Below are 115,343 nucleotides of genomic sequence, written 5' to 3'. Positions count from 1 at the left end.
GCGAGCTGGTGGCCGACGGCATGACGATCTTCCTCACCACCCAGTACCTGGAGGAGGCCGACCAGCTCGCCGACCGGATCGCCGTGCTCGACCAGGGCCGCCTGGTCGCCGAGGGCACCGCCGCCGAGCTCAAGCGCAAGGTCCCCGGCAGCCACGTCCGGCTCCGGTTCGCCGACGTCGTCGCGCTGGGCGCGGCGGCCCGGGTCGTCACCGGGTCCACGCCGGACGACGAGGCCCTGGCCCTGCGCGTCCCCGGCGACGGTGGCGTGCGGTCGTTGCGGGCACTGCTCAACCGCCTTGACGAGCACTCGATCGAGGTCGAGGAGTTCTCCGTGCACACGCCGGACCTCGACGACGTCTTCCTCGCCCTCACCGGACACGCCGGCACGGAGGTCACCGCACCATGAGCACCGCGTTCACCGACTCGGCGATCATGCTCCGCCGCAACTTCAAGCACTCTGTCCGCAACCCCGTCACGGTGTTCAACGCGATCCTGCTGCCGATCGTGCTGATGCTGATGTTCGTGTACGTGTTCGGCGACTCGTTCAACGTCGACGGCGAGTACATCGACTACGCGACGCCGGGCATGCTGCTGATGGCCGTCAGCTACGGGTTGAGCGCCACCGCGTTGGGCGTGAACGCCGACATGACCAAGGGGATCATCAACCGGTTCCGCGCCATGGACGTCTCCCGGGGCGCGGTGCTGACCGGGCACGTCGTGTCCACCGTGGTGCGCACGGTGGTGGCGCTGGCGGCGGTCGTCGGGGTCGCCTTCCTCATGGGGTTCGGCCCGTCCGCGACCTTCGGGCACTGGCTCGCCGCGATCGGCGTCCTGGTGCTGACGGCCTTCGCGCTGGCGTGGCTGACCGTCGCGATGGGCCTGGCCGCGAAGACGCCGGAGTCGGCGGGGTTCGTGACCGTGCCGCTGATCATGCTTCCGTTCTTCAGCAGCGCGATCGTGCCCGCCGGGCAGATGGGTCCGGGTGTTCGGGAGTTCGCCGAGCACCAGCCGTTCACGCCGATCATCGAGAGCCTGCGCGGGTTCTTCACCGGGGTCCCGTCGGCCGGCGACACCTACGCCGCGATCGCCTGGTGCGTCGGCATCTCCCTGGTCGGGTACGTGTGGGCGCGGTCGACGTTCACCAAGCGAGCGTGAGCTCGGCGAGTTCCCGCCAGTCCGCCCGCTCCCCCTCCCCGGTCGCCTCGGTGAACCGCGCGTCACCGAGGCGACCACGCGCTTCCCGCTCGATGCGGGTGAAGTCCGGCTGGGAGCGGTCCGGCAGGCCGATCACGCCGGCGCTGGCCCCCAGCAGCCGCGCGGCCTGCTCGGGCCGGTCGCGGCGCAGCGCCAGGTCCGCGATCCCGATCAGCACGTGGGCGACGGCGAGCGGGAGCCCCGACTCGGCCGCCGCGCGGAACGCCGCGACGCGCTGCTCGCGCGACCCGGCGAGGTCTTCGGCGAGGTAGCCGAGGGCGTCGTGGGTCGCGGCGCGGATGCCCGCCTGCTCGGCCTGCTCGCCCATCAGGGTGGTGGCGCGGTCGAGCTGCCGGCGGGCCTGCTCGACGTCGCCGCGCCAGCGGGCCAGCGAGGCCTTCGCCAGGGCCAGGTCGGTCAGCGCCTCCGGCCAGGCGACCCGTTCCGCGAGCCGCTCCGCCTCGGTCAGCGTGGCGGCGCTCGCCCGTTCGTCGCCGGCCAGCCAGTGCAGCTCCACCTGCCGCGACCGGATCCGCAGGACGTCCTCGGCGGCCCCGACGTCGCTGATCACCGCGACCGCGTCGTCCAGGTGGGCGCACGCGCGGGCGAACTCGCCGCGCATCGCGATCCGGTTCGCCAGCTCGGTCAGCGCGAACGACGTCCCCCACCGCTCGCCGATCGCGCGGAACTCGGCGAGGGCCGCCTCCAGGCAGGCGTCCGCGTCCCGCCCGCCGTGGCCGTGCATGATCCGCATCTTGCCCAGCTGCAACCGGGCCAACGCGCGGACGAAGGGTTCCGGGTCGTCCAGCAGCGGTTCGTAGGCGGCCGGGTAGGCGCTCGGGTCCTCCAGGATGCGTTCGAGGGCGACGATCAGCCGCACCACCGGGTGCAGGCCGGGCACGCGCCGGCTGATGTCGGCCGCCTTGTGGATCCACTCGCGGGCCTGGTACTCGTCGCTGCCCCGCCCGGCGGTCAGGAACGTCGTGACGAACGTGTAGACCACGGCCCGGGCCTCGTCGGTCACCTCGCCGGGCATGCGGGCCGCCGCCATGATCAGCTCGCCGCCCTCGACCTTGTGCCCGCCCAGCCACCAGAACCAGCCGGCCGCCGCGGCGAGCCGCATCGCGGGCTGCGCCTCGCCCGCCGCGAGGGCGCCGCGCATCGCGGCGACGATGTTGTCGTGCTCGACCTCCAGCGCGGCCAGCCACTCCAGCTGCCCGGAGCGCAGGAGGTGCGGCTGCGCGGCCTCGACCAGGTCGGTGAAGTGGGCGAGGTGCGCGTGCCGCGCCTGCTCGGACTCGCCCGCCTCCGCCAGCCGCTGCGCGGCGTACTCCTTGATCGTGCTCAGCGTGCGGTAGCGCGGGGCCGCGTCCCCCTCGGTGACCACCAGGGACTTCTCGGTCAGCGCGGTGAGCAGTTCGAGCACCTGCCACGACTCGACGCCGTCGGCCGCGCAGACCCGTTCGGCCGCCTCCAGGCTCGCGCCGCCGGAGAACACCGCGAGCCGGCGCAGCACGACCCGTTCGGCGGGGTTGAGCAGCTCCCAGCTCCAGTCGATCACGGCGCGCAGCGTCCGGTGCCGGGGCAGCGCGGTGCGGCTGCCGCCGGTGAGCAGGCGGAACCGGTCGTCCAGCCGGTGGGCCAACTGCTCCAGCGACATCGTGCGCAGCCGGGCGGCGGCCAGTTCGATGGCCAGCGGCATCCCGTCCAGCGCCTGGCAGACCCGGGCCATGGTGGCCAGCGCCGCGGCGTCGACCACGAGGTCGCTGCGCACGGCGGCGGCCCGGTCGCGCAGCAGCCGGACCGCCGGGGACGCCTCGACCGCACGCGGGTCGGCGTCCGGCGCGGGCAGCGCCAGCGGTTCGACCGGCCACAACGCCTCGCCGGTGATGCCGAGGGGTTCCCGGCTGGTCGCGAGGACGCGCAGCCGCCGGCACTCGCCGAGCAGCCGGTGGGCGAACTTCGCCGCCTCGTCGATCACGTGCTCGCAGTTGTCCAGGACCAGCAGCGCCTCCCGGTCGCGCAGCGCGGCGACGACCCGTTCGGCGGGTTCGGCGTCCGCCGCGCCGCCCAGCAGCGATTCGCGCAGCCCGAGCACGGCGAACGTCGCCTGCGCCACGTCGCCGCCCGCGCCGACCGGGGCCAGCTCGACCAGCCAGACCCCGTCGGGCAGGTCGTCCAGCAGGGTGCGCGCGGTCTCGGTGGCCAGGCGGGTCTTGCCCGAGCCGCCCGGCCCGATCAGGGTGGTGAGCCGGTGCCCGGTGACCAGGTCGCGGACCGCGGCGACGTCGTGCTCCTTGCCGACGAACGTGGTCAGCTCGGCGCGCAGGTTGCTCTTCCGGGTCTCCTCCTTGCGCCCCAGCTCGCCGCGCAGCAGGGCGACGTGCAGCGCGGACAGCTCCGGCGACGGGTCGACGCCCAGCGCGTCGGCGAGGGCTTCCCGCGCCCGCTGGTAGACCATCAGCGCCTCGGTGCTGCGCCCGGCCGCGCCGAGGGCGCGCATCAGCGCGGCGACGAGCCGTTCCCGCACCGGGTGGGCCGCCACGAGTTCGGTCAGCTCCGCGACCAGCTCCGGGCCGCGCCCGAGGCCCAGTTCCGCCTCGAACAGGTCCTCCAGCGCGGTCAGCCGCAGCCCGTCGAGCCGGGTGACCGCCGCGTCGAACGCCTCGCTGTCCTGGAGGCCGACGTCCTGCATGGCCGTGCCCCGCCACAGGCCCAGGGCCTCGCGCAACAGCCGCGCCCGCACGGCCTCGTCACCGCCGCGCGCCCGGCCGACCAGGCGTTCGAACCGCACGGCGTCCACGGCGTCGGGTTCGACCGCCAGCCGGTAGCCGCCCGCCTGCCCGTCGACCACCCCGCCGGGCAGCACCCGGCGCAACCGGGAGGCCAGGCGCTGCAGGGCGTTCGCCGCGTCGGCCGGCGGCTGCTCGCCCCACACCCAGTCGACCAGCGTCGCCTTCGGGACGACCCGACCGGGTTCGAGCGCGAGGGCGGTCACCAGCGCGCGCAACCGGGCGCCCGGCACGTTCGCCGGCACGCCGTCGTCCGCGCGGACCTCGAACGGTCCCAGCACCCCGATCTGCACCCGCTCGATTCTGCCGTGACCGGTCGGGTGGACACGGGGGAATGGCCGATCGCCGGCGCCCGGACAGCTCGACGGGGTGGCGCGGCCTTCCATTGCGGTGTGTGAGCACTTCGGGTTGGTGGCTCACGAAAGTGTGAACGTCGTGGGTCGGCGCGTTTACGATCAAGGGATGCCACCCGACGCGGCGCGGCGCAGCGAGCGGTCCCGGCGGGCCGTGCTGGCCGCCGCGCTCGACCTGGTCGAGGCGGTCGGGTACGCGCGGTTGACCGTCGAGGCGGTCGCCGCCCGCGCCGGGGTCGGCAAGCAGACCATCTACCGCTGGTGGCCGTCCAAGGGGCCGCTGCTGTTCGACGCGCTGGTCGAGTTCGGGCCGGGCGAGGACGAGCCGCCCGCCTGGGGCGCGCTCGACCTCGACCTGCGCCGGGAGCTGCGGGAGGCGGTGCGGCAGCTGGAGGAGCGGCGGTTCGACCAGGTGTGCCGGCTGCTGGTGCACGAGGCGCGGACCGACCTGGTGGCGCTGCTGCTCATGCCGCGCCGGATGCGGCTGGAGGAACGGCTGGCGATGGCCCAGCGGGCCGGCGAGGTGCGCGGCGACGTGGACGTGCCGGCGGCGGCCGAGCTGCTGCTCGCCCCGGTCTACCAGCGGTGGCTGCTGCGCACCGGGCCGTTGACGGGCACGTTCTCCGACACGGTGGTGGTGCTCGCGCTCCGCGCGCTGTGCGCGTGATCATGATCGGTAGGGTGGGCCGATCATGGGGTACGCCGTGGTCGACGTGGAGACGACCGGGTTCGCCGCCCGCCGGGCGGACCGCGTGGTCGAGGTGGCGGTCGTGCAGCTGGACGCGCGGGGCGAGCCGACCGGCGAGTGGTGCACCCTGCTCAACCCCGGCCGCGACCTCGGGCCGCGGCACGTGCACCGGATCAGCGCGGCCGACGTGTGGGCCGCGCCGACGTTCGCGCAGGTCGCGGGCGCGTTGACCGACCGGCTCGCGGGCCGCGTGCTGGTCGCGCACAACCTCGCGTTCGACGCCCGCTTCCTGGCCGCCGAGTTCGCCCGGCTCGGCGTGGACCTCGACCCGGACGGCCTGTGCACGATGCGCCTCGCGCCGCCGGGCGCGGGCCGGTCGCTGCGGGACTGCTGCGCGGCGGCCGGGATCGTGGTCGAGGACGCCCACTCCGCCCTGCACGACGCCCGCGCCACGGCCCGCCTGTTCGCCCACTACCTGCGGCGGGGCGTCCCCGAGGCGCCTCGGGTCCTGTGGCCGCGGCTGCCCGGCGACGCGGTCGAGGTGCGGCGCGGCAACGCGACCGTCACCCGCGCGAAGCAGCACGTCGAACTGCGCGTGGGCGACGTCGTCGTGTTCACCGGGCAGACCACCGACCCGCGGGACGTGTGGATCTCGCGTGCCCAGGCGGCCGGCCTGGTCAGCCGCGGCCACGTCACCCGGTCGACGCGGCTCGTCGTGGCGGCGGACCCGTTCACCCTGTCCACGAAGGCGCGGCGGGCGCGTGCCTACGAGGTGCCCGTGGTGTCCGAGGAGGAGTTCGCCGGGCTGCTGATCGGCGGGGTGATGGAATAAAAGATCACCGGACCGGGTGTCATCAGGCCTATTGAAAAGCCCTCGACCTGCGGGGATGCTTCTGACGGACAGGCCTGGTCCGGCGAAGGGCACGAGTCCTATGCGTACCGTGCAGTCAACGACCCCCCGTCGGGTGTGGGACGAACTGGTCGCCGAACTGCCCGTCGGCGTGCTGCTCCAGGACGACCGCGGCACCGTCCTCGCCGGCAACCGCCTGGCCGCCGCCCTGCTGGACGTGCCGCCGACCACCCTGCCCGGCTACCGGCTGCCCGCGGCGTGGGACGAGTCCGGGGCGCGGCTGCCCACGTGCGCCGAACTCGCCGCGCAGGTGCTGCGCACCGGGGCGGCCCTGACCATCCCGGTGGTCCTGCCGCACACGCGGGTGTGGGCCGACATCCACCCGCTGTCCGAGCGCGGCCAGGTGCTGGTGCTGCTGCGACCGGTGCAGCAGGACGTGCCGCACAGCGCGAACCTGCTCGACGCGCTCACCGGGCTGCCCGGCCGGGCACTGCTGCTCGACCGCCTCGACCAGGCGCTGACCCGGGCCCGCACGCACGGCACGCTCGCCACGCTGGCCCTGGTCGACGTGCACCAGCTCGCCGAGGTGAACCGGACCCACGGGTTCCAGCGCGGCGACGAGCTGCTCGCGGTGATCGGCGGCCGGCTGCGCGAGGGTCTGCGCGAGGACTACACCGTGGCCCGGTACGGCGGGGACGAGTTCGCCGTCGTGGCCGAGCACCCCAACGGCAACGGCGAGGCGGTGGCGGCGCGGGCCCGGGAACTGGCCGGGCGGGCGGTGCGGCTGGGCGGCACGCGGATCCAGCCGGGCGTCCGGGTGTGCTGGGTGACCAGCGACGGCGACACGCCCCTGCACTCGGTGATCGCCCACGTCGAAGAGCGGTTGCGCCACTGAAAGCAAGGACCCCTGGCACCGGGTGTGCCAGGGGTCCCGTTCACGCGGGGTGGGTGGTGCGGGTCAGAGCTTCGGCAGGACCTGCGTCACGTCCATCGCGCCCAGCACGTCGAGCATGCTCAGCGCGTCCAGACCGGCCAGGGCCGGGGCGGAGGTGCGCTCGCGCGGGCCCTCGACCTTGCCGTTCAGCGGGTTGACGTTCAGGCCGGACAGCGACGCGCCGGACAGCGGCGGCACCGGCGCGGCCGGGACGCCCGGCAGGGCCGGGGCCGCGGTGCGCGGCTGGGCCACACCCGGCACCGGCACCACGAACGGCAGCGGCAGCGGGGAGGCCACGCTGGGCAGGCTGCGCGGCGCGGCCTTCTGCGGGCCGGGCAGCAGCGGCAGGCCCTGCACCACCGGGGTCACGCCCAGGTTGCCGCCCAACAGCGGCAGGGTGCCGCCGAAGGACCGCTCGTCCTTGTCACCGTTGTTCAGGGCGGCGTTGCGGTCGGAGGCGTTGACGATCGCCTCGGGCACGCGGCGCAGCTCCTGGAAGCGGCGCAGCTCGTTCAGCCTGCCCAGCTCGGGCGACCGGGTGAGGCCGGTGACCTTGTCCAGGCCGGGGACCTTCGACACGCCGGGAACCCGCGCGTCGGTCAGGCCACCGGTGGGCAGCTTGCCCGGCAGCGCCGGCGTGGGCAGCTTCTTGTCCGCCACGCTGGTGGCCGGCGCGTTCGACGGCAGCTTCGTCGGCAGCTCGGACGGCGCCACCTTGGTCACGTCGACCTTGGGCAGCCCGCCCGCCTGGCCGGTCAGCAGCTCCAGGACCAGCTTCGGGTTCGGGATCTGGTTGACCGGCATGTCGTCCAGGTCGACCAGGTCGGACGCGGCGGGCAGCTTCGGCAGCGCCTTGCGGGTCAGCGACAGGTCGCTGGCGCGGGTCAGGTCCATGCCGCGCACCTGGGGGGCGCCCAGCTCGCGGACCTTCGACAGCTCCAGGCCGCGCAGCACCGACAGGTCGAAGTCGCGCAGGTCGGACAGGTCCATCGCGCCCAGGCCGGACAGCTTGTCCAGGCTGGACAGGCTGGGCAGCTCGGTCGGCTTCATCAGGTTGTCCACGCCGGCGGGCAGGTTGATGCCCCGCGGCACGGTCTTGCGCGGGCCGCCCTGGCCCTCCGGCTCGTCGCCGGTCCGCTCGGCCGAGGCCTCGGCGAGGTCGGTCCGGGCGTCGCCGAGCACGTCGGCGGGCACGTCGAACACGGCGGGCCGCGTCTCGGCGGGCACCGACACGTCGTGCGAGGTGAGCGCGCCCGAGCCCTTGGTCTCGGTGTCGCCGCCGGCCTGGGTGAGGCTCAGCGAGTCGGCGTTGGCGTCGGCCAGGCCGCCCGCGGTCGCCGCGTCGCCGAACACGCCGGGCTTGGCGTTGGCCGGCAGGTTGACCAGGTTGCCCGACAGCGAGCTGTTCCAGGCCTCGGTCTCCTGGTCGCCACCGGCGACCACCGCGGACTGGTCGGACACGTCCGAGCGGCTGTTGCCGGCGGCGGACACCGAGTCGGCGAAGGTCTGCAGCGCCAGGGCGGGCTGGGCGGTGATGCCGTTGCCGGACACCGAGCCCTGGTTGCCCGAGGTGGCGATGTCGCCGCCGGAGAACGAGGTGAACTCGTTCTCGACCGCGCTCTTGGCGTTGCTGCCCGCGCCCAGGGTCGAACCGAACACCTGCGGCGAGGACGCCTGCGGGACCGAGACGACGTTGCCGGTGAACGCGCCGTGGTCGCCCTCGGAGCTGGCGTCGCCGCCGGAGCGCGAGTGCAGCTCGTTGCTCAGGTCGGACGCGCCGTTGCCGACGGCCACGAAGGTGTTGCCGGGCACCTGCGCCGGGTTCGAGGTCGGGACCTCGACGATGTTGCCGGACATCGAGCCGTGCCGGCCGGTGGCCATCGCCGGACCGCCGGCGACGAGCGCGGTGTCGCTCTCGGTCTTCGAGGTCGGGTTGCCGACCAGCGCGCCGGCGTTGCCGAAGCCCTGGCCGCCCAGGGCGGTGGGCGTGGTGACGACGTTGCTGGAGACGGTGCCGTTGTCGTCCCGGGCGTTGGGCGACCCGCCGGCCCGGATCTTCTTGTCCTCCACGGCGTTGCCGGTGGCCAGGCCGCCGACGCCGCCGGCGTTGCCGAAGCCCTCGGCGGGCACGGCGAGCGGCGCCTGGCCGATGTTGCCGGACAGGACCGCGTTGTTGCCGGTGGTGCCGTTGTAGCCGCCCGAGGTGACGTCGACCTCGTTCTCGCACTGCGAGGCCGCGATGCCGCCACCGGACAGGCCGTTGCCGCACGCGTCGATCGCGCCGGCCGGGGCCGCGTTGGTCGAGTTCGCCGACATCACCGAGCGGTCGCCGCGGGTGTAGGTCGAGCCGCCCGCGTTGACGTCGGTGTCGGCCGCGTGGGTGGAGGAGGTGTTGCCCAGCAGCGAGCCCGAGTTGCCCGCGCTGCCCACCGGCAGCGCGACGGGCGCGTCGCCGAAGTTGCCCGACAGGGTCGAGTCCTGGCCGCTGGTCCGGGCCCAGCCGCCCGCCTGGGCGTTGTTGTCCGACCGGGTCTCGGTGTCGGCGTTGCCGACGCCGGCCAGGGCGTTGTTGTCGAGCGTGGCGGGGCCGGCGAGCTGCGGCTGGAGCGCGTTGCCGGCCACGGTGGCGTTCTCGCCGCTGGTGGACAGCCACGGCTCGTGGTTGCTGCGGGTCGGGCCGGTGTCGCCGGCGACCGCGGTGGTGCGGTGGTCGGCGGTGGAGTCGGCGTTGCCGGCCGCGCCGAGCGCGTTGCCCTCGACCGACGTGATCGGGGCGAGCGGGACGCCCGCGGTGTTGCCGCCCAGGGTGCTGCGGTCGCCGTTGGTGGCCAGCGAGCCGCCGGCCTCGGCCTCGGTGTCGGCGTGCGAGGCGCTGTTGGCGATGCCGCCGCCCGCGACCGCGTTGTTGCTCACGCGGAACGGGGTGGCCTGCTGGACGCCGAGGATGTTGCCGGACAGCGAGCCGTCCGAACCGCCGGTGCTGATGTCGCCACCGGCGGCGGCGTCCTGGCGGGCGTAGGACTCGGAGTAGGCGTTGGCGCCGATGGCGGCGGCGTTGCCGCTGGCCCCGATCGGGCTGGCGTTGTGGATCGCGGCGACGTTGCCCGCGAGCGAACCGCGGGAGCCGTCGGTGCGGGTCTTGCCGGTGCTGGGCGTGTACTGCGCGCACTCGCCGTCGGCGTGGGCGTCGCCGCCGGCGCCGACCGCGTTGCCGCAGGCGTGGATCGGGGCGACGACGTCGCCGTCGATGGCGTTGCCGCGGGTCACCTGCGTGGTGTCGACCTGGCGGACGCGGGACTGCGTCTCGCGGACCAGGGGGTTCTTGGTGATGCCGGTCGGCTGCGGAACGTTCTCCGTGCCGATCTCGCGGTGGATCTCCGGCAGGTCCCGGTTGCCGACCGGGGTGCCCAGGTTGTTCTCCTCGACGTCGATCGGCACGCGGACGCGGGCGTCCAGCGGCGACGGCGGGGCGTCGGGGTTGACGTTCTCCTGGGCTGAAGCGATGCCCGTGCCGAGCATCAGCAAACCACCCGTGACAAGTGCGGTCTGGAAACCGCGCTTGGCCCAGGTTTGCATGGGTTCTCCTTCTTCTGTGTCCCGTGATGGGAGGTGAAGGGTGGTCGGCGCGTGCACCGCGTCGGGGGAGCGACGACCACCCGGATCGGGGGGTGGGGCGCGGCTGGTCGACCGGTTTCAGGCGCGACGGACGCGCGTCGGTCGATCACCGGGACGGCGTCAGAGCCGCCCGCGGACCGCGCGCTGGGATCAGTCGGGGGTGGTGCCGGGCTGCTTGCCGGGCAGCACGGAGACCCGCTCGGTGCCGGGCAGCAGCGCCCGGAGCACGGCGGCGTCCAGGCCGTCGGCGGTCACGCCCGTGAACGGGCCGTTGCCGCCGCCGGCGGTACCCGAGCCGTCACCACCGCACGAGCAGTGCACCGGCACCCCTGAAGGCGGTGCGAACGGCGTGCGCGTGGGGCCGGCCGGGTCGGAGAGCGGTGCGGTGCGGTCCTCGGCGGTCGACGCGTCGAACGACGGCGCCGGCGAGGACGCCCAGCTCTCGCTGAGCTTGCCGAACGGGCTCCGCACCACCGGGGTGCCGGTGGAGACCGGCACGGCGGTGGCTTCGGTGGCGGGCTCGGCGTGCCGGTTCACCGCGCGCCCCGAGAGGGACGAGGCGATGACCGACTCGGCCAGGTTCGGCTCGAACCTGGCCACGGTGTGGCCGAAGGTGCCGCGGATGTCCTCCGCGACGCGGCCGAGGTCGGGCACCTGCGGGTGCGGGCGCTCGGCCCGGACCTTCTCGTCGAGGTCGCGCACGGTCTCGCGGACCGGTGCGACGGCCTCGCCGACGGGGCTGACCGCCACCGCTTCGGTGACGGAGGTGACCGCGTCGGCGCCCTGCGCGGACGCCGTGGACGCGGACAGCGCCCAGACGGCGGCAGTGCCAGCCAGCGCGCCGCCGGCGACCAGCAGGGCACGGGAGAGCAGCCGCCGAACGCGGCTCACCCCCACACCCGATCGCTGGTCGGCCGACGACACCGCTGGTACCTCCACCTGAACGCTGGGGAATCGTCGGCGCGAGAGATCGAAGGTGATCAAGCCGACGCCGTCGAGCGTGCCAGCCCGCCGGGCCGGAGCGCACGCGTTCGCGGCCTGGTTCGCCGGATCGTGTGATCGACACTCCGTGTTGTCAGATCTGACTGTGCGTAGCCAACACTGGTCAGACGCGCTTGAGGACGCGGGCCGCGCCGGCCGCCGCCGTCGAGGCGAGGATCCAGCCGACGGCGATCAACGCGCTGGAGATCCACTGGGAAGCGCCGGAGAACTTCCACTTGCCGTCCTGTCCCAGGTCCACGATCGGGATCAGCAGGTCCACCGCGAGCAGCCACGGGTTCCAGGACGGCGACTCGTCGTCGTTGAGCTTGGGCATCTCGTGCCCGAGGAACCACAGCGCGCCCAGCAGCCAGAACGCCGCCAGCCACGCGATCGCCAGCCACGGCCGGTACCCGTAGCCCACGGTCCAGCGCTGGAGGAACCCCCACACCCGGCCCGCGTGGCCCAGCTCGGAGTAGCGGCGGTGCTGCTTCTCCAGCTGCACGTGCTGCGCCAGCTCCTCCTCGCCGCCGTCCCGGTACACCGCCGCGAGCTGCTCGTAGGGTCCGGGCGCGAAGTCCGGCTGCACCTCGCGCAGCCAGCGCAGCCGGGTGTGCACGTCCACCGGCGGGGTCGAGGAGATCGCGCTGAACGTGAAGTCCTCGACGTCCACGCCGCCGGTCGCCGCCCACAGGCCGGGCCCGTCCTGCACGGCGGTCGCGCTGACCCGGCGCAGCACCACGCGGCCGACCGGGATCACGTCCTCGGCCATCCGCAGCACGAGCTGGCTGACGGTGAGCCCGTAGGCGTTGAGGGCGATGTCGCTGCCCGGACCGCCCAGCCGGGCCCCGGTGAAGGTGGCCATCTTGCCGACCTCGGCCAGCCGGATGCGGACGCCGCCGGTCGCGGTGAACCCGTGGCTGCACAGGAGGTCCTTGCCGATGGTGGCGACCCGCGCGTCGAGCGAGGGCTTGACCCCGGCGCCGTCGGGGCGGCGGCGCGGCTGGACCAGCGTCGCGCCCGAGCAGTCCAGGGTGGAGCCGATCGCGGCGTTCTGCAGCCGCAGCGAGCCCTTGGCGTGCAGGTCGCGCAGGAACAGCGTGCCGCCGACGGTCAGCCGGTCGGCGAACAGGACGTCGATGCCCGGGCCGTGCAGCTGGACGCCGGACAGGCTCGCGCTGCCGCGGACGTGCGCGTCGACCAGGCGGACCTGGCCGTAGGCGCGCAGGGCGGACTCGCGCGAGCCGCCGCCGCGGAACCCGCCGTTGACCGCGCCGCGCGCTTCGAGGTCGCCGCGCACCTGGATGCCGTCGGCGTGCAGCGCGACGGGGACCCGGTCCACCACCTCGCGCGCCGAGAGTTCCTCCACCACGTCCTGCTGCCCGATCGCCGCGCCGGACAGCCGCAGGTACCCGCCGACCTCGGCGTTGGGCAGCCGCACCGTGCCGCTGGAGGTGAAGCCGTCGTCGAGTTCGACGTTGCCCTCGACGTGGATGCGGTCGGCGACCAGCGCGGCGGACTCGTCGGCGGTGCCGCGCGGGATCACCAGGACGGGCCGGTCCACCACGCCGGCCTTGAGGCGCGCGCCGGAGAAGACGACGTTGCCGCCGACCCGGGCCCCGTCGAGCAGGATGCGCCCGTCGGCGGTGAACCGCCCGCCCTCGGCGTCGCAGAACAGGTTGCCCGCGATGGTGATGCCGGAGCCGTCGAGGGCGTTCTGGCCGGGGTTGAGCAGCCGCGCGCCCCCGAGGTGCACCGACCCGCCGATGTTGGCCCCCCGCATCCGCACCTCGCCGCCGGCGCGCAGGGCGATGGCCTGGAGCGAGCCGGAGAGCCGGATGCGGGCGGCGAGCAGGGCGTGGTCCCCCTTGGCCTTGAGCACCGCGCCGGCGAGGCGGAACGTGCCGTCGACCGTGGCGTCGGTCAGGTCCACGACGCCGTCGCTGGTGAAGCCCGCTTCGAGGACGAGGTCGCTGCCGACCCGGAGGTTGCGCGCCCAGAGGCCGGGGACCTTGCAGCCGCGCATGCGCAGGCTGGTGAGGCGGGCCATGCGGAGGTCGGGGGTGTGGTCGAAGGTGCAGTCGACGAAGTCGACGATCTGGGTGACGGTCAGGCCTTCGAGCGCGAACGGCCCGGTGACGTGCGCGCCGACCAGGCGGAGGGCGGAGCCGGGGAGGGGTTCGACGAGGAGGGACGAGAGGAGTTCGCCGCGGACGGTGCGGTCGACCTTGGGCTTCTTGGCGTCGAACCGGACGCGACGGCCGACGGCGAAGGCGGCACGCAGGGACTCCTCGTCGGTCACGGCACCGATCCGATCATCCCGACGGTGCTGTTGGCCAGGCTTTGTGGCCTCCGGCCCCCGGTTCCATCGTCCCATGCGGGTACGACAGTGCGGGGTGGGCGGCTGGTTCCGGGGGTGGGGTGACCGGTGGAAGCTTCCGGTCGGCTGGGGTTGGAGGGGCGGCAGCCGGCGGGCGCGGGAGGGGGGCGCGGGCGGGCAGGCGGGCGCGCGGGGGGCGCGGGGCGGCGCGGCGCGGGGCGGCGCGGGGCGGCGCGGGGCGGCGCGGGGTGCGGGGCGCGGGCGGGGCGCGGGGCGGCGCGGGGGCGGGCGCGGCAGGGGGGCGAGTGGGCGAGTCCGGCGGGGTGCGGGGCGTGTGGGGGCTGTCTTGTTCGGGCGGGAGCCCCGCCATCCCGGGTGGCGGGGCTCCCTGGGGTCCTGCTTGAGCGAGTGCGGGCAGGTGGGGTCAGCCGATGAGGCCGTAGGTGTGCTGGAGCTGGTCGCCGTTGACGATGGTCACCGAGGACGGCTGGCTGCCGTCGACCATGCCGGGCTTGTCGTCCTTGGACTTCCTCGTGTCCTTCTTCTTGGTGTCGTCCTTCTTCTTCGTCTTCTTCTCGACCGGCGACGCGTAACCGGTGACCTGCGACTTCTTCGGGTCGATGGTGATCTTCGAGACCTTGTTCGTGCCCGCGCCGCTGTTGCCGGAGATCACCGTGATGCGGCCGGTCTTCTTGTCGACCTTCGTGACGATGCCGACGTGGTCGTTCTTGGTGGTGCCGTCGTTGAGCCGGTAGGTGACGGCGTCACCGGGCTTGACGTTCTTGACACCCGCGCCGTTCTTCCACGTCCCGTACTTCACGCCGTAGCTGCGGAAGCTGTTGGCCATGGACGTCGCGCCCTCGGTCTTCATGCCAGCCTTGTCCCAGACCCACTTGGTGAAGTCCGCGCACCACGCCTGGCACTTGCCGCCGGGGCTGTAGGCGTTGCAGTTGTCACCACCGGATTCGTGGTTGCGCTTCGGGTTGTTCAACTCCTTCTGCGCGATGTCCACGATCTTCTTGCGGGAGTCGTCGTCCGCGGGCTTGGTCGAGGCGGCGACCAGGTCCATCTCGACCGGGGCGGCCTGCGCGGACAGTCCCACCACGGCGATGCCGGCGGCTGCGGCGAGGCCGACGACGAGGCGCGCGGTGGTGGTCTTGAGCAGGGTCAATCGCAACGGGATCTCCTCCATCAGCAATGTGCGGGAACGATCAGGTAGGGGCCGCCACCGTCCGGGCCGACGTGCACGGCGTACGGCTCGGGCGTGGTGTGGTGGCTGTAGGGCTCGACGGTGCGCAGCTCGCGGAAGTCGTTGAGCTGGAAGTCGTCGGGCTGCGCGTGCTCGCGCTCGGGGACGATCGGCTCGGCGGGCATGGTGTGCAGGAGCCGGTCGGACGGCTCGGGGACGTAGGGCTGGTACGGCTGGTAGGGCTCGACGAACTCGGGCTCGGTGGGCTCCGCCTCGGTGGGGCGGGTGGCGGGCTCCACGGACGCGGACACCGCCGTGGCGGGCGGCTGCACGGGCGCGGGCGTCTCGGCCGGCGCGTCCGCCACCGGGAGGGCGCGGCCCGCCGGCTCCTGCGCGGCCGGCGCGGCGGGCTCCTCCGACGACGACTCCCCGGCAGGCTCACCGGCCGACTCGCCAACCGACTCGCCGGCCGACTCCCCGGCCGACGACTCCTCAGCCGGCGACTGGTCGGCCGGCGACTCCTCGGTAGGCGACTGGTCGGCCGGCGACTCCTCGCTAGGCGCGGGCTCCTCCGGCGCGGGCGTGCCGGACTCCTCCTCCGGCGCGGCCTCCGGCTCCTCCACCGGCACCTGGCCCACGGGGGCCTCCGCCACCGGAGGCTCCGCGACCGCCGACTCCCCGCCCTGCTGGTGGCCCAGCAGGAACGCCGCCACGACCGCCAGCGCGAACGCGGCGAACACCAGCAACGTCTTCGGCTCCATCCGCCCGGGCTTCTGACCCGACGACTCACCCGACGACCCATCCGACGGCTCACGCGCCGACTCACCCGACGAGGACGAGGGCGCGACCGCCGGGGCCGGCTTGCGGGACGTGGCCCGGGTGGGCGGCGGGGGTACTTGTCGGCGTGGCATCGGCACGGCCCTTCCTCGTCGGGATCGCTCGACACCGGACGCAATCCGTCCGAGCGGGTGTCCGACAAGCGCCCCGACCGGCCGGGACTGTCCCGGACGTCCGGGCACCCGGGGTGGGAGTTGGCCGCGTGTTCAGACTCGCGCGGCCCGTGCGCGGGCTACGGTGATCGTGTGAAGGGGAGCGATTCGGAAACCAGGGTGCCGCGCCTGCTGCGGGTCAGCGCCGCGCTGAGTTGGCGGTTCGTGGCGGTCGTCGCCGCGCTGTACGTCATCGGCGTGGTCGTCGGGTACCTGACGACCATCGTCATCCCGGCCGGGGTGGCGCTGCTGCTCGCGGCGCTGCTGTCGCCGGCGGTGGCGCAGTTGACGCGGATCGGCGTGCCCAAGGGCGTCGCCACCGGGCTGGTGCTGGTCGGCGGCATCGCCGTGGTCGGCGGGGTGCTCACCTTCGTCATCACCGAGTTCTCCAAGGGCCTGCCGGACCTGCAGAAGCAGGTCGGCGCGTCCCTCGACACGATCCGCGAGTGGCTGCGGGACGGGCCGGCGCACCTGACCGACGCCCAGCTCCAGCAGTACCTGGACCGGGTCGTGCAGACGGTCAAGGAGAACCAGGCCGAGATCACCTCCGGCGCGCTGACCACCGCCGCGACCGTCGGCGAGCTGCTCACCGGTCTGATCCTCGCCCTGTTCACGCTGATCTTCTTCCTGCACGACGGCGACGGCATCTGGCGGTTCCTGATCCGGGCCGTCCCGAACGACGTCCGGGACCGCGCCGACGTGGCGGGACGGCGCGGGTTCGCCTCCCTCGTCTCATACGTGCGCGCGACGGCGCTGGTGGCCGTGGTGGACGCGCTCGGCGTCGGCATCGGCCTGTGGATCGTGGGCGTCCCGCTGGTGGTGCCGCTGTCCGCGCTGGTCTTCCTGGGCGCGTTCATCCCGATCGTCGGCGCGGTGATCACCGGCGCGGTGGCCGTCCTGGTGGCGCTGGTCGCCAACGGGTGGGTCGCGGCGCTGATCGTGCTGGCCGTCCTGATCGGCGTGATGCAGCTGGAGTCGCACGTCCTCCAGCCGCTGCTGCTGGGCCGCGCGGTGAAGTTGCACCCGCTGGCCGTGGTCCTCGCGATCACCGCGGGCCTGGTCGTCGGCGGCATCGCCGGCGCGTTGCTGTCCGTGCCGCTGCTCGCGGTGCTCAACTCGGGCATCCGGTCGTTGCTGTCGGAGTCGGACAAGGCCGTCGAGCCCGAGCAGGTGGACGTCCACGAGCCGCAGGAGACCGGCCCGATCGACACCGGCGGTGAACGCGTCGAGGACCTCGACGGCAAGCCCTAGGCCATCTCCACCAGGTTCCGGCCGTACCCCTTCGCGGCGAGCAGCGCGGCGTCGGCGGCCACCAGCAGGTCCGGCAGCTCGTAGCCGTAGCGCTGGGTGGTCGCCACGCCGATGCTCACGGTCAGCCCGGTGAGCAGGTGCTCGCGGCCGTCCGTGCCGACCGTCGTCACCGCCAGGCCCGCCACGGCCAGCCGCACCCGCTGCGCCACGGACCGGGCGATGGCCGGCTCGGCGTCCGGCAGCAGCACCACGAACTCCTCGCCGCCGAAGCGTCCGACCAGGTCACCGCGCCGGACCGTCCCGGACAGCAGCAGGGCGATGGCGGACAGCGCCGCGTCCCCGGCCAGGTGGCCGACCTCGTCGTTGACCTTCTTGAAGTGGTCCAGGTCGAGCAGCATCACGGCCATCGGCCGGTTGCGGGCGCGGGCCTTGGCCAGCTCGTAGCGGGCGCGGCCGTCCCAGTGCACGGCGTTGGCCAGGCCGGTCTTGGCGTCCCGCTGCGCCGACCGCCGCCACTGCGGCAGCTGGGCGGCGCGTTCCAGCAGCGCCATCGGGGCCGCCGCCATCAGCGCGTGCACGGGGGTCGCCGTCGCGACGAACCCCATCAGACCGCCGATGCTCACCGCGACGATCCCCAGGACGGCGTCGATCGGTTCGCCGACGACCTCCTCGGCGGGCGCCTGCGGGCTGCGCAGCTTCAACCCGAGCGCGATGATCCCGGCCCGCAGGATCAGCAGGACGGCCGCGCCGAGCACCATGACCAGCAGCTCGCGGTTCGGACTCATCCACCCCAGCAGCGCCCGGGTGGCGAACACCGAGATGGCGGTCGCGGACAGCGTGAACACCCAGCGGTGCGACTCGGGGCGTTGCGCCAGCACGCCGTGCAGTGCGGGTCCGAACAGCAGCAGGACCAGCAGGTTGCACGGCAGCGCGATCAGGCCGGCGGTCAGGTAGGTCAGGTGCGCGGCCCACGGGTTGCGCTCCGACTCGCCCATCCGGTGGCTGTGGATCGAGCTGCCGATGATCACCGCGCCCGCGGTGCCGGCGATCGCGCCGAACCGGGCGACGGCCTCCGCGTCGGGCGTGGGCGAGGCGGCGATGACGTACACGACCACCACGAGCGCGAGCACGTCGACGGCCAGCCAGTAGGCCAGGGCGGAGCGCCGCAGCGTCCACAGTGGCCAGTCGCGCACGTCCACCCCACCCCTCGCGCCAGGAGTCGAATCGCGCGGTGTCCCCCGAGAGTCACACCCAGTAATGCGGGCAAGCCTTCCACACCCGCCGGTCGCGGAACAGACGGCCACCTGGGGGTTAGCTGCGCCACTCCGACACGGCAAAATCAGCGGTGAAGGGAGCACACCGTGCACACAGAGCCGGGCCGGACGGGTCCATCGGTGACCGGAGACCCGGTCGCGCACCTCTGGCGGGGAACCGTCGCACTACGGATCGTGACGTTCCTGTTCGCGCTGGGCAACGCCGCGGTGCACCACAGGGGCTACGAACGGCCGTGGCTCGCGTGGGCCGCGATCGGCGCCATGGCCGCGTGGACGGTGGTCACCAGCTTCGCCTACAGCCGGGAGGCCGGCCGCCGGCCGTGGCTGGTGTCGGTCGACCTGGGCCTGGCGTGCGCGCTGATGTCGCTGTCCCCGCTGATCATGACCGACTACCAGTTCCTGTCGAACGTCCCGCTGATCACCACCATCTGGGCGTCCGCGCCGCCGGTCGCGGCGGGCGCGCTGGGCGGGTCGGTCGCGGGCGCGCTGTCGGGCCTGGTGGTCGGGCTGTTCACGTACCTGAGCCGGGGCGTGCTGAGCGTGGACCTCGTGCGGGACGTCGTGCTGCTGTCCGGCGCGGGCCTGGTCGTGGGCATGGCGTCCACGACGGCGCGCAAGTCGGCCGTGCGGCTGGAGCAGGCGTTGCGCACCGAGGCGGCCACGGCGGAACGCGAGCGTCTCGCACGGTCCATCCACGACGGTGTCCTCCAGGTGCTGGCCCGGGTGCGCAAGCGCGGCCTGGAGTTGGGCGGCGAGGCGGCGGAACTGGCCGAGCTGGCGGGCGAGCAGGAGATCGCGCTGCGGTCCCTGGTGGCCGCCGCGCCCACCGAGTCCACTGTGGATGGCGACGCGGACCTGCGGCCGGGGCTGCAACTGCTGGCCACGCCGCGGGTGCAGGTGTCCACTCCGGCCACCCAGGTGATGCTGCCGGCCGCGACGGCGGCCGAGCTGACCGCGGTGGTCCGCGAGGCGCTGTCCAACGTGGACAAGCACGCGCCCGGCGCGAAGGCGTGGGTGCTGCTGGAGGACCTGGGCGACGAGGTGGTGCTCAGCGTGCGCGACGACGGTCCCGGCATCCCCGAGGGGAGGCTGGCGTCGGCCGAGGCGGAGGGGCGGATGGGCGTGGCGAAGTCCATCCGGGGCCGGGTCGAGGCGCTGCGTGGGACGCTGGAGCTGCAGACCGGCCCGGGGGAGGGCACTGAGTGGGAGGTGCGGGTCTACCGATGAGCGTGTCCGTGATGGTGGTCGACGACCACCCGATCTGGCGGGACGGGGTCGCGCGCGACCTCGCCGAGCGCGGGTTCGACGTGGTCGCCACGGCCGGTGACGCGGCGTCCGCGGTGCGCATCGCCCGCGCCGTGCGGCCGGACGTGGTGCTGATGGACCTCAACCTGGGCGAGTCGACCGGGGTCGAGGCCACCACGATGATCACCGGGTCGCTGACCGGGACGCGGGTCCTGGTGCTGTCGGCCAGCGGCGAGCACGACGACGTCCTGGAGGCGGTGAAGGCGGGCGCGTCGGGCTACCTGGTGAAGTCCGCGTCGGCCGAGGAGCTGGTGGAGGCGGTCAACCGCACCGCCGCCGGCGACGCCGTGTTCACCGCGGGCCTGGCGGGCCTGGTGCTCGGCGAGTACCGGCGCATGGCCGCCACGCCGGACGAGGACAAGCCGCAGCTGACCGACCGCGAGACGGAGGTGCTGCGGCTGGTCGCGAAGGGGCTGACCGCCCGGCAGATCGCGACCCGCCTGGTCATCTCGCACCGCACCGTGGAGAACCACGTGCAGTCGACGCTGCGCAAGCTCCAACTGCACAACCGGGTCGAGCTGGCCCGGTACGCCATCGAGCACGGCCTGGACGTCGAACCGGAGGGGACATGACCGATCCGAGGCAGTGGCGGGTGTCCGACGCCGAGCGCGAGCACGTCGTCGGCGTCCTGCAGAAGGCGATCGGGCGCGGCCTGATCACCCTGGACGAGTTCACCGAGCGCACCGACACGGCGCTGGCCGCGAAGACCCGGGAGCAGCTCAACGGGGTGCTGCTCGACCTCAGCGGCGTCGTGCACGCCGACCAGACCCGCGTGGTGGCGTCGGTCGAGCCGCTGGAGCTGAAGTCCACCATGTCGTCGGTGCGCCGCAAGGGCCAGTGGACGGTGCCGAAGACCGTCGTCGTGCGCAACCGGATGGGCTCGACGGAGCTGGACTTCCGGGAGGCGTCGATCCTGAGCCCGGTGGTCGAGGTCGAGCTGGACGTGCTGGCCGGGTCGGTGAAGCTGGTGCTGCCCGACGACGCGACGGTGAGCACCGAAGGGGTGGACCTGGCGGCGTCGTCGCTCAAGGACAAGGTGGGCGGCACCGGCGGCCGGCCGCACTTCGTCCTGCGCGGCCACGTGACGGCGGGCTCGGTGGAGGTCAAGCGCAAGAAGAACTGGCTGCGCGGCGTCTGACGCCCCGTCGTGCGGGACCCGGCGGGGCCGGCCAGGATCGGGGCATGCGCTGTCTCGTGACCGGTGCGACCGGGTACCTCGGTGGGCGGCTCGTGCCGCGGCTGCTCGACGAGGGGCACGAGGTCCGGTGCCTGGTGCGCGACCCGGGGAAGCTGCGGGACGTGCCCTGGGCCGACCGGGTCGAGGTGGTGCGCGGGGACGTCCTCCGGGACCTCGGGGCCGCGGTCGACGGGGTGGACGTCCTCTACTACCTGGTCCACTCGCTGCACCACCAGGACTTCGCCGACGCGGACCGGAAGGCCGCCGAGAACACCGCGCGCGCCGCCGAGGCCGCCGGGGTGCGCCGGATCGTCTACCTGGGCGGCCTGCACCCGCCGGACGCCGACCTCTCGCCGCACCTCGCCTCGCGAAAGGAGGTCGGGGACGTCTTCCTGCGCTCGCGCGTGCCCGCCGTGGTGCTCCAGGCCGCGGTGGTGATCGGGTCCGGGTCGGCCAGCTTCGAGATGCTGCGCTACCTGACCGAGCGGCTGCCGGTGATGGTGACGCCCCGGTGGGTGCACAACCGGGTCCAGCCGATCGCCGTGCGGGACGTGCTGCGCTACCTGGTCGCGTGCGTGGACCTGCCGGACGGGATCAACCGGACGTTCGACATCGGCGGCCCGGAGGTCCTGACCTACCTGGACATGATGCTGCGCTACGCGCGGGTCGCCGGGCTGCGCCCGCGCCGGGTGCTGCCGGTGCCGGTGCTGACGCCGAAGCTGTCCGCCCACTGGGTGAACCTGGTGACGCCCGTGCCCCGCTCGATCGCCGCGCCGCTGATCGAGTCGCTGGTGCACGAGGTGGTGTGCCGGGAGCACGACATCGAGGCGCTGGTCCCCGGCCCGACCACCGGGTACGACCAGGCCGTGCGGCTCGCGCTCACCCGCGTCCGGGACGGCGCGGTGGAGACCCGCTGGTCGGGCGCGTCGACACCGGGCGCGCCCTCCGACCCGCTGCCCAGCGACCCGGACTGGTCGGGCGGCTCGTCCTACGTCGACGTGCGCGAACGCCGGACGCACGCCTCCCCGGAGCGCCTGTGGGCGGTGGTGGAGGGCATCGGCGGCGAGCACGGCTGGTACTCGTTCCCGCTGGCCTGGGCGGTGCGGGGGTGGCTGGACCGGCTGGTCGGCGGGGTCGGGCTGCGGCGCGGGCGGCGGGACCCGAAGCGGCTGCACGTCGGCGAGGCGCTGGACTGGTGGCGGGTCGAGGAGGTCGAGCGGGGCCGGCTGCTGCGGCTGCGCGCGGAGATGCGGGTGCCGGGTCGCGCGTGGCTGGAGCTCCGGGTGGCGGAGGCCGACGACGGCGGGTCCATTTACCGGCAGCGCGCGGTGTTCGTGCCGCGCGGCCTCGCCGGGCACGTCTACTGGTGGCTGGTGTGGCCGTTCCACGGGGTGGTGTTCGCGGGCATGGCGCGCAACATCGCCAGTGAAGCGGAGCTTACAAGCGAGTTCAGAAAGTCCTGATGGACTGCACAAGCAGGACGGGAGCACACTGCCGGCATGAAGGCTCTGGTCAAGGCGACCGCCGGGCCGGGACTGTCGCTGACCGACGTCCCCGACCCGACCCCCGGCTCCACCGACGTGGTCGTCCGGGTGCTGCGCACCGGCATCTGCGGCACCGACCTGCACATCGACTCCTGGGACGAGTGGGCCGCCCACAACATCAACGCGCCCCTCGTGCTCGGCCACGAGTTCGTCGGCGAGGTCGTCGAGACGGGGTCCGCGGTGACCGGGGTGCAGGTCGGCGACCTGGTCAGCGGCGAGGGCCACCTGGTGTGCGGGACGTGCCGCAACTGCAAGGCGGGCCGCCGGCACCTGTGCGCCAACACGCGCGGCCTCGGCGTGCACAGCGACGGCGCGTTCGCCCAGTACGTGGTGCTGCCCGAGCAGAACGCGTGGGTGCACCGCGCCCCCGTGGACCTGGACGTGGCGGCGATCTTCGACCCGTTCGGCAACGCCGTGCACACCGCGCTGTCCTTCCCGGTGATCGGCGAGGACGTGCTGATCACCGGCGCGGGCCCGATCGGCATCATGGCGGCGGCCGTCGCCAAGCACGCGGGCGCGCGCAACGTCGTGATCACCGACGTCAGCGAGCACCGGTTGGACATCGCCCGCAAGGTGGGCGTCGACCTCGCGCTGGACGTGACCAAGCAGTCCATCGCCGACGCGCAGGCCGAACTGGGCATGACCGAGGGCTTCGACGTCGGCATGGAGATGTCCGGCAAGCCGGTCGCCCTCCAGGACATGATCGGCAACATGGCGCACGGCGGCCGGATCGCCATCCTGGGCCTGCCCGCCGAGGAGTTCGCCGTGGACTGGAGCAGCGTCGTGCTCAAGATGCTGCACATCAAGGGCATCTACGGCCGCGAGATGTTCGAGACCTGGTACTCGATGTCCGTGCTGCTCCAGCGCGGCCTCGACCTCACCCCGGTGATCACGCACCGGTTCGACTACACCGAGCACGCCGAGGCCTTCGCCACCGCCCGCCAGGGCAAGTGCGGCAAGGTCATCCTCGACTGGACGGGAGCCCACTGATGTACGGCGCGATGCGCGACGACCTGCGTTCCGGCCTCGACGAGATCCGCGCGGCGGGCCTCTACAAGGCGGAACGGGTGATCGGCACACCGCAGAACGCCGCCGTCCGGGTGGGCGCGGGCGACGAGGTGCTGAACTTCTGCGCCAACAACTACCTGGGCCTCGCCGACCACCCCAAGCTGATCGCGGCGGCCAAGGACGCCCTGGACCGGTGGGGCTTCGGCATGGCGTCCGTCCGGTTCATCTGCGGCACCCAGGAACCGCACAAGGAGCTGGAGAAGCGGCTGTCGGAGTTCCTCGGCACCGAGGACACCATCCTCTACAGCTCGTGCTTCGACGCCAACGGCGGCCTGTTCGAAACGCTGCTCGGCGCGGACGACGCGATCATCTCCGACGAGCTGAACCACGCGTCGATCATCGACGGCGTCCGCCTGTCCAAGGCGCGCCGGTACCGCTACAAGAACCGCGACATGGACGACCTGGAGCGGCAGCTCAAGGACTCCGCCGACGCGCGCTACCGGCTGATCGCCACCGACGGCGTGTTCTCGATGGACGGCTACCTCGCGCCGCTGGACGAGATCTGCGACCTGGCCGACCGGTACGACGCGCTGGTCATGGTGGACGACTCGCACGCCGTCGGCTTCACCGGCCCGACCGGGCGCGGCACGCCGGAGCTGTTCGGCGTGCGGGACCGGGTGGACATCGTCACCGGCACGCTCGGCAAGGCGCTGGGCGGCGCGAGCGGCGGCTACACGTCCGGGCGCGCGGAGATCGTGGAGATGCTGCGGCAGCGCTCCCGGCCGTACCTGTTCTCCAACTCGCTGGCCCCGTCGATCACCGCCGCCGCGATCGCCGCGCTGGACCTGCTCAGCTCGTCCGGCGAGCTGCTGGAGCGGCTGCGCGCGAACACCGCGCTGTTCCGGTCGCGGATGACCGAGGCGGGCTTCGACCTGCTGCCCGGCGAGCACCCGATCATCCCGGTGATGATCGGCGACGCGGCGGAGGCGTCCCGGATGGCCGACCTGCTGCTGGAACAGGGCATCTACGTGATCGGCTTCTCCTACCCGGTGGTGCCGCACGGCAAGGCCCGCATCCGCACCCAGATGTCGGCCGCGCACTCGACCGACGACGTGAACCGGGCGGTGGACGCCTTCATCGCCGCGCGCGAGGTCATGCGGCAGTCGGCGTAACCCGTTGGAGCGAATCGCGTAACGCGGACCGCGGTCGCGCCTACCTCCTCTGTGACAGGGGAGGTGGGCATGACCAACGGTTGGCGGCAGTCCTCGCGGGTCGAGGGCGAGGGGAACAACGTCTTCCAGGCCGGGAAGGACGTGCGCGTCCGGCACATCGGCGACCGGACGAACAAGTTCAGCTTCAGGGGGCTGGGGATGCCCGTGCTCGTGGTCGCCTTGGTGGCGGGCGGCGGGTTCGGCGCGTACAAGATCGTCCAGGGGGCGGGCGCGAACCCGTCCGACGCCGTGGGGACGTGGAGTTCGGCCCCGTCGGGCAGTGCGGCGGACCTGCCGTCGACGCTCACCGTCGGCCCGGACGGCGCGTTCGACCTGCGGATGAAGGTCGTGTTCAACCTCGGGCAGGCCGGTGACCAGGTCCTGCCCGAGGTGGAGGTCAACTGCTCGGGGGTGGTCGAGGCGAACGGCGAGCAGTTGCTGTTCACCACGACGTCCGGGCCGTGCGGGGAGATGCCGGCGCGGGTGAAGGCCGACCGGCTGACCCTCGACGTCTCCTCCGACCAGGGCAAGCAGACGATGACCCTGGTGAAGACAATGACCGGGTGATCGATCCCCGACGGCTGCGCGTGCTGCGGGCGCTCGCCGACCACGGCACGGTGACCGCGGCGGCGCAGGCGTTGCACCTGACGCCGTCCGCCGTCTCGCAGCAACTGGCCGCCTTGGAGTCCGAGGTCGGGCAGGAGTTGCTGCGCCGGCGCGGGCGGCGGGTGTCGCTGACGTCCGCGGGCGAGTTGCTGGTGGGGCACGCGAACGCCGTCGCCGCCGAGCTGGAGCGCGCCCAGGCGACCCTGGCCGGGTTGTCGTCCGGCGCCGCCGGGCGGGTCGAGGTGGGCAGCTTCGCGTCGGCGATCACGCAGGTCGTGGCGCCGGCGCTGGCCCGGCTGCGGGTGTCCGCGCCCGGCGTGGTGGTGCGGGTGCGGGACGTGGAGGGGCACGCGAGCGTGCCGCTGCTGCTCGACGGCGAGATCGACCTGGCGATCACCGAGGAGTACCGGCCGCGCCGCGACGACGGCCGGCTCACCCGGTTCCCGCTCTACACCGAGCCGTTCGACGTGGTGCTGCCGCCCGACCACCGGCTGGCCGCGCGGCCGGAGGTGGACCTGCGGGAGCTGGCCGAGGACGACTGGGTGGCGACGCTGCCCGGCAACCCGGTGCGGGACGTGGTGGAGCTGGCGTGCGGGGACGCGGGGTTCGCGCCCCGGATCGTGCACACGTCCGACGACTTCAGCGCGGTCGGGGCGCTGGTCCGCGCCGGCGCCGGGGTGGCCCTGGTGCCGCGGCACGCGCTGCGCGGCGTCCCGGTCCGCGGCACCGCGCCGCTGCGCCGGGTGTTCGCCGCGGTGCGCAAGGGCAGTGAGGACCACCCGCTGATCCGGGCGGTCCTCGACGCGGCCCGCTAGTCGCGTCCCGCTAGTGCGGCGCGCGGGCGGCGAGCTTGGCGGAGGCCGGGTCGTGGGCGCCCAGCGCGCCGCGCGCCGCCAGTTGGCACAGGTCGAAGCTGGTGGAGGCCAGTTTCGCGCCGACGCCGGCCAGCGCCGTGTGGTTCATCGACAGGCTCGTCACGCCCAGCCCGGTGAGCACGCACGCCAGCAGCGGGTCGGCGGCGGCCTCACCGCACACGCCGACCGGCTTGCCCAGCTCGGTGCCGGCGTCGCCGACCAGCTTGACCAGGCGCAACAGGCCGGGCTGCCACGGGTCGTTCAACGTGGCGACCGCGCCCACCTGGCGGTCGGCGGCGAAGGTGTACTGGGCGAGGTCGTTGGTGCCCAGGGACACGAAGTCGACCACGGCCAGGATCTCGCGGGCGGTCAGCGCGGCGGCCGGGATCTCGATCATCACGCCGACCCGCTCGATGCCGGCCTTGCGGGCGCGGTCGACGAACCACGCGGCCTCGGCGGCGGTCGCGACCATCGGGGCCATCACGGACACGTCCGCGCCGCTGTCCTTGGCGGCCAGCGCGATGGCCTCCAGCTGCCGGTCCAGCACCTCGGGCCGGTCGAACGCCACGCGCAGACCGCGCACGCCCAGCGCCGGGTTGGGCTCCGGGTCGGGTTCGAGGAACGCGAGCGGCTTGTCCGCGCCGGCGTCCAGCGTGCGGACGACGACCGGCTTGCCGGCGAACGGCGCGAGCACGGCGGCGTAGGCCGCGCGCTGGTCCTCGACGGTCGGCTCCTGCGTCGAGGACAGGAAGCAGAACTCGGTGCGGAACAGGCCCACGCCCTCCGCGCCGGCGGCTGCGGCGGCGACCGCGTCGGCGGGGGAGCCGACGTTGCCCAGCACCTTCACCCGGTGCCCGTCGCGCAGGACGCCCACACCGTTCCACTCGACCTTGCCGGCGACGTGCGCGGCGCGGACCGTGCCGTCGGAGGGCTGCACGACGCCGGTGTCGCCGTCCACGAGCAGGGCGGCGGCGGAGGAGGCGAGGACGCCGCGGCACGCGACGACGGCCGGGATGCCCAGCGAGCGCGCGAGGATCGCGGTGTGCGAGGTGGGCCCGCCCTCCTCGGTGACCAGGGCGAGGACCTTGGCGGGGTCGAGGCCGGCGGTGTCGGCGGGGGCGAGGTCGCGGGCGACCAGGACGCTGGGCGAGGTCAGTTCGGGGACCCCGGGCGGGGCGACGCCGAGCAGTTCGGCGACCAGGCGGTCGCGGACGTCCTGCACGTCGCGGGCACGTTCGGCCATGTACCCGCCGGCGGCTTCCAAAGCGGTGATGAACCCGGCGGCGGCCTGGTGGACGGCGCGCGCGGCGGGGAGCCGGCGTTCGGCGACGAGTTTTTCGGCCTGACCGAGGAGGGCGGGGTCGGCGGCCATCGCGGCGGTGGTCTCCAGCACGGACTTCGCGTCCCCGGTCGCCTGGGCGGCGCGGGCGAAGAGCCGTTCGGCGACGACGTCCGCCGCGGGCCGGATGCGCGCGGCCTCGGCGGCGAGATCGGAGGGCACGGGCTCGGCCGGTGGCTCCCCCAACGGCTCGGCCACCCGCACCACAGGCCCGGAAGCCCGCCCGGAACTGACACCGACACCGCTCAGCCGCGCGCTCGACATGGTCTAGACCATACCCTTCGGGTAGCAGGGACGTGAACCAGCCAACGCCACTACCCGCGAGTCCGCTACCGCAGGAAACCAGGACTTGACCGGCGGCGATCGATCGCAGCACGTCTCCGGGCCGGCCGAACGCCGCCGTGGGGGTGCGGCGGCGCGCTCGGGCGGTGCGGCGGGGTGCTCGGGCAGGGCGGCGGCGCGCTGGGGCAGGGCGGCGGGGTGGCGGCTGGGGCGGCTGGGGCGGCCGGCGGGCACGGGCGGCGGCGGGCACGGGCGGCGGGCACGGGCGGCGGCGGGCACGGGCGGCGGGCACGGGCGGCGGCGGGCACGGGCGGCGGGCACGGGCGGCGGCGGGCACGGGCGGCGGCGGCCGGGGGGGCAGCGGCGGTCGGGGCCAGCGGCGGCAGTCGGGGGCCGGGTGGCGGACGACCCCACGGCGGGGCAGCGCCGTGGGGTCGTGGGGTGCGCCGATCGGTCCGCCGCGGGAGGTGGGGCGGACGGCTGGGCGCGGGTTTTGTCGTGCCCGCGTGGGAGGATTGGCCCCAGGGGGCGTTCGGGGCCGGGTGTCGTACCCCTGTGGCAGGATTGAAGTCGGGGGCTGCTCAGAACGGCACGCCGCAGCGCAGCAGCACGTTCGCGTACGGGGTCGCCTCGCCGGTCCGCACCACCAACCGCGCGCCGGCCGTTCTCGCCTTCAGGTCCTCGTGGCTGATCCGGTCGATCAGCGGCAGGCGGTCCGCCAGGGCCCGCGCGCACGCCGGGTTGCGGTCGTCCAGCTCGGTCGCCACCACCGCGCGCTCGACCACCAGCTCGGCCAGCAACCCGTCGACCACCTGCAGGAAGCCCGGCACGCCGAACGTGAACGCCAGGTCCACCACCGCGGGCCCCGGCGGGATCGGCAGGCCGCAGTCCGCCACGACCACCTCGTCCGTGTGACCGAGCCGGGCCAGTTCCGCGTTCAGCGTCGCGTGCAGGATGCCCGACCGCTTCACGCGAGCACCTCGTCCGCCCGCGGGTACGACGGCTGCGCGCCCGCCCTGGTCACCGACGTCGCCGCCACCCGGGTGGCGAAGCGGGCGGCCTGGACGAGCGAGTCGCCGCGGGACAGCCCGAACGCGAGGGCGCCGGCGAACGCGTCCCCGGCGCCGGTCGTGTCGACCACGTCCACCGCGGGCGCGGGGACCTCGACGACCCCCTCCGGCGTCACGACGGCGGCACCCCGCCCACCCAGCGTCACGACCGCCGACCGCGGCCCCAGCGCCAGCAACCCCTCGAAGGAGTCCGCCAACGCGAGCGCCTCGTGCTCGTTCACGATCAACGGGTCGAGCAGCGCCAACGCCTCCGGCGACACAGCCGTCACCGGCGACAGGTTGAGCACGCACCGCACCCCGTGCCCGGCGGCCACGGCGACAGCGTGCTCCACAGTGGACAGCGGTACCTCAAGCGAGCACACCAGCACCGAGACGCCGTCCCACGACAGCGCGTCCACATCGGACGCCGACACGTCCGAGTTCGCCCCCGGGGCCACGACGATGGAGTTCTCCCCGTCCGGCGTCACGGTGATGTACGCGATCCCGGTCGGCCGGTCCGAGGTGCGCACCGACTCGACGCGCACCCCGGCCGACACCAGGGACTCCCGCAGCAGCGAGCCGTACTGGTCCGCGCCCACCGCGCCCACCAGCGCGACGTCGCACCCGAGCCGACCGGCGGCGACGGCCGTGTTGGCGCCCTTGCCGCCCGGCATCACCACCGTGTCACCGCCCAGGACCGTCTCGCCGCCCGCCGGACGGCGCTCCACCGCCACGACGAGGTCCGCGTTGGCCGAGCCCAGCACCAGTACGCCCACCGCTCGACTCACTTCTTGAACTCGGCGACGTTCTTCTTCGTCACGACCTTGACCTCCACGTCGACGACCTCCTGGACCGCCTCGCCGCGCGCCGCCTTCACCGCCTGCTCGACGGCCTTGCGCCCGAGCACCTCGGGCTGCTGCGCGATGGTCGCGGCCATTGTGCCGTCCTCGACCGCCTTCAGGCCGTCCGGCGTGCCGTCGAACCCGACCACGGCGACGTCCTTGCCCGCCCGGTCGCCCAGCGCCTTGATGGCGCCCAGCGCCATCTCGTCGTTGTCCGCGAACACGCCCTTGATGGCCGGGTTGGCCTGCAACAGGTTCGTCATCACGTCCAGGCCCTTGGCGCGGTTGAAGTCCGCGGGCTGGCTCGCCACGACCTTGATGCCGCCGGAGTTCAGGCCCTGCTCGAAGCCCTGGCCGCGGTCGCGGGCGGCCGACGCGCCGGGGATGCCCTGCAGGTGCACGACGTCGCCGCTGACCGCGCGGCCCAGCTCGATCGCCGCGAGGGTGCCGCCCTGGACGTTGTCCGACGCGACCTCGGAGACGACCTTGCCCTCGTCCACCGACCGGTCCACCGCGACCAGCGGGATGTTCGCGTTCTCCGCGGCCTTCGCGGCGGGCGCGGCCTGCTTGGAGTCGACCGGGTTGATGATGATCGCCTTGACGCCCTGGGTGGTGAGCGTCTGCACCTGGTTGACCTGGTTGGTGGCGTCGTTCTGGGCGTCCACGACGGTCAGCTTCACGCCCAGTTCGGCGGCGGCCTTCTCGGCGCCTCCCTTCAGGGCCACGAAGTAGGGGTTGTCCAGGGTGGAGATCGCCAGGCCGACGGTGATGTCGCCACCGCCACCTGCCGACGCCCCCGAACCGCACGCGGTCAGCGCCGCCAGGGCGACGGCTGACAGCGCGGCGACACCGCGGAACTTCATCTTCGTCATTCCTTTCATCGGGTACGGCGGCGAAGCGTGTCGAGCAGGACGGCCAGCGCGATGACCGCGCCGATCACGACCTGCTGCCAGAACGGGGACACCTGCAACTGGTTGAGGCCGTTGCGCAGCACGGCCAGCACGAGCGCGCCGACCAGCGTGCCGGTGGCGCGGCCGACGCCGCCGGACAGCGACGCGCCGCCGATCACCACGGCCGCGATCGCGTCCAGCTCGTAGCCCACGGCCGCCTGCGGGCCCGCGGAGGACAGCCGGCCGGCCAGCAACATGCCCGCGACGGCCGCGAACAGGCCGGACAGCGCGTAGATCACGAGCTTCTGGCGGCGCACGTCGATGCCGGACAGGCGCGCGGCCTCCTCGTTGCCGCCGATCGCGTACATCGCGCGGCCGGAGTACGTGCGGGACAGCACGAACCCGGTGACGCCGAAGAACACCAGCATCACCAGCAACGGCACCGGCAGGAACGGGGTCAGGTTGGACCCGAGGAAGCTCACGACGTCGGGCGTGGTGGTCGGGCTGCCCTGCGACACCACCAGGGTGAGGCCGCGGGCGACGCTGAGCATGGCCAGGGTCGCGATGAACGCGGGCAGCTTCCCGTAGGACACCAGCGCGCCGTTGACCAGGCCCGCGACCACGCCGGTGGCCAGGCCGAGCAGGAGCGCCACCGGTCCGGGCAGGCCCGCCTCGGCCGACGACCACGCGCCGACCATCGCCGACAGCGCCGCGACGCTGCCCACGGACAGGTCGATGCCGCCGGACACGATGACGAACGTCGAGCCGAACGCGAGCACCGCGACCACGGCCGCCTGCACGCCCACGTTGAGCAGGTTCTGGGTGCTCAGGAACGACGGCGCGAGCAGCGACAGCGCCACCACCAGCACCAGCAGGCCCGCGAGCGCGCCGTTGTCGGACAGCACCCTGAGGTTCTTGCGACTGGCCACCGTTGTCATGCCGGGAACTCCTGAACCGCCAACGCCATCACCTTGTCCTGGGTCGTGCCGCCGGGCAGCTCGCCCGCGACGCGGCCGTGCGCCATCACGACGACCCGGTCGCTCATCCCGATCACCTCGGGCAGGTCGGAGGACACGAGCACGACCGCGCGCCCGGCCGCCGTCATCCGGTTGACCAGCTCGTAGATCTCGACCTTCGCGCCCACGTCCACGCCGCGGGTCGGCTCGTCGAGCACCAGCACGCGCGGGTCGGCGAGCAGCCACTTGCCGATGACGACCTTCTGCTGGTTGCCGCCGGACAGCTCGCGCACCGGCTGCCCGAGCCCGGACGCCTTGACCCGCAGCGACTTCGCCATCTCGGCGGCCCGTTCGCGCTGGCCGCGCCGGTCCACCAGGCCCGCCCGGGTGCTCGCCTTCAGGGTGACCAGGCCGAGGTTGTCGGCGACGGTCGAGGTCAGCACCAGGCCCTGGCCCTTGCGGTCCTCCGGGACCAGCCCGAGGCCGGCGCGCACCGCCGCCCGCACGTCGTGCGCGGGCACCTTCCGCCCGGCGACCTCGACGGTTCCGGAGTCGTAGGGGTCCACGCCGAACGCCGCGCGCACCACCTCGGTCCGGCCCGCGCCGACCAGGCCCGCGACCCCCACGACCTCCCCCGCGCGGACGTGGAAGGACACGTCCCGGAACGCGCCGCGCCGGGTCAGGCCCTCGACCTTGAACAGCACTTCGCCCGGTTCGGTGCGGCGGCGGGGGTACTGCTCGTCGATGGTGCGGCCGACCATCAGCTCGATCATGTGCTCGACGGTGGCCGTGCCGGGCAGGGTGCCGACGCTGCGGCCGTCGCGCAGGACGGTGATGCGGTCGGCGACGCGGCGGATCTCGTCCAGGTGGTGGGTGATGAACACCAGGCCGACGCCCTGCGCGCGCAGCTCGGACATGATGCCGAGCAGGCGGTCGGTCTCGGTGTCGGTGAGCACGGCGGTCGGCTCGTCCAGGACCAGGAGCTGGGCGTTCAGGCTCAGCGCTCGGGCGATCTCGACCATCTGCTGCTGAGCGATGCCGAGGTCTGCGACCGGTGTGGTCGGGTCTACGGCCAAGCCGACGCGGTCCAGGAGCGCTCCAGCGTCCTGTCGCATTCGCGCTTTGTCGACAATTCCGAACCGCCGGGGCGGGCGGCCGAGGAACAGGTTCTCGGCGACCGAGAGCTGGGGGACCAGGGTGAGTTCCTGGTGGATCACGGCCAGGCTGCCGTGCCGCTCGACGGTGCCCTGGTCCGGCGCGTGGACACCGGCGAGCACCTTCACCAGCGTGGACTTGCCCGCGCCGTTCTCGCCGAGCAGGACGTGCACCTCGCCGGGGCGGACGTCGAAGTCCACGCCGTCCAGCGCGCGCACGCCGGTGAAGCTCTTGCCGATGTTCCGGGCCTCAAGCAGCACCGGTCGCCTCCCCGCAGGAACCCCGCACCACCAGGCGCGCGGTGAGCTGGACGTCGGCCGGCTGCTCGCCCGCGACCAGCGCCAGCAGGCTGCGGGCCGCCGCGTGGCCCATCTCGACGGTGGGCTGGGCGATGACCGTGATCGGCGGGTCGAGCAGCGGGAACCACGGTTGGTCGTCGTAGACGGCGAGGCCCACGTCGGCCGGGACGGTGAGGCCGCGGCGGCGCAGCTCCTCCAGCGCGCCCAGGCCCATCAGGTTGTCCATCGCGACCAGGGCCGTCGGGCGGTCCGGCGCGTCGAGCAGTTCGGCCGCCGCGCGGGCGCCGCTGTCCCGGCGGAAGTCGCCGTGCACGACCCGCAGGTCCAGGCCGCCGCGCGCGAACTGCTCCAGGCGTTCCCGGCCGGTGCTCGTGTCCGGCGGGCCCGCGATCACGCCGACCCGCTGGTGACCCGCGGCCCTCAGCGCTTCGGCGAGGTCGGCAAGCGCTTGCGCGCCGTCCGCGCGGACCACCGGGCACGTCGCGTCCGGCACCGTGCGGTCCAACAGGACCAGCGGGACGCCGCGCTGCTCGACCTCGGCCAGCCAGGACGGGTCGTCGGTCGCCGGGCACACCAGCAGGCCGTCCACGCGGCGGTCGAGCAGCGTGCGGACGTAGGTGAGCAGCTGGTCGGCGGACTCGTCGGCGTTGGCGACGATCACGCAGTACCCGTGGGCGCGCGCCTCCTCCTCGACCGCGCGGGCGATCTCGGCGAAGAACGGGTTGACCAGGTCGCTGATCACCAGGCCCAGGGTCTTGGTGGAGGTGGTGCGCAGGGAGCGGGCCAGCGCGTTGGGGCGGTAGCCGAGTTCTTCGACGGCGGCGAGGACGCGGGTGCGGGTCTCGGGCGTCGGGGCGGCGTGGCCGTTGAGGACGCGGGACACGGTCGCGGTCGAGACGCCGGCGTGCTGCGCGACGTCCTTGATCGTGGTCACGCTCCGCACCCCCTCGAACACGTGGTATCGATTACAGGGGTGCAGTTAATCGGTTACACAGGGGTCGCTGTCAAGTTTCACGATTCAGCGGCGTGACCTGTTCGGTACGCGGGAGTGAGTAGAGGTACGGATCCGGATACGCGGGCGGGGCGCGACCCTGGTCACATGACTGGACAGGACCCCCTGATACGGCTGGCGGACGAACTCGGCCACCTCGGGCGACGCCTGGAGGCCGTGGGCGCGGAACTCCGCAACGTCACGCTGACACGGGCGACCGAGGCGGCTGCCGCACCCGCGGCGCAGGCGTTCGCGCCGCCGCAGCCCCACTGGCCGGGCTGGAGCGCGCCCGACCTCCCAGTCACCGCTCCCGGGACGACCACCGCAGCCGAGCCACCACCGCCGCCCGCCGCGCCACAACAGCCGCCGGCCGCCGCACAGACGCCGCCGGCCGGCCCAGTCGCGCCGCCGATGCCGCCCGCCACGCCGCAGGTCGCCGCCTCGGCCGCCGCGCAGGTGCCGCCGGCCGGCCCAGTCGCGCCGCCGATGCCGCCGCCCGTGCCGCGGTTCCCGCTGCCGGCCGCGCCCCCACCCCCTCCGCCGTGGGGTGGCCACCCGCTGCCGCCCGTGCCGCCCCGCCCCTCCCTGTTCGACCGGCTCAGCCAACCCGGCGCGGGCAGCAAGCTGCTGGCCTGGGTCGGCGGCGCGGTCACCCTCCTCGGGGTCGTCCTCCTCCTCGTGCTCGCCGTCCAGCGCGGCTACCTCGGCCCCGTCCCGCGCGTGGTCGGCGGCGCGCTGCTCGGCTCCGCGCTCGTCGCCATCGCCCTGCGCATGCACCGCAGCGAGCACTCGCGCTCGGGCGCGTTCGCCGTCGCCGCCACCGGGTTCGCCGTCCTCTACCTGGACGTCGTCGCCGCCACCTCGATCTACGGCTACCTGCCCGAGGGCGCCGGCCTCGCCGCCGGGCTCCTGATCGCCGCCGCCGGCCTGCTGCTCGCGATGCGGTGGAACTCCGCCCTGTTCGCGTCCGGCGTCGTGGGCGCGTGCGCGGTGTGCGCGCCGGTCCTCACCGACGGGTTCACGCCGTTGCTGGTCGGGTTCCTGCTGGTCCTGAAGATCGCCGCCAGTCCCGTGCACCTGCGCAAGGACTGGCCGTCGCTCGCCGTCACCGCGGGCGTCCCGCCGCTGCTGGCCACCCTCCTGGTCATCGGCCACACCCGCGACGCCCGCACCCTCGCCGGACTCGCCCTGCTCGCCGCGCTGGTCGGCGTGGCCGCCGCCGTCGTCACCGTCCGGGTCCGGCCGGACGACGTGGCCGCGCTGGGGCTCGCCGTCGGCTCGCCGCTGCCCGCCCTGCTCACGACCGTGGTGCTGGACAAGACGTGGGGCGCGGGGCTCGCGGGAGCCGTCGCGGTCGTCCTGCTCGGGCTGTGGGTGGTGGGCCGGCGTGCCCTGCCCTCCGCGTTCACCGCCAGCGTCGGCGCGGTCGGGGTGCTGGCGCTGTTCGTGTCGACCGCCCTCGCGCTGGACGGCAGCGCCCGCGCCGGCGTGGTGCTCGGCGAGGCGCTGGTGCTGGCCGTGCTCGCCGAACGGCTCCGGTCGCGCGGGTCGCTGCTCGGGTCGACCGCCTTCGCCGGCATCGGCCTGGTCATGACCGTGGCCGACGCGGTCCCGCTGGAATGGCTGCTCGACGAACCGTGGCACCCGATCACGCGCGGCGACCTGGTGACCGGGTTGCTCGCCGCGCTCGTCCTGGCGTTGACCGCGATCGCGCTGCCGTGGGCGGCGGTGCGGCTGGGCGTCCTGGGCCGGCACCCGCTGCCGTGGATCACGGTCGGCCTGGTCGTGCTGTACGCGACGGCCGGGGTGGTGCTGTGCTCCGCCCTGCTGGTGTCGCAGGACGAAGCCGGGTTCCTGTTCGGCCACTCCGTCGTCACGGTCTCGTGGACGGTCGCCGCCCTGGTGCTGCTGGTGCGGGGCATCGACGTGCGGTCGCTGCGGGTCGCCGGGCTGGTCCTGGTCGGCTCGGCGGTGGCCAAGCTGCTGCTGTTCGACCTGGCCGCGCTGGACGGCATCGCCCGCGTCCTTGCGTTCATCGGCGCAGGGCTGGTGCTCCTGACGGCGGGCACGCGCTACGCCAAGCTGGTGGCAACGCGACGAATTTCCGCTAATTAGGTCCAGTCGGGATCCAAAACCGAGCGCGGTGCGTCAACCTGGTGTAGTTCTACGTCGTCGGGGAACGACCACCGGTGCAGCGCACCGGCAGGGGCCCGGCGTCGGTCGTTTCGCCCCCCGAGCGACCGGCGCCGGGCACACCAACGCCGCGTGCTGCCGCCCGCCCCGCCGTCGCGGGCGGCAGTTCACTCGCACCGGCGAAGAAATCACTCGTCGGTAGGAGTCGAGTGGAACGGCGGGGGCGGCAGGTGCTCCCATTCGCGCATGGTCCGACGACGAGCCGCCCTCCTCTGCGCGGGGCTGCTCGTGGCCACCGCGGTGGTCCCGGCGTTCGGTGAACGCCCCCAGCCCGCCGTGGTCACCGCCGCCGGCGCGCCCGCCCCGCTCGCGTACGTCCTCTCGCGGCACGGCCAGGTCCAGGTCCTCGACCCGGCCGACAGCACGGTCCGCGCCGAGGTGGACACCGGCGCGTGGGCCACCGGCGCGGCGGTCTCCCCGGACGGCACCCGCGTCTACGTCGTCAACGGCTACGCGGGCGTGATCACCGCCGTGGACCCGCTGGTCGGCAAGGTCGTCGGCCGCATCCACACCGGCGCGCAACTGGCCCGAGCGGCCCTGCACCCCAACGGCGAGCGCCTGTACGTCACCGGCAGCGGCGTCGTGGCCGTGGTGGACACCCGCGGCTTCAACCTGGTCGCCGCCGTCCGCGTCGGCCGGCAGCCGCAGGGGATCGCGGTCGCGCCCGACGGCGACCTGGTGTTCGTGGCCAACTCCCAGGACGGCACGGTCACCGTGGTGGACACGAAGTCGTCGTCGCCGGTCGCCACGATCCCCGTCGGCGGGCTCCCGCAGAACGTCGCGATCAGCCCGGACGGCAGCGCGGTCTACGTCAGCACGCTGGAGGTCTCCGACCGCAGCGGCACCGTGACGCTGATCGACCCCCAGACCAACCGCGTCCGCTGGAGCCAGAAGGTCGGCCGCGGCGCGGGCAGCGTCGCCGTCACACCCGACGGCGAGCGCGTGTACGTGGCCCTGGACGGCGAGATCGCCGTCCTGGACACCACGACCTACGAGGTCACCCACGTCCAGCGGGACGCCCGGAGCCTGGCCATCCCGCCCGGCGACCGCCGCGTCTTCCTGGCCTGCGGGAAGACGACGACGGTCCTGGACGGCACCGACAACGCGGTCCTGACCACGTTCCACCACAGCGCCCTGGACAGCACCCCGCTGCACGACAACGGGCGCGGCTTCGACGCGGTGGCCGTGCTCTTCGCCGGGAACCGCTAGACGCGCGCGGGCACCCGTTCGTCCTCCACCGGCGGGGCCTCCTCGTGGATGGCCATGCGCTCCTGGATCCGCTTCAACGGGCCGGGCGCCCACCAGGCCGCGTTGCCCAGCAGCTTGAGCACGGCCGGCACGAGGATCATCCGCACCACGGTCGCGTCGAGCGCCAGCGCGAGGATCATGCCGACGCCGACGAACCGCATCATCGCGATCTGCGAGAACGCGAACGCGCCGGTCACCACGATCAGCAGCAACGCCGCCGCCGTGATCACCCGCCCGGTCTTGGCCAGGCCGGTGGCCACCGCTTCCTCGGTCGACGCGCCGCGTCCGCGCGCCTCGACCATGCGGGACATCAGGAACACCTCGTAGTCCGTGGACAACCCGAACACCATGGCCGCCATCAGCACGACGATGCCCGACTCCAGCGGACCCGGCGTCACACCCAGCAGGTCGGCGCCGTAGCCCTCCTGGAAGACCAACACCAGCACGCCGAACGTCGCCGACAGCGACAGCGCGCTGACCACGACCGCCTTGATCGGCAGCAGGATCGAACCGAACGCCAGGAACATCAGCAGGAACGTGGCGCCGACCAGCATCAGCACCATCCACGGCAGCTCGGCGCGCACGGCGTCGAGGCTGTCCGACACCACGGCCGTGTTGCCGCCGACGAGCACCTCGTCGCCCGGCCCGTCCAGCGCCCGGACGTCCTTCATCGCCTGCTTGGCCTCGTCGGACAGCTGGTCCACGTCGAGACCGGCGTTGACCAGCCACACGCCGTTCTTCGGCTCGGCGGCGAGGACGGCCTCACCGACCCCGGGCACCGCGCCGACCCGCGCCGCGAACGCCTGCACGTCCGCCGGCGCCGGGTCGCCGGTGATCACGATCTTGATGCTGCCCGACGCCAGGCCGGGGAAGTCGTTGTTGATCGACTCGGCCGCGACGCGCACGGCGTTGCCCTCGGGCAGGACCTTCTCGGTGACCTGGCCGAACTTCACGCCGAGGAACGGCGCGCCCAGCGCGACGAGCACCGCGATGATCGGCAGCGCGAACAGCACGGGCCGCTTCATGACCACGCCGGCGAGCTTGCGCCAGCCGCGCTCGGACGGCTCGCCCTTCTTGCGCCACGGCATGGCCAGCTTGTCCACGCGGTGGCCGAGGACGCCCAGCAGCGCGGGCAGCAGGGTCAGCGACACGACCATCGCGATCGCGACCGCGGACATGCCGCCGTAGCTGAGCGACTTGAGGAAGCCGTGCGGGAACAGCAGCAGCCCGGACAGCGCGATGACCAGCAGCGTCGCCGAGAACACGACCGTGCGGCCGGCGGACATCACGGTCCGCTTCACCGCCTGCTCGGGCGTGCGGCCGGCGGCCATCTCCTCGCGGAACCGGCCGACGATGAACAGGCCGTAGTCGATCGCCATGCCCAGGCCGAGCAGGCTCGCGACGTTGACCGCGAACGAGTTGACCTCCGCGCCCAGCGAGATCGCGTGCAGCACGCCCAGCGACCCCATGATCGCCAGACCGCCGACCAGCACCGGCAGGGACGCCGCGACCAGGCCGCCGAAGATGACGATGAGCAGGAGCAGCACGATCGGCAGCGACACGGCCTCGGCGGTGGCCAGGTCCGACGACGACATGTCGTTGATGGCCTTCTGGGTCGGGATGAACCCGCCCACGACCTCGCTGATCCCGTCGACGTGCAACTGGTCCTTGATCTGCTCGTACTGCTTGACGTGCGTGTTGGAGTCGCTGCCGCGCAGCGTGATCGCCACCAGCGACTTGCCCGCCTCGGGGGACGGGTACGGGTCCTGCACGGTCAGGACGGCGTCGGAGGGCAGGCCGGACAGCTGGGCGTCGATCTTCCGCAACTGCGCCGGGTCCACCGTGTCGTACACGACGACGACGTCACCGCCGGTGCGGCCGAACGCCTGCTCGGCGACCTTGTTGGCGCGGGCGGACTCGCTGTCCGGGGCGTCGTAACCGCCCTGGCTCAGCTTGTCGAACACCCCCAGGCCCCACACGCCGCCCGCGACGGCCAGCACCACCGTCGCGATGAGCACCACCCATCGGCGGCGGTACGCCAGCGATCCCCACTTCGCGAACAAAGCGTCCTCCCAGGCTGATGCGTTACGGTGGCGTGAATGGCGTGAACTTCGTAAACACCGTTCACTGAGATCCCCGCCCGACCGTACGCCCGGTGAACACCGTTTACAACCCGATGGGGTGACATATGACCGAGGCCACGCGCCGCGAACGGCTCCGAGCCGAGACGGAGCGCGACATTCGAAGGCAAGCACGTGCCCTGTTGGTGTCGCATGGTCGTGATGCTGTCACCCTTCGTGCCATCGCCCGGGAATTGGGCATCACCGCACCCGCCCTGTACCGGTACTACGACTCCCGCGAAGACCTGCTCCGCCGGCTCGTCGACGACATCTGCACCGACCTCGCGGTCGAACTGGACACCGACCTGGCGGTCATCCCGGCCGACGACATCACCGCGCAGGTCTACGCCGTGTGCCACGGCTTCCGGCGCTGGGCGCTGGCCCACCCGCAGGAGTTCGCGCTGGTGTTCGCGAGCACCGAGGACACCCTCGGCATCTGCCGCCCGGACCAGCGCGCCCAGGTGGGCGACCAGTTCGGGCGGATCTTCCTGCAGGTGGCGGGCCGGCTCATCGCGAGCCACCCGGCCCCGACACCGCCGCACACCGACGTGCCGGAGAGCCTGCACGCCGACCTGGAGTCGTTCCGGGCAGTCCTGCTCGACACCGTCGCCGCCCAGGGCGAACCGGTGGACCCGGAGGTGCTGCCGCTGAGCGCGGTCTACCACATCACGCAGTCGTGGGTCCGCCTCTACGGGCACGTGGCCCTGGAGGTCTTCGGCCGGTTCCCGTTCGCCATCGGCAACCCGGAACCGATGTTCGACTCGATGCTGGCCCAGATCCTGGCCGAGATGGGCTTCACGGACTGACCCGGGACGCGCGACGGGCCGCCCTCCGCGCCGGAGGGCGGCCCGTCGTCGCTACAGCACCACGTTGACCAGGCGGCCTGGCACGACGATCACCTTGCGGGGTTCGCCGCCGCCGACCAGCTCGGCCACCTTCGGGTCGGCCAGGGCGGCGGCCCTGACCTCGTCCTGACCGGCCGACGCGGGCACGACCACGCGGGCCTTCACCTTGCCGTTGACCTGGATCGGGTACTCGACCGTGTCCTCGACCAGGTACTTCTCGTCGGCCACCGGGAACGGCCCGTGCGCCAGCGACTCGCCGTGGCCCAGCCGCTCCCACAGCTCCTCCGCCACGTGCGGGCACAGCGGGGCCAGCAGCAGCACCAGCGGTTCGGCGATGGCGCGGGGCGCGCCGCCCGGGTGGTGCTTGGTGATGTGGTTGTTCAGCTCGATCAGCTTCGCGCCCGCCGTGTTGTAGCGCAGGTTCGCGTAGTCCTCGCGCACGCCGGCGACCGTCTTGTGCAGCAGCCGCAGCGCTTCCTCGGTCGGCTCCTCGTCGGTGACCCGCAGGGCGCCGGTCTCCTCGTCGACCAGGTTGCGCCACAGGCGCTGCAGGAACCGTTGCGCGCCGACGACGTCCTTGGTCGCCCACGGCCGGGACACGTCCATCGGGCCCATCGACATCTCGTACAGGCGGAACGTGTCCGCGCCGTACCGGTCGCACATGTCGTCCGGCGTGACGACGTTCCTCAGGCTCTTGCCCATCTTGCCGTACTCGCGCTTGACCTCTTCGCCCTCGAAGAAGTACTTGCCGTCGCGCTCCTCCACCTGCTCGGCGGGCACGTACACGCCCCGCGCGTCGGTGTAGGCGTACGCCTCGATGTAGCCCTGGTTGAACAGCCGCCGGTACGGCTCGTCGCCGGACACGTGGCCCAGGTCGAACAGCACCTTCTGCCAGAACCGCGCGTACAGCAGGTGCAGCACCGCGTGCTCGACACCGCCGATGTACAGGTCCACGCCGCCCGGGTCGTTCGCGCCGTGGTCCTGCGTGCGCGGGCCCAGCCAGTAGCGCTCGTTCTCGGCGTTGACGAACCGGCTGTCCTCGGTCGGGTCCACGTAGCGCAGCTGGTACCAGCAGGAACCGGCCCAGTTCGGCATGGTGTTGGTCTCGCGCCGGTACTTCTTGCGCCCGTCGCCCAGGTCCAGCTCGACCTCGACCCAGTCCTCCGCGCGCGACAGCGGCGGCGACGGCTCGGAGTTCGCGTCGTCCGGGTCGAACGTCCGCGGCGAGTAGTCGTCCACGTCGGGCAGCTCGATCGGCAGCATCGACTCCGGCACCGCGACCGGCACGCCGTCCTCGTCGTAGACGATCGGGAACGGCTCGCCCCAGTACCGCTGGCGGGAGAACAGCCAGTCGCGCAGCTTGTACTGCACGGTGCCCTCACCGCGGCCCTGCTCCTCCAGCCAGGCGATGATCGTCTTCTTGGCCTCGGCGACGTCCAGGCCGTCCAGGAAACCGGAGTTGATCGCGGGGCCCGCGCCGGTGAACGCCTCGCCGTCGAAGTCGGCGGGCGGCTGCACGGTCCGGATGATCGGCAGGTCGAACGCCTTGGCGAAGTCCCAGTCGCGCTGGTCCTGGCCGGGCACCGCCATGATCGCGCCGGTGCCGTAGCCCATCAGCACGTAGTCGGCGATGTAGACCGGGATCTCCGCGCCGTTCACCGGGTTCACGGCGTGCGCCCCGGTGAAGACGCCGGTCTTCTCCTTGTTCTCCTGGCGGTCCAGTTCGGACTTGCGCGCCACCTCGCGCCGGTAGGCCTCGATCGCCTCGACGTGGTCGGGCGTCGCGATGACGTCCACCAGCGGGTGCTCCGGCGCCAACACCATGTAGGTCGCGCCGAACAGCGTGTCCGGGCGGGTGGTGAAGACCTCGATGTCGGTGTCGCCGCAGGCGAACTTCACGCGGGCGCCGTGCGAGCGGCCGATCCAGTTGCGCTGCATCGACTTGACCTTCTCCGGCCAGTCCAGCCGGTCCAGGTCGTCGATCAGGCGGTCGGAGTAGGCGGTGATCCGCATCATCCACTGGCGCAGCGACCGGCGGAACACCGGGAAGTTGCCGCGCTCGCTGCGGCCGTCGGCGGTGACCTCCTCGTTGGCCAGCACGGTGCCCAGGCCGGGGCACCAGTTGACCGGCGCCTCGGACAGGTAGGCCAGGCGGTAGCCGCCCAGCACCTTCTGCTGCTCGGCGCGGGTCAGCTCGCACCAGCCGCGGCCGTCCGGGGTGGCCCGCTTGCCCTGCGCGAACTCGGCCTCCAGCTCGGCGATCGGCCGCGCCTTGCGCGCCTTGTCGTCGTACCAGGAGTTGAAGATCTGCAGGAAGATCCACTGGGTCCACTTGTAGTACGCCGGGTCGATCGTGGAGATGCGGCGGCGCTCGTCGTGGCCCAGGCCCACCCGGCGGATCTGGCGCAGGTAGGTCTGGATGTTGTCCTCGGTGGTCTTGCGCGGGTGCTGGCCGGTCTGCACGGCGTACTGCTCGGCGGGCAGGCCGAACGCGTCGAAGCCCATCGTGTGCAGCACGTTGCGGCCGGTCATCCGGTGGTAGCGCGCGAACACGTCGGTGCCGATGAACCCCAGCGGGTGGCCGACGTGCAGCCCGGCGCCGGACGGGTACGGGAACATGTCCTGCACGAACAGCTTGTCCGCGGGCACGTCACCCTTGAGCGGGCCGACCGGGTTGGGCGCGTGGAACGTGCCGCGCTCCTCCCACTCGCGCTGCCACCGCTGCTCGATCTCCGCCGCCAGTGCGGCGGTGTAGCGGTGGGCGGGCGTCTCAGCCGCCGCGTCGGTGCTCATCTGGGTAGTCCCTTCCGGTTGCCGGCCCCTGACATGACGAAACCCCCCAGCCCTGATGGGCATGAGGGGTTGCCGCGCCGACCCTTTCGTGCGGGTCCGCGCGGCTAGATAAGGAGCAGGCGGGCCGTGCTCATGTGTCCACGGTATCAGCGGACCGCAAGCAGGATGAACCGGGTGAACCCCTCGGGGCGGAGTCGTCGTCGCTGACCAGGGGACCACCGTGCGTTCACCGTTCCCCGGGCGGCGTCGTCGTTCACGGGCGGCGGAAGCCGGACGGGTCCGCCGGCGGGCGATCGGAGGACCTGGTTCGACCTTGATCGAAGGACGCGCCTACCCTCGAACGCGTGAACATCGTGCTGCTCGTGGTGCTGGGCTTGGTCGGCGTGGCGTTCGGGACGACCGGCGTGCTGGGTCTGCGCGGCCTCCTGCGCCGCAACCGCTTCTTCGGCGTCCGGACCGCGGCCACCCTCCGCGACGACGAGACGTTCGCGATGGCCAACCGGGTGGCCGCCGTGCCCACCGCGGTGGCGGGCGCGGTCGCCCTGCTCACGGCGGTGGCGGTGCTGCTCAACCCGGGGACCGCGCTGGTCGTCGGCCTGGTGGGCCTGGTGGGCTCGCTGGTCATCGCCGCCGCGGGCGGGGTCGTGGCGCACCGGGCCGCCGAGGCGATGCCCGCGCCCGAACCGGCCGGCTGCGGCGGGTGCGCGTGCGCCGGGGCGTGCGGCGTGCTCCAGCGCGCCTGACCCCACCGGAGTTCACGGCCCGGACGCCCAAGTCAGTTGCGGCGGACGTCCATGGGGAACGTGGCCAGCAGGGCGGTCGGCATGCCCTGGCGGCGCAGGACGCGGCCCCACAGGTCGGTGTTCGGCGGGGTCAGGACGTCGTCGGGCAGGCCCGGCACCACGATCCAGTCGCCGCGGTCGATCTCGCCCGCCAGCTGGTCCTCGCCCCACCCCGCGTACCCGGCGAACACGCGCAGGCCGCGCACCTTCGGGACCAGCGCGTCGGGGTCCGAGTCCAGGTCGATCAACGCCACCGGTCCGTGCACGCCGACCACACCTTCGAGCGAACTGTGGTCCTCGCCGGCCCGCAGCGCGGCCAGGCACAGGGCCGTCTTCTGCTCCACCGGACCGCCGATGTAGACCGCCTGCGGCCGGGACACGTGCGGCCCCCACGCGGGCAGGACGTCGTGCACCGCCACCTCGCTCGGCCGGTTCAGCACCACGCCCAGCGTGCCCTCCCCGCGGTGGTCGATGACGTAGACCACCGTGCGGCGGAAGTTCGAGTCGGTCAGGCTCGGCGCCGCGACCAGCAGGGAACCCGGTTCGACTTCGGCATCAGGGCGCACCAGCCCATGATCCCAGACGGCGCACATCACACCCGTCGCGGAACATCCGCGTTACCGTGTTCGTTGCAGTGACCGTCAGGTGCCATCGAGTCCCCCGGGCCCAACACAAACCGCCTTCGCGGAATACCGCACGGCTGGAGCCGCGAAGCGCAATCCGCCGAGAGGCGACCGGGCACCTGGCGCCAGGGAGGCCGGACCCACCACGGGTCCGGCCTTCTTGGCACCCGCCCCCTGATTCCCCCTCCCGTTCACCCGAGCGGCCGACCGCAGGGCATAGGCTCGTGACGTGACCACTGCCGGGACGACCACGGCAAAGCACCACCTCGGGATCCGCAAGCTCCTCGCCCTGGCGGACTTCCGCAGGCTGCTGGCCTCCCGGCTCGCGGCCCAGTGGGGCGACGGCCTGTTCCAGGCCGGTCTCGCGGGCGCGGTGCTGTTCAACCCCGAACGGCACGCCGACCCGCTCGCCGTCGCCGCCGGGTTCGCGGTCCTGCTGCTCCCGTACTCCGTGGTCGGCCCGTTCGCGGGCGCGCTGCTCGACCGGTGGGACCGCCGCCGCGTCCTGGTCGTGGCCAACCTCACCAGGGGCGCGTTCATCCTGCTCACGGCCGCCGCCGTGGGCCTGGGCCTGGACGGCGTCCCGCTCTACGCGTCCGCCCTGTTCGTCACCGGCGTGAGCCGGTTCGTCGGCTCGGGCCTGTCCGCGTCGCTGCCGCACGTCGTGGACGACGACCACCTGGTCGAGGCGAACGCGTTCGTCACCACCCTCGGCGCCCTGACCGCCGTGCTCGGCGCGGGCTGCGCGGTCGGGCTGCGGCAGGTGCTGGGCTCGGGGGACGGCGGTTCGGCGTGGACCACGACGTTCGCCGTCATCGGCTCGGTGGCCGCGGCGTTCCTGGCGTCCCGGTTCGCGCGCGGCGTCCTGGGCCCGGACGAGGTGGACGAGCCGTCCCGCACGGTGACCGCCGTCGCCCGGGGCCTGGCCGACGGCGGCCGGGCCGCGTGGCACACGCCCAGCGTGTCCGCCGCCCTGCTGGCGCTGCTCGCCCACCGGGCCGCGTTCGGCATGTCGCTGCTGATCACGCTGCTGCTGATGCGCAACTCGTTCACCGACTCCGGCCCGTTCCGGGCGGGCCTCGCGGGGCTGGGCGAGGTCGCGGTGTTCGGCGGCGCGGGCATCCTGGTCGCGGGCCTGGTCACCGACCGGGTCGTGGACGTGCTCGGCCGCCGCGGCACCGTGTGCGGCGCGCTGGGCCTGGCCGCCGCGACCCAGCTCGGCCTCGGCCTGCCCATGACGCTGCCGACCACGCTGTTCGCGTCGTTCCTGCTCACCTTCGCGGGTCAGGCGGTCAAGCTGTGCGTGGACGCGGCCGTGCAGCACGACATCGGCGACGAGGTGCGCGGCCGGGTGTTCGCGCTCTACGACACGCTGTTCAACGCCACGCAGGTGGCGGCGGTGGCGGTCGCCGCGGCGGTCGTGCCACTGGACGGCCGGTCGCCCGGCCTGGTCGTCGCGGCGACCGTCGCCTACCTGCTCGGCATCGCCGGTTTCCTGGCGCTAAACCGGCGCGTACGGCACGGGTAGCCGGATCATCCCGATCTCGTGCGCGTACACCACGGCCGCCATGCGGTCCCGCAGGTCCAGCGCCCGCAGGATCTCACCGACGACCACACCGACCTGGCGCTGCGTGACCGCGAGGACGCGTGCGATCTCGTGATCGGCCAACCCCCTGGCCAAGCACCTCAGCACGGCCCGCTGGTGATCGGTCAGCACGGCCAGCCCGTCCGCCCGAGTGCCCCCCTCTGTGGACAACCCCCAAGCGTTCATGCGACACCACCCCCAAATGTGCGTCTACCCCCGACGCACACAGTCATGGTGTCGCAACCGGCTGTCACTTGGCTAACGGAAAGCGGGTGATTGTTTCACCAGGAGTCACCCGGGGAGGTCGATCCCCTCGGCGCGCGCCCACGCCAGCAGCTCCGCCACGGCCTCGTCGCGGTCCAGCGGACCCCGGTCCAGGCGCAGCTCCTTGAGGAACTTCCACGCCTTGCCGACCTGCGGCCCCGGCGGCAGCCCGAGCAGCTCCATGATCTCGTTGCCGTCGAGGTCGGGCCGCACGCGGCGCAGGTCCTCCTCGGCGGCGAGGCGCGCGATCCGGCGCTCCAGCTCGTCGTAGGTGCGCTGGAGCGTGTTGGCCTTGCGCTTGTTGCGCGTGGTGCAGTCGGCCCGGACCAGCTTGTGCAGGCGCGGCAGCAGGTGGCCGGCGTCGGTGACGTACCGGCGCACCGCCGAGTCGGTCCACTCGCCGGAGCCGTAGCCGTGGAAGCGCAGGTGCAGGTACACCAGCTGCGAGACGTCCTCGACGACCTCCTTCGAGTACCGCAACGCGCGCAAGCGCTTGCGTGCCATCTTCGCGCCCACCACCTCGTGGTGGTGGAACGAGACGCCGCCGCCCTCCTCGAACCTGCGGGTGTCCGGCTTGCCGATGTCGTGCAGCAGCGCCGCGAGCCGCAGCACCAGGTCCGGCTCGGGCGTGTCCTCCAGGTCGATCGCCTGCTCCAGCACGACCAGCGAGTGGTGGTAGACGTCCTTGTGCTGGTGGTGCTCGTCGATCTCCAGCTTCATCGCGGGCAGCTCGGGCAGCACGACGTCCGCGAGCCCGGTCTCGACCACCAGCTCGATCCCCGCGCGCGGGAACGCGCCGGTCAGCAGCTTGGACAGCTCGGCCTGCACCCGCTCGGGCGTGATCCGGGCCAGCTCGCCGGCCATCGCCCGCATCGCCTCCACCACGCGCGGCGCGGGCCGGAAGCCGAGCTGCGCGACGAACCGGGCCGCGCGCAGCATCCGCAGCGGGTCGTCGGAGAACGACTGCTCGGGCGTCGCGGGCGTGTCCAGCACCTTCGCGGCCAGCGCCGCCCGACCGCCGGTCGGGTCCACCAGCTCGCGGGCGACCAGGTCGAACGCCATCGCGTTGGCGGTGAAGTCGCGCCGGACCAGGTCGCCGTCGATCGAGTCGCCGAAGGTCACCTCGGGGTTGCGGGTCACGCCGTCGTAGGCGTCCGCGCGGAACGTGGTGATCTCCAGCGTCAGGCCGCGCTTGGCCGCGCCGACCGTCCCGAACGCGATGCCGGTGTCCCACACCGCCTCGGCCCAACCGGACAGCAGCTTCTGCACCGCCGGCGGCCGGGCGTCGGTGGTGAAGTCCAGGTCGTAGGAGCCGGTCAGGCGACCCAGCAGCGCGTCACGGACACTGCCGCCCACGAGGTAGAGCCGGTGCCCCGCGGCGGCGAACCGCTCGGCCAGCTCGTCGGCGACGGGGAACCCGCTGAGCAGCTCCACGACGTCATCTGGGGACAGCTTCGATCCGGACACGAAAGGCCAGCCTTCTATCAGCGGGGGTGTGGTCCCAAGTCAGGTCGTCTAAGTCAAGCATGCGAGGGTACCGGTTACCTTGGGCAATGCCGGGGTCACGACCGGTAATCAGGGGACGTGACTACCATCAGGTCATGCCCCACTCGTCCGGTCGCTCCGGCGGTCCCAAGCCGAGGCGTCGGAACCGACGTCGCGGTCGCCGCCTGAAGACGGTGGACGAGACGTCGGCGGGCGGCCTCGTGCTCGACCGCCTGCGCGGCGCGGCGGCGATCATCGGCCGGCTGGACCGGCGGGGCAGGCTCCTGTGGTCGCTGCCGAAGGGCCACATCGAGGCCGGCGAGACCGCGGAGCAGACCGCGGTGCGCGAGGTCGCGGAGGAGACCGGTATCCATAGCAGGGTGCTGCGGCCCCTCGGCTCGATCGACTACTGGTTCGTCGCCGAGGACCGCCGGGTGCACAAGACCGTCCACCACTTCCTCCTCGAAGCGCTGGGCGGCGAGTTGTCCGACGAAGACGTGGAGGTCACCGAGGTGGCGTGGGTGCCCCTTGGCGAACTGGACGAGCGGCTCGCCTACGCGGACGAGCGGCGGCTGGTGCGCCGGGCCGTCGACCTGCTCGCCGGGTCCGAACTGCCCGACCTGGTCACCGCGGCCCGCACCGAGGTGTCGGTGCCCCGTGAGATGATCGACTCGGGGGCCGGCGGCCACGCGGCCGAAGACGGGGCGGAGCGCGCGTGAAACGGCTGCTGTCCGCCCTCGCGGCGGCCGGGCTCCTGCTCACCGGCTCGCCGGCCCTGGCCGCGCCGGTCGACGACCTCGTCGGCCCGCCCCGACCCGACACCGCGACCCGACCCGCCGCCCAACCCGGCGCCGGGTCCGCGACCGCCGGTCAGGCGGGCGAGCCCGTCGCGGGCCAACCCGTCACCGGCCAACCCGTCACCGGCCAACCCGTCACCGGCCAACCCGTCGCGGGCCAACCCGGCGGCCAGGTCGACGGCGCGCTGTCCTCGGCCCCGCCCGGCCCGGTCGGCGGCGTCCTCGCGGGCCGCATCCCGGTCAAGCCCGCGCCCGCCACGCAGGTGTGGTCGACCCGCGCCCTGTCCAGCCAGCCCGGCCAGAACGCCCCGGCCCGGCTCCGGCTCGACATCGAGGCGCTCACCCCCCGCGTGGTCACCGCCGACACCGAGTCCGTCACGGTCACCGGCAAGGTCGTCAACATCGGCGACCGCCCGCTGTTCGACCTGGAGCTGCGCCTGGAGCGCGGCGACGCCCTGAAGTCCGAGGACGAGGTCCGCCGCGCCCTGCGCGAGCCCACCGACGCCGAACTGGTCCAGCCCTGGTTCACGCCCATCGTGGACGAGCTGCGGGAGAACGAGAGCAAGCCGTTCACCCTCACCGTCCCGGTCCGCGGCGCCGGCAACACCTCGCTCAAGATCGACCAGCCGGGCATCTACCCGGTCCTGGCCAACATCAACGGCCGCCCGCAGGACGGTGGCCGCGCCCGCCTGGTCGCCCTGAGCACCCTCCTGCCCGTGCTGGGCGTCCCCGGCGGCACCCCGCTCGGCGCGCCCGCCAACCCGGCGCGGATCACCCTGCTGTGGCCGCTGGTGGACCGCCCGCGGATGGTCTCCGGCGGCCTGGAGCCGGTGCTCGCCGACGACGAGCTGGCCGGGTCCCTCGCGCTCGGCGGACGCCTGTACGGCCTGCTCATGGCCTACGAGTCCGCGCTGGACGGCCCGCTGGGCCCGGCCGTGTGCCTCGCCGTGGACCCCGACCTCCTGCGGACGGTGTCCACGATGGCCAAGGGCTACCAGGTGCGCGGCCAGGGCGCGGGCAAGGGCAGCGGCGCGGCGGAGCTGTGGCTGGCCCGGCTCAAGCTGCTCGCCGGCGGCCGGTGCGTGATCGCGCTGCCCGACGCCGACGCCGACCTGGTCGCGCTGTCCCGCGCCCGGCTGACCGACCTCGGCGCGCTCGCCGGCAAGGGCGTCGACGTGGTGCGCCAGATCCTCGACGTGCAGGCCCAGCAGGGCCTCGCGTGGCCCGAGGACGGCGTCGTGGACGAGCAGACCCTCGCCGACCTCGCCGCGCAGGGCGTGACCTCCCTGGTGGTCGACCAGTCCGCGGTCGCGGGCACCGCCGGCACCGCGCCGGTCCGCGTCGACGGGCCCGGCGGCAAGCCGGTGACCGCCGTCCGGATCGACGACATGGTGTCCGACGCGCTGCGCGGCGGCCCCGCCCAGACCGCCGCCGGCATCACCACCCCGACCGAGAACCGCCCGGTGTCGGTGCAGAACGCGCTGGCCGCGCTGGTCTACCGGACCGCCTTCCAGGGCGACGGCCGGCACCTCGTGATCACGCCCCCGCGCCGCTGGAACGCGCCGACCGGCGAGGTCGACACGTTCCTCCAGCAGACGAAGTCCCTGGTCGGCTCCGGGTTCGCCACGCCGGTGGGCCTGCCGACCCTGCTCGGCGCGGCCCCGCCCGAGCAGCGCTCGACGCTGAGCTACCCGGTCGAGTCGGGCGCTCGGGAGGTCTCCCCGGCCGTCACCGCCGAGGTGTCCTCGACCTGGCAGCAGCTGCAACGGCTGTTCGGGGCGATGGCCCAGCAGGACGCCGAGTCCACCAAGCCGGGCGACCTGGTCGAGCCGACCCGGCTGAACCTGCTCCGCGCGGTGTCCGGGGCGTGGCGCGGCAACGAGTCCGGCGCGCGCGCCACCCTGGCCACCGGCCGGGAGCAGTTCGACGCGCTGCGCGGCCAGGTCAGCGTGTCCGAGCCGAGCAGCCCGATCCTGCTCGCGTCCGGCGACAGCCCCATCCCGGTGACCATCCGCAACCGGCTCGACGTGCGGGTCACCGTGCGCATCCTGGTCGAGGACACCCCGGGCATCCTGGTCGAGCAGCAGCCCGACGTGGTGCTGCCCGCGCGCGGCGACCGGCAGCTCACCGTGCCGGTCGAGGTGCTGCGGTCGGGCCGGTTCCCGGTGCACGTCCGGCTGACCACGCCGGACGGCGTCGAGCTGGGCGAACGGGCCCGGCTGGAGGTGTCCTCCTCGGCGTACGGGACCATCACCGTCGTCATCACCGCCCTCGCGGGCGCCCTGCTCGTGCTGCTGTCCGCCCGGCGCATCTACCGGCGGGCGCGCGCGGCGAAGTCCGCGGCGGCGGTGCCGAGCACAGCCGGCCCGGGGCAACCGGAAGCGGTCACGCCGGAGAGGTCGAGCGCGAGTTGAGCGGAACGAGCACGGTGGTCGAGCAGCAGAAACCCCCGTCGGTGGCCCGTGCCTCCGGCTCGATGGCCATCGCCACGATCGTCAGCCGGGTCTCCGGCCTGTTGTCCAAGCTGCTGCTGATCACCATCATCGGCGCGGACGTCCTCAACGACTCGTACCAGGCGGCCACCACGCTGCCGACGATGATCAACGAGCTGCTGCTCGGCGGCATCCTCACGTCGGTCGCGATCCCGCTGCTGGTGCGCGCCGAGAAGGAGGACGCGGACGGCGGCGAGTCCTACGCCCAGTGGCTGATCACCATGTCGGTGGTCGTGCTCGGCGTCGGCACCGCCATCGCCATCGCCTGCGCGCCGCTGCTGACCGCGATGTTCACCAGCGGCGCGGACGAGGCGAACCCGGCGCTGGTGACCGCGTTCGCCTACCTGGTGCTGCCCGGCATCGTGTTCTACGGCCTGTCCGCGCTGCTCGGCGCGATCCTGAACACCCGGCACGTGTTCGGTCTACCCACCTGGGCGCCGGTGCTCAACAACGTCGTGGTCATCCTGACCCTCGGCGTGTACTGGCTGATGCCGGGGGAGATCTCGCTCGACCCGGTCCGCATGGGCGAGCCGAAGCTGCTGGTCCTGGGCCTGGGGACGATGCTGGGCGTGGCCGTGCAGGCGTCGGTGATGCTGCCCGCGATGAAGCGCACCGGGTTCCGGTTCCGCTGGCGGTGGGGCTGGGACCGGCGGCTCGCGGAGTTCAGCGGCCTGGCCTTCTGGGTGCTGCTGTACGTGGCGCTGGGCCTGGTCAGCATGGCGGTGCTGACGCGCGTCGCGCTGAACTCGACCGGCGCGCTGACCGCCTACAACTACCAGTGGCTCGTGGCGCAGGTGCCCTACGGCGTGCTGGGCGTGTCGCTGCTGACCGCGCTGATGCCGAAGATGTCCCGCGCGGCGGCGGCCAACGACACCGGGGCGCTGGTCGGCGACCTGTCGTTCGGCAACCGGATGTCGTCGATCCTGCTCATGCCGTTCAGCGCGCTGATGACCGTCGGCGGCGTGGCCATCGGCGTGGCGGTGTTCTCGCACGGCGAGGCGGGCCTGGCCGGCGGCGAGCGGATGGGCCAGGCGCTGGCGCTGTCGGCGTTCGGGCTGGTGCCCTACGCGATCACGCTGCTCCAGCTGCGGGTGTTCTACGCGCTGAAGGACGCCCGGACGCCGACGATCATCCAGGCGATCATGGTCGTGGTCCGGATCGCGCTGCTCTACGGGTTCCTGGAGTTCGCGCCGCGCGAGAAGCTCGCCGTGGGCGTGTCGATCGCCATGTCGCTGAGCTTCGTCGTGGGTTGCCTGGTCGGGCAGCTCTGGTTGCGGATCCGGTTGGGCCGGCTGCGGACCGGGTACACGGCGTGGACGATCTGCCTGAGCGTGGTGGCGTCGGCCCTCGGCTTCGGGGTGGCGGCGGGAGCGGCGTGGCTCGCCGTCGAACTGCTGGGGACCGAAGGCCCCGTCGCCTCCGCCTGGGTGGAGATGACCGTGTCGACGATCGTGGGACTGCCGCTGAGCTTCCTGCTGATGGCGGTGTTCCGGGTACCCGAGGTGAAGCCCGTGGTGGACAAGATCAGCCGTCTGGTGCGGCGGCGGTGAGCGTGCCGACAGAGCCGAGTCCCGTACCCTCGGGCGCGTGAGCAGCGGCCCGATCCAGAACACCTCGCTGGTGCCCGGCGGGGTCATCGGCGACGGCCGCTACCGGCTGCTCGCCCGCTCAGGCGTGGACCAGCGCTGCGACGCCGAGTTGTGGCGGGCGCGCGACGGCCAGCTCAACCGGGACGTCGCCCTGACGATCCTGGTCGGCGACCCGGCCGACGCCCAGGCGCTGGCCCGGGCCAAGCGGACCGCCGAGCGGGCGACGCACGCGGCGAGCTTCACCCACCCGGGGGTGTCCCGGGTGATCGACGTCCTGACCCCGGGCACCGGCGTGAAGCCGGCCGAGGGCATCCTCGGCATCGTCGTGGCCGAGTGGACCCAGGGCACCGACCTGATGGACCTGATCGCCGAGGGCCCGCTGCCCGCCGGCGCCGCGACCCGCCTGCTGGAGCCCCTGGGCGCGGCGATCGAGGGCGCGCACCACGCAGGCCTGGTCCTGGGCGCGGACCACCCGCAGCGCATCCGGGTGACCTCCGACGGCCGGCTGCGCCTGGCGTTCCCCGGCCCGCGGCCGGACGCGATCGCCCGCGACGACGTCAAGGGCCTGGGCGCGATCCTGTACCTGCTGCTGACCGGCCGGTGGGCGCTGCCCGGCGGCCCGGACGGCGTGCCGGTCGCCCCGACCGGGCCGGACGGTTCGGTCGTCGCGCCGAGCGCCCTGCACCCGTACGTGCCGCACGAGCTGTCGTCGGTGGCGGTGCGGTCCCTGGAGGACACCAGCGTGGGCGGCATCCGCACGTCCGCCGCGATCCTCCAGGTGCTGGACCAGATCGCCGAGTCCGAGGCGCAGACCGCGCTGATCCAGCCGGTGAACGCCGAGGACGACGGCGCGGTGTGGACCACCCAGCGCCCCCAGCGCGGGCGCGACCACAAGCGCAAGCTGTGGATCAGCGTGGCGGTGCTGGCGGCGGCGACCGTCGCGGTCATCGTCTGGCTGGGCGTGCAGATCGTGAGCTTCTTCAGCGACGAGCCCACCAAGGGCGGCGGCCCGACGGTGGTGATCGGCCAGACCACGCCCGCGACCTCCGGGCAGCCGGCCCCGCCCGCGCCGACCCCGGCCGGACCGGTGCAGCCGGCGTCGATCGGCGTCTACGACGTCACCAACCAGCCGGACAACGCCAACCGCGCGAACCGGGCGGTGGACAACAACCCGACGACGGTGTGGCAGACGGAGAACTACTTCCAGCCGTTCCCGACCCTCAAGCCGGGCATCGGCCTGATGGCGTCCTTCGCCGAACCGGTGAAGCTCGCGTCGGTCACGATCACCTCGCCCAGCGAGGGCACGGTGGTCGAGATCCGGGTCGCGGCCTCGGAGAACGCCCCGCTGGAGGAGACCAAGGTGATCGCCACGGCCACCCTGTCGCCGGGCCAGACCCAGGTCCAGCTGGGCGAGCACGAGGCCACCCAGCACCTGCTCGTGTGGGTGACGAAGCTGGCGGGCGGCGGCCGGAACCACAAGTCCGAGATCGCCGAAGTGGTCTACACGCGGGCCCAGTGACCCCGCCGCGCCTACTCCCAACGGGTGATCGAACCGCCACTCGCCAGGGCCGATAGGCTTCCCGCGTGACCGCCGCAGCCAGCTCGGACGCAGACCTCATCGCGGCGCACGCCGCGGGTGACCCGCACGCCTTCTCGGAGTTGGTCAGACGGCACCGGGACCGCATGTGGGCCGTCGCGCTGCGCACGCTGCGCGACCCCGAAGAGGCGGCCGACGCGTTGCAGGAGGCGTTCATCTCCGCCTTCCGCGCCGCCGCGAGCTTCCGGGCCGAGTCGCAGGTCACCACGTGGCTGCACCGAATAGTCGTGAACGCCTGCCTCGACCGGATGCGCAGGCGGCAGACGCGCCCGACCGTGCCGCTGCCCGAGGCCGGGCCCGGCGAGCCGGTCGCGCCCCGCGACGCGATGGCCGAGCGGGAGACCCGGCTGGTGGTCCAGGCGGCGCTGAGCGAGCTGCCCGAGGAGCAGCGCGCGCCCATCGTGCTGGTTGACGTGGAGGGGTATTCCGTCGCCGAGACGGCCCAGCTCCTGGGCATCGCCGAGGGCACGGTCAAGTCGCGGTGCGCCCGGGGTCGCGCGAAGCTGGCCAAAGTTCTCGGGCACCTCCGGAACCAGAGTGCAGATGCGAACGTCCCAGTGAGCGATGTGCAGGTGCAACAGGGACGTCAGTTGGAGGAACGATGACCGGCAATGTGCGGCGTTCGGGGCCGCCGTGGTCCGTCGACCTGCTGGCTGACCTGCACGCGGGTGTCCTGGACCCGCAGACCGAGGCGGAGCTGCGGGCGGCCGTGGCGCACGACCCGGAGGCGCGGGACATCCTCGCCGCCCTCGACGCGACCGTCGCCGACCTGCGCGACCTGCCGCCGATCCCGATGCCGCGCGAGGTCGCGGACCGGATCGACGCGGCGCTGGCCGAGGAGTTCCGGCGCGCGGGCGCCTCGCCCGCGCAGCCCGTCGCCCCGGTGGTGGACCTCGCCGCGCGGCGGCGGAAGAAGCAGCTCGGGTGGGGCGCGGGACTGCTCGCCGCGGCGGCCGTCGCGGTCGGCGTGGTGGTCGTCAGCACCCAGGGCAGCCCGACGTCCGAGCCCGGCGACAACATGGCCGGACCGACCTCGGCGAACACCCCGGTCCCGACGCAGCGCCCGCTGGCGGTGAAGGGCAACGACTTCGGCCCGGTCTTCGGCGACGTGCTCAAGGCGCAGAACTACGGGCCGCTGGAGAACCAGGACAAGCTGGCCGGCTGCCTGCAGGGCGCGAACATCGCGAGCGCCAAGCCGCTGGGCGTCAGCCCGATCACGCTGGACGACAAGGCCGCCGTGATGGCGATCCTGCCGGGCGGCAAGCCGGGCGCGTTCAAGATCGTGGTGCTGGACCCGGACACCTGCGGCCCGGACAACCCCAACGGCGTCCTGGCCACCAGCCAGATCACGCCGTAGCAGGGGCAAGCGGCAGTAGTCCACCTCACCCGACAGATCAGGAATTGCGGCACCCTACGATCCGTTGAGCAGAAGTGCAGGCCCATGCCTGTCACGACAAACGGAGGTCGAGGGTGTCGGACGTTCGGAACCTGATCGTCGTGGGATCGGGGCCCGCCGGGTACACCGCGGCGGTCTACGCGGCGCGCGCGCAGCTCGAACCGCTGGTGTTCGAGGGCTCGCAGTACGGCGGGGCGCTGATGACCACGACCGAAGTCGAGAACTACCCCGGCTTCCGCGACGGCATCATGGGGCCCGACCTCATGGAGCAGATGCGCGAGCAGGCCAAGCGCTTCGGCGCCGAGCTGCGCGCCGAGGACGTGGAGCGGCTGGAGCTGGAAGGCGACGTCAAGCACGTCACCGCCAACGGCGTCCGCTACGCGGCCAAGGCCGTCATCCTCGCGATGGGCGCGGCGGCCCGCTACCTGCACATCCCCGGTGAGCAGGAGCTGCTCGGCCGCGGCGTGTCGGCGTGCGCGACCTGCGACGGCTTCTTCTTCCGCGACCAGGACATCGCGGTGGTCGGCGGCGGCGACTCGGCGATGGAGGAGGCCACGTTCCTCACCCGCTTCGCCCGGTCGGTCACGCTGATCCACCGCCGCGAGGAGTTCCGCGCGTCGAAGATCATGCTGGAGCGCGCCCGCGCCAACGAGAAGATCAAGTGGCTGCTCAACGCCGAGGCCGTCGAGGTCGTCGGCGAGGGCGGCACGATGTCCGGCCTCAAGGTGCGTGACACCCGGACGGGTGAGATCAGCGAGCACCCGTTCACCGGCTTCTTCCTGGCGATCGGCCACGACCCGCGCAGCGACCTCGTCCGCGGCCAGGTCGACGTGGACGACGCCGGCTACGTGAAGGTCAAGGGCCAGAGCACCTACACCAACCTCGACGGCGTGTTCGCGGCCGGCGACCTGGTCGACCACACCTACCGCCAGGCGATCACCGCCGCGGGCTCCGGCTGCTCCGCCGCGATCGACGCGGAGCGCTGGCTGGCCGAGCACGGCGAGTCCGAGGCGAACCTCACGCCCGAGTTCGTGGGCGGCGGCTACGGCGACTCCGCCGACTGACCCCCAGCTAGTCCCGCGTTTCCCCGCCTGAAGAGGAGAGAACATGGCAGGCGCCACCGTCGCTGTGACCAGCGACAGCTTCACCGAGAACGTGCTCCAGAGCGACAAGCCGGTCCTGGTCGACTTCTGGGCGACCTGGTGCGGCCCGTGCAAGATGGTCGCCCCCGTGCTGGAGGAGATCGCCGCCGAGCACGCCGAGAAGATCACGGTGGCGAAGCTGGACATCGACGCCAACCCGTCGATCGCCCGCGACTACCAGATCATGTCCGTCCCGACCATGATCCTGTTCCAGGGTGGCCGCCCGGTGAAGCAGATCGTGGGCGCGAAGCCGAAGGCCGCGCTGCTCAACGACCTCGCCGACGTGCTCGCCTGAGTGCAACCCGGAGCGTGACCCGTCCGTCTTCATGGTGAGACGGACGGGTCACGCTTTTGTGGGCGGGTAACCACTCCCAGTAGCCCAACGAGGAGCATCGGCCCGAGCAAGGCACAATAGGGCGTCAACCTCAGCGTCGGCGCCGTCGACGCCTTAGTGAACGAGGGGTACATGCTGCTACTCCGCCGCGGGGATTTCGGTCCGGACGTCGCCGAGGTGAGGGCCACGCTGACCCGGCTCGGCCTGCTGTCCGATCCGCAGCCGTCTCAGGTGTTCGACCTGCCGGTCGAGCACGCCGTGCGCGCGTTCCAGCAGCAACGGGGTCTGATCACCGACGGCGTCGTCGGCCCCGCCACCTACCGCGCGCTGCGCGACGCCACCTTCCGCCTCGGCGACCGGCCGCTCGCCTACCTGATGTCCCAGCCGGTGACCGGCGACGACGTGTTCGCCCTGCAGGAGCGCCTGCTGGAGCTGGGCTACGACGCAGGCCGGCCCAACGGCGAGTTCGGGCAGCAGACCGAGCAGGCGCTGCGCAGCTTCCAGCGCGACTACGGCCTGATCGTGGACGGCATGTGCGGCCCGGACACCGTCCGCGCGCTGCGCCAGCTCCAGCCGAAGGTCCGCGGCGGCCGGCCGGTGTTCCTGCGCGAGCAGGAGCGCGTCCGCAAGGCCGGGCCGCGGCTGTCGGGCAAGCGGATCATCATCGACCCGGGCCACGGCGGCACCGACCGCGGTGTCGTGGTCGGCGGCGTGTCCGAGGCCGACGTGATGCTGGACCTGGCCCGCCTGCTGGAGGGCAAGATGGCCGCGACCGGCATGGAAGCCCTGCTCACCCGCGGTCCGCACAACTGCCCGGACGAGAGCGATCGGGCGCGCTTCGCCAACGAGGCGGGCGCCGACCTGATCCTGTCGCTGCACAGCGACGGCAACAAGTCGCCGCTGGCCAACGGCGTGGCGAGCTTCCACTACGGCACCGGCAACGGCACGTCGTCCACCGTCGGGGAGGCCCTGGCGGGCTTCATCCAGCGGGAACTGGTCGCCCGGACGGGCATGCTGGACTGCGGCACCCATCCCAAGACGTGGGACATGCTGCGGATGACCAAGTGCACGGCCGTCCGCGTCGAGGTCGGCTACCTGACCAACGACCAGGACCGCGCCCGCCTGGCCACGCCCGCGTTCCGGGACGTGGTCGCCGAGGGCATCCTGGTGGCCGTGAAACGCCTGTACCTGCTGGGCAAGGACGACCAGCCGACCGGCACCTTCACCCTCGACGACCTCATGCGCCACGAACTGGCCACCGGCCAGCGCTCGGCCGGCTAGAACAGCAGCAGCAGGTAGAGGCTGACCAGCAACCCGCAGGCCAGGGTGTGGGCCACCGGGTTGCGGGTCAGGATGGCGACGAACTCGCGCAGGAACGCGCTGGGCAGGAAGTAGAACGCCGTCCGCGACCCGATCACGCCCATCTTCAGCCGCAGCCGCCGCGCGGTCACCGCCGTGCGGAACACGTGGTAGTTGTTGGTGACCGCCACGGTCCGGCCGCTGTGGCCCTCCGAGTCCAGCACGGCCCGGCTGTAGCGCAGGTTCTCCTCCGTGGTGGTCGCCTGGTCCTCCAGCAGGACCGCAGCCGCCGGCACGCCCGCGTCGACCAGGTACCGCTGCATCGCCTGTGCCTCGGACACCTGCTCGTCGGCCCCCTGGCCACCGGACACGACGATCACCGGCGCGCCGCCCGCCGCCACCTCCCGCCGGTACAGCTGCGCGGCCCGGTCCAGGCGGGACGCCAGCAGGGGCGGGACGCGGTCGCCGAGCAGGCCGGAGCCGAGCACGACGACGGCGTCGAAGCCCGTCCGGCGACCGGTCTTGCCGTAGAGCACCGAGTACAGCAGCAGGCTGACGAACAGGAACGCCAGGTACGCCGACACGATCAGCAGTGAGCCGACCACGGCGTGCACCCACGTCCGCGGGTCGTCCAGGGCCAGCAGGAACGCCACCACCAGCCCGACGATCGCCAGGCCCGCGAGCAGCGACAACAGGTTCCCGAGGCTGCGCCCCTCGCGCCGCACCATCAGCAGCCCGTTCACGACCAGCGCGATCGGCAGCACCAGCCCGCACCCGAGGACCGCGATCGCGACCGCCCACCCCAGCAGGTCGTCCAGCCACCACGGCAGGTCGTCCTTGGTCAGCAGCCACAGCAGGGCGGCCACCAGGGTCAGCCCCAGCCACACGGCGTTGGCCAGCCGCCGCCGGTCGCGGCGCACGCCCAGGACGAAGAACACGGCCGACACCAGGCCGAAGATCGCGAACACCACGGGGTGAAACCTAGACCGCGCAGGTCACCCCGGCATCTCCCACGGGATGCCGGACAGCACCCGGCCGGTCTCCAGCAACGACTTGAGGTTGGACAGCACGGCCGCCCACCCGGCCGCCGCCTGGGCGCGCTCGGCGTCGTCGGCGAGGTCCTCGTGGGTCACGGTGAGCCGCACGATGCCCTTGTACGGCTGGATGAGGAAGGTGGCGGTCGAGGCCTCCCGCGGGTCCTCCGGGTCCCGCCACGTGGTCACCAGGCGGTTCGGTGGGTCGCTCTCCAGCACCTCGCCCACCACGTCGTCCACGTCCGAGTCGACCCGGCGGTGCGCCCACGTCGAGCCGACCTGCCAGTCGGAGATGTTGCGGTGCCCCCAGTAGGCCGCGGTCAGGTCCGGGTCGGTGAGGGCCTCCCAGACCTTCTCCGGCGTGCTCTCGATGTACGTGACGTACACGAACTCGGGTTTCATCGCGTTCTCCGCTCGTCGTTTGACCTCGGCGAGCACCCGCAGCCGGGGGCGCTCGAACTTGTCGATCCACCGCTCCTGGACCTCGTGCAGCGGCACCGGGTTGAGGTAGTGCAACTTCTCCCGGCCCCGGCGGACGGTGCTGACCAGGTTCGCGGCCTCCAGCACGGCGAGGTGCTGGGTGGCGGACTGACGCGTCATGCCCACCCGCGCGCACAGCTCGCCCAGCGTCTGGCCGTTCTCCTCGTGGAGCCGGTCCAGCAGGTAGCGCCGGGTCGGGTCGGCGAGGGCCTTGAAGACCTTGTCCACACCGTAAACGTTATGCAGGCAAAAACCTGCATGTCAACCCGCGCGAAAGGAACCGCAGCTCAGAGCGGTGAAATCAGACGGGACGGAAGCTCGGCTCGGCCGTCGACACGGTCACGGAGCTGAGCAGCCGCTCCAGCGCCGCCTCCACGTCTTCCTTCCACGAGGACGCGCTGCGCAGCTCCAGCCGCAGCCGGGGCCAGCGCGGGTGGGGGCGCACGGTCTTGAAGCCGACGCTGGTCAGGAAGTCCGCGGGCGTCACGCACGTCCGCTCGTCCTCGATCGGCTGCGCGTCGCCGAAGGCCTCGATCGCCTTCACACCGCGGCGGGTCAGGTCCTTCGCCACGGTCTGCACCAGCACGCGCCCGAGCCCGCCGCCGCGGAACTCCGGCAGCACCTCCAGGCCCGTCATCAGCACGGCGTCCGGGCTGGCGGGGGAGGTGGGGAAAGCCAACGAGCGGGGCACCGCCGCGGGTGGCGCGTAGAACACGGAGCCGGCGGGGATCCCGTCGCAGTAGATGATCCGTCCGCACGAACCCCATTCGAGCAGGACGCTGGACACCCAGGCTTCCTTCTCGAACTCGGTGTCGCCGAACTCCTCGGCCTGCTCCTTCAGGTGGGGCGCCAGCTCCCAGAACACGCAGGTCCGGCTGTGCTTGGAGAGGTGCTCCAGGTTGTCCAGAGTGACGCCCACGACGCGTCGCGACACCCCGACCTCCCAACCCCCGAATGCAACGCCTACGAGGATAGGCGGATGTGACCCCCGCCCGGAAGGCACATGCCCCGAACGGGACGGCGGTTACACTCAGCCGGGAACAAACCCGCCGGTAACCACTACTACCTCGGAGTTCCCCGTGAACCTACCCGGACAGCCCCCGAAGCAGGGTGCCAGAAGCCTCGATCCCCACCTGCGCCGGTACGCGGCGCGCACGGCGGGGATGACGGCCTCGGAGATCCGGGCGCTGTTCGCGGTGGCAAGTCGGCCCGAGGTGGTGTCCCTGGCGGGAGGGATGCCCCACCTGGCGGCACTGCCCCTCGACTCGCTGTCCGCCGAGGTCGCGGACGTGGTGGCCACCGACGGCCTGGTGGCCCTCCAGTACGGCTCGGCCCAGGGCATCCCGGAGCTGCGCGAGCAGATCTGCGAGGTCATGGCGCTGGAGGGCATCAACGCCCACCCGGACGACGTCGTGGTCACCGTCGGCTCCCAGATGGGCCTGGACATGGTGACCCGGATCTTCTGCGACCCGGGTGACGTCGTGCTGGCCGAGGGCCCGTCGTACGTGGGCGCGCTCGGCTCGTTCTCCGCCTACCAGGCCAACGTCGTGCACGTGGCCATGGACGCCGACGGCCTGGTGCCCGAGGCGCTGCGCGAGGCCATCGCCGCCGTCGCGCGGGCCGGGCAGCGGGTCAAGTTCCTCTACACGATCCCGAACTTCCACAACCCGGCCGGCGTGACGCTCGCCGTCCAGCGCCGGGCCGAGGTGCTCCAGATCTGCCGCGAGCACGGCATCCTCGTGGTCGAGGACAACCCGTACGGGCTGCTCGGCTTCGACGGCGTGACGTACCCGGCGCTGCGGTCCACCGACCCGGACAACGTGGTCTACCTGGGCTCGTTCTCCAAGACCTTCGCCGCCGGCCTGCGCGTGGGCTGGGTGCTCGCGCCGCACGCGGTGCGCGAGAAGCTCGTGCTGGCGGCCGAGTCGGCCACGCTGTGCCCGCCCACGTTCAACCAGCTCGTCGTGTCGCGGTACCTGTCGACGCACGACTGGAAGGGCCAGATCAAGACCTACCGCGAGGCCTACCGGGAGCGGCGCGACGCGGCCATCGAGGCCCTGGAGCAGCACATGCCGCTTGGTTCCACGTGGAACAAGCCCAACGGCGGGTTCTACGTCTGGCTGACCGTGCCCGAGGGCATCGACACCAAGGCCATGCTGCCGCGGGCCATCACCCAGCGGGTCGCGTACGCGTCCGGCACCGGGTTCTACGCGGACGGGCTGGGCAGCCGTCAGCTGCGCATCTCGTACTGCTACCCGACGCCCGAGCGCATCCGCGAGGGCGTGCGGCGGCTGGCGAACGTGATCAAGGACGAGCTGGAGCTGCACGAGACGTTCGGGCCGTCAACGCCCCGCCCGGTCTCCGGTCCGCAGACCCCCTCGCCCGACACCGCCTGATTAGGAGAGAAGTTGTCCGACCACTGGGTCGCAGTGCTGTCCGGGGGCCTGTCGCACGAGCGGGAGGTGTCCCTGCGATCCGGTCGCAGGCTGTCCGCCGCGCTGCGTTCGGCCGGTCTCGTCGTGGAGGAGTGGGACGCCGACGCCCAGCTCCTCACGCGGTTGCGCGAGCACCGGCCGGACGCCGTCGTGGTGGCGCTGCACGGCGGTGAGGGCGAGAACGGGTCGGTGCAGACCGTCCTGGAGATGCTGGACGTGCCGTTCGTCGGCACGGACTCCCGCGCGTGCCGACGCGCGTGGGACAAGCCGACCGCGAAGGCCGAACTCGCCCGCGCGGGCCTGGCGACGCCGGAGTGGGCCGTGCTGCCGCACGCGACGTTCCGCGAGCTGGGCGCGCAGCCGGTGCTGGACGCGATGGTCGAGAAGCTCGGCCTGCCGCTGATGCTCAAGCCCGACCAGGGCGGCTCGGCGCTGGGCGCCCAGGTGGTGCGCGAGGCGGCGGAACTGCCCGCGGCGATGGTGGGCTGCCTGGCGTACGGGGACACCGTGCTCGCGGAGCGGTACGTGGAGGGCGTCGAGGTGGCCGTGGCGGTCGTGGACGGCCCGGATGGTCCCCGCGCCCTGCCGCCGGTCGAGATCGTGCCGGAGAACGGCGTCTACGACTACACCGCGCGGTACACGGCCGGCCTGACCGACTTCCACGCCCCCGCTCGGTTGGACGACAAGGCGGCCCTGGCGGTCGGCGAGTTGGCCGTGGCGGCGCACCGCCTGTTGGGTCTGCGGGACGTGTCGCGGACGGACGCGATCGTGGCGCCGGACGGGACCGTGTACTTCCTTGAGGTGAACGTGTCGCCGGGTCTGACCGAGACGTCCCTGCTGCCGATGGCGGTGGAGGCGGCCGGCCAGTCGCTGGGCGAGATCTACGCGGGCCTGGTGGAGCGCGCGGTCAACCGCTGAACCGACCCCACAACGTGGTGACGGCCCGTATCCATTCGGATGCGGGCCGTCATCGTCACCGTGACATAAGTGCCGTGGGTGATCACACGTCCGTCGAACGTGTCCGATTTGTCGCTTCCGGCGCCATGAGCGTGATGATGCGTTCGAGGTCGTCCACCGAGCCGAACTCGACCACGATCCGGCCCTTCCGCTGACCGAGTTCGACCTTCACGCGGGTGTCGAAGTTGTCCGACAGCCGCTCCGCCAGCTCCTGGAGACCCGGCGCCTGGATCGGCTTGCGCCGGGCCTGCTTCGCCTTGGCGGGCTCCGCCGACTTCGCGAGCGTCACCGCCTCCTCGGTCGCGCGGACCGACATGCCCTCGGCCACGATCCGGGTCGCCAACTCCTCCTGCGCGCCCGGGTCGTCCAGGCCGAGCAGCGCCCGCGCGTGACCGGCGGACAGCACGCCCGCCGCCACCCGCCGCTGCACGGGGAGGGGGAGCTTGAGCAAGCGGATCGTGTTGGTGACGACCGGTCGGCTGCGGCCGATGCGGTCGGCCAGTTCCTCGTGGGTGACGCCGAACTCCTGGAGCAACTGCTGGTACGCCGCCGCCTCTTCCAACGGGTTGAGCTGGACGCGGTGGATGTTCTCCAGGAGCGCGTCGCGCAGCATCACGTCGTCGGCGGTCTGCCGCACGATCGCCGGGATCGTCTTGAGCCCCGCCAGCTGGGTCGCGCGCCACCGGCGCTCGCCCATCACCAGCTCGTAGGAGTCCGGGCCGATCGACCGCACGACGATCGGCTGCATCAGCCCGAACTCGCGGATCGAGTGCTCCAGCTCGCGCAGCGCGTCCTCGTCGAAGACCTGGCGCGGCTGCTTCGGGTTGGTGCGGATCGAGGTGACCGGCAGCTCCTGGTACACCGCGCCCGCCACCTCACCCGACGCCGACGGGGCGGGGGAGGGCGCAGGGGTGGCGCCGTTCGGGACGGCCCGGATCGGTGTCGGCGCACCCACCGGGGGTCCGCTCGGGATCAGGGCCGCGAGCCCGCGGCCGAGTCCACCCTTGCGCTGCTCCGTCATGCCGACTCCATCTCCGCGCCGCGCTCGGCGATCTCCCTCGCTGCGTCCAGGTAGCTCATCGCGCCCCGTGAGCCGGGATCGTAGGTGAGCACCGTCTGACCGAATCCTGGTGCCTCGGAGACCTTCACGCTGCGTGGGATCACCGTCTTGAGGACCGTGTCGCCGAAGTGGCCGCGCACCTCGCTGGTCACCTGGTCGGCCAGCTTCGTGCGGCCGTCGTACATGGTGAGCAGGATGGTGGACACGTTGAGCGTCGGGTTCAGGTGCGCCTGGACGAGTTCGATGTTGCGCAGCAGCTGCCCCAGGCCCTCCAGCGCGTAGTACTCGCACTGGATCGGGATCAGGACCTCCTGGGCGGCGACCATCGCGTTGACGGTCAGCAGGCCCAGCGACGGCGGGCAGTCGATGAAGACGTAGTCCGGGCGGATCGGGTCCAGCGCCTCGGGGCTCAGCGCCTCCTTCAGGCGGGACTCGCGGGCCACCATCGAGACCAGTTCGATCTCCGCGCCGGCGAGGTCGATCGTGGCCGGGACGCAGTACAGGTTGGGGGACTGGTTGCTGACCTGAGCGGCCTCGGCGACCGACATCTCGCCGATCAGCACCTCGTACACCGACGGCGTGCCGGAGCGGTGCTCGACGGCCAGGGCGGTGCTCGCGTTGCCCTGCGGGTCGAGGTCGATCACGAGGACCTTGAGGCCGTGGATGGCGAGCCCGGCGGCGAGGTTCACCGTGCTCGTCGTCTTGCCGACGCCGCCCTTCTGGTTCGCGACGGTGAGGACGCGGCGGTGCGTCGGGCGGGGGAGCTGGAGGGAGTCGGGGTGGAGGACGCGCGTGGCGCGTGCCGCCTCTTCCGCGATCGGGGTCCACACGGTGTTGTCTCCTGCGTTGTCGCTCACGGTCGGCTCGGTCGGGGTGGGGCGCAGGACCTCGCCCGAACCCGTCGCGCCCTGTTCTGTTCCACGTGAAACACCGGCCGCTTGGAACACCGGTTGCAGGGGGTCGGGGTACACGGTCACCGATCCTTCCGTGGTCTGGTTGCAGCCTTCACCGGCCGGCGCGCCCCGGCCCGGCGGCTCGCCTCGTCGCGCTCCACCAGCACGACGGTCGTCGGCACTTCGAGGACATCACCGCCGCAGGTGGTCACGAAGGGCCGGACGCCTCCGGCCTTCCGCACCGCCTCGGCGTCACGTTCCAGTTCTTCGGCGGCACTCTCACCCTTGAGCGCCACCAGCCGCCCACCGGGCCGCAGCAGCGGCAGGCACCACCGGGCGAGGCGTTCCAGCGGCGCGACCGCGCGGGCGGTCACGGCGTCGCTGCCGGCCAGTCGCTCCCGCACCGGCCCCTCCTCGGCTCGCCCGCGCACCACCTCGACGTCCAGGCCGAGCGCCGCCACGACCTCGGTCAGCCACGCCACCCGTCGAGCCATCGGTTCGAGGAGGGTGAGGTCGAGGTCCGGTCGCGCGATCGCCAGGGGGATGCCCGGCAGGCCCGCGCCCGAGCCTACGTCCACGACGCGGCTGCCGGCCGGGAACAGCTCCGCCACGACGGCCGAGTTGAGCACGTGGCGCTCCCAGAGCCGGTCCACCTCGCGCGGCCCGATGAGGCCGCGCTCGACGCCCTGCTCCGTGAGCATCTCCGTGAAGGCGACCGCCTTGGGGTAGTGGTCACCGAAGACCCGCTTCGCGCGGTCTTCCAACTCTCCGGCCATGTCTCCGTCGTTTCACGTGAAACCACACGGCGGGTGTCGAGCCGGGTGGGTGGATGGGAGGCGTCCACGGGGGCGTCACGCGCCCCGCAAATGTGCCGACGACCACTATGACGGATCACCCCGGCGACACGCCAAATCGAGGTGACCAGAACGACCGTGTTTCACGTGAAACGAGCGATTCGGCCGTCCTCGGGGCGGTTCCGAAACATCGCGAGCCCGACGTCGACCGACTCGACGTGGTCGAGTTCGGGGACCTCGGCGAGCGGGAACCACCCCGCCTGGTCAGTCGAGCCACCCACTTCGAAGGTCAGCTCGCCACCCACGACCTCCGCCTCGTAGAGGATCCGGATGCGGTGGTAGTCCACGTCCACGCCGTCCCGGTTGAGCGGCCCGTGGACGTTCTGGATGCCGAGCAGGCGGCGCACCTCCGCCTTGTACCCGGTCTCCTCGAACACCTCGCGGATGACGGCGTCGTACGGATCCTCACCGTGGTCCACTCCGCCGCCGGGCAGGATCCACATCGGTCGCTCCGGCCCCAGCCACCGCGACAGGAGGATCTGGTCGTCCCGGACGATGACGGCGTACGCGGCGACGCGGAGCTTCCGGATGATCTCAGTCATGCGGGGACCGTTTCACGTGAAACACGAAGAGGGGAAGAGCTTCAGATGTACACCATTCGCCCCGGCCGCCTCAGCACGTCCGGCCACCCCGAGGGCGTCGCGGAGGTCGAGCGCTGGACCGCCGCCGGCGTCGACATCGTCGTGTGCGCGCTGACCGACCGGGAGATCGCCGAACTGGACCTGGCGGACGCGCCCGACGCGGCCCGCGACCACCGGCACCTCCCCATCCCGGACTTCGGCGTACCGACCGACCTCGACCACCAACTCCACCGCCTGGCCGAGGACATCCGGGAGGGCCGCCACGTCCTGGTCCACTGCTGGGGCGGCATCGGCCGCTCGTCGTTGTTGGCGGCAGCGCTCCTCGTCCTGGACGGCGCGTCCCCGGCGGCGGCGTGGCAGGCGATCGCGGAGGCACGCGGCCGGGACGTTCCGGAGACCGCCGACCAACGCGCGTGGCTCGACACCTTCGCGGCGCGGCACTTCTGGGACGCGCAGGCGGAGGCGTTCGACGACGAACCCGATCACGGGCTGCGCGACCCGGACACGCGCCGGGCGTGGGCCGACCTCCTCCTGCCGCTCGTCCCCGAGCGGTCGTCGGTGGTCGACCTCGGCTGCGGCACGGGGAGCCTGAGCGTGCTGCTGGCGGAGGCGGGGCACGACGTGCGGGGGTTGGACCTGTCCGCCCGCATGGTCGAGCGGGCGCGGGCCAAGGGGAGCGGGGTGGTCTTCGAGCAGGGGGACGCCGCGCACCCGCCCTACCCCGACGGCTCGGCGGACGTGGTGCTCGCTCGGCACGTGCTGTGGGCGCTGCCCGATCCCGACGCGGCGCTCGCGCGGTGGGTGCGGCTGCTCAAGCCGGGCGGGCGGCTGCTGCTCGTGGAGGGACGCTGGCACACCGGCGCGGGGCTCACCGCCGCCGAGACCGAGGCGCTCGTCCGGCGGCACCGGAGCCGGGTGGACGTCCGACCGCTGACCGACCCGGTGTTGTGGGGCGGCCCGATCGACGACGAGCGGTACCTCGTGACGGCATAGAAAACGGCCCTCGGTTTCACGTGAAACCGAGGGCCGCTCCCAGAACCGCTCAGGGCTTGGGCAGCACCACGACTCGGCGCTGCGGCTCCTCGCCCTCGCTCTCGCTGTGCACGCCCGCCACCGCGGCGACGGCGTCGTGCACGACCTTCCGCTCGAACGGCGTCATCGGGTGCAGCCGGACCTTCTCGCCCGACGCCGCCACCTTCTCCGCCGTCGTGCGACCCAGCTCGGCCAGCTCGGCCCGCCGGTTCGCCCGCCAGCCCGCGATGTCCAGCATGAGCCGGCTGCGGACGCCGGTTTCCTGCTGCACGGCGAGCCGGGTCAGCTCCTGCAGTGACTCCAGCACGGTGCCGCGGGGGCCGACCAGCTTCTCCAGGTCGTCACCGCCGTCGATGCTGACGATCGCCCGACCGGCCTCGACGTCGAGGTCGATGTCACCGTCGTAGTCGAGCAGGTCGAGCAGCCTCTCCAGGTAGTCCCCCGCGATGTCGCCCTCTTGGACGAGCAGGTCCTCCGAACTCCCCGACCGCGCCGGCGGGGCCTCGTCGGCCTCCGGCGCCGCGTCCACGTCGGTCGCCTGCAACGTCTCCGACACGATGTCTCCTCTCCAGGGTCAACGACGCTTCTTGTTGCCCTGCTTCTTGCCCGGGGATCGGTCTGGGCTCAGACCGGGGATCTCGGTGGCCGGCTTGCCGTTGCCGGCCTGCTCGTCCGACGGCGGCGTGTCCTGCGCGGCGGGCTTCTTCGCGGCCGTCGCTCCGGGCTTGGCGCCCGGCTTCGGCTTCGCACCGGGCCGCGGCGCGAGCGCCTGGCGCTTCTCCACGACCGCTTCCTTCTTCGCGGCTTCCTCGCGGTCGATGCGGTGGTACACGACGTACTGCTGGCCGAGCGTCCACATGTTGTTGCTCAGCCAGTAGAGCAGGATCGCGATGGGGAAGAAGAGACCACCGACGAGCACGCCCAGCGGGAAGATGTAGAGCGTCAGCTTGTTCATGATCGCCGTCTGCGGGTTCTCCGCGGCGGCCTGCGTCTGGCGGGCCACCGAGTGCCGCGCGGTGAAGTGCGTGGCGATCGACGCGACGATCATCAGCGGGATCGCGACGTAGAGCACGGACGTCCGCTCGGTCGCGAACTGCTCCAGCTCGTTGGCCGGCATCGTGATGAAGGTCGAGAGGTTGACGCCGAACAGCTTGGCGTTGACGAACGACTCGACGCCCTGCGCGTCGAAGAAGTACACCTCGCCCCAGCCGGGCTTGAACGAGCGCAGCACGTGGAACAGGCCGATGAACACCGGGATCTGCACCAGCATCGGCAGGCAGCCGCCGAGCGGGTTCACGCCGTGCTCGGCCTGGAGCTTCTGCATCTCCTGGGCCTGGCGCTGCTTGTCGTTCGGGTACTTCTTCTTGATCTTCTGGATCTCGGGTGCGAACTCCTGCATCTTCCGCATCGAGCGCACCTGGCCGACGAACGGCTTGAACAGCAGTGCGCGCAGCGTGAAGACCAGGAACACCACGGCCAGCGCCCACGCGAACCCGCTCGACTCGCCGAAGACGTGTCCGAACACCCAGTGCCAACACCACAGGATGAAGGACACCGGGTAGTAGATGAAGTTGAGCACTTGCTACTCCTCGGCAGAAACGTCGGGGACCGTGGTTCGCCTCGGCGGAACGGGGTCCAGGCCACCAGGGTGCCAGGGTCCGCAGCGCAGCAGCCGGCGCAGGGCCAGCCAGGAGCCGCGCAACGGACCGTGGACGGTCAGCGCCTCCACCGCGTACGTGCTGCAACTCGGGTGGAAACGGCAGGTCGGGGGCAACGCGGGGGAGATGAACCGCCGGTAGAAGTGGATCGGCAGCAACAGCGCCCGCGTCACGGGGCTCACTCGGGTCCCGGTCATCGCAGCAACCTGCGCAGCGCCGCGTCGAAGTCGGCGGCCAGGTCGGCGCTGCTCGCCGTCGCCGCCGGGGCCAGCGCCCGCACGACCAGCGACGAGCCGGGGGGCAGGCCGGGCAACCGGTCCCGCACCACGTGGCGGAGCCGGCGGCTCACCCGGTGCCGGACCACGGAGTTGCCCACGGCCTTGCTCACGACGAAGCCCACCTTGGACTGCACGTCCGAGGTGGGCTGCGCCGACGTTCGTCCGGTCGCGACGTGGTCCGCCGCGACCGGGGTGCCTGCTGGAACACCCGCCGGGGTCGGCACGAGGGCGTGCACGACCAGCCGGGGCCGGCCGGCCCGGCGGCCTCGGCGGACCACCAGGCCGAAGTCCTGGCTGCGGGTCAGCCGGTTGGCCGCGGGAAGCACGGCGCTGCGGCGATCAGGCGGAGAGCTGCTTGCGGCCCTTGCTGCGGCGCGCGGCCAGGATGGCGCGACCGGCACGGGTGCGCATACGCAGCCGGAAGCCGTGCGTCTTCGCGCGGCGGCGGTTGTTGGGCTGGAAAGTGCGCTTACCCTTGCTCACGGTCGGACTCCCGATGCTTAACGTCTGTGGTGGTCCCCGGCCGTTCATAGGGCGCGCGAAGAGCACGCCTCGCAATCGGAGACCGGTCCAGGGTACGCGGCCCCGGGGGCGGGACCCAAATCGGGGTCCGGAGCAGGCAGGGCCGGCGATCACCGAGGGCGCGGCGGACGCTCCCACCCGGCACGTAAAACGCTTGCGACGACCGACGTCTTGTGGCAGAGCCCGCTCCTTGTTAGCGTGCTGCCTTCGCGGGTAGCCGTGGCCGACGCAGCGTCGCACGGACCGCACCGGTGTCGGGAAAGCAACGGGGGGAACCGCTGCACTCCGACGCGCGTTCGTGCACAGTTGTGGATAACTCTGTGGATGCCTCTATTCTCCGTGTCCACGTCGTGGCGGTCCCCGGGGGCTGACCGCGGGGGAGTCACACCGAGGGGAGGGGAGCGCGGAGGTGTCCGACCACCAGGCCGATCTGGGTCTCGTGTGGGAACAGGTCGTGCAGGAACTGGCTGCCAGCACGCTCTCACCGCAGCAACGCGCCTGGATGCGCGTGACCCGTCCCATCGGCCTGCTCGACGGCACCGCGCTGCTGGCCGCGCCGTCCGAGTTCGCCAAGGAAGCCATCGAGCGGGCGCTGCGCGACCCGATCACCGCCGCCCTGTCCCGCCGCCTCGGCCGGGCCGTGTCGCTGGCGGTGAAGGTCGACTCGCCGGAGCCGGTCAACGGCCCGCCGACCACGCCCATCCCCGTGCCCGTTCCCCCGAACGGGGTACCCACCAACGGGGTGGTACCGCCGGACCTCCCGCCGGTCCCCGGGGGCGGGCTCGTCGTCGGCGAGGAGGCCGAGACCGACGAAGAGGTGGACGAGGAGGGCGACGCCCTCGCCACGGTCACCGAGATCTGGCCGACGTTCGGCGGCGGTGGCGGCGCGCCGAGCGGGATGCCGTTCACGCGGCCCGCGAACCCGGCGTCCTCGCAGACCCGGCTGAACGAGAAGTACAACTTCGACACCTTCGTGATCGGCGCGTCGAACCGCTTCGCCCACGCGGCGGCGGTCGCGGTCGCCGAGGCGCCGGCGCGCGCGTACAACCCGCTGTTCATCTGGGGCGAGTCGGGTCTGGGCAAGACCCACCTGCTGCACGCCGTGGGCCACTACGCGCAGCGGCTGTTCCCCGGGATGCGGGTGCGGTACGTGTCCACGGAGGAGTTCACCAACGACTTCATCAACTCCCTGCGCGACGACCGCAAGGTCGCCTTCCAGCGCCGCTACCGGGACATCGACGTGCTCCTGGTGGACGACATCCAGTTCCTGGAGGGCAAGGAAGGCACGCAGGAGGAGTTCTTCCACACGTTCAACACGCTGCACAACTCGAACAAGCAGATCGTGGTGTCCTCCGACCGGCCGCCCAAGCGGCTGGAGACCCTGGAGGACCGGCTGCGCACGCGGTTCGAGTGGGGCCTGATCACCGACATCCAGCCGCCCGAGCTGGAGACCCGGATCGCGATCCTGCGCAAGAAGGCGGCCCAGGACCGACTCGCGGCGCCCGCCGAGGTGCTGGAGTTCATCGCGGCCCGGATCGAGCGGAACATCCGCGAGCTGGAGGGCGCCCTGATCCGGGTGACGGCGTTCGCGTCGCTCAACCGGCAGCCGGTGGACGTGCAGCTGGCCGAGATAGTGCTGCGCGACCTCATCCCGGACTCGCACGCGCCGGAGATCACCGCACCGACGATCATGGCGGTGACGGCGGAGTTCTTCGGCGTCACGATCGACGACCTGTGCGGCCCCGGCAAGACGAAGGTGCTGGCGCAGGCGCGGCAGATCTCCATGTACCTGTGCCGCGAGCTGACCGACCTGTCGCTGCCGAAGATCGGCCAGACGTTCGGCGGTCGCGACCACACCACGGTCATGCACGCGGACAAGAAGATCCGCAAGGAGATGGCCGAGCGGCGACGGGTGTACGAGCAGGTGCAGGAGCTGACCTCCCGCATCAAGCAGCGGGCCCGCCACACCCCCTGATCCGCACACCCCCAGTACCGGCAGCAGGGCCTCGTCCACGATCGCGGCCAGTTCGTCGGCGGTCGGCGGCCGGCCGAGGTCGATCGACAGCTTGAACACCAGCGCCTCGCCGATCTGCGTCGTGATCGGCGTGAGCCCAGCGGTCCAGATGGTGGCGGTCCGGGCGGAGGGGCCGTGGTGACCGCAATCGCGGCGTGTGGGCGGCGGTCGTTGAGCTGCTACCTCGCGCAGTTCGTGGTGTTCGTCGCGGTGTTCGTGCCGTACGCCGGCGGGCTCGGGGGACGACCTTGGGGACGGCGGCGGCCTCCGGTCGCGGTCGTGACGTGGGCCGGCACGGTCGCGTTCGCCGAGGCGTTGCGGCGGGCGGGCCGGGCCGGACCCGCCGAGTCGCTGCTGCGCCGGCTGACCGGACGCCCCTCCTGAACCACGCCGAACCGGCACCCGCCCCACGGCGCGCGCCGGTTCGGAACCGGGGCATCCCCGGGGCGGGGTCCGTCCAAGTGAGGGCGGGTCCGGTCCGAGGGGCGGGCGGTGTGTCCGACGGCGGGTCCGCGTCCGGGGCTCGGGGCGCGTCCCCGGGGCGGGGCGGTCCGAGGGGCGGGGATGCGTCCCCGGGGCGGGCCCGCACCCGGGGCGGAGCGCGGGACGGGGGCGCGCCCCCGGGGGCGGGAGGCGCGTCCCCGGGTGTGGCGGGAGCGCCGCGGCGGCCGCGCCCGGGGGCGGCCGAGGCGTCGTCGCGGGGCGGCCGCGGGGTCGCGGAACGGGTCCCGGAGGTGCCCGCGACCGCCACCAGGGCCGCTCGACCCCGGGTGCGGGCGGGTGAACCGGCGGAAAAAGTTGTCCACAAAGCCCAGGGAACTCAACGATCGGGGGAGATCCAGGCCACGATCACCCTGTGCAGCACCCGGGGAGAACTCGACCCACACCCGGGGATGCACCCGGGGACAACTCGGCCGATCTGTGGACCGAACGGACCACCGCCGTAGTTCTCCCCGGGGGCGGCGATCTGTCCCCGGGTGACGACCCGTGTTCATCCACACCTCCAACCGGGCGACGAACTGCGGGAACAGACGTTGTCCACACTGTCCACAGCCCTTACTGCTGTTGCTGTTGTCTTCCCTTGAAGAGATGAACAAAGAAAAAACAGCCGGCGTGGACACCCGGGGACAGGGCTCGCACCCGGGGCGACACCCGGGGCCGCCCCGAGGTGACGAAGTCCCCGAGGAAGCTCTACGGTGGAGCCTCCGCGCCGAGGGTCGGAGCTCTCCGGCGAGGGACGCGGCTCCCCGAACCCCCACCGCAACGCATGCTGCTGTGGGTCATGCCGACTTGAGGAACTTGAGAAAGGACGCCTCATGAAGATCCGCGTCGAGCGCGACGGCCTGGCCGACGCCGTCGCCTGGGTCGCGCGCAGCCTGCCGTCCCGGCCGCCGGTCCCGGTGCTCGGCGGCGTGCTGCTCGATGCCGGGGCCGAGGACGGGTCGGGCGACGCGCTCACCGTCTCCGGGTTCGACTACGAGGTCTCCGCCCAGTGCGGCGTCCCGGCGACCATCGCGGACGGCGGCAAGGCGCTGGTCAGCGGCCGGCTGCTGGCCGACATCACCAAGGCGCTGCCCAACCACCCCGTCGAGATCGCGGTGGACGGCTCGCGCATGACGATCAGCTGCGGCAGCGCCCGGTTCAGCCTGCCGACCATGCCGGTCGAGGACTACCCGCAGCTGCCGTCCATGCCGCAGCTCGTCGGCGAACTGCCGGGCGAGGTGTTCGGCGAGGCGGTCAACCAGGTCGCCGTCGCGGCGGGCAAGGACGACACCCTGCCGATGCTGACCGGCGTGCGGCTGGAGATCGGCGAGGGCAAGCTGACCCTCGTGGCCACCGACCGGTTCCGGCTCGCGATGCGCGAGTTCGAGTGGGCGCCCAACGCGGAGCTCGGCGAGGTCGCCGTGCTCGTGCCGGCCAAGACGCTCAACGACTCCGCCAAGACGCTCGGGGCGTCCGGCGCGAAGGTCGAGCTGTCGCTCGCGGCCAACGACGGGCTGCTGGGCCTGTCCGGCACCGGCCGCCGCACGACCACCCGCCTGCTCGACGCCGACTTCCCCAAGTACCGCCAGCTGCTGCCGACCGAGCACTCGGCCGCCGCGGTCATCGAGGTGGACACGCTGGTGCAGGCGATCAAGCGCGTGTCGCTGGTCGCCGAGCGCGGCACCCAGGTGCGCCTGGAGTTCGTCGACTCGGTGCTGCGCCTGTCGGCCGGCGGCGACGACGAGGGCAGCGCGGAGGAGGAGCTGCCGGTCGAGTACACCGGCGAGGCGGTGACCATCGCGTTCAACCCGACCTACCTCCTGGAGGGCCTGCAGGCGGTGCGGACGCCGCGCGCCCACTTGTCCTTCACCACACCGAGCCGCCCGGCACTGCTCAAGCCGGTGGACGAGGATGGGAACGTGGCGCCGGGCTACCTCTACCTGCTCATGCCCGTGCGCCTGCCCGGCTGATCAAGAACTTCCAGGGGAGAGGAACCACCGTGCAGCTCGGACTCGTCGGCCTCGGCAAGATGGGGTTCAACATGCGCGAGCGGATTCGCCGCGCGGGCCACGAGGTGGTGGGCTACGACCGGAACCCGGACGTGACCGACGCCGACTCGCTGGCCGACATGGTGGCGAAGCTGGAGTCGCCGCGCGTCGTGTGGGTGATGGTGCCCGCCGGTGACATCACCCGGCAGACGATCGCCGACCTCGGCGAGCTGCTGTCCGAGGGCGACCTCGTGATCGAGGGCGGCAACTCGCGGTTCACCGACGACGTGGAGAACGCCGAGGCGTTGGGCGCCAAGGGCATCGGCTACCTGGACTGCGGCGTGTCCGGTGGCGTGTGGGGCCTGGAGAACGGCTACGGCCTGATGGTCGGCGGCGCGCCCGAGCACGTCGAGCGCGCCATGCCGATCTTCGACGCGCTGCGCCCGGAGGGTCCGCGCGAGGAGGGCTTCGCGCACGCCGGCCGGGTGGGCGCGGGCCACTTCGCGAAGATGGTGCACAACGGCATCGAGTACGGCCTGATGCAGGCCTACGCCGAGGGCTTCGAGCTGCTGGAGGCCTCGAAGGTCGTCGAGGACGTGCCGGCCACGATCAAGGCGTGGCAGCGCGGCACCGTCGTCCGGTCCTGGCTGCTTGACCTGCTGGTCCGCGCGCTGGAGTCGGACCCGGAGCTGGACGACCTGCGCGGTCACGTCGAGGACTCCGGCGAGGGCCGGTGGACGGTCGAGGAGGCGATCAACCACGCGGTGCCCGCGCCGGTGATCTCCGCCGCGCTGTTCGCCCGGTTCGCCTCGCGCCAGGACGACTCGCCGGCGATGCGGGCCGTGGCGGCGCTGCGCAACCAGTTCGGCGGGCACGCGGTCGTGTCGGCCGGTCCGTCGTCGGGCACCGGAACCACGCAGAGCTGAGTTGTACGTCAGACACCTCCAGGTGACCGACTTCCGGTCCTGGGAGCAGGCGGACCTGGCGTTCGAGCCGGGGGTGAGCGTCCTCGTCGGGCGCAACGGCCAGGGCAAGACGAACCTGGTCGAGGCGCTCGGCTACGTGGCGACCCTCGGCTCGCACCGGGTGGCGACGGACGCGCCGCTGATCCGGCACGGCGCGCCGCGCGCGGTGGTGCGGGCGGCCGTGGTCAACGAGGGCCGCGAGCTGCTGGTCGAGCTGGAGATCACGGCGGGCAAGGCGAACCGGGCGCGGATCAACCGCGGCCCGGTGCCGCGCCCGCGCGACGTGTTGGGCATCCTGCGGACGGTGCTGTTCGCGCCGGAGGACCTCGCGCTGGTGCGCGGCGACCCCGGCGAGCGGCGGCGGTTCCTCGACGAGCTGCTCACCACCCGGTCGCCGCGGTACGCCGGGGTGCGGTCGGACTACGAACGCGTCCTCAAGCAGCGCGGCGCGTTGTTGAAGAGCGTGAAGGCGACGCGGTCGGCGGACATCTCGACGCTGGACGTGTGGGACGGGCACCTGGCGCGGCACGGCGCGGAGCTGCTGGCGGGCCGGCTGGACCTGGTGGCCGACATCGCGCCCCACGTGGCGCAGGCGTACGCCGAGGTCGCCGGGGGTGGGCTGGGGGACGAGCGACAGTCGAGGCCCGCTCGGATCGCGTACCGGTCGAGCCTGGGCGATGCTTTCCCGGGAACGCATGATCGGGACGCGTTGGAGGAGTCGTTGCTGGCGGAGCTGCGCCGGGTGCGGTCGCAGGAGGTCGAGCGGGGCGTGTGCCTGGTCGGCCCGCACCGCGACGACCTGGACCTGGCGCTGGGCGACCTGCCCGCCAAGGGCTACGCCAGTCACGGAGAGTCGTGGTCGTTCGCGCTCGCGCTGCGGCTCGGCGGGTACGAGCTGCTGCGCGCCGAGGGCGCCGAGCCGGTGCTCGTCCTGGACGACGTGTTCGCCGAACTCGACCGCGGCCGGCGGCGGCAGCTCGCGAAGGTGGCGGCCGGCGCGGAGCAGGTGCTGATCACCGCGGCGGTCGCGGAGGACGTGCCGGAGGAGTTGGACGGCGCCCGGTTCGAGGTCGGCCACGGGGAGGTGCGCCGTGCCTGACGCGCTGCCCCAAAAGGGTGTGATCGGCAGCACATCTGGGGACAACCCTGTGGATGGTGTGGATAACTCCGGCACAGACAGGGACTTGTCCACACCTGAAGTCACACCAGAGGGTGGTTTGCGCGGCTCGGACCTGGCTCGCGCGGCCCTCGACGCGGCCCGCGCGTCGGCGAAGGAGCGCGGCGCGCGCGTCCGGAAGGGCGGTCGCGGCGGTGCCGGCGCGCGTCGCCGGCGGCGCTCGTGGTCCGGTCCCGGGCCCGACGACCGCGACCCCCAGCCGCTGGGCCGGATCGCCTCCCGGATCGCCGCCGACCGCGGCTGGACCGAGCGCCTCGCCGGCGGCCAGGTCTTCGCGCGGTGGGGCAAGCTGGTCGGCGAGGACGTGGCCGAGCACGCGCGGCCGGTCGCGTTCAGTGACGGCGAGCTGACCGTCCAGGCCGACTCGACGGCGTGGGCCACGCAGCTGCGGCTGCTCCAGCGCGAGCTGCTGAAGAAGATCGCGGCGGGCGTCGGCAACGGCGTGGTCCTGCGGTTGAAGGTGCAGGGACCGGCGGCGCCGAGTTGGCGCTACGGCCCGCTGCACGTTCCCGGGCGTGGACCACGTGACACCTACGGGTGAGCCACGCGAGGGGCTCAGCGGCGATCCTGTGGCGCGATGAGCGCTCACCAGCCGTTTCGCACCCCGTCAACGGCCGTCCGGACCCATCCGCGTTCACTTCGGCCCGTCTGTGAGCGAACCAGGGGTGTCCTTGATGGGTTTCTGCGCACCTCGCCCGGTAGAATCGAGGGGTAGCGTGACTCCAGCGTCACACCTTCCGTGGCGAGTCGCCCCGTAGTCCGAGGAGACACCAGGCCCGTGGCAGCCAAGAAGAATGAGTACAGCGCGTCCTCGATCACCGTCCTGGAGGGCCTGGAGGCGGTCCGCAAGCGGCCCGGCATGTACATCGGGTCCACCGGCGAGCGCGGTCTGCACCACCTGATCCAGGAGGTGGTGGACAACTCGGTCGACGAGGCGATGGCCGGTTACGCGACCAAGGTCGAGGTGACCCTGCTGGCCGACGGCGGCGTCCGGGTCGTGGACGACGGCCGCGGCATCCCGGTCGACATCCACCCGGTGGAGAAGCGGCCGACCCTGGAAGTCGTCATGACCGTCCTGCACGCGGGCGGCAAGTTCGACAGCGACTCCTACGCGGTGTCCGGCGGTCTGCACGGCGTCGGCATCTCCGTGGTCAACGCGCTGTCGACGGCGGTCGACGTCGAGGTCAAGCGCGACGGTTTCACGTGGAACCAGCGCTTCGAGGCCAGCAAGCCCGCGCACGAGCTGCGCAAGGGCGCGCCGACCGACGAGACCGGCACCACCACCACGTTCTGGGCGGACCCGGAGATCTTCGAGACCACCGAGTACAACCTGGAGACCATCTCGCGGCGGCTCCAGGAGATGGCGTTCCTCAACAAGGGCCTCACCATCGTCCTGCGCGACGAGCGCGTGCGCGCCGAGGACGAGGAGGCCGACGCCGAGGGCCACGTCGCGCGCGTGCGCGAGCGCACGTTCCACTACCCCGGCGGCCTGGAGGACTTCGTCCGCCACATCAACCACACCCGCGAGGCCGTGCACCAGAAGGTCATCGCGTTCGAGGCCAAGAGCGACGAGCTTGAGGTCGAGGTGGCGATGCAGTGGAACACCGGCTACACGCCGTCGGTCTACACCTTCGCCAACACGATCAACACGCACGAGGGCGGCACCCACGAGGAGGGCTTCCGCGCCGCGCTGACCCGCGTGGTCAACGAGTACGCGCGCGACAAGAAGCTGCTCAAGGAGAAGGACAGCAACCTCACCGGCGACGACATCCGCGAGGGCCTGGCCGCGATCATCTCGGTCAAGCTCAAGGAGCCCCAGTTCGAGGGCCAGACCAAGACCAAGCTGGGCAACAGCGAGGCCAAGTCGTTCGTGCAGAAGTCGACCAACGAGCACCTGGCCGACTGGTTCGAGCGCCACCCGAACGAGGCCAAGACGATCGTCACCAAGGCGGTGTCGTCGGCGCAGGCCCGCATCGCCGCCCGCAAGGCCCGCGAGCTGGTCCGCCGCAAGGGCGCGCTGGACATCGGCGGCCTGCCCGGCAAGCTCAAGGACTGCCGCTCCACCAACCCGGAGGAGTGCGAGATCTACATCGTGGAGGGCGACTCCGCGGGCGGCTCGGCCAAGGAGGGCCGGGACTCGATGTTCCAGGCGATCCTGCCGATCCGGGGCAAGATCATCAACGTGGAGAAGGCGCGCATCGACCGCGTGCTGAAGAACAACGAGGTCCAGTCGCTGATCACCGCGCTGGGCACCGGCATCCACGAGGACTTCGACCTCGCGAAGCTGCGCTACCACAAGATCGTGCTGATGGCCGACGCCGACGTCGACGGCCAGCACATCCGCACGCTGCTGCTCACGCTGCTGTTCCGCTTCATGCGCCCCCTGATCGAGCACGGCCACGTGTACCTCGCCCAGCCGCCGCTGTACAAGATCAAGTGGCAGCGCGCCGAGCCGGAGTACGCCTACTCCGACAAGGAGCGCGACGGCCTGATCGAGCGCGGCCTGGCCGCGGGCAAGAAGATCGGCAAGGACGACAACATCCAGCGCTACAAGGGCCTCGGCGAGATGAACGCCGAGGAGCTGTGGGAGACGACGATGGACCCGGCCAACCGGGTGCTGCTCCAGGTCACGATGGACGACGCGGCCACGGCCGACGAGCTGTTCAGCGTGCTCATGGGCGAGGACGTCGAGGCGCGGCGCAGCTTCATCACGCGCAACGCCAAGGACGTCCGCTTCCTGGACGTGTGAGCCCCTCCACCACCCCGTAGGCCGGAAGTCGAAGAGGAAGAAGGACCGTGACCGAGACGACCCTGCCCCCGGAGGGCGACCGCACCGAGCCGGTCGACATCCAGCAGGAGATGCAGCGCTCCTACATCGACTACGCGATGAGCGTGATCGTGGGCCGCGCGCTCCCGGACGTGCGCGACGGCCTCAAGCCGGTGCACATCCGGGTGCTGTACTCCATGTTCGACTCGGGGTTCCGCCCGGACCGCAGCTACAACAAGTGCGCCCGCGTCGTCGGCGACGTCATGGGCAACTACCACCCGCACGGCGACTCGGCGATCTACGACGCGCTGGTCCGCCTCGCCCAGCCGTGGGCGATGCGCTACCCGCTGATCGACGGCCAGGGCAACTTCGGCTCCCAGGGCAACGACCCGGCCGCCGCCATGCGGTACACGGAGTGCCGGCTCACGCCGCTGGCCATGCAGATGCTCGCGGACATCGAGGAAGACACCGTCGACTTCCGCGACAACTACGACGGCCGCATCCAGGAGCCGACGGTCCTCCCGTCGCGCATCCCGAACCTGCTGATCAACGGCTCGGCGGGCATCGCGGTCGGCATGGCCACCAACATCCCGCCGCACAACCTCCGCGAGGTCGCGGACGGCGTGGTGTGGGCGCTGGACAACCCCGAGGCCTCCGACGAGGAGACCCTGGAGGCCATGATCGAGCGGATCAAGGGCCCGGACTTCCCGACCTACGGCCAGATCCTCGGCACCTCCGGCATCCAGGACGCCTACCGCACCGGCCGCGGCTCGGTGAAGATGCGCGCCGTCGTCGAGATCGACGAGGACGCCAAGGGCCGCACCATCCTGGTCGTCACCGAGCTGCCCTACCAGGTCAACCCGGACAACCTGGTGGAGAACATCGCCGCCCTGGTCCGCGACCAGAAGCTCACCGGCATCGCGAACATCGCCGACGAGTCCAACAAGCGCTCGGGCATGCGGATCGTGGTCACGCTCAAGCGGGACGCGGTCGCCAAGGTCGTGCTGAACAACCTCTACAAGCACACCCAGCTGCAGTACTCGTTCGGCGTGAACATGCTGGCCCTGGTCGACGGCGTGCCGCGCACGCTGCGCCTGGACCAGATGATCCGGCACTACGTGAAGCACCAGATCGAGGTCATCGTCCGGCGCACCCGGTTCCGGCTGCGCAAGGCCGAGGAGCGGGCCCACATCCTGCGCGGCCTGGTCAAGGCGCTCGACCAGCTCGACGCCGTGATCGCCCTGATCCGCCGGTCGGAGACGCCCGAGGTGGCGCGCACCGGCCTGATGGAGCTGCTCGACGTCGACGAGATCCAGGCCAACGCGATCCTGGAGATGCAGCTGCGCCGCCTGGCGGCCCTGGAGCGGCAGAAGATCATCGACCAGCTGGCCGAGATCGAGATCGAGATCGCCGACCTCAAGGACATCCTCGACAAGCCGGAGCGGCAGCGCGCCATCGTGCGCGAAGAGCTGATGGCGATCGTGGAGAAGCACGGCGACGACCGGCGCACCAAGATCGTGCCGTTCGACGGCGACGTGTCGATGGAAGACCTCATCGCGGTCGAGGACGTCGTCGTCACGATCACCCGGACGGGTTACGCGAAGCGCACCAAGACCGACCTGTACCGCTCGCAGAAGCGCGGCGGCAAGGGCGTGCAGGGCGCGCAGCTCAAGCAGGACGACATCGTGGCGCACTTCTTCGTGTGCTCCACCCACGACTGGATCCTGTTCTTCACCAACAAGGGCCGGGTGTACCGGGCCAAGGCGTACGAGCTGCCCGAGGCCAACCGCAACGCGCGCGGCCAGCACGTGGCCAACCTCCTCGCGTTCCAGCCGGACGAGGAGATCGCCCAGGTCATCGAGATCAAGAACTACGAGGTCGCGCCGTACCTGGTGCTGGCCACCCGCAAGGGCCTGGTGAAGAAGTCGAAGCTGTCCGACTTCGACTCCAACCGATCGGGTGGTCTCATCGGCATCAACCTGCGCGAGGACGACGAGCTGGTCGGCGCCGTGCTCTGCTCGGCCGACGACGACCTGCTGCTGGTGTCCAGGGACGGCCAGTCCATCCGGTTCCACGCCAACGACGAGGCGCTGCGCCCGATGGGCCGCGCGACCTCCGGCGTCCAGGGCATGCGGTTCAACACCGGGGACGAGCTGCTGTCCATGGGTGTCGTCCAAGAGGGTTTGTTTGTTTTGGTGGCCACCGACGGTGGGTACGCCAAGCGCACGCCGATCGAGGACTACCCGGTGCAGGGTCGCGGTGGGAAGGGTGTGCTGACCATCCAGCACGACCGGCGCCGTGGGAGGCTTGTCGGCGCGCTCATCGTCGACGTCGACGACGAGCTGTACGCGATCACGTCGGCGGGCGGTGTGATCCGCACCAGCGCCGCGGAGGTGCGCAAAGCGGGCAGGCAGACGAAGGGCGTCCGGTTGATGAACCTCGGCGAAGGGACCACTCTCATCGCGGTGGCACGCAACGCCGACGAGGCCGGAGACGTCACCACTGGTGACGGCGCCGAGACCGACCAGGCGGAGCCTGCCAACTAGCGCGGACGAGAGGTTGAGGACTGCTCGTGAGCTCACCCGAGAAGCCAGAGGACAAGACCGCGGTGATCACCCGGCCCGGTGCCGAGAAGACACCGGGCGACGAGCCGACGGTGCAGACGTCGTCTGGCCAGGGCTCGTCGGGTGGTGACGCGCCGGCGCCCGCCGAGCAGGAGGCGCCGGCCACACCCCCGCCGTGGGCGCGGGTGACCAGTGACGCGCAGTACGCCGAGGCCAAGCAGGTCGGTCCCGGCGACCCGCCGCCCGAGCAGCCCGCCGAGGAGGGCGCGCAGCCGGCGTACCCGGCGCAGGACCCGGACACCGTCGCCGTGGCGCGACCGGTGATCACGGGCACCGCCGCGCCGCAGGGCGCCGCGCGCACCTCGGTGAACCTGGGCGCGGCCAACGGCCGTCCGGCCGCGTCGGCGACGTCCGCGCGCCGGCCCGGCCGGGGCCCGCGCCGGGCGAGCCTCCAGGTCAAGCGGGTCGACCCGTGGTCGGTGCTCAAGCTCGCCCTGGTGCTCAGCGTGGCGCTGTTCTTCGTGTGGCTGGTCGCGGTCGGCGTGCTCTACGGCGTGCTGAACGGCATGGGCGTGTGGGACAAGATCAACAACACGGCCAACGACCTGCTCCAGGGCAACGAGGCGTCCGGTGACCCGTTGATCAGCGCCGGCCGCGTGTTCGGCGTCGCGGCGATCGTCGGCGCGGTCAACATCGTGCTGTTCACGGCGCTGGCGACGGTCGGCGCGTTCGTCTACAACGTGTCGGCGGACCTCGCGGGCGGGCTGGAAGTGACCCTGTCCGAGCGCGAGTGACACCGGCGATTTGGGGCGGCGACGGGCGATCGTGTACTGTTGCCGTCGTTGCCCCGAGGGCCTATAGCTCAGGCGGTTAGAGCGCTTCACTGATAATGAAGAGGTCGGAGGTTCAAGTCCTCCTAGGCCCACCGGAAGTTTCACAGGATTGCAGAGGGGAACTGCTGTGAAGAAGATCATCGCACTTGTCGCCGTCGCCGGTGCGGTTCTGTTCTTCGTCAAGCGCAGCCGCTCGGCCAAGGCCGACGCTGACCTGTGGCGCGAGGCCACCGCCCCCACCGACTGATCCCGCGAGGGCGGTGCTGCCGCCCCTCGTGAGGGGGACGTAGCTCAATTGGCAGAGCACCGCCTTTGCAAGGCGGGGGTTAGGGGTTCGATTCCCCTCGTCTCCACGTTTGAAGGCTCGCGAACGCTCGCGGGCCTTTTGGCGTTTCCGCGGTCGGGGGGAGCGTTGTGGGCATCGTCACGTGCGGGATCACGGTCTCGGTGGACGGGTTCGTCGCCGGGCCGGACCAGAGCGTCGAGGACCCGCTGGGCGTCGACGGCGAGCTGCTGCACCGCTGGATGTTCGAGCAGCCCGACCTGCACCGGGCGGAGCTGGCCGCGATCACCGGCGCGGGCGCGTTCGTGATGGGCCGCAACATGTTCGGCCCCGTGCGCGGCGAGTGGGCGGGCGACTGGCGCGGCTGGTGGGGCGACGACCCGCCGTACCACGCGCCGGTGTTCGTGCTGACCCACCACCCGCGCGAGCCGGTCGAGATGCTCGGCGGCACGACGTTCCACTTCGTCACCGACGGCGTCGAGGCGGCCGTGGCCCGGGCCCGCGAGGCGGCCGGCGACCGGGACGTCGCGATCGCGGGCGGCGCTTCGGTGGTCGACCAGTGCCTCGCGGCCGGGTTGGTGGACGAGCTGTGGCTGCACGTCGCGCCCATCACGCTCGGCGCGGGCGCGCGGCTGTTCGACGGGGTCGGCCGGCTCGACCTGGAGCCCGTGGAGAGCCGGGGCACCGACCTGGTCACGCACACCAGGTACCGCGTGCGCCGGTGAGGTGGGGCGCCCCGGAGGACGCCCCACCCCGTGCCCCTAAACGTGCGCGGGCCTCGTCGAACCGGTCTCCTTCCGCGAGGTGATCACCCGGTCGAGCGCCCACGCGCCCGGCCCGGTGAACACCAGCAGCAGGAACACCCACGAGTACACGGCGGCCAGCTCGCCGTGGTTCTCGATCGGCAGCAGCCCCTTGGGCTGGTGCACCACGAAGTACGCGTAGGCCATCGCGCCCGACGAGACGAGCGCGGCGACCCGCGTCCCCAGGCCGAGCACGATCAGCGCGCCGCCGACGAGTTCGATGACGCCGGCGGGGCCGGACGGCCAGGACGTGATGGACACCGCGCCCTTCGAGCCGAGCACCCCGAACAGCTTCTGTGCCCCGTGGCACACGAACAACACTCCGACGACGATCCTGAACAGCGCCAACGCGTGATCTCGGCCGCGGTCCAACACGTTCATAACGAGTCAGTCCTCACATTGCAGGGGCGGCCTGGCAGGGTGGTTCAAAGCTAGCGCTGGACACGGTGCGTGCCTAGGTGGTCACGCTGTCGATCACCTGTCGGTCGTTCGACCGGATCGCCCGTCTGGTTGACTCTCGGCCCTATGAACCGAGTGCTGCGAACCGCCCTGCCCAGCCTGCTCGCCCTCGGCGCCCTGGCCGCGTGCACCGCCGAGCCCGCGCCGGTGGCGACCAGCGCCCCGTCGGCCGCCGGGACCGCGGCGACCACGACCGCGCCCGCCGGACCGCCGCCGGAGCCGGAGCCCACCGCCGACGGCCAGTGCCCGTACCTGGAGTCGTCGTACGTGGCGGAGGCCAACGGCCAGCTCGTCCGGAAGGTTCGGCTTTCCGCCGACCGGCCGGACCCGGCGTGCTTCTTCTACGCGAACGCCACCGACGTGCAGCTGTCCGTGTGGGTGTTCCACGGGGACCCGGCGACGGCGAAGGCCGTGGTCGACCGGGCCGCGCCGGTGGACAAGTCCAGCCCGGCGAGCGCGCCGGACGGCTGGAAGGGCGGGTCGCTCGTCCTGCCCGAGGGCGCGGTCTACGCGGTGGCGAAGGACGGCGACGCGGTCGTCGTGACCAGCAACCAGAAGCAGAGCATCAAGGCGAAGCGGGTCGCCGAGACCGTCGTGGCCAACCTCGGCCTCTAGACGTGCTTCGCGCCCGCTCACACCGGGTGAGCGGGCGCGACGTGCCGGGGGTCAGCTCCGGTCGGAGACGCGGCCGTTGCGGGTCGCGTGCTCCTCGGAGTCCGACGGCGTCGTGGTGGGCGGCGTCGTGTCCTGGGCAGCCGAACTCCGCGGAGTCGGCTCGACGGCCTCCTCCTCTTCCAGGTGGACCTCCTGCGGCCGGCGGGTCAGGGCCACGTACCCGGCGACGACGCCGGCCACGAGGATGCCCAGCACCCACGGCCACCTTCGGGGCGCGGGCCGCTGCGCCCTGGCCATCTCCTTGCGGGCCTGCTTGGCCGCCTTGCGCACGTCCTTGGCGCGCACCTTGGCCTCCTTGCGGGCCCGCTCGGCGGCCTTGGCCAGGTCCTTGCGGACGCCCTTGGCCTTCTTCGCGAGCTGCTTGCGGGTCTTGCGGGTCGACTTCTCGACCTCTTCCGCCTTCTCCACCAGCAGTCCCGCGCGGTCCGCGACGATGCCGCGGATGTGGTCGGCCGTCACGCCCCGCTCGGCGAGCCGCTCCTCGGCCCGTCCGGCCCAGGTCGCCGCCGTCTCGGCGCCGACGTGACCGGCGCGGACCGCACCGCGGCGCACCGCGCGGATGCCCGTGCCCACGGCCTTGCCAACCGACTCCCCGGCTCGGGTCATGGCAGCTACCTCATCCATTTCTGCTCCACAAGACGTCGGTCAGTCACGGTTTGGCAATACCCATCCTGCCCCTTCCCCAACCACCGCGCGCGGCGGATGGCACGATGGTGTGCGTGGCAGACAGCAACGACTCGCTCGTCGGGACCAAGGTGACGGCGACCCTGCACACCACGCAGGGCGACATCCGCATCAACCTCTTCCCCGACCACGCTCCCAAGACGGTGGCGAACTTCGTCGGTTTGGCGGAGGGGACCAAGGACTACAGCGAGGCCAACGCCCGCGGCGAGAAGAGCGGCCCGTTCTACGACGGCGCGATCTTCCACCGCGTCATCGCGGGCTTCATGCTCCAGGGCGGCGACCCGACCGGCACCGGCCGCGGCGGCCCGGGCTACAAGTTCGCCGACGAGTTCCACCCGGAGCTCCAGTTCAACAAGCCGTACCTGCTGGCGATGGCGAACGCCGGGCCCAACACCAACGGCTCCCAGTTCTTCATCACGGTCGCGCCGACGACCTGGCTGAACTTCAAGCACACCATCTTCGGCGAGGTCGCCGACCAGGAGTCGATCAACGTCGTGAACGCGATCGGCAACGCGCCGACCGGCGCCGGCGACCGCCCGGTCACCGACGTGGTGATCAACAAGGTCTCGATCGAGCGTTCCTGACCCCGCGCGATGAGCGGTCCTGTCGCGCCGGGTGACCCGGTCGGCGCTGTCGCCTGCGTGCGGCACCCCGGCCGGGTCACCGGGTTGCGCTGCAGCCGGTGCGACCGGCCGGCGTGCCCCGAGTGCCTGCGCGACGCGCCGGTGGGCTACCACTGCGTCGACTGCGTGGACGAGGGCCGCCGCACGGTCCGCCGCGCCCGCAACTTCATGGGCACGGAGGGCCGCGGGCGGCTGCTCGCCACCCCGGCGCTGGTCGGGCTCAACCTGCTGGTGTTCGTGGTGCTCGCGGTCCAGGCGGGCAACCCCCTCGACGTCGAGCGGGCCCCGCTGTTCGGCGACTTCGGCCTGTGGCCGTGGGCGGTGGTCGTGGATGGCGAGTGGTGGCGGTTCGTCACCAACGCGTTCACGCACTTCGGGTTCCTGCACCTGGCGCTGAACATGGTGTGGCTGGCCATCCTGGGCTGGCTGCTGGAACCCGCGTTCGGGACGACCCGGTTCCTCGCGGTGTCCGTGCTGTCCATCCTGGGCTGCGGCGCGGCGGTGTACCTGTTCGGCAACCCGGGTTCGATCGGCGCGGGCGCGTCCGGCCTGGTCTACGGGCTGATGGGCGCGGTGCTCGTGGCCATGCGGCCGATGGGCTTCAACCCCGGCGTCGTGCTGCCGGTGTTCGTGCTCAACGTGGTGTCCAGCTTCACCCTGCCGGGTGCTTCGCTCATCGGGCACGCCGGCGGTTTCGTGGCGGGCGCGGCGGTGACCGCCGGGTTGGTGTTCGCGCCCCGGGAGAAGCGCGAGTGGTACCAGGCGGCGGTCGTCGCGGCCGGCTTGGTGCTGTTCGTGGTGATGGTGGCCGTGCGGACGGGGCAGCTGACCTAGGGGCGCAGGGCGTGCAGGACGTCCGCGACCTCGCGCGGGTCGGCGCCCAGGTCGGTCGGGGTGAGCACGTAGAGCTGCTCGTCCTCGCCGCGGTGCCAGTCCAGTTCGAGGGTGGCCACCTCGCGGCCCAGGCGGCGGGTGTGGACGAGCTTCACGTGGACCTCGTGCCACGGCAGGTGGCGGGGACCGGTGAGGGTGCGGACGGTCAGGCCCGTGTCGTCCGCGGTGAGCCGGGGGCGCACGAACGTCCCGTAGGCCGCCAGGGCGAGGACCAGGGCCGTTCCGGTGCCCATGAACAGGCGCGCGGCGGCGTCGGGGCCCAGCACGGTGAGCAGGAGGGCGACCGCGGTCAGGACCCACAGGAGGGCCACGGCGGCGGGTCTGGGGGACCAGGAACGGTGAGGCGTCACGCTGTCGAGTGTTCCGCATGTGGACAACTGAGGGGCTCTACCGGCGCTTGTGCAAATTGGCGCAAAGTTGTCCACAGGAGTTGTCCCCATTGGGGATGACTTACATCTCTGTGCTTCGGTGACCCGCCGGTGAACGGGGTGAACGATCGGCTAACGCGCGACGGCCCGGACGTGTGATCGTCCGGGCCGTCCGCCACGTGGCGTAGCGAGGTGGTCAGCGCCACCGCATGGTCATGAGCAGACCGATGATCATCAGGGCGAACCCGATACCGAAGTTCCAGCTCCCGAGGTCCATCATCACCGGCACCTTGTCGCCCGCGATGTAGTTGACCACCAGCCACGCCAGACCGAGCAGCATCATGCCGAGCATCACGGCGATGTAGACCGGGTGCGACGGTCCCGCCGCCTTGACCTTCACCGGGGTGCGGCGATCGGCCGGTGCCGTGTAGACGGCCTTCTTGCGGACCTTGGACTTGGGCATTCTGTCCTCGCCTGACGGGTGGATGAGCCTCCAGTGGCGCGAGTTTACGTCCACTGCTGGATGAACACGTTAACGTAACCGAGCAGGTCCCTGAAGCACCGCGTAGTTCTGGAACGTTCGGCCCGGGAGGTTTTTCGGTGAGCTACGACCCGCCCCCGCCGCGAGGCGGCCCGTCGGGCCCGCCGCCACGCCCCCGGCCGCACCCCCCGGTCTTGCCCCCCGGACCGGAGGAGGCCACGCGGTTCGCACCCGGTTGGGACGACCCCGCGCCGGGACCGCGCGGGTACGACCCGGAGCCCCGTTCGGGTCACCTCACCCCCGAGCCCGGTGGCCGGCGGCGACTGCGCGAGGACGACGAGCCGAGCCTGGGCGGGCACATCGAGCCGGGTGGCCGCAGGCGCGCTCCCGAGGAACCGCTGCCCGGCGGGTACCAGCCGACCGGCCGGCGCCACGTGCCCGAGGACGCCCCCGAGCCCGGTGGCCGCCGCCGCGCGCCCGAGGACGCTCCCGGGTCGGGTGGCCGCCGCCGCGCGCCTGAGGACGTTCCCGAGCCCGGTGGCCGCCGTCGTGCACCCGAGGACGCCCCCGAGCCGGGTGGCCGCCGTCGTGCCCCGGAGCCGCTGCCGCCGCGCGTTCCGAGCACGGGCACGCCGCCCGGTGGGATCCCGCGCGGGCCGGCCACACCGCCCGGGGGGATCTCCCGCGGGCCGGGCACTCCGCCCGGCGGCATCCCGGGCCCGCCCGGCGGCACCGCGCGTGGTCCGGCCACCCCACCCGGCGGGATGCCGGGTTCCCGTGGTCCGGGCACCCCTCCGGGTGGCATCCCGGGCACCCCGCCCGGCGGGGCGCTGGGTCGCCGCCTGAACGGCGAGCCCGAACCACAGACCCCCGGCCGCCGCCCGCACCCCGGCCCGCCGCCGGGTCCGCCGCCGGCCGACGCGACCCGGTACACCAGCGCGTTCTCCGGCAGCCTGCCGCCGGCCGGCCCCGCGCGCCCGCCGCGTCCCCCGCGCCCGCGCCCGGTGGACCCGCCGACCGAGATCATCAAGCCGGTCGACGACGACTACGACGAGTACGACGAGTACGACGACTACGAGGACGACGAGCCGCCACCGCCCCCGCCGGACAGCGCCGCCCGCAAGACCGTCCGCACGGTCGGCGAGCTGCTCATCACGCTGGGCCTGGTGATCCTGCTCTTCGTGGTCTACGAGGTCTACATCACCGACCTCATCTCCGCGGGCAAGCAGGACGACGCCACCTCGGCGCTGGACGACAAGTGGGGCGCGAACACCGTCCAGGGCGCGGACCCGCAGCGGCAGGCGCAGTACGACCTGGTCGAGGGCGAGGCCTTCGCCAAGATGTACATCCCGGCGTTCGGCCCGGACTACAAGTTCTCCGTGGTCGAGGGCACCAGCGACAAGCACCTGGAGATCGGCCCCGGCCACTACGTGAACACCGCGCTGCCCGGCGCGCCCGGCAACTTCGCGGTCGCGGGTCACCGGGTCGGCAAGGGCGCGCCGTTCAACGACCTCGACCTGCTCAACGCGTGCGACGCGATCATCGTCGAGACGAAGGCGGAGTGGTTCGTCTACCGCATGCTGCCCAAGGCGAGCGAGGTCGCCGGGTGGGCGCAGAGCGACAAGGCGAAGGACCCGAGGTGCGGCAAGGTCTCGCCGCTGGGCGCGCCGTACGACAAGACGGTGGGCCAGGAGATCGTGCTGCCGACGCAGGGCGAGGTCATCGACCCGGTGCCGCACTTCGCGGGCGAGGTGCCCCAGGCCCAGCAGGTCGCGCTGCTCACCCTGACCACGTGCCACCCGCGGTTCTCCGACAAGCAGCGGCTCATCGTGCACGCCGTGCTGACGCAGGGCTACCCGAAGGCGGAGGGGTTCGTGCCCGAAGAGTTCAAGGAGCAGTGATGTACGGCTGGATCTGGCGCCACCTCCCCGGCCCGCTGCCGGTGCGCATCCTGGAGGCGACCGTGCTGGTGGCCGGCGTGGTGGCGTTGCTGCTCTTCGTGGTCTTCCCGTGGATCGAGCCGAAACTGCCGTTCAACAACGTGACGACGCCGCAGTAGACCGCGGCCTCCGGCCCCCGCTTCGATCGTCCCACGCACCACCGACAATCCGACGCACACCAACGGCCGCCCGGCCCGGCGAACGGCCGCCCGGCCCGGCGAACGAACGACCGGCCGGCGGCGGGCGGGCGGGCGGCGGCGGGCGGCGAGCGGGCAGCGGGCGGCGAGCAGGCGGCCGTTGGGCGGCGGGCGGCCGGCGGCTGGCGAGCGGGCGGCCGTTGGGCGGCGGCTGGTATCGACGAACGGCCGGCGGGCCGCGGCGGGTCAGTCGCTGTGGCAGGCGTTGGTCATCTCGGTGCGGTCCACCACCTTGATGCGGTCGCGGCCTCGGGCCTGGCCCAGTGCGATCTCGTGGGCGTCGAGCTTGAGCCAGCCCTCGTTCGTCGTGAACGGCACGGCCCGCTGTTCCAGGAACCGCACCACCGCGTCCGGGTCCGTGACCGGCGGCTCCGGCAGCAGGGGCGCATCGGCGAGCAGGCTCGTCACGGTCTCCAGCGCGTCGCCCTTCGTGTGGCCGATGAGGCCGATCGGACCCCGCTTGATCCAGCCCGTCACGTACACGCCCGGGATGGCCTGGTCGTCCAGGTCCAGCACGCGGCCCGCCTCGTGCGGCACGGTGCCCGACTGGTGGTCGAACGGCACGTCCGGCAGGTGCGAGGACAGGTAGCCGACGGCCCGGTACACCGCCTGCACCGGCCAGTCGGTGTGCTCGCCGGTGCCGCGCACGCCGCCGTCGCCGGTCAGCTCCATCCGCTCGGTGCGCAGGCCGACCACGCGGCCGTCCTCGCCGAGCACCTCGACGGGCGCTTCGAGGAAGTGCAGGTGCAGGCGGCGCGGGCGGTCGCCGGTGTCGCGGATCGCCCATTCCTGGAGGGTCTTGACGACCATCTCGACCTGCTTGTTCGACCTGATCGCGGCCATGCTGGCCGCGTCGAAGTCGATGCCCTCCGGGTGCACGACGACCTCGACGTTCGGCGAGTGGTCCAGTTCGCGCAGTTCCAGCGGGGTGAACTTGGCCTGGGCGGGGCCGCGGCGGCCGAAGACGTGGACATCGGTGACCGGGCTGGCCTTCAGGCCCTCGTAGACGTTGTCCGGGATCTCGGTGGTCAGCAGCTCGTCGGCGGTCTTGGCGAGGATGCGCGCGACGTCCAGGGCCACGTTGCCGACGCCGAGCACGGCGACCCGCGAGGCGTGCAGCGGCCAGGTGCGGGGCACGTCCGGGTGGCCGTCGTACCAGGACACGAAGTCCGCCGCGCCGTACGAGCCGTCGAGGTCGATGCCGGGCACGTCCAGCGGGCGGTCCTTCTCCGCGCCGGTGGAGAAGACGACCGCGTCGTAGAACTGGCGCAGGTCGTCCAGCTTGACGTCGATGCCGTACTCGACGTTGCCGAAGAACCGGACCTCCGGCCGGTCCAGCACGCGCTGCAGGGCGTTGACGATGCCCTTGATGCGCGGGTGGTCCGGGGCGACGCCGTACCTGATCAGGCCGTACGGCGCGGGCATCCGCTCGAACAGGTCGATGCGGACGTCGGCCTCCGACTTGACCAGGGTGTCGGCGGCGTAGATGCCCGCGGGGCCCGCGCCGACGACGGCGACGCGCAGAGAACGTGTCATAGCTCAAGGTTAGGTGAGCCTAAGCTCACTTCTGACGAGAGGTTGGTCACGGCTACGCTGGCGGGCATGCGCGTGCTCGTGGTCGACAACTACGACAGCTTCGTCTACAACCTCGTCCAGTACCTCGCCCAGCTCGGTGTGGAGTGCGTCGTCCGGCGCAACGACGCCGTCGAGCTGGACGAGATCGGCGAGGTCGGCGGCGTGCTCGTCAGCCCCGGGCCCAGCACGCCCGACAAGGCCGGCAAGAGCATGGACGTCATCCGCCGCTGCGCGGACACCGGTGTCCCTGTGTTCGGCGTGTGCCTCGGCCACCAGGCCATCGGCGCGGTGTGGGGCGGCACCGTCGACCTCGCGCCCGAACTCCTGCACGGCAAGACCAGCGTCGTGCACCACACCGGCGCGGGCGTCCTGGCCGGCGTGCCGAACCCGTTCACCGCGACCCGCTACCACTCGCTGACCGTGCTGCCGGACACGATCCCCGCCGAGTTCGAGGTCACCGGTCGGACCGAGTCCGGTGTGGTGATGGCCATGCGGCACCGCGAGCTGCCGGTCGAGGGCGTCCAGTTCCACCCCGAGTCCGTGCTGACCGACGGCGGCCACCGGATGCTCGCCAACTGGCTCAAGGTGTGCGGCTTCGAGGTGCCGGAGGCCACCGTGGCGCGGCTGGAGAACGGCATGCGCCAGCTCGCCGCCGCGGCTCAGCGCACCTGAATCGAACACCCGTTCGAGTTGTCCACCGCTGTGGGCAACCCTGTGGACAAACGTAAAAGGCCCCCGGCGCGCAGCCGGGGGCCTTTCGCGTCGAGTGCGCTACCTGGTGGTGGTCGAGCCGACCTTGAACTCGGCCAGGACCACGTTCACGCGGCCGTTCTTGGCGATCGCCGCGTTCGGCTTGATCTCCTGGTCGATGATCTTCTTGTCCTGCGTGATGTCGTTGGTCGGCGTCTTCGAGGACACGTTCAGGTCACCGGTCCACCCGGCCTGGCTCAGCTTGTTGCGCGCCTGGCTCTCGGTCAGCCCGGTCAGGTCGGGCATCAGGATCTGGTTGCCCCGGGAGACGCTCAGCGTGATCAGCGAGCCCTTCTCCACGCGGCCGGGGCCGGGGTTCTGGGCCACCACCTCGCCCTGCTCCTCCGGGCTGTCGACCTCCTTGGACTGCACCTTGAACCCGTTGCCCTCCAACGTCGCCTTGGCGTTGGCGAAGGACTGGCCGGTCACGTCCGGGAGCTGGACGGTGTCCGGACCCTTGCCCAGGGTCACGGTGATGGTGCTGCCCTTGGGCGCCTTGGTGCCCGGCGACGGGTTCTGGTTCGCCACCTTGTCGATCAGCTTCGGGTCCTCGACCTCGACCGTCGCCGAGTCCTGCTTGAACGCCCACCCGGCGTCCTGGAGCTTCTTCTGCGCGTCGGCGGCGCTGAGGCCGCGCACGTCCGGCACCTCGACCGCCTCGGGCGCCGCGCCCACCAGGATCGTCACGTTGGCGAACTTGTCCAGCTTCGTGCCCGCGCCCGGCTCGGTGTCGATCACCTTGCCGATCTCCTCGGCGGTGCACGCCGGCTGCGAGCCCGGCTGGCACGGCACGTTCTTGACCGTCGGGTTGAACCCGAGCCGGCTCAGCTCCGCGCTGGCCGCCGACTGGGTCTGGCCCTTCAGCGGCGGCACCTCGATCTGCGTCGTCCCGCCGCCGCCGCTGTCGCCGTCGAGCAACGACTTGGTGATCCAGGCGGCGAGGCCGAGCACCGCGACGCACAGGAGGACGACCAGCGTGATCATGATCGTCTTCTTGCGCCGGGCGCGCCGCTCCTCCTCCTCGTCCGCGAGCGGGTCGTAGTCGGCGGGCTCCTCGCGCAGCGCCGACGGCCGGTGCCTGCCGCCGGTCGACGCGACCTCGGTGCGCGGCGACTGGTTGAGCACCGCGGTCCGGTCCTCAGGCGTCATCACCGCGGGCGCGGACGGGCGCTGCCCGGACAGCACGCGCACCAGGTCCGCGCGCATCTCGGCGGCCGACTGGTAGCGGTTCGCCGGGCCCTTGGCCATCGCCTTGAGCACGATGGCGTCCAGCGCCGGCGTCACCTTCGGGTTCAGCGCCGACGGCGGCTTCGGGTCCTCCCGCACGTGCTGGTAGGCCACCGCCACGGGCGAGTCGCCGGTGAACGGCGGCTCGCCGGTCAGCAGCTCGAACAGCACGCAGCCCGACGCGTACACGTCCGACCGGGCGTCCACCGCCTCGCCGCGCGCCTGCTCCGGCGACAGGTACTGGGCGGTGCCGATCACGGCCGCCGTCTGGGTCACCGCCGCCTGGCCGTCGTGCACGGCCCGGGCGATGCCGAAGTCCATCACCTTCACCGCGCCGGATCTGGTGATCATCACGTTGGCGGGCTTCACGTCCCGGTGCACGATCCCGTGCCGGTGGCTGAAGTCCAGCGCCGCCGAGACGTCCGCCATGATCTCCATCGCGCGCTTGCCCGACATGGGGCCCTGCGTCTTGACGATGTCGCGCAGCGTGCGGCCGTCCACGTACTCCATCACGATGTACGGCAGCGGCCCGTACTCGGTGTTGGTCTCACCGGTGTCGTAGACCGCGACGATGGCGGGGTGGTTCAGCGCCGCCGAGTTCTGCGCCTCCCTGCGGAACCGCTCCTGGAACTGGGCGTCGCGGGCGAGGTCGGCGCGCAGCACCTTGATCGCCACGTCCCGGCCGAGTCGGACGTCGCGGCCCTTGTGCACCTCCGACATGCCGCCGTATCCGAGGGTCTCGCCCAGCTCGTAGCGGTTGGAGAGCAGTCGCGGAGTGCTCATCAGTGCTTCGTCCCGCTCCTCGTCAACGGTCCTGCCATCGCTTCCGTCCGCCTTCGTACCGTTCCGCCGTCACGTCGGTACACACGTCACCGTCACCCGTGAGCCGATCGCAACCTCGCCGGTCGGGCTCACGTCCGACACCAGGCACCGCTTCGCGTCCCGCGGCGCACCGCCCTGGTCGGCGTGCACCTCGGGCTCCAGGCCGTACCCGTCGAGCTTCTCCACCACCTCGTCAGCAGGCCGGTCGACGAAGTCGGACTCGGTGATCATGACCTTCGGGGTGCCGGGGATCCGGTCGGTCGAGTCCCGCGGCGAGGTGCGGGCACTCGTGGCACCCACCTGGTTCGTCCCGCTGGAGGGGGCCGTGCCCTTGCCGCTCGGCACTTCGTCGTCACCCATCGCGCGCAGGAGGACCACGCCGAGCACCAGCAGCACGACCACCAGCACAGCGACCATAACCCACAGCAGCGCGCGGTTGCGCCCTGGAGGTCGGGGAGGCGGCGGCAACGGACCGAAAGCGCCCGTGCGCGGAGTGTTGACCGGCGGCACGGGCTGCATACCGGGCCGCGAGCCGGGGTGGGTGACCGGGATGCCCGGGTGGGTCACCTGCGCGCCGGTGAACGCCGGCGGCGGTGGCGCCACCGCCATGGCCAGGCCCGTCGGCACCGGCAGCGGCTGGCCGTTGCGCACCGCGCTGACCGCCGCCGCGAACTCGCCGCCGTTGCGGTAGCGCTGCCGCGGGTCCTTGACCAGGGTCGCCTCGATCAGCGCGCGCGGCCCCGGCGGCACGTCCGGCGGCAGCGGCGGCGCGACGTCCCGGATGTGCATCATCGCGACGGTCACCGCGTTCTCGGACAGGAACGGCCGGTGCCCGGTCAGGCACTCGTAGCCGCACACGCCCAGCGCGTAGACGTCGCTCGCCGGTTCGGCGGCGTGGCCCAGGGCCTGCTCCGGCGCGATGTAGTGCGCGGTGCCCATCACCATGCCGGTGTGCGTCACCGGCGCGGCGTCGGCGGCCTTGGCGATGCCGAAGTCGGTGATCTTCACCTTGCCGGTCGGGGTGACCAGGATGTTGCCCGGCTTCACGTCCCGGTGCACCAGGCCCCGCTCGTGCGCGGCCTGCAACGCGTTGCCCGCCTGCTCCAGCAGGTCCAGGGTGCGGTCCGCGCCGAGCCGGCCGCGGGCGATGATCGCCGCCAGCGGCTCGCCCTCGACCAGTTCCATCACCAGGTACGCGGTGTCCTCCGGCCCGTCCGGGATCGACGCGGTCTCGCCGTAGTCGTGCACCGCGGCGATGCCCGGGTGGTTCAGCGACGCCGTCGTGCGCGCCTCGATGCGGAACCGGTTGAGGAACTCCGAGTCACCCGACAGCTCCGCCTTGAGCACCTTGACCGCGACCTTGCGGTCCAGCCGGGTGTCCGCGGCCTCCCAGACCTCGCCCATGCCGCCGACCGCGATCCGCCGGGACAGGCGGTACCGCTCGGCGAGCAACTGGCCGGAGGTCAGCATCAGCGGCTCCCGAGGTACGCGCCGATGACCGCACGGCCGATCGGCGCGGCCACCCGGCCGCCGGTCGCGGACAGGCCCTGCTGACCGCCGTTCTCGACGATCACGGCGATCGCGATCTCCGGCTTGTCGGCCGGCGCGAACGCCACGTACCAGGCGTGCGGGTTGTTCTCGCGCACGTTCGCGCCGTGCTCGGCGGTGCCGGTCTTCGACGCGATGGTCACCCCGGACAGCTTGCCGGTGCCGCCGGTGTTCTTCTCCGACTCGACCATCATGTCGCGCAGGAGCGCCGCCTCGTCGGGGTCCATCGCCTCGTCGAGCTCGTCGGGCTTGGTCTCGCTGATCACCGACAGGTCGGGGGCGAGGATCTTCTGCACGAAGTGCGGCTTCATGCGCGCGCCGCCGTTGGCGATGGTCGCGGCCATCATCGCGTTCTGGAGCGGCGTGACCCGCACGTCCCGCTGGCCGATGCCGCTCTGGTACACCGACGGCTTGTCCGGCATCGGGCCCATCGTCGAGGTGGCCACCGACAGCGGGACGGTCAGCTCGGCGTCGTCGAACCCGAACTCGCGGGCCTTCTTGCGCAGCTTCTCCGGCCCGAGTTGGTCGGCGAGCACCGCGAACGCCGTGTTGCACGACTTGGCCAGCGCCTCCTGGAGGGTGGCGGTGACGCCGTTGCCGCACGTCGTGTCGTTGAAGTTGGGCAGCGGCTGCTGGGTGCCCGGCAGGGTGATCACCGGGCGACCGTCGACCTGGGTCTCCTTGTTCGCGCCCTCTTCGAGGGCGGCGGCGGCCACGATCAGCTTGAACGTCGACCCGGGCGGGTAGATCTCGGCCACCGACCGGTTGCGGGTGGGCTGCGGGCCGTCCGCGGCGGTGTACTCCAGCCACGCCTTCTCCTGCTCCTCCACGTCGTGGCTGGCCAGGAGGTTCGGGTCGTAGGACGGCGTGGACACCATGGCGAGGATCTCGCCGGTCTGCGGCCGGATCGCCACCACCGAGCCGGTCACGCCCTGCAACTTCTCGTAGGCGACCTGCTGCAGCGCCGCGTTGATGGTGAGCTGGAGGCTGCCGCCCTTCGGGTCCCGGCCGGTGATCAGGGCGGACACCCGGCGCGCGAACAGCCGGTCGTCCGAGCCGTTGAGCAGGTCGTCCTCGACCCGCTCCAGGCCGAACGTGCCGTAGGTGGTGGAGAAGAAGCCGGTCACCGGCGCGAACGCCGGGCCGTTGGCGTACTTGCGCAGGTACCGCAGGCGGTCCGTGGTCTTCTCCACGGTCGCGATCGGCGTGCCGTCGGCGGCGATGATCTGCCCGCGCTCCCGCGAGTACTGGTCGAGCAGGACGCGCCGGTTCAGCGGGTTCTTGCGGTAGTCGTCGGCCTTGATGACCTGCACGTAGGTGGCGTTGCCCAGGAGCAGCAACATCATCACCATCATGGCGAGGCCGACGCGGCGGAGCGGTGTGTTCATTTGGGACGCTCCACCATGACAGTGAACTGGTCGGCGATCGCGGGTTGCTGCGGGCGCGGTTTCGGTGTCGTCTTCGGCGCGCGCGCCGCGTCCGAGATCCGCAGCAGCAACGCGACCAGCATGTAGTTGGCCAGCAGCGACGAGCCGCCGTAGGACAGGAACGGCGCGGTGATGCCGGTCATCGGGATCAGCTTGGTCACGCCGCCGACGACGATGAAGATCTGGAAGGCGATCGCGAACGACAGGCCGCCACCGAGCAGCTTGCCGAACGTGTCGCGCACGGCCAGCGCGTTGCGCATGCCGCGCAGCGCCAGCACCGTGTAGAGCACCAGCACCGCGGACAGGCCGACGAAGCCCAGCTCCTCGCCGATCACGGCGGTGATGAAGTCGGTGTTGGCCTCGGGGATCTCGTCCGGCCGCCCGCCGCCCAGGCCCGCGCCGAACATGTTGCCGGTGCCCAGGCCGAACAGGGACTGCAGGATCTGGTAGCCCTTGCCCGACGGGTCGGCGAACGGGTCCAGCCAGTTCTGCACGCGGATCTGCACGTGGCCGAACAGCCGCCACGCCACCACCGCGCCGACGCAGAACATGCCCACGCCGAGCACCACCCACGCCGCTCGTTCGGTCGCCACGTACAGGAGTACGAGCACGATGCCGAAGAAGAGCAACGACGACCCGAGGTCCTTTTGGAGGACCATGATGCTCACGCCGACCGCCCACGCGGCGACCAGCGGCCCGAGGTCGCGGGCGCGCGGCAGGTCCAGGCCCAGCACCCGGCGCCCGGCGGCGGTGAACAGCTCCCGCTTGGACACCAGGAACGCGGCGAAGAACACCATCAGCAGGATCTTCGCGAACTCACCGGGTTGGATGGAGAACGCGCCGAAGCTCAACCAGATCTTCGCGCCGTTGATCTCCGGCGCGATGAAGCTGGGCAGCACACCGGGCAGCACCAGCGCGACCAGGCCGAGGAACCCGAACGTGTAGCCGTAGCGGGCCAGCGTGCGGTGGTCGGACAGCACCGCGAGCACGATGCAGAACAGCACCAGCGCGATCGCCGTCCACAGCACCTGCTTGGGCGCGGCGGGCGACCACACGCCGCCGCCGGGCAGCGCGTCGCCCTCCTTGGCCAGGTCGATGCGGTGGATCATGACCAGGCCCAGGCCGTTGAGCAGGGCCACGCACGGCAGGATCACCGGGTCGGCGTACGGCGCCCACTTGCGCACCGCGAGGTGCGCGACGGTGAGCACGCCCAGGTAGGCCAGGCCCAACCACACGATGCGCATGGTGAGCTCCTGCTCCTGGTTCGCCTCGACCAGGATCAGCGCGATCGTCACCAGGCCCGCCGCGAACGCGAGCAGGAAGAGTTCGCTGCTCCGCCGCGTGGGCGGCTTCAGACCCGGCGAGGTGCTGCTCGCCGCCGAGAGCGGCGTGCCCTCCGCGCCGGGGACCGGCGAACCCATGCGTCTACTGACCCTTCCGGCAGTCCGTGCCCGGCTTCTGCACGGGCGTGGGGAGCGGCGTGCCCTCCTGAGTGGTGGACGTCGGCGGCGCCGTGGTGGTTGCGGACGGGTCCAGACCCGGCTGGGGCGCGGTCGTCGTCGTGGTGGTGGTCGGCTGCTCCTTCGGGCACAGCGGCAGCGTCTGCTCGGTGCGCAGGCGGCGGATCGCCTCGCGCGCGCCCTCCAGGCCGTCCACGTCGGTGATGCCGTTGCGCACCACGTCCCGCGTGGCCACCTTCAGGTCGTCCACCGTGATCGGCTCGCACGCCTGCGCGCCCGGCGGGCACGAGCCCTCGACCAGGCTCTGCAGTTCGAAGCCGAAGACGCTGCCGGTGACGCCGCGGAAGATCGACACCTGGCCGTCCGGCGCGGCGCCCACGTAGTACTGGCGCAGCACGTACCAGCGGGTGCCCAGACCGGCGGCGGCCAGCAGCAGGAGCACGAACACGACCAGCAGCAGCGCCTTGACCTTGCCGCCGCGCGACCGCTGCGGGGGCGGCGGCGGCTGCGGCTCGACGCGCTGCGGGACCGGTCGGGGCCCCGTTATCGAACTCGCCCGCGAGGCGGGCGAGTCGGGGGGTGGTGGGTCTTCGCTGCCGTCGCCGGCCGCGCCGCCCACTATCGGGGCGTCCTCCCCGAAGTCGATGTCCACCACGTCGGCGACCACGACCGTCACGTTGTCCGGGCCGCCGCCCTTGAGCGCCAACTCGATCATCCGGTCCGCGCAGGCCTGCGGGTCCGGGATGCGGATGGCCTCCTCCAGGGTCTCCATGCTGACCACGCCGGACAGGCCGTCGGAGCACAGCAGGTACCGGTCGCCGGGCCGGGCCTCGCGCACCATCAGCCGCGGCTCCACCTCGTGCCCGGTGAGGGCGCGCAGCAGCAGCGACCGCTGCGGGTGCGTCGCGGCCTCCTCCTCGGTGATCCGGCCCTCGTCGATCAGCGACTGGACGAACGTGTCGTCGTGCGTGATCTGCGTGAACGTGCCGTTGCGCATCATGTAGGCGCGCGAGTCGCCGATGTGCACCATGCCCAGGCGGGTGCCCGCGAACAGGACGGCGGTGAGCGTCGTGCCCATGCCGTCCAGGTCGGGGTCGGACTGCACCAGCTCGGAGATCGCGCCGTTGCCCGCGATGACCGCGTCGCGGAGCTGGCCCAGCAGGTCGTCGCCCGGCTCGTCGTCGTCGAGCGGGGCCAGGGCGGCGATGACCACCTTGCTGGCGACCTCGCCCGCGGCGTGGCCACCCATGCCGTCGGCGAGCGCGAGCAGGCGGGGGCCCGCGTACACGGAGTCCTGGTTGTTGGAGCGGACCAGGCCCCGGTCGCTGCGGGCCGCGTATCGAAGGACGAGGGTCATGTGCGCAGCTCGATCACCGTTTTGCCGATACGGATCGGGGTGCCGAGCGGGACCCGGAGTGGGGCCGTGACCTTCGCCCGGTCGAGGTAGGTGCCGTTCGTGGAGCCCAGGTCCTCCACGTACCAGTCGGTGCCGCGCAGCGACAGGCGCGCGTGCCGGGTCGACGCGAAGTCGTCGTCCAGCACGAGCGTCGAATCGTCGGCGCGGCCGATCAGGATCGGCCTGCCGTCCAGGGAGATGCGGGTGCCCGCCAGCGCGCCGTGCGTCACGACGAGCTGCCGGGGCGCCTTGCCGCCCTTACCGGCCTTGCCTGTCCCTCTCCGCAGACCGGGCGTCGGAACGCGCAGTCCCGACGCCGCGTACAGGTCGGAGCGGACCACTCTCAGCGCAGCCAACACGAACAACCAGAGCAGGACGAGGAAACCCGCTCTGGTCAGCTGCATCACCAGCTCTGGCACCGGTTGTAACCGCTCCTGACTCTTCCGCCGTCACCCGCCCGCTTCGACCCCTAGCCCTGGGTGCGGAAGACCAGCGAGGAGTGGCCGATGCGGACGACGTCGCCTTCCGCGAGCTGCCAAGTCTGCACTGGAGTGCCGTTCACCGTGGTGCCGTTTGTCGAACCGAGATCAGCGAGCATGGCACTGTGCCCGTCCCACGTGATCTCCAGGTGCCTCCTGGACACGCCGGTGTCGGGCAGGCGGAAGTCCGCCTCCTGGCCGCGACCCACGACGTTGCCGCCCTGCTTGAGGTTGTAGGTGCGGTTCGAACCGTCGTCCAGGTGCAGCGTCGCGTTGAGCTGGCGCGGGCCGGACTGCACGGCGGGCGGGGCGTAGCCCTGCGCCGGGTCCGGGTAGCCGCCGGGCGCCTGGCCGTAGCCGGGCTGCTGGCCGTAGCCCTGGTCGTAGCCCTGCTGCCCGTAGCCCTGGTCGTAGCCCTGCTGGCCGTAGCCCTGGTCGTAACCCGGCTGGCCGTAGCCCGGCTGCTGGCCGTAGCCCTGGTCGTACCCCTGCTGCCCGTAGCCCTGGTCGTAACCCTGCTGCTGGCCGCCGTAGCCGGGCTGCTGCCCGTAGCCCTGGTCGTAGCCCTGCTGCTGGCCGTAGCCCTGGTCGTAACCCTGTTGCTGCTGGCCGTAGCCCTGGTCGTAGCCCTGCTGGCCGTAGCCGCCCTGCGCGTAGGGGTCGTAGCCGGGCTGGCCCTGTTGTCCGTAGCCGGGAGGCTGGCTCATCGATCCGTCTCCTGTGCGAGGTGGTGCTGACCGTCGGCTGGCAACTTTCACGTCGGGGTCGACGGACGAGCTGGTTCGGAACTGTCCGGTGTGCAGCGCGTCGGAGCGCTCCAAGGAGACTACGACGTCACCATAGGTATCCCATCCGCTCTCCTCCAGGTACTCCCGGATGGAGTCCCCCAGTGCACGGGTGATGCGTAGTTCATCCTGGCCGTCACCGGCAAGCCGATCGTGGTCCTGGGGACCCAGCAGGACCATGTAGTGGTTCGGGGCGAGTAGCCGGCCGCCCGCCAGTTCGCGGATGTTGACCTCCGCCTCGCGCTGGAGCGCGGGGATCACTTCCGCCTGGACGACGTTCCCGCCGAACACACGCGCGAAGGTGTTGCCCACGATGCCTTCGAGACGGCGCTCAAAGCGCTCAACGAGGCCCACGGCAACCCTCCGACTCGGTCGACTTCTGACACCGATCGTATCCGGGGTGACGTGCCGGTACACGGGGCAATTGGTAACCCGGACGGAGGCCGTGCTAGTGTTCTCCACGTCGCTCCGGGCGAGTGGCGGAATGGCAGACGCGCACGGTTCAGGTCCGTGTGTCCGAAAGGACGTGGGGGTTCAACTCCCCCCTCGCCCACAGCAACGGGAATCCCCCGCTTCCGAGTTCGGAGGCGGGGGATTTCTCGTTGCGCGGGAGTTCCTCCACCACCCGTTCGGGCGGTGATCTGCGTCACTCGGATGGCCGCGTCCGTTCGTCGTGCGGTAGCCCGCCGTAGTGATCTTCGTCGCACCGTTTGGCGGTCCCTCTACGGTGGGCCCGTGACACTGGACGAGCCGACCATGGCCGGGGTCCACGACGGTCTCCTCGGCGGGATCGCGCACTACGACCCGGACCGGCGGCTGGTCGAGGAGGTGGCCGCGCGGTCCCCGCTGCCGGTCCGGCTGGAGCGGGAGCACCGGGCGTTCGTCCGCCGGGCGGCGCGGGTGGCGGCGGCGGTCGGCCAGGTGCTGGACCTGGGGTGCGGCGCGCCGCGGGACGACTCGGTGTTCGAGCTGGTGGACTGCCCCGTGGCCTGCGTTGACGTCGATCCCGACGTGGTCGCGCACACGACGCTGGCGGCGGAGGGGCGGGACGACGTCGCCGTCCTGCGGGCGGACGTGCGGGACCCCGAAGTGGTCCTGGGCCTGGTGGACGTCACCCGACCGGTGGGGGTGCTCATGCTGTCGGTGTTGCAGTACCTGCCCGACGCCGACGGACCCGCCGAACTCGTGGCCGACTACCTGACGCGGCTCGCGCCGGGCAGCGTCCTGGTCCTGAGCCACCCGAGCGCCGACACCGCCCCCGAACTGCACGCCGTGGCCGCCCTCCTGCCCGGCCACCCGACCGTGCGCACCCGCGCCGAGGTCGCCGCCCTGCTGCCGGCCGGCACGCCGGTCGTCCCGGTCCCGAGCCTGTTCGGCGACCACGACTCCGGCCCCGGTGACCGGTACCCGTACTACGCGGCGGTGGTGCGGTGCTGAGCGCGCCCGAGCACGACACCTTCCGCAAGCTCATGAAGCAGCTGCGCGAGGAGCAGGGGCGGTCCTTCCGCGCGCTCGCCGAGAGCACCAACTACGACCCGAGCCACCTCGCCGGCGTCGAACGCGGTCGCCGCGCGCCCAAGCTCGACCTCGCCGAGCAGGTGGACCGGGCGCTGGGCGCGGGCGGCCGGCTGATCGCCGCGCTGCGCCGCCGCCCCGCGCAGCTGTCCGCCGTGGTCAGCCCGTTCGTCGGGCGCGCGGACGAGGTGCGCCGCATCCGCGCCGCGCTGGCCGGCGACCGGGCCGACGGGTCGCCGCGCGTCGTGGTGGTCGAGGGTCCGCCGGGCGTGGGCAAGTCCAGCCTCGCGCTGCGCGTCGCGCACGACGTGAAGGACCGCTACCCGGACGGCCAGCTCTTCGCCGACCTGCACGGCTTCTCGCCCGCCCAGGCCCCGGCGCACCCGGCGGACGTGCTGGAGGAGATGCTCACCGCCCTCGGCATGCGCGACGTCCCGGCCGGGCTGTCCGAGCGCGCCACCCTGTTCCGGTCGGTGCTCGACGGCCGCCGGGTGCTGCTCGTCCTGGACAACGCCGCCCGCCTCGACCAGCTCACGCCGCTCCTGCCCGGTTCGGCGACGTGCGCGGTCCTGGTCACCAGCCGCCGCGAGCTGACCGGGCTCGCCGTCCGGACCGGCGTCACCCGCGTCACCGTGCACCCGATGACGCCCGAGGAGTCGGCGGAGCTGGTGGCGAGCGTCACCGGCAGCCGGCCCGACGACGTGCTGGTGCGGCGGTGCGGCGGGCTGCCGCTGGCGCTGCGCATCGCGGGCGAGTGGCTCGCCCGGCACCCCGGCCGCGACCTCGCCGCCCGCCTGGCCGACGAGCAGCGGCGGCTGGACAGCCTGGACACCGGCGACGAGTCCACCGCGCTGCGGGCGGTCATCGGCTGGTCCTACCGCGAACTGCCCGGCCCGGCGGCGCGGCTGTTCCGGCTGCTCGGCCGGTACCGGGGCGCGCACATCGGCGTGGCCGCGGCGACCGCGCTGGCCGGCGCCGACTCGGCGGAGCTGCTGGAGGACCTGGCCGCCGGGCACCTGGTCGAGCACGCCGACGGCCGGTACCGGCTGCACGACCTGCTCCGGGCGTACGCGGCGGAGCAGCCCGAACCGGACGAGGCGGACGCGGCCCGGCGGCTGGCCGAGTGGTACGTCCACACCGCGCGGGCGGCGGGCCGGGTGCTCGCGCCGACCCGGGCCGTCCCGTTCACCCCGCCGAAAGCGCCCGGCATCACCCCGCTGCGGTTCACCGGCTACGAGGAGGCGCTGGCCTGGTGCGACGCCGAGGCCGAGAACTTCGCGCCGGTGATCCGGCTCGCGCACCGGCACGGCCTGTGGGCGCCGGCATGGCAGTTGGCGGTGGTGCTGTGGGACTGGCTCCAGGTGCGCCGACCGCTGTCGGTGTGGGTGGAGACGCACGAGGCCGCGCTGCGGGCGGCGCGCCGGGCGCTGGACGCGGAGGCCGACGCGTGGGTGTCCACCAACCTCGCGATGGCGTTCAAGGAGCAGCGGTGCTTCGCCGCGAGCCGTGCCCGGCTGGAGTACGCGCTCAAGGTCCGCAAGCGGCGCGGCGACCGGTACGGGCAGGCGTGGACGTTGGCCGGCCTGGTGTTCCTGGCGGTGGAGGAGGGCGACCCGGCGGCGGCGCCGGCGGAGGAGGCGCTGCGGATCTTCGCCGAGGTCGGCGACCGGGAGGGCACGGCCGAGGTGCTGCTGGCCCGCGCCGGGACCGAGGACGAGGTGCGGACCGCGTTGCGGTTGTTCGAGGAGCTGGAGATCCACGACGGCCGGGGGCGGGCGTGGCTGCGGCTGTCGGCGCTGCGCGGCGGCGACCGGGACGCCGTCGAGCGGGCGGTGCGGGCGTTCCGGCGCGGCGGCGACCGGCGGGGCGAGGCGGACGCGTTGCTGCGCCTGGCCGACCTGCGGGAGGCCGCCGGCCTGCCCGGCAACCGGGAGCGCGAGGCGGCCTGGGAGCTCTACGACCTGCTCTCCGACCCGCGCGCCGACGAGATCATCCAGCGGCTGCGGTGAGCGCCGCGTACAGCCCCGCGGCCAGCGCGAACGCGACCGCCGGGCCGAGCGCGAACCCCGCCGCCGCGCCGAGGACCAGCGCGCCGACGCCGGCCGGGTTGACCCGCCCGTACCGGCCGCGCGGGTCGTCCAGCTCGGCGGTCGCGTACCCGGCGCGGCGGTGCAGCAGCAGGTCGGTGGCGAACACCCCGACCCACGCGGCGGCCACCACGCCCAGCGCGGTGAGGAAGGTCTGCCACGGCCCGAGGAAGTCCGGCGCGCCGAACACCACGTACCCGCCGAACACCACCACCAGCGCCCCGTCGACCAGCACCGTCACCGGTCGCCCGATCCGCACGCCCAGCGCCTGGAGGGTCAGGCCGGACGAGTAGACGCCGAGCGTCCCCGAGGCGACCAGGCTGAGCAGGACCGCGCCCAGGAACGGCAGCAGGAACCACGTCGGCAGGCGGGCGGCGAGAGCGCCGATCGGGTCTACGGCCGCGGCGGCGGCGAGGTCCGGGTCGGCGGTGAGCAGGACGCCCGCGGCCATCAGGACCAGCGGCGGCAGCGCGCCGCCCAGCGCGGTCCACCCGGCGACGGCCCGCGGCGGCGACGTGCGGGGCAGGTACCGGCTGTAGTCCGCGCCGCCGGTCACCCAGCCGAGCCCGGTCGCGGCGGCCACCAGCGCGGCCCCGTGCGCGATGCCCGCCGTGCCGCCGCTCGCCGGGAGGCCCAGGCCGGGCAGCGCGAACGCCAGGTACCCGACCGTGGCCACGCCGAGGGCCACGCTGATCCACCGGTGCACGCGCATGATCACGTCGTAGCCGTACACGCCCAGCACGATCGACAGACCCGCGACCAGCACGAACCCGACCACCAGCGCCGGTTCCGGGGCGATGCCGAGGCGGGTGAGGATCGTCCGGGCGGACAGCGCGCCGAGCGTCACCGCGAGGGTCTCCCAGCCGACCAGCGCGAGGTAGTTGGCCAACCCGGGGAGCAGGTTGCCGTGCACGCCGAACGCCGCCCGCGACAGGACCATCGTGGGCGCGCCGCCGCGGGCGCCGGCCACCGCGACCAGGCCCAGCAGCGGGTAGGACAGCGCGACGCCGAGGACGATCGCGACCAGCGCCTGCCACCAGCCCAGGCCGCCGGCCACCACGTAGACGCCGGTGGTGACGCCGTAGACGCTCACGTTGGCCGCGAACCACGGCCAGAACTGGCCGCGCGGGGTGCCCCGGCGGTCGGTCTCGGCGACGACGTCGACACCGGTCCGCTCCACGGTCCACCTCACACCGAGGATCTTGCCGGACCTCCCACGACCGCGCGCAGCAGCCGGTCCAGCACCACGTCGGTGCGGGCGGTGAGGACCACGTCCACGGGTCGCCGTGGCGGCAGGGTCACGCCGAACCGGATCGCGCGCCGGTCGGTGAGCAGGCGTCCCCGGCAGTGGCCGGCGGTCTCGCAGGTCACCTCCAGGCGCTCGGTGACCAGGGCCAGGTCCGGTTCGAGGGCGATCGCGGCGGCCACCACGTCGTCCAGGCGGCACCGGCGTTCGCCGTCCTCTGTGGTCTGGGTGTGCACGTAGTGGCCCATCCACGCGGTGACCCGCCGGGCGACCGGGCCGGGCGCGGTCTCGACGGCGGTCAGCCAGCGCTCGTCGGCGGTGGCCGGCGCGGTGGCGTCGACCGGGACGACGGTGAGCGGGAACCCGGCGGCCAGCACGTGCTCGGCGGCCTCCGGGTCGTGGAAGGCGTTGGCGTCGGCGAACGGCGTGACGTCGCCGGGGGTGGCGAGGGAACCGCCCATCCAGACCACGCGCCGCAGCAGGGCGGGGAGCCGGGGTTCGAGGTCCAGCGCGAGGGCGAGGTTGGTCAGGGGACCGAGTTCGAGGACGGTCAGCTCACCGGGGCGCGCCCGGGCCAGCCGGACCAGCTGCTCGGCGGCCGACCCGTCGACCGGCCGGCGCAGCGGGGGAGGACCGCACCGCCCGCCCAGCCCGTCGGGACCGTGCACGACCAGACCGCTCAGCTCGGGCGGCGGGGAGGAGCCGTCGCGCAACCGGTCCGCCCCGACCGCGACCGGGACGTCCCCGCGGCCCGCCAGTTCGAGCACCCGGAGCGCGTTGTGGGCGGCCGGCTCGGCGGGCAGGTTGCCGTGCACGCTGCCGACGGCGACGACGTCGGCTCCCGCGGCGAACAGGTAGAGCAGGGCGAGCGCGTCGTCCAGACCGGGGTCGGTGTGCACGACGATCGGGGAGTCCATGCGGTGGATGGTGATCGCCGGCGAGGTGCCCTTTCACGCGTGCCGAGCGGGTTGACCACATCTGACCACGCCCACGACCTGCCGGCACGGGGACGCGAGCGGCATAGTCGGGGTCGAGCCGGACCGTCATCATGGGGGTGTTGACGGGTCTCCGGCGAGGCGACCGGGGACCTCTCCCACCCGGGTCGCGGCGGCGGTGCCCGGCGGCAGGTCCCGCCGGGCACGCCGGCCTCGGGCACAGCGGCACTTCGCGGGGGTACTCCGGCCGCAAGTCGCCCGCCGGTCCACGCCGCAGCCCGCGCCCCGCTCGCCCGCGCCCGCCCCGCCCGCGCCCGCCCCGCCCGCCCGCGCTCGCCCGCGCCCGCCCCGCCCGCCCGCGCTCGCCCGCGCCCGCCCCGCCCGCCCGCGCTCGCCCGCGCCCGCCCCGCCCGCCCGCGCTCGCCCGCGCCCGCCCATCCGCGCCTTCCGCCGCCCACCGACACCTCGCCCCCGCCGCCACTTCCTCCCCCTTCCCGTTCACCGGCCCCACCGATTTCGTCCTCCCGATCGTGCGTGCCGACGAGCGGTGGGCGGTCGGTCGGTTTTGATCGGTGAGCGGTCGGTTGAGTGGTGGGGTGTGTGGTGAGCGGCGTCACTCGGGGGGCCGGCGCGTGGGTGCGGTGTGCACGCTGAGCACGTTTTTCCGCTGTTCCGCCCGGTACACGTCACCCGGACGGCAGCACCGCCGGGCCGAACTCGCGGTCCGGGGTTTCGACCGGTTACCGACCGCTCGACGCCGTCGATCGCAGGGGCCCCGCGAGCCGGGGAACGGCGGGGTGCCCGGGTGGTAGGCCTTATGCAGAGCACGAGTCGAAACGCGGCGGTCCTCCCGCCGTGGTTGCCGAGGAGGCCCTGGCGTGAGCAGCACCCCAGCACGGATCGCGGACACCGGCGACGCACGGGCGCTGTCGGCCACGGCGATCCCGGTTCCCGAACTGCCCGGTGACGCGGCGGACCTCGCCGCGGCGGCGGCGGTGCGCCTCGGCTGGCACGGCGTGGTCCTGCCGGAGATGGTCCTCATGGGCCGCAAGGTCATCGTCGTCGCGGAGCTGCTGGCCGACGCGCACGCCGAGCGCGTGTGCCTGGGCGCCGGCCCGGAGACCGACCGCACCACCGTGTCCACGTGGGTGTGGCCGGAGATGGACGGCCGCGTGCCGCCCGCCGCGGTCCGCATCATCGGCGTCCTCGCGGTGGCCCGCCACTGGCGGACCGCGCTGGCCTCGGCCGTGCCGTTCGCGCGGTTCGGCAACGCGGCGGCCGTGCTGCCGTCGTCGGTGGCCCTGACCCACGACTACCTGTCCAACTGCCTGCCGCGGGTGCGCCGCTACGGCGTCTCGGTCCTGCTGGCGGACGAGGAGTCGGCCCTGTCGGTGGACGTGGCCGGCCGCAACGAGACGGTGCCCGTCGAGGACACCGCCACCACCCGCTGGGTCAACGAGCTGGTCTACGAGCAGGTCCTCGCCACGGTGCCGGACCCGGTCGCCTGATCTAGGTTGGCGGTCATGCGTGTGGTGATCGCGGGCGGGCACGGCAAGATCGCACTTCTGACGACGCGGCTGTTGGCGCGACGCGGGGACGAGGTCGTCTCCCTGGTCCGCAACCCGGACCACTTCCCGGACGTCCGCGACGCCGGCGGCACCCCGGTCCTGTGCGACCTGGAGACGGCGGACCGGGCCTCGGTCGCGGAGCACCTGGAGGGCGCGGACGCGGCCCTCTTCGCCGCGGGCGCGGGCCCCGGCAGCGGGGTCGCCCGCAAGGACACGGTGGACCGGGCGGCTTCGGCGCTGTTCGCGTCGGCCGCCGAACAGGCCGGCGTGACCCGGTTCGTGCAGATCAGCACGACGGGGATCGGTCGCACCACGGGCGACGAGGTCTTCGACGCCTACCTGAAGGCCAAGGGCGAGGCCGAGGACGACCTCAAGGCCCGCCCGCTGGACTGGACGATCCTCCGCCCCGGACGGCTCACCGACGACCCCGGCACCGGCCTGGTCGAACTGGCCGACACGGTCCGCCGCGGCGACGTGCCCCGCGCGGACGTGGCGGCGGTGGTGGTCAAGCTCCTCGACACCCCAACCACGGTCGGCCGCACCTACGAGCTGGTCTCGGGCTCCACGCCGATCGAGGATGCCGTTTAAGAGCCCAGCACCCGGTCCAGGTAGGCGTTCGTGAACTTCCGGGTCGGGTCGAGGGTGTCCCGCAGGGCCGTGAAATCGGCGAAGTGCGGGTAGCGGGCGGCCAGGTCCGGCGCGGTGAGGCTGTGCATCTTGCCCCAGTGCGGACGCCCGCCCACCGCGCCCGCGATCTTCTCGAAGGCGTCGAAGTACTGGCGGTAGGGCATGCCGAGGTACTGGTGCACCGCGATGTACGCCGTGTCCCGGCCGTGGGCGGTGGACAGCCAGATGTCGTCGCCCTGGGCCACGCGCACCTCGATCGGCACGATCACCCCGTGGTCCAGGCGGGCGATCGCCGCCCGGAGTTCCTCCAGCACGTCGTGCAGAGCGGTGCGGGGGATGGCGTATTCCGATTCCACGAACCGGACCCGGCGCGGCGTGACGAAGACGCGGTGGGAGGCGTCCCGGTAGACGCGTTCGGAGATCAGGTTCCCGCACACCCGGTTCAGGCCGCGAGTCGTGCTCGGCAACGCGCGCGCCACCCGGCACACCAAGCCGAACGCGCCGTTCTCGATGACTTCGTACTCGTAGAAGTGGCGCAACCTCGACAACGGCGCGGCCGGTTCGTCGGTCCGGTTGTTGCGCTTGAGGATCACGTTGTCGCTGTGCGGGAACCAGTGGAATTCCACGTGGTCCTCGACGGCCGTCAGGTGGTCGAACTCCTCCAGCACCCGGTCCAACCGCTCCGGCGACTCGCGCGCGTGCAGCACGAAAGCGGGGACGCAGCGCAGCGTGACCGTGCTGATCACGCCCAGCGCGCCGAGCCCGACGCGGGCCGCGTGGAACAGGTCCGGGCGTTCCGACGCGGAGCAGCGGACGGTCTCACCGGTCGCCAGCACCAGTTCCAGCGCCGTGACCTGCGTGGACAGCCCGCCGAGCTTGGCGCCCGTGCCGTGCGTGCCGGTCGAGATGGCGCCGGCGACGGTCTGGGCGTCGATGTCGCCCAGGTTCGCCAGGGCCAAGCCGAGGCGGTCCAGCAGGGCGTTCAACTGTCGGAGCGTGGTGCCGGCGCGCACCGTCACCAGCGGGCCGGACATCTCCGTGATGCCCGTGTACCGGTCGAGGTCCAGCGCGACGGCGGGCGCGGCGGCGATGTCGGTGAACGAGTGGCCGCTGCCGCGGGGCCGGATCGCGCGAACGTTCGCGACCACCTCGGCCAACTCCTCGGCCGTGGCCGGGTGCTCGACGCGGTGCGGGTTCGCCGTCGCCGTGCGCGCCCAGTTCGTCCACGGGGTACCCAACGCCCACCTCCGGTGTGACCTGTTGCACGCACCGTAGGTGAAAAGCTTTCACCTTTCAAGTACGGTGAGCCCATGCAGCCACGCAGCCGCCTCGACGCCGCGACCAAAGCGCTCGACGCGCCCTTCGCGATCGTCGACCTGGACGCGTTCGACCACAACGCGGCCGACCTCGTCCGCCGGGCCGGCGGCAAGCCGGTGCGCGTGGCGAGCAAGTCCGTGCGGGTCCGCTGGCTGCTCGAACGAGTGCTCGCGCGGCCGGGGTACGCCGGGGTGATGTGCTACTCGCTGGCCGAAGCCCTCTGGCTGTCCGAGCACGACCTGTCCGAGGACCTGCTCGTCGCCTACCCGACCGCCGACCACGGCGCGCTGCGCCGGCTCGCCGCGGACGACGAGGCCCGCGCGCGGACCACGATCATGGTGGACTCCGCGCAGCACTTGGACCTGGTCGAGGACGCCCTGGGCGTCAACCACCCGCCGATCCGGGTGTGCCTCGAACTCGACGTCTCCTGGCGCCCCCTGCCGGGCCTGCACGTCGGCCCCCGCCGCTCACCCGTCCACTCCGCGCGGGACGCCGCCGCGCTCGCCGCCACCATCGCCCGGAGACCCGGGTTTTCGCTCGTCGGGGTGATGGCCTACGAGGGGCAGATCGCCGGACTGGGTGACTCCCCGCTCGGGAAGCCGGTGCGCGGCGCCGCGGTCCGGTGGATGCAGAGGAAGTCGGCGGCCGAACTGGTCGAGCGGCGGGTCGAGGCCGTCGCGGCGATCCGGCGGGTCGCGGACCTGGAGTTCGTCAACGGCGGAGGCACCGGCAGCCTGGAGATCACCGGGGCCGACCCGTCGGTGACCGAACTGGCCGCCGGGTCGGGGCTGATCGGCCCGACCCTGTTCGACGGCTACCGCGCGTTCCGGCCCCGGCCCGCGGCGCTGTTCGCGCTCCCGGTCGTGCGGCGACCGGGTCCGGGCGTGGCGACCGTGTTCGCGGGCGGCTACCTCGCGTCCGGCACCGCCACGGCCGACCGGCTGCCGAGCCCGTACCTGCCGGTCGGCCTGAAGCTGACCCCGCTGGAGGGCGCGGGCGAGGTCCAGACGCCGGTCGTCGGCCGCGCCGCGGACGCCCTCGCGCTGGGCGACCGCGTGTGGTTCCGGCACGCCAAGGCCGGCGAGCTGGCCGAGCGGTTCACCCACTACCACGTGGTGCAGGGGGACGCGGTCGTGCGCACCGCGCCCACCTACCGCGGCGAAGGTCAGTCGTTCGGGTGAACTCCTAGCCCGGGAGCCTTGTCGACAAATAGCCCCGGACAAGCGCCTTCGCCTCGTCCAGGATCGCCTGGTCGCCCGCCGGGTCCGTCCGGAACGCCAGGTTCAGCACGCCGTCCGCCGCCTGCACGGCGATCGAGATCGGCAGTTGCAGCTTGTCCAGCGGGATGTCGAACTTGGTGGAGATCATCTCGGCGATCCGGTCGGAGATGACCGTGTTGTTGTCCCGCCGGTCGTCCAACAGCCGCATGTCGACCACGTCGCCGAAGTGCAGCTTGCTGAACGCGGGCACCTCGCGGTGCATGGACACGTAGACGTCGAAGATGGTGTCGACGGCGTCCCACCAGTGGTCGAGCGTCTTGGACGTGAACCGGCCGTCCACCGTGCTGATGAACTTCTCCAGGTTGCGCAGCGTCAACGCCTGCACCACCGCGCGCTTGTCGGGGAAGAACTGGTAGAGCGACCCGACGGCCACCCCGGCGCGCTCCGCGATGAGTGTCGTTGTCACCCCGTCGTAGCCGACCTCCTCGATGAGCGAGGCACAGGCTTCGAGCATCCGCTCGACGCGCTTGGCGCTGCGCTGTTGCACCGGCTGGCGGCGCAACGGGGTCGTACTCGTCACGGCGACTCCTGCTGGATGGGTTGCGGGTCTCCATAGTGCCCGGTCCCCGACGGGAACACTTCCCGTCGGGGGCCAACACGCCTACGATCCGAATCACTTTCACGTTCTGGGAGGCTCGCGTGACCTTGCCCGACGGGTTCCTCTGGGGTGTGTCGACATCCGCGTTCCAGATCGAGGGGGCGTTCGGCGAGGACGGCCGCGTCCCGTCGGTGTGGGACGACTTCCCCGCGTTCGAGGGGCAGCACGCCGCCGTCGCGTGCGACCACTACCACCGCTACCGCGAGGACGTCGCCCTCATGCGGGAGCTGGGCGTCGGCGCCTACCGGTTCTCCGTCGCCTGGCCCCGCCTGGCCGACCTCGGCTTCTACGACCGGCTGGTGGACTCGCTGCTGGACAACGGGATCGCGCCGGTCGCGACGCTCTACCACTGGGACACGCCCAAGCACGTCGAGGACGCCGGCGGCTGGCTCGCCCGCGACACCGCGTTCCGCTTCGCCGAGTACGCCCAGACCGTCGCCACGCGCCTGGCCGACCGGGTCGCGCTGTGGATCCCGATCAACGAACCGGCGATCCTCACCCTCCTGGGGCACGCCGTCGGGCAGCACGCCCCGGGCAAGGCGCTGCTCTACGACGCGCTGCCCGCCGCCCACCACCTCAACCTCGCGCACGGGCTCGCCGTACAAGCCCTGCGGGCGTCCGGCGCGCGAGCGGTCGGCACCGCGAACAACCACACGCCCGCCTGGCCCGCGACCCCCGACGACGTCGAAGCCGCGCACGCCTACTCCACCCTGCACAACTGGCTGTTCACCGACCCGCTGCTGGCGGGCACGTACCCGGCGGAGCTGGCCGACCGCCTGCCGGTCCGGGACGGCGACCTCGCCATCACCGCCCAGCCGCTCGACTTCTACGGCGTCAACTACTACAACCCGACCCGGCTGCGCAGTCCGGGCGAGGGCAACCCGCTGCCGTTCGAACTGGTCGACATCGACGAGTACCCGAAGACGGCGTTCGACTGGCCGGTCGTGCCGAGCGGGTTGAGCGAGATGGTGGCCGCGCTGCGCGAACGGCACCCGAACCTGCCGCCGGTCTACGTCACCGAGAGCGGGTGCAGCTTCGGCGAGGACGTCGAGGACACCGACCGGATCGCCTACCTCGACGGGCACATCACGGCCGCGCTGGCAGCCGGTGTGCGCGGGTACTTCGTGTGGTCCTTGATGGACAACTTCGAGTGGGACTCCGGGTACTCGCAGCGGTTCGGGCTGGTGCACGTCGACTACGAGACCCAGAAGCGCACCCCGCGCGCCTCCTTCGCCTGGTACCGGGATCGGATCCGGCGGTGACCGCGGTCGACCCGTGGGCCGAGCCGGTCACCCCGGTCCGGCGGTCGTGGATGGGGTGGCTGTTCCTGGCCAACCTCGGGCTGTGGCTCGGGATCTACGCGCCGATCCAGGTGCTGCTGCCGCAACAGGCCGAACTGCTCGCGGGGACGTCCAAGGAGGCGGTGTTCGGGCTGGTCACCGGCGTGGGCGCGGCGGTGGCGCTGGTCGCGAACCCGCTGATCGGGCTGTCGTCGGACCGGACCACCTCGCGGTTCGGGCGGCGGCACCCGTGGACGCTGGGCGGCGCGCTGGTCGGCGCCCTCGGACTGGTGGTGCTCGCGTCGGCGTCGTCGGTCGGCGCGGTGGTCGTCGGGTGGTGCCTGGTGCAGGCCGGGTTGAACGGGATGCTCGCCGCGCTGACGTCGGCCGTGCCGGACCGGGTGCCGGTGCGGCAGCGGGCGAAGGTCGGCGGGCTGGTCGGGACGAGCCAGATGCTGGGGACCGTGCTGGGCGCGGTCCTCGTGACCGTCGTCGTGTCGGGGTTGGTCGCCGGGTACCTGGCCTGCGCGGTCGTGGTCGTCGCGGGCGCCGTGCTGTTCGTCGTGCTGACGCCGGACGCGCGGATCGCCGTCCGGCCGCGGCTGCGGTGGCGCGAGCTGTGGGTGTCGCCGCGCCGGCACCCGGACTTCGCGTGGGCGTGGTGCGCGCACTTCATGATCAACCTGGGGAACGCGTTCGGGACGCTGTACCTGCTGTACTTCCTGGGCGACGTCGTGCGCCACCCGTCGCCGGAAGACGGCCTGCTGGTGCTGATGTTGTTGTACGGCTTGGCTTTGACGCTCGGCGCGTTCGCCGTCGGGGTGTGGTCGGACCGGAGTGGACGGCGCAGGGCGTGGGTGTACGGGTCGGCGTTCGTGATGGCGTTGGCGGCGCTGCTGCTGGCGGTGTGGCCGACGTG

At 72.6% G+C, this 115,343-nt stretch carries 101 protein-coding genes, 3 tRNA genes and 1 pseudogene (2 of these 105 running past the window's edge); 58 read left to right on the top strand and 47 right to left on the bottom strand.

Going from position 1 to position 115,343, the window contains the following annotated elements; translation table 11 throughout:
* Both ABD126_RS12015 and ABD126_RS12010 read left to right on the top strand, forming a co-directional pair.
* Window positions 1-407, top strand: the 3' end of a protein-coding gene (locus tag ABD126_RS12015; protein WP_343933847.1) for an ATP-binding cassette domain-containing protein. The gene continues 538 nt to the left of window position 1, outside the view; the window shows 407 of its 945 coding nt (coding positions 539-945); its start codon lies beyond the left edge, outside the window; its stop codon occupies window positions 405-407.
* Window positions 404-1,156, top strand: coding sequence for an ABC transporter permease (locus ABD126_RS12010; RefSeq protein ID WP_343933846.1), 753 nt, complete (start codon window positions 404-406; stop codon window positions 1,154-1,156). Before ABD126_RS12015 ends, ABD126_RS12010 begins: the two co-directional genes overlap by 4 nt.
* Here the strand turns inward: ABD126_RS12010 and ABD126_RS12005 are convergent.
* Window positions 1,140-4,280, bottom strand: coding sequence for an ATP-binding protein (locus ABD126_RS12005; protein ID WP_343933845.1), 3,141 nt, complete (start codon window positions 4,278-4,280; stop codon window positions 1,140-1,142). The genes ABD126_RS12010 and ABD126_RS12005 overlap by 17 nt on opposite strands.
* 169 nt (window positions 4,281-4,449) lie before the next feature.
* Here ABD126_RS12005 and ABD126_RS12000 point away from each other — a divergent pair, with 169 nt between their 5' ends.
* From ABD126_RS12000 to ABD126_RS11990, 3 genes are all read left to right on the top strand, one after another.
* Entirely contained in the window at window positions 4,450-5,007 is a 558-nt protein-coding gene (locus tag ABD126_RS12000) for a TetR/AcrR family transcriptional regulator (RefSeq protein ID WP_343933844.1), read from the top strand.
* 25 nt (window positions 5,008-5,032) lie between these two features.
* Window positions 5,033-5,860 (top strand): exonuclease domain-containing protein, encoded by an 828-nt coding sequence (locus ABD126_RS11995; protein WP_343933843.1) that lies wholly within the window; start codon window positions 5,033-5,035, stop codon window positions 5,858-5,860.
* A 100-nt stretch (window positions 5,861-5,960) separates the two neighbouring features.
* A complete protein-coding gene (locus tag ABD126_RS11990; RefSeq protein WP_343933842.1) occupies window positions 5,961-6,773 on the top strand; it encodes a GGDEF domain-containing protein in 813 nt (270 codons plus the stop codon).
* Window positions 6,774-6,836: 63 nt separating this feature from the next.
* Here ABD126_RS11990 and ABD126_RS11985 read toward each other — a convergent pair whose 3' ends face one another.
* The 5 genes from ABD126_RS11985 to ABD126_RS11965 all read right to left on the bottom strand — a co-directional run bounded on the left by ABD126_RS11985 (window position 6,837) and on the right by ABD126_RS11965 (window position 15,675).
* Window positions 6,837-10,388 carry a beta strand repeat-containing protein gene (locus ABD126_RS11985; protein ID WP_343933841.1) on the bottom strand — a complete coding sequence of 1,184 codons (3,552 nt, stop codon included), beginning with the start codon at window positions 10,386-10,388 and terminating at the stop codon, window positions 6,837-6,839.
* Window positions 10,389-10,577: 189 nt separating this feature from the next.
* Complete coding sequence (locus ABD126_RS11980; protein ID WP_343933840.1) at window positions 10,578-11,318, bottom strand: hypothetical protein; 741 nt, start codon at window positions 11,316-11,318, stop codon at window positions 10,578-10,580.
* 214 nt (window positions 11,319-11,532) lie between these two features.
* Complete coding sequence (locus tag ABD126_RS11975) at window positions 11,533-13,707, bottom strand: hypothetical protein (RefSeq protein WP_343933839.1); 2,175 nt, start codon at window positions 13,705-13,707, stop codon at window positions 11,533-11,535.
* Window positions 13,708-14,149: 442 nt separating this feature from the next.
* Window positions 14,150-14,902 (bottom strand): CHAP domain-containing protein, encoded by a 753-nt coding sequence (locus ABD126_RS11970; RefSeq protein ID WP_343933838.1) that lies wholly within the window; start codon window positions 14,900-14,902, stop codon window positions 14,150-14,152.
* Window positions 14,903-14,916: 14 nt separating this feature from the next.
* Window positions 14,917-15,675 carry a hypothetical protein gene (locus tag ABD126_RS11965; protein WP_343933837.1) on the bottom strand — a complete coding sequence of 253 codons (759 nt, stop codon included), beginning with the start codon at window positions 15,673-15,675 and terminating at the stop codon, window positions 14,917-14,919.
* Window positions 15,676-15,996: 321 nt separating this feature from the next.
* Here ABD126_RS11965 and ABD126_RS11960 point away from each other — a divergent pair, with 321 nt between their 5' ends.
* Window positions 15,997-17,154 (top strand): AI-2E family transporter, encoded by a 1,158-nt coding sequence (locus ABD126_RS11960; protein ID WP_343933836.1) that lies wholly within the window; start codon window positions 15,997-15,999, stop codon window positions 17,152-17,154.
* Here the strand turns inward: ABD126_RS11960 and ABD126_RS11955 are convergent.
* Window positions 17,151-18,347 carry a GGDEF domain-containing protein gene (locus ABD126_RS11955; RefSeq protein ID WP_343933835.1) on the bottom strand — a complete coding sequence of 399 codons (1,197 nt, stop codon included), beginning with the start codon at window positions 18,345-18,347 and terminating at the stop codon, window positions 17,151-17,153. The two genes, ABD126_RS11960 and ABD126_RS11955, sit on opposite strands and share 4 nt — an antisense overlap.
* Before the next feature lie 168 nt (window positions 18,348-18,515).
* Here ABD126_RS11955 and macS point away from each other — a divergent pair, with 168 nt between their 5' ends.
* The 8 genes from macS to ABD126_RS11915 all read left to right on the top strand — a co-directional run bounded on the left by macS (window position 18,516) and on the right by ABD126_RS11915 (window position 26,094).
* Window positions 18,516-19,655 carry a MacS family sensor histidine kinase gene (macS, locus tag ABD126_RS11950; RefSeq protein ID WP_343933834.1) on the top strand — a complete coding sequence of 380 codons (1,140 nt, stop codon included), beginning with the start codon at window positions 18,516-18,518 and terminating at the stop codon, window positions 19,653-19,655.
* Window positions 19,652-20,305 carry a response regulator gene (locus ABD126_RS11945; RefSeq protein WP_343933833.1) on the top strand — a complete coding sequence of 218 codons (654 nt, stop codon included), beginning with the start codon at window positions 19,652-19,654 and terminating at the stop codon, window positions 20,303-20,305. Before macS ends, ABD126_RS11945 begins: the two co-directional genes overlap by 4 nt.
* Window positions 20,302-20,871 (top strand): DUF1707 SHOCT-like domain-containing protein, encoded by a 570-nt coding sequence (locus ABD126_RS11940; RefSeq protein ID WP_343933832.1) that lies wholly within the window; start codon window positions 20,302-20,304, stop codon window positions 20,869-20,871. Before ABD126_RS11945 ends, ABD126_RS11940 begins: the two co-directional genes overlap by 4 nt.
* 44 nt (window positions 20,872-20,915) lie before the next feature.
* Complete coding sequence (locus ABD126_RS11935; protein ID WP_343933831.1) at window positions 20,916-22,373, top strand: SDR family oxidoreductase; 1,458 nt, start codon at window positions 20,916-20,918, stop codon at window positions 22,371-22,373.
* A 36-nt stretch (window positions 22,374-22,409) separates the two neighbouring features.
* On the top strand, window positions 22,410-23,444 hold the full coding sequence (gene tdh, locus ABD126_RS11930; RefSeq protein WP_343933830.1) for an L-threonine 3-dehydrogenase: 1,035 nt from the start codon (window positions 22,410-22,412) through the stop codon (window positions 23,442-23,444).
* Window positions 23,444-24,634 carry a glycine C-acetyltransferase gene (locus ABD126_RS11925; protein WP_343933829.1) on the top strand — a complete coding sequence of 397 codons (1,191 nt, stop codon included), beginning with the start codon at window positions 23,444-23,446 and terminating at the stop codon, window positions 24,632-24,634. The genes tdh and ABD126_RS11925 overlap by 1 nt, the downstream gene beginning before the upstream one ends.
* A gap of 69 nt (window positions 24,635-24,703) precedes the next feature.
* The gene (locus ABD126_RS11920) at window positions 24,704-25,240 is read left to right on the top strand and encodes a hypothetical protein (protein WP_343933828.1); all 537 of its coding nucleotides are present in this window, start codon (window positions 24,704-24,706) and stop codon (window positions 25,238-25,240) included.
* On the top strand, window positions 25,237-26,094 hold the full coding sequence (locus tag ABD126_RS11915) for a LysR family transcriptional regulator (RefSeq protein WP_343933827.1): 858 nt from the start codon (window positions 25,237-25,239) through the stop codon (window positions 26,092-26,094). The genes ABD126_RS11920 and ABD126_RS11915 overlap by 4 nt, the downstream gene beginning before the upstream one ends.
* Window positions 26,095-26,104: 10 nt before the next feature.
* Here ABD126_RS11915 and ptsP read toward each other — a convergent pair whose 3' ends face one another.
* From ptsP to ABD126_RS11880, 7 genes are all read right to left on the bottom strand, one after another.
* Window positions 26,105-27,736: a phosphoenolpyruvate--protein phosphotransferase gene (gene ptsP / locus ABD126_RS11910; RefSeq protein WP_343933826.1), complete on the bottom strand. Its 1,632-nt coding sequence runs from the start codon at window positions 27,734-27,736 to the stop codon at window positions 26,105-26,107.
* A gap of 599 nt (window positions 27,737-28,335) precedes the next feature.
* A complete protein-coding gene (gene rbsD, locus ABD126_RS11905; protein ID WP_343933825.1) occupies window positions 28,336-28,725 on the bottom strand; it encodes a D-ribose pyranase in 390 nt (129 codons plus the stop codon).
* Window positions 28,722-29,579 (bottom strand): ribokinase, encoded by an 858-nt coding sequence (locus ABD126_RS11900; RefSeq protein WP_343933824.1) that lies wholly within the window; start codon window positions 29,577-29,579, stop codon window positions 28,722-28,724. Before ABD126_RS11900 ends, rbsD begins: the two co-directional genes overlap by 4 nt.
* Window positions 29,580-29,587: 8 nt before the next feature.
* Entirely contained in the window at window positions 29,588-30,508 is a 921-nt protein-coding gene (locus ABD126_RS11895) for a substrate-binding domain-containing protein (RefSeq protein ID WP_343933823.1), read from the bottom strand.
* A gap of 14 nt (window positions 30,509-30,522) precedes the next feature.
* Window positions 30,523-31,473: an ABC transporter permease gene (locus ABD126_RS11890; RefSeq protein ID WP_343933822.1), complete on the bottom strand. Its 951-nt coding sequence runs from the start codon at window positions 31,471-31,473 to the stop codon at window positions 30,523-30,525.
* Window positions 31,470-32,906: a sugar ABC transporter ATP-binding protein gene (locus tag ABD126_RS11885; RefSeq protein WP_343933821.1), complete on the bottom strand. Its 1,437-nt coding sequence runs from the start codon at window positions 32,904-32,906 to the stop codon at window positions 31,470-31,472. Before ABD126_RS11885 ends, ABD126_RS11890 begins: the two co-directional genes overlap by 4 nt.
* Window positions 32,896-33,879, bottom strand: coding sequence for a LacI family DNA-binding transcriptional regulator (locus ABD126_RS11880; protein WP_343933820.1), 984 nt, complete (start codon window positions 33,877-33,879; stop codon window positions 32,896-32,898). The genes ABD126_RS11885 and ABD126_RS11880 overlap by 11 nt, the downstream gene beginning before the upstream one ends.
* 165 nt (window positions 33,880-34,044) lie before the next feature.
* On the opposite strand from ABD126_RS11880, the gene ABD126_RS11875 reads away from it, so the two are divergent.
* Together ABD126_RS11875 and ABD126_RS11870 are read left to right on the top strand one after the other, a co-directional pair.
* Window positions 34,045-36,051 (top strand): DUF2339 domain-containing protein, encoded by a 2,007-nt coding sequence (locus tag ABD126_RS11875; RefSeq protein ID WP_343933819.1) that lies wholly within the window; start codon window positions 34,045-34,047, stop codon window positions 36,049-36,051.
* Between the two features lie 264 nt (window positions 36,052-36,315).
* Window positions 36,316-37,338: an outer membrane protein assembly factor BamB family protein gene (locus ABD126_RS11870; protein ID WP_343933818.1), complete on the top strand. Its 1,023-nt coding sequence runs from the start codon at window positions 36,316-36,318 to the stop codon at window positions 37,336-37,338.
* On the opposite strand, the gene ABD126_RS11865 is transcribed toward ABD126_RS11870, so the two are convergent.
* Entirely contained in the window at window positions 37,335-39,440 is a 2,106-nt protein-coding gene (locus ABD126_RS11865) for an MMPL family transporter (RefSeq protein ID WP_343933817.1), read from the bottom strand. The two genes, ABD126_RS11870 and ABD126_RS11865, sit on opposite strands and share 4 nt — an antisense overlap.
* 125 nt (window positions 39,441-39,565) lie before the next feature.
* Here ABD126_RS11865 and ABD126_RS11860 point away from each other — a divergent pair, with 125 nt between their 5' ends.
* The gene (locus ABD126_RS11860) at window positions 39,566-40,303 is read left to right on the top strand and encodes a TetR/AcrR family transcriptional regulator (RefSeq protein WP_343933816.1); all 738 of its coding nucleotides are present in this window, start codon (window positions 39,566-39,568) and stop codon (window positions 40,301-40,303) included.
* Window positions 40,304-40,354: 51 nt separating this feature from the next.
* Here the strand turns inward: ABD126_RS11860 and leuS are convergent, their stop codons facing one another.
* A complete protein-coding gene (gene leuS, locus ABD126_RS11855; protein ID WP_343933815.1) occupies window positions 40,355-43,135 on the bottom strand; it encodes a leucine--tRNA ligase in 2,781 nt (926 codons plus the stop codon).
* A gap of 344 nt (window positions 43,136-43,479) precedes the next feature.
* On the opposite strand from leuS, the gene ABD126_RS11850 reads away from it, so the two are divergent.
* Entirely contained in the window at window positions 43,480-43,878 is a 399-nt protein-coding gene (locus ABD126_RS11850; RefSeq protein ID WP_343933814.1) for an SdpI family protein, read from the top strand.
* A gap of 32 nt (window positions 43,879-43,910) precedes the next feature.
* On the opposite strand, the gene ABD126_RS11845 is transcribed toward ABD126_RS11850, so the two are convergent.
* On the bottom strand, window positions 43,911-44,510 hold the full coding sequence (locus tag ABD126_RS11845; RefSeq protein WP_343933813.1) for a YqgE/AlgH family protein: 600 nt from the start codon (window positions 44,508-44,510) through the stop codon (window positions 43,911-43,913).
* 259 nt (window positions 44,511-44,769) lie between these two features.
* Between ABD126_RS11845 and ABD126_RS11840 the strand changes: the two genes are divergently transcribed.
* Window positions 44,770-46,068 (top strand): MFS transporter, encoded by a 1,299-nt coding sequence (locus ABD126_RS11840; protein ID WP_343933812.1) that lies wholly within the window; start codon window positions 44,770-44,772, stop codon window positions 46,066-46,068.
* On the opposite strand, the gene ABD126_RS11835 is transcribed toward ABD126_RS11840, so the two are convergent.
* Window positions 46,042-46,296, bottom strand: a complete 255-nt coding sequence (locus tag ABD126_RS11835) for a helix-turn-helix domain-containing protein (protein WP_343933811.1) — start codon at window positions 46,294-46,296, stop codon at window positions 46,042-46,044. The genes ABD126_RS11840 and ABD126_RS11835 overlap by 27 nt on opposite strands.
* Before the next feature lie 120 nt (window positions 46,297-46,416).
* Entirely contained in the window at window positions 46,417-47,856 is a 1,440-nt protein-coding gene (locus ABD126_RS11830; RefSeq protein WP_343933810.1) for a CCA tRNA nucleotidyltransferase, read from the bottom strand.
* A gap of 134 nt (window positions 47,857-47,990) precedes the next feature.
* Between ABD126_RS11830 and ABD126_RS11825 the strand changes: the two genes are divergently transcribed.
* The 9 genes from ABD126_RS11825 (at window position 47,991) to ABD126_RS11785 (ending at window position 58,502) form a co-directional block, all read left to right on the top strand.
* On the top strand, window positions 47,991-48,593 hold the full coding sequence (locus ABD126_RS11825; RefSeq protein WP_343933809.1) for an NUDIX hydrolase: 603 nt from the start codon (window positions 47,991-47,993) through the stop codon (window positions 48,591-48,593).
* Complete coding sequence (locus tag ABD126_RS11820; protein ID WP_343933808.1) at window positions 48,590-51,085, top strand: DUF6049 family protein; 2,496 nt, start codon at window positions 48,590-48,592, stop codon at window positions 51,083-51,085. The genes ABD126_RS11825 and ABD126_RS11820 overlap by 4 nt, the downstream gene beginning before the upstream one ends.
* Entirely contained in the window at window positions 51,082-52,713 is a 1,632-nt protein-coding gene (gene murJ, locus ABD126_RS11815; RefSeq protein ID WP_343933807.1) for a murein biosynthesis integral membrane protein MurJ, read from the top strand. Before ABD126_RS11820 ends, murJ begins: the two co-directional genes overlap by 4 nt.
* A 37-nt stretch (window positions 52,714-52,750) precedes the next feature.
* A complete protein-coding gene (locus ABD126_RS11810) occupies window positions 52,751-54,271 on the top strand; it encodes a protein kinase family protein (protein ID WP_343933806.1) in 1,521 nt (506 codons plus the stop codon).
* Between the two features lie 65 nt (window positions 54,272-54,336).
* Window positions 54,337-54,954: an RNA polymerase sigma factor SigM gene (sigM, locus tag ABD126_RS11805; protein ID WP_343933805.1), complete on the top strand. Its 618-nt coding sequence runs from the start codon at window positions 54,337-54,339 to the stop codon at window positions 54,952-54,954.
* On the top strand, window positions 54,951-55,706 hold the full coding sequence (locus ABD126_RS11800; RefSeq protein WP_343933804.1) for an anti-sigma factor family protein: 756 nt from the start codon (window positions 54,951-54,953) through the stop codon (window positions 55,704-55,706). Before sigM ends, ABD126_RS11800 begins: the two co-directional genes overlap by 4 nt.
* A 113-nt stretch (window positions 55,707-55,819) precedes the next feature.
* Window positions 55,820-56,809 carry a thioredoxin-disulfide reductase gene (gene trxB, locus ABD126_RS11795; protein ID WP_343933803.1) on the top strand — a complete coding sequence of 330 codons (990 nt, stop codon included), beginning with the start codon at window positions 55,820-55,822 and terminating at the stop codon, window positions 56,807-56,809.
* Between the two features lie 43 nt (window positions 56,810-56,852).
* Window positions 56,853-57,182, top strand: a complete 330-nt coding sequence (gene trxA, locus ABD126_RS11790) for a thioredoxin (RefSeq protein WP_343933802.1) — start codon at window positions 56,853-56,855, stop codon at window positions 57,180-57,182.
* A 171-nt stretch (window positions 57,183-57,353) separates the two neighbouring features.
* Entirely contained in the window at window positions 57,354-58,502 is a 1,149-nt protein-coding gene (locus tag ABD126_RS11785; RefSeq protein WP_343933801.1) for an N-acetylmuramoyl-L-alanine amidase, read from the top strand.
* Here the strand turns inward: ABD126_RS11785 and ABD126_RS11780 are convergent.
* From ABD126_RS11780 to ABD126_RS11770, 3 genes are all read right to left on the bottom strand, one after another.
* Window positions 58,499-59,491 (bottom strand): YdcF family protein, encoded by a 993-nt coding sequence (locus ABD126_RS11780; protein ID WP_343933800.1) that lies wholly within the window; start codon window positions 59,489-59,491, stop codon window positions 58,499-58,501. The genes ABD126_RS11785 and ABD126_RS11780 overlap by 4 nt on opposite strands.
* A 24-nt stretch (window positions 59,492-59,515) precedes the next feature.
* Window positions 59,516-60,262, bottom strand: a complete 747-nt coding sequence (locus ABD126_RS11775) for an ArsR/SmtB family transcription factor (RefSeq protein WP_343933799.1) — start codon at window positions 60,260-60,262, stop codon at window positions 59,516-59,518.
* Between the two features lie 73 nt (window positions 60,263-60,335).
* Window positions 60,336-60,968 (bottom strand): GNAT family N-acetyltransferase, encoded by a 633-nt coding sequence (locus tag ABD126_RS11770; RefSeq protein WP_343933798.1) that lies wholly within the window; start codon window positions 60,966-60,968, stop codon window positions 60,336-60,338.
* 145 nt (window positions 60,969-61,113) lie between these two features.
* On the opposite strand from ABD126_RS11770, the gene ABD126_RS11765 reads away from it, so the two are divergent.
* On the top strand, window positions 61,114-62,430 hold the full coding sequence (locus ABD126_RS11765; protein ID WP_343933797.1) for an aminotransferase-like domain-containing protein: 1,317 nt from the start codon (window positions 61,114-61,116) through the stop codon (window positions 62,428-62,430).
* A 12-nt stretch (window positions 62,431-62,442) separates the two neighbouring features.
* The gene (locus ABD126_RS11760) at window positions 62,443-63,387 is read left to right on the top strand and encodes a D-alanine--D-alanine ligase family protein (RefSeq protein ID WP_343933796.1); all 945 of its coding nucleotides are present in this window, start codon (window positions 62,443-62,445) and stop codon (window positions 63,385-63,387) included.
* 82 nt (window positions 63,388-63,469) lie between these two features.
* Here the strand turns inward: ABD126_RS11760 and ABD126_RS11755 are convergent, their stop codons facing one another.
* From ABD126_RS11755 to ABD126_RS11740, 4 genes are all read right to left on the bottom strand, one after another.
* Window positions 63,470-64,447 carry a ParB/RepB/Spo0J family partition protein gene (locus ABD126_RS11755; protein ID WP_343933795.1) on the bottom strand — a complete coding sequence of 326 codons (978 nt, stop codon included), beginning with the start codon at window positions 64,445-64,447 and terminating at the stop codon, window positions 63,470-63,472.
* The gene (locus tag ABD126_RS11750) at window positions 64,444-65,343 is read right to left on the bottom strand and encodes a ParA family protein (protein ID WP_343934213.1); all 900 of its coding nucleotides are present in this window, start codon (window positions 65,341-65,343) and stop codon (window positions 64,444-64,446) included. The genes ABD126_RS11755 and ABD126_RS11750 overlap by 4 nt, the downstream gene beginning before the upstream one ends.
* A 116-nt stretch (window positions 65,344-65,459) precedes the next feature.
* Window positions 65,460-66,155 carry a 16S rRNA (guanine(527)-N(7))-methyltransferase RsmG gene (rsmG, locus tag ABD126_RS11745; protein ID WP_343933794.1) on the bottom strand — a complete coding sequence of 232 codons (696 nt, stop codon included), beginning with the start codon at window positions 66,153-66,155 and terminating at the stop codon, window positions 65,460-65,462.
* Window positions 66,156-66,316: 161 nt separating this feature from the next.
* On the bottom strand, window positions 66,317-66,775 hold the full coding sequence (locus ABD126_RS11740) for an NUDIX hydrolase (RefSeq protein ID WP_343933793.1): 459 nt from the start codon (window positions 66,773-66,775) through the stop codon (window positions 66,317-66,319).
* A 45-nt stretch (window positions 66,776-66,820) separates the two neighbouring features.
* Here ABD126_RS11740 and ABD126_RS11735 point away from each other — a divergent pair, with 45 nt between their 5' ends.
* On the top strand, window positions 66,821-67,807 hold the full coding sequence (locus ABD126_RS11735) for a methyltransferase domain-containing protein (RefSeq protein ID WP_343933792.1): 987 nt from the start codon (window positions 66,821-66,823) through the stop codon (window positions 67,805-67,807).
* A gap of 49 nt (window positions 67,808-67,856) precedes the next feature.
* Here the strand turns inward: ABD126_RS11735 and ABD126_RS11730 are convergent, their stop codons facing one another.
* Genes ABD126_RS11730 through rpmH form a run of 5 tightly spaced genes read right to left on the bottom strand, consistent with a single transcriptional unit; the run spans window position 67,857 to window position 70,265 of the window.
* The gene (locus tag ABD126_RS11730) at window positions 67,857-68,402 is read right to left on the bottom strand and encodes a Jag family protein (protein ID WP_309110013.1); all 546 of its coding nucleotides are present in this window, start codon (window positions 68,400-68,402) and stop codon (window positions 67,857-67,859) included.
* Between the two features lie 18 nt (window positions 68,403-68,420).
* Window positions 68,421-69,425: a membrane protein insertase YidC gene (gene yidC, locus ABD126_RS11725; protein ID WP_343933791.1), complete on the bottom strand. Its 1,005-nt coding sequence runs from the start codon at window positions 69,423-69,425 to the stop codon at window positions 68,421-68,423.
* Between the two features lie 3 nt (window positions 69,426-69,428).
* On the bottom strand, window positions 69,429-69,701 hold the full coding sequence (yidD, locus tag ABD126_RS11720; protein WP_309110015.1) for a membrane protein insertion efficiency factor YidD: 273 nt from the start codon (window positions 69,699-69,701) through the stop codon (window positions 69,429-69,431).
* Entirely contained in the window at window positions 69,698-70,108 is a 411-nt protein-coding gene (gene rnpA / locus ABD126_RS11715) for a ribonuclease P protein component (protein ID WP_343933790.1), read from the bottom strand. Before rnpA ends, yidD begins: the two co-directional genes overlap by 4 nt.
* A gap of 13 nt (window positions 70,109-70,121) precedes the next feature.
* Window positions 70,122-70,265 (bottom strand): 50S ribosomal protein L34, encoded by a 144-nt coding sequence (gene rpmH / locus ABD126_RS11710; RefSeq protein WP_033428178.1) that lies wholly within the window; start codon window positions 70,263-70,265, stop codon window positions 70,122-70,124.
* Window positions 70,266-70,713: 448 nt separating this feature from the next.
* Here rpmH and dnaA point away from each other — a divergent pair, with 448 nt between their 5' ends.
* The 13 genes and pseudogenes from dnaA to ABD126_RS11645 all read left to right on the top strand — a co-directional run bounded on the left by dnaA (window position 70,714) and on the right by ABD126_RS11645 (window position 84,103).
* Window positions 70,714-72,279: a chromosomal replication initiator protein DnaA gene (gene dnaA / locus ABD126_RS11705; protein WP_343933789.1), complete on the top strand. Its 1,566-nt coding sequence runs from the start codon at window positions 70,714-70,716 to the stop codon at window positions 72,277-72,279.
* A gap of 174 nt (window positions 72,280-72,453) precedes the next feature.
* Complete coding sequence (locus ABD126_RS11700; RefSeq protein WP_343933788.1) at window positions 72,454-72,702, top strand: DUF418 domain-containing protein; 249 nt, start codon at window positions 72,454-72,456, stop codon at window positions 72,700-72,702.
* A gap of 932 nt (window positions 72,703-73,634) precedes the next feature.
* Window positions 73,635-74,771 carry a DNA polymerase III subunit beta gene (gene dnaN / locus ABD126_RS11695; RefSeq protein WP_343933787.1) on the top strand — a complete coding sequence of 379 codons (1,137 nt, stop codon included), beginning with the start codon at window positions 73,635-73,637 and terminating at the stop codon, window positions 74,769-74,771.
* Between the two features lie 29 nt (window positions 74,772-74,800).
* Window positions 74,801-75,715, top strand: coding sequence for a phosphogluconate dehydrogenase (NAD(+)-dependent, decarboxylating) (gene gnd, locus ABD126_RS11690; protein ID WP_343933786.1), 915 nt, complete (start codon window positions 74,801-74,803; stop codon window positions 75,713-75,715).
* A gap of 1 nt (window position 75,716) precedes the next feature.
* Window positions 75,717-76,853 (top strand): DNA replication/repair protein RecF, encoded by a 1,137-nt coding sequence (gene recF / locus ABD126_RS11685; RefSeq protein ID WP_343933785.1) that lies wholly within the window; start codon window positions 75,717-75,719, stop codon window positions 76,851-76,853.
* A 118-nt stretch (window positions 76,854-76,971) separates the two neighbouring features.
* Window positions 76,972-77,472, top strand: a complete 501-nt coding sequence (locus ABD126_RS11680) for a DciA family protein (RefSeq protein WP_343933784.1) — start codon at window positions 76,972-76,974, stop codon at window positions 77,470-77,472.
* 237 nt (window positions 77,473-77,709) lie between these two features.
* Window positions 77,710-79,680: a DNA topoisomerase (ATP-hydrolyzing) subunit B gene (gene gyrB / locus ABD126_RS11675; protein WP_343933783.1), complete on the top strand. Its 1,971-nt coding sequence runs from the start codon at window positions 77,710-77,712 to the stop codon at window positions 79,678-79,680.
* Window positions 79,681-79,727: 47 nt separating this feature from the next.
* On the top strand, window positions 79,728-82,244 hold the full coding sequence (gene gyrA / locus ABD126_RS11670; protein WP_343933782.1) for a DNA gyrase subunit A: 2,517 nt from the start codon (window positions 79,728-79,730) through the stop codon (window positions 82,242-82,244).
* 26 nt (window positions 82,245-82,270) lie between these two features.
* On the top strand, window positions 82,271-83,056 hold the full coding sequence (locus ABD126_RS11665) for a DUF3566 domain-containing protein (RefSeq protein ID WP_343933781.1): 786 nt from the start codon (window positions 82,271-82,273) through the stop codon (window positions 83,054-83,056).
* A 57-nt stretch (window positions 83,057-83,113) separates the two neighbouring features.
* Window positions 83,114-83,187 (top strand) — tRNA-Ile (locus ABD126_RS11660).
* 35 nt (window positions 83,188-83,222) lie between these two features.
* A pseudogene (locus ABD126_RS11655) lies at window positions 83,223-83,339 on the top strand (DLW-39 family protein); the annotation flags it as partial.
* Window positions 83,340-83,375: 36 nt separating this feature from the next.
* Window positions 83,376-83,448, top strand: a tRNA-Ala gene (locus ABD126_RS11650).
* Window positions 83,449-83,509: 61 nt separating this feature from the next.
* A complete protein-coding gene (locus ABD126_RS11645) occupies window positions 83,510-84,103 on the top strand; it encodes a dihydrofolate reductase family protein (protein WP_343933780.1) in 594 nt (197 codons plus the stop codon).
* A gap of 36 nt (window positions 84,104-84,139) precedes the next feature.
* On the opposite strand, the gene ABD126_RS11640 is transcribed toward ABD126_RS11645, so the two are convergent.
* Window positions 84,140-84,562, bottom strand: coding sequence for a DoxX family protein (locus tag ABD126_RS11640; RefSeq protein WP_343933779.1), 423 nt, complete (start codon window positions 84,560-84,562; stop codon window positions 84,140-84,142).
* A gap of 144 nt (window positions 84,563-84,706) precedes the next feature.
* Here ABD126_RS11640 and ABD126_RS11635 point away from each other — a divergent pair, with 144 nt between their 5' ends.
* Complete coding sequence (locus ABD126_RS11635) at window positions 84,707-85,255, top strand: DUF2020 domain-containing protein (protein ID WP_343933778.1); 549 nt, start codon at window positions 84,707-84,709, stop codon at window positions 85,253-85,255.
* Window positions 85,256-85,306: 51 nt separating this feature from the next.
* On the opposite strand, the gene ABD126_RS11630 is transcribed toward ABD126_RS11635, so the two are convergent.
* A complete protein-coding gene (locus ABD126_RS11630) occupies window positions 85,307-85,939 on the bottom strand; it encodes a hypothetical protein (RefSeq protein ID WP_343933777.1) in 633 nt (210 codons plus the stop codon).
* Window positions 85,940-86,034: 95 nt separating this feature from the next.
* Between ABD126_RS11630 and ABD126_RS11625 the strand changes: the two genes are divergently transcribed.
* Window positions 86,035-86,583, top strand: coding sequence for a peptidylprolyl isomerase (locus tag ABD126_RS11625; RefSeq protein ID WP_380567184.1), 549 nt, complete (start codon window positions 86,035-86,037; stop codon window positions 86,581-86,583).
* A 9-nt stretch (window positions 86,584-86,592) separates the two neighbouring features.
* Window positions 86,593-87,456, top strand: a complete 864-nt coding sequence (locus ABD126_RS11620) for a rhomboid family intramembrane serine protease (protein ID WP_343933775.1) — start codon at window positions 86,593-86,595, stop codon at window positions 87,454-87,456.
* Here the strand turns inward: ABD126_RS11620 and ABD126_RS11615 are convergent.
* Both ABD126_RS11615 and crgA read right to left on the bottom strand, forming a co-directional pair.
* Window positions 87,453-87,827 (bottom strand): PH domain-containing protein, encoded by a 375-nt coding sequence (locus ABD126_RS11615; protein ID WP_343933774.1) that lies wholly within the window; start codon window positions 87,825-87,827, stop codon window positions 87,453-87,455. The two genes, ABD126_RS11620 and ABD126_RS11615, sit on opposite strands and share 4 nt — an antisense overlap.
* Window positions 87,828-88,080: 253 nt before the next feature.
* Window positions 88,081-88,347: a cell division protein CrgA gene (crgA, locus tag ABD126_RS11610; RefSeq protein WP_121223886.1), complete on the bottom strand. Its 267-nt coding sequence runs from the start codon at window positions 88,345-88,347 to the stop codon at window positions 88,081-88,083.
* Window positions 88,348-88,559: 212 nt separating this feature from the next.
* Here crgA and ABD126_RS11605 point away from each other — a divergent pair, with 212 nt between their 5' ends.
* Window positions 88,560-90,266 carry a class E sortase gene (locus tag ABD126_RS11605; protein ID WP_343933773.1) on the top strand — a complete coding sequence of 569 codons (1,707 nt, stop codon included), beginning with the start codon at window positions 88,560-88,562 and terminating at the stop codon, window positions 90,264-90,266.
* Window positions 90,266-90,424, top strand: coding sequence for a hypothetical protein (locus ABD126_RS11600; protein ID WP_343933772.1), 159 nt, complete (start codon window positions 90,266-90,268; stop codon window positions 90,422-90,424). The genes ABD126_RS11605 and ABD126_RS11600 overlap by 1 nt, the downstream gene beginning before the upstream one ends.
* A 264-nt stretch (window positions 90,425-90,688) precedes the next feature.
* Here ABD126_RS11600 and ABD126_RS11595 read toward each other — a convergent pair whose 3' ends face one another.
* Window positions 90,689-92,038: an FAD-dependent oxidoreductase gene (locus ABD126_RS11595; protein WP_343933771.1), complete on the bottom strand. Its 1,350-nt coding sequence runs from the start codon at window positions 92,036-92,038 to the stop codon at window positions 90,689-90,691.
* A gap of 66 nt (window positions 92,039-92,104) precedes the next feature.
* Here ABD126_RS11595 and ABD126_RS11590 point away from each other — a divergent pair, with 66 nt between their 5' ends.
* A complete protein-coding gene (locus ABD126_RS11590) occupies window positions 92,105-92,749 on the top strand; it encodes an aminodeoxychorismate/anthranilate synthase component II (protein WP_343933770.1) in 645 nt (214 codons plus the stop codon).
* Window positions 92,750-92,848: 99 nt separating this feature from the next.
* On the opposite strand, the gene pknB is transcribed toward ABD126_RS11590, so the two are convergent.
* The 7 genes from pknB to ABD126_RS11555 form a co-directional block, all read right to left on the bottom strand.
* The gene (gene pknB, locus ABD126_RS11585) at window positions 92,849-94,837 is read right to left on the bottom strand and encodes a Stk1 family PASTA domain-containing Ser/Thr kinase (RefSeq protein ID WP_343933769.1); all 1,989 of its coding nucleotides are present in this window, start codon (window positions 94,835-94,837) and stop codon (window positions 92,849-92,851) included.
* 69 nt (window positions 94,838-94,906) lie between these two features.
* Complete coding sequence (locus ABD126_RS11580) at window positions 94,907-96,346, bottom strand: serine/threonine-protein kinase (RefSeq protein WP_343933768.1); 1,440 nt, start codon at window positions 96,344-96,346, stop codon at window positions 94,907-94,909.
* Entirely contained in the window at window positions 96,346-97,812 is a 1,467-nt protein-coding gene (locus ABD126_RS11575) for a peptidoglycan D,D-transpeptidase FtsI family protein (protein ID WP_343933767.1), read from the bottom strand. Before ABD126_RS11575 ends, ABD126_RS11580 begins: the two co-directional genes overlap by 1 nt.
* The gene (locus ABD126_RS11570) at window positions 97,809-99,272 is read right to left on the bottom strand and encodes an FtsW/RodA/SpoVE family cell cycle protein (RefSeq protein ID WP_343933766.1); all 1,464 of its coding nucleotides are present in this window, start codon (window positions 99,270-99,272) and stop codon (window positions 97,809-97,811) included. Before ABD126_RS11570 ends, ABD126_RS11575 begins: the two co-directional genes overlap by 4 nt.
* 4 nt (window positions 99,273-99,276) lie before the next feature.
* Window positions 99,277-100,668, bottom strand: a complete 1,392-nt coding sequence (locus ABD126_RS11565) for a PP2C family protein-serine/threonine phosphatase (RefSeq protein ID WP_343933765.1) — start codon at window positions 100,666-100,668, stop codon at window positions 99,277-99,279.
* On the bottom strand, window positions 100,665-101,126 hold the full coding sequence (locus ABD126_RS11560; RefSeq protein WP_309110043.1) for an FHA domain-containing protein FhaB/FipA: 462 nt from the start codon (window positions 101,124-101,126) through the stop codon (window positions 100,665-100,667). The genes ABD126_RS11565 and ABD126_RS11560 overlap by 4 nt, the downstream gene beginning before the upstream one ends.
* A gap of 50 nt (window positions 101,127-101,176) precedes the next feature.
* Window positions 101,177-102,325: an FHA domain-containing protein gene (locus ABD126_RS11555; protein ID WP_343933764.1), complete on the bottom strand. Its 1,149-nt coding sequence runs from the start codon at window positions 102,323-102,325 to the stop codon at window positions 101,177-101,179.
* 116 nt (window positions 102,326-102,441) lie between these two features.
* On the opposite strand from ABD126_RS11555, the gene ABD126_RS11550 reads away from it, so the two are divergent.
* The 3 genes from ABD126_RS11550 (at window position 102,442) to ABD126_RS11540 (ending at window position 105,495) form a co-directional block, all read left to right on the top strand.
* Window positions 102,442-102,524: transfer RNA gene (locus ABD126_RS11550), tRNA-Leu, on the top strand.
* Between the two features lie 182 nt (window positions 102,525-102,706).
* Complete coding sequence (locus ABD126_RS11545; protein ID WP_343933763.1) at window positions 102,707-103,408, top strand: SAM-dependent methyltransferase; 702 nt, start codon at window positions 102,707-102,709, stop codon at window positions 103,406-103,408.
* Entirely contained in the window at window positions 103,402-105,495 is a 2,094-nt protein-coding gene (locus tag ABD126_RS11540) for an AAA family ATPase (RefSeq protein ID WP_343933762.1), read from the top strand. The genes ABD126_RS11545 and ABD126_RS11540 overlap by 7 nt, the downstream gene beginning before the upstream one ends.
* Here the strand turns inward: ABD126_RS11540 and ABD126_RS11535 are convergent.
* Together ABD126_RS11535 and ABD126_RS11530 are read right to left on the bottom strand one after the other, a co-directional pair.
* Complete coding sequence (locus ABD126_RS11535; protein WP_343933761.1) at window positions 105,476-106,765, bottom strand: purine-cytosine permease family protein; 1,290 nt, start codon at window positions 106,763-106,765, stop codon at window positions 105,476-105,478. The two genes, ABD126_RS11540 and ABD126_RS11535, sit on opposite strands and share 20 nt — an antisense overlap.
* Window positions 106,762-107,736: a nucleoside hydrolase gene (locus ABD126_RS11530; RefSeq protein ID WP_343933760.1), complete on the bottom strand. Its 975-nt coding sequence runs from the start codon at window positions 107,734-107,736 to the stop codon at window positions 106,762-106,764. Before ABD126_RS11530 ends, ABD126_RS11535 begins: the two co-directional genes overlap by 4 nt.
* An 896-nt stretch (window positions 107,737-108,632) precedes the next feature.
* On the opposite strand from ABD126_RS11530, the gene ABD126_RS11525 reads away from it, so the two are divergent.
* On the top strand, window positions 108,633-109,262 hold the full coding sequence (locus ABD126_RS11525) for a hypothetical protein (protein WP_343933759.1): 630 nt from the start codon (window positions 108,633-108,635) through the stop codon (window positions 109,260-109,262).
* Between the two features lie 15 nt (window positions 109,263-109,277).
* Complete coding sequence (locus ABD126_RS11520) at window positions 109,278-109,910, top strand: NAD(P)H-binding protein (RefSeq protein ID WP_343933758.1); 633 nt, start codon at window positions 109,278-109,280, stop codon at window positions 109,908-109,910.
* Here ABD126_RS11520 and ABD126_RS11515 read toward each other — a convergent pair.
* Window positions 109,907-111,187, bottom strand: a complete 1,281-nt coding sequence (locus tag ABD126_RS11515; RefSeq protein ID WP_343933757.1) for a D-arabinono-1,4-lactone oxidase — start codon at window positions 111,185-111,187, stop codon at window positions 109,907-109,909. The genes ABD126_RS11520 and ABD126_RS11515 overlap by 4 nt on opposite strands.
* Window positions 111,188-111,259: 72 nt before the next feature.
* On the opposite strand from ABD126_RS11515, the gene ABD126_RS11510 reads away from it, so the two are divergent.
* Entirely contained in the window at window positions 111,260-112,447 is a 1,188-nt protein-coding gene (locus ABD126_RS11510) for an amino acid deaminase/aldolase (RefSeq protein WP_343933756.1), read from the top strand.
* Window positions 112,448-112,451: 4 nt separating this feature from the next.
* Here the strand turns inward: ABD126_RS11510 and ABD126_RS11505 are convergent, their stop codons facing one another.
* On the bottom strand, window positions 112,452-113,066 hold the full coding sequence (locus tag ABD126_RS11505; RefSeq protein ID WP_343933755.1) for a TetR/AcrR family transcriptional regulator: 615 nt from the start codon (window positions 113,064-113,066) through the stop codon (window positions 112,452-112,454).
* Between the two features lie 119 nt (window positions 113,067-113,185).
* On the opposite strand from ABD126_RS11505, the gene ABD126_RS11500 reads away from it, so the two are divergent.
* Together ABD126_RS11500 and ABD126_RS11495 are read left to right on the top strand one after the other, a co-directional pair.
* Entirely contained in the window at window positions 113,186-114,406 is a 1,221-nt protein-coding gene (locus ABD126_RS11500; RefSeq protein WP_343933754.1) for a GH1 family beta-glucosidase, read from the top strand.
* Window positions 114,407-114,456: 50 nt separating this feature from the next.
* Window positions 114,457-115,343, top strand: the 5' portion of a protein-coding gene (locus ABD126_RS11495) for an MFS transporter (RefSeq protein ID WP_343934212.1). The gene runs 280 nt beyond the window's last position; the window shows 887 of its 1,167 coding nt (coding positions 1-887); it begins with the start codon at window positions 114,457-114,459; its stop codon lies beyond the right edge, outside the window.

It is taken from the genome of Saccharothrix mutabilis subsp. mutabilis, from assembly GCF_039521145.1.
Classification (GTDB): domain Bacteria; phylum Actinomycetota; class Actinomycetes; order Mycobacteriales; family Pseudonocardiaceae; genus Actinosynnema; species Actinosynnema mutabilis.
Note: the sequence above shows the minus strand (reverse complement) of the source record. Positions and strands in the feature narration are given on the sequence as shown.

Excerpts from the sequence above, each read along its gene's own strand:
- rsmG (WP_343933794.1), bottom strand. The coding sequence starts at position 66,155 with ATGGCCGGAGAGTTGGAAGACCGCGCGAAGCGGGTCTTCGGTGACCAC.
- ABD126_RS11785 (WP_343933801.1), top strand. The coding sequence starts at position 57,354 with ATGCTGCTACTCCGCCGCGGGGATTTCGGTCCGGACGTCGCCGAGGTG.
- ABD126_RS11985 (WP_343933841.1), bottom strand. The coding sequence starts at position 10,388 with ATGCAAACCTGGGCCAAGCGCGGTTTCCAGACCGCACTTGTCACGGGT.
- leuS (WP_343933815.1), bottom strand. The coding sequence starts at position 43,135 with ATGAGCACCGACGCGGCGGCTGAGACGCCCGCCCACCGCTACACCGCC.
- yidD (WP_309110015.1), bottom strand. The coding sequence starts at position 69,701 with ATGACCGGGACCCGAGTGAGCCCCGTGACGCGGGCGCTGTTGCTGCCG.
- ABD126_RS11920 (WP_343933828.1), top strand. The coding sequence starts at position 24,704 with ATGACCAACGGTTGGCGGCAGTCCTCGCGGGTCGAGGGCGAGGGGAAC.
- ABD126_RS11800 (WP_343933804.1), top strand. The coding sequence starts at position 54,951 with ATGACCGGCAATGTGCGGCGTTCGGGGCCGCCGTGGTCCGTCGACCTG.
- ABD126_RS11935 (WP_343933831.1), top strand. The coding sequence starts at position 20,916 with ATGCGCTGTCTCGTGACCGGTGCGACCGGGTACCTCGGTGGGCGGCTC.
- ABD126_RS11890 (WP_343933822.1), bottom strand. The coding sequence starts at position 31,473 with ATGACAACGGTGGCCAGTCGCAAGAACCTCAGGGTGCTGTCCGACAAC.
- ABD126_RS11825 (WP_343933809.1), top strand. The coding sequence starts at position 47,991 with ATGCCCCACTCGTCCGGTCGCTCCGGCGGTCCCAAGCCGAGGCGTCGG.
- ABD126_RS11620 (WP_343933775.1), top strand. The coding sequence starts at position 86,593 with ATGAGCGGTCCTGTCGCGCCGGGTGACCCGGTCGGCGCTGTCGCCTGC.
- ABD126_RS11990 (WP_343933842.1), top strand. The coding sequence starts at position 5,961 with ATGCGTACCGTGCAGTCAACGACCCCCCGTCGGGTGTGGGACGAACTG.
- ABD126_RS11925 (WP_343933829.1), top strand. The coding sequence starts at position 23,444 with ATGTACGGCGCGATGCGCGACGACCTGCGTTCCGGCCTCGACGAGATC.
- ABD126_RS12000 (WP_343933844.1), top strand. The coding sequence starts at position 4,450 with ATGCCACCCGACGCGGCGCGGCGCAGCGAGCGGTCCCGGCGGGCCGTG.
- ABD126_RS12010 (WP_343933846.1), top strand. The coding sequence starts at position 404 with ATGAGCACCGCGTTCACCGACTCGGCGATCATGCTCCGCCGCAACTTC.
- ABD126_RS11640 (WP_343933779.1), bottom strand. The coding sequence starts at position 84,562 with ATGAACGTGTTGGACCGCGGCCGAGATCACGCGTTGGCGCTGTTCAGG.
- ABD126_RS11845 (WP_343933813.1), bottom strand. The coding sequence starts at position 44,510 with ATGTGCGCCGTCTGGGATCATGGGCTGGTGCGCCCTGATGCCGAAGTC.
- ABD126_RS11590 (WP_343933770.1), top strand. The coding sequence starts at position 92,105 with ATGCGCGTGCTCGTGGTCGACAACTACGACAGCTTCGTCTACAACCTC.
- ABD126_RS11570 (WP_343933766.1), bottom strand. The coding sequence starts at position 99,272 with ATGGGTTCGCCGGTCCCCGGCGCGGAGGGCACGCCGCTCTCGGCGGCG.
- ABD126_RS11945 (WP_343933833.1), top strand. The coding sequence starts at position 19,652 with ATGAGCGTGTCCGTGATGGTGGTCGACGACCACCCGATCTGGCGGGAC.
- trxA (WP_343933802.1), top strand. The coding sequence starts at position 56,853 with ATGGCAGGCGCCACCGTCGCTGTGACCAGCGACAGCTTCACCGAGAAC.
- ABD126_RS11995 (WP_343933843.1), top strand. The coding sequence starts at position 5,033 with ATGGGGTACGCCGTGGTCGACGTGGAGACGACCGGGTTCGCCGCCCGC.
- ABD126_RS11755 (WP_343933795.1), bottom strand. The coding sequence starts at position 64,447 with ATGACGGAGCAGCGCAAGGGTGGACTCGGCCGCGGGCTCGCGGCCCTG.
- ABD126_RS11580 (WP_343933768.1), bottom strand. The coding sequence starts at position 96,346 with ATGCTGACCTCCGGCCAGTTGCTCGCCGAGCGGTACCGCCTGTCCCGG.
- tdh (WP_343933830.1), top strand. The coding sequence starts at position 22,410 with ATGAAGGCTCTGGTCAAGGCGACCGCCGGGCCGGGACTGTCGCTGACC.
- ABD126_RS11740 (WP_343933793.1), bottom strand. The coding sequence starts at position 66,775 with ATGACTGAGATCATCCGGAAGCTCCGCGTCGCCGCGTACGCCGTCATC.
- ABD126_RS11510 (WP_343933756.1), top strand. The coding sequence starts at position 111,260 with ATGCAGCCACGCAGCCGCCTCGACGCCGCGACCAAAGCGCTCGACGCG.
- ABD126_RS11735 (WP_343933792.1), top strand. The coding sequence starts at position 66,821 with ATGTACACCATTCGCCCCGGCCGCCTCAGCACGTCCGGCCACCCCGAG.
- ABD126_RS11600 (WP_343933772.1), top strand. The coding sequence starts at position 90,266 with ATGTACGGCTGGATCTGGCGCCACCTCCCCGGCCCGCTGCCGGTGCGC.
- ABD126_RS11565 (WP_343933765.1), bottom strand. The coding sequence starts at position 100,668 with ATGACCCTCGTCCTTCGATACGCGGCCCGCAGCGACCGGGGCCTGGTC.
- ABD126_RS11940 (WP_343933832.1), top strand. The coding sequence starts at position 20,302 with ATGACCGATCCGAGGCAGTGGCGGGTGTCCGACGCCGAGCGCGAGCAC.
- crgA (WP_121223886.1), bottom strand. The coding sequence starts at position 88,347 with ATGCCCAAGTCCAAGGTCCGCAAGAAGGCCGTCTACACGGCACCGGCC.
- ABD126_RS11575 (WP_343933767.1), bottom strand. The coding sequence starts at position 97,812 with ATGAACACACCGCTCCGCCGCGTCGGCCTCGCCATGATGGTGATGATG.
- ABD126_RS11965 (WP_343933837.1), bottom strand. The coding sequence starts at position 15,675 with ATGGAGCCGAAGACGTTGCTGGTGTTCGCCGCGTTCGCGCTGGCGGTC.
- ABD126_RS11530 (WP_343933760.1), bottom strand. The coding sequence starts at position 107,736 with ATGGACTCCCCGATCGTCGTGCACACCGACCCCGGTCTGGACGACGCG.
- ABD126_RS11595 (WP_343933771.1), bottom strand. The coding sequence starts at position 92,038 with ATGACACGTTCTCTGCGCGTCGCCGTCGTCGGCGCGGGCCCCGCGGGC.
- ABD126_RS11635 (WP_343933778.1), top strand. The coding sequence starts at position 84,707 with ATGAACCGAGTGCTGCGAACCGCCCTGCCCAGCCTGCTCGCCCTCGGC.
- ABD126_RS11870 (WP_343933818.1), top strand. The coding sequence starts at position 36,316 with ATGGTCCGACGACGAGCCGCCCTCCTCTGCGCGGGGCTGCTCGTGGCC.
- ABD126_RS11520 (WP_343933758.1), top strand. The coding sequence starts at position 109,278 with ATGCGTGTGGTGATCGCGGGCGGGCACGGCAAGATCGCACTTCTGACG.
- ABD126_RS11875 (WP_343933819.1), top strand. The coding sequence starts at position 34,045 with ATGACTGGACAGGACCCCCTGATACGGCTGGCGGACGAACTCGGCCAC.
- ptsP (WP_343933826.1), bottom strand. The coding sequence starts at position 27,736 with ATGTCGAGCGCGCGGCTGAGCGGTGTCGGTGTCAGTTCCGGGCGGGCT.
- pknB (WP_343933769.1), bottom strand. The coding sequence starts at position 94,837 with ATGAGCACTCCGCGACTGCTCTCCAACCGCTACGAGCTGGGCGAGACC.
- dnaN (WP_343933787.1), top strand. The coding sequence starts at position 73,635 with ATGAAGATCCGCGTCGAGCGCGACGGCCTGGCCGACGCCGTCGCCTGG.
- ABD126_RS11630 (WP_343933777.1), bottom strand. The coding sequence starts at position 85,939 with ATGGATGAGGTAGCTGCCATGACCCGAGCCGGGGAGTCGGTTGGCAAG.
- ABD126_RS11895 (WP_343933823.1), bottom strand. The coding sequence starts at position 30,508 with ATGAAGTTCCGCGGTGTCGCCGCGCTGTCAGCCGTCGCCCTGGCGGCG.
- ABD126_RS11860 (WP_343933816.1), top strand. The coding sequence starts at position 39,566 with ATGACCGAGGCCACGCGCCGCGAACGGCTCCGAGCCGAGACGGAGCGC.